Origin of the sequence: Neisseria chenwenguii (assembly GCF_002216145.1) — a bacterium.
Lineage (GTDB): Bacteria > Pseudomonadota > Gammaproteobacteria > Burkholderiales > Neisseriaceae > Neisseria > Neisseria chenwenguii.
The window spans coordinates 901,879-1,012,201 of the sequence record NZ_CP022278.1 but is presented as its reverse complement, the minus strand read 5'-3'; the positions used below and the strand labels follow the sequence as shown (position 1 = coordinate 1,012,201).

At 49.6% G+C, this 110,323-nt stretch carries 130 protein-coding genes, 1 tRNA gene and 3 pseudogenes (2 of these 134 running past the window's edge); 93 read left to right on the top strand and 41 right to left on the bottom strand.

From position 1 onward, the window contains the following. Window positions 1–86, bottom strand: the 5' portion of a protein-coding gene (pyrE, locus tag BG910_RS05010; protein ID WP_089035898.1) for an orotate phosphoribosyltransferase. Its footprint begins 556 nt before the window's first position; 86 of the gene's 642 nt are visible here — the first part of the coding sequence; its start codon is at window positions 84–86; its stop codon lies beyond the left edge, outside the window. A gap of 120 nt (window positions 87–206) precedes the next feature. Between pyrE and BG910_RS12190 the strand changes: the two genes are divergently transcribed. From BG910_RS12190 to BG910_RS04990, 3 genes are all read left to right on the top strand, one after another. Continuing rightward, a complete protein-coding gene (locus BG910_RS12190; RefSeq protein ID WP_123806072.1) occupies window positions 207–557 on the top strand; it encodes a hypothetical protein in 351 nt (116 codons plus the stop codon). A 738-nt stretch (window positions 558–1,295) separates the two neighbouring features. After that, window positions 1,296–2,075, top strand: a complete 780-nt coding sequence (locus BG910_RS04995; protein ID WP_089035895.1) for an exodeoxyribonuclease III — start codon at window positions 1,296–1,298, stop codon at window positions 2,073–2,075. Further along, window positions 2,062–2,412, top strand: a complete 351-nt coding sequence (locus tag BG910_RS04990; RefSeq protein WP_089035894.1) for a hypothetical protein — start codon at window positions 2,062–2,064, stop codon at window positions 2,410–2,412. Before BG910_RS04995 ends, BG910_RS04990 begins: the two co-directional genes overlap by 14 nt. Window positions 2,413–2,551: 139 nt before the next feature. Here BG910_RS04990 and BG910_RS04985 read toward each other — a convergent pair whose 3' ends face one another. Continuing rightward, window positions 2,552–3,004, bottom strand: coding sequence for an META domain-containing protein (locus tag BG910_RS04985; protein WP_157694031.1), 453 nt, complete (start codon window positions 3,002–3,004; stop codon window positions 2,552–2,554). Between the two features lie 165 nt (window positions 3,005–3,169). Beyond that, window positions 3,170–3,307 (bottom strand): hypothetical protein, encoded by a 138-nt coding sequence (locus BG910_RS12185; RefSeq protein ID WP_157694030.1) that lies wholly within the window; start codon window positions 3,305–3,307, stop codon window positions 3,170–3,172. Window positions 3,308–3,602: 295 nt separating this feature from the next. Here BG910_RS12185 and BG910_RS04980 point away from each other — a divergent pair, with 295 nt between their 5' ends. Together BG910_RS04980 and BG910_RS04975 are read left to right on the top strand one after the other, a co-directional pair. Continuing rightward, window positions 3,603–4,139: an alpha/beta hydrolase gene (locus tag BG910_RS04980; RefSeq protein WP_089035892.1), complete on the top strand. Its 537-nt coding sequence runs from the start codon at window positions 3,603–3,605 to the stop codon at window positions 4,137–4,139. Between the two features lie 93 nt (window positions 4,140–4,232). After that, complete coding sequence (locus tag BG910_RS04975; protein ID WP_089035891.1) at window positions 4,233–4,505, top strand: oxidative damage protection protein; 273 nt, start codon at window positions 4,233–4,235, stop codon at window positions 4,503–4,505. 68 nt (window positions 4,506–4,573) lie between these two features. Here the strand turns inward: BG910_RS04975 and BG910_RS04970 are convergent, their stop codons facing one another. Further along, complete coding sequence (locus BG910_RS04970) at window positions 4,574–6,157, bottom strand: L-lactate permease (protein WP_089035890.1); 1,584 nt, start codon at window positions 6,155–6,157, stop codon at window positions 4,574–4,576. 701 nt (window positions 6,158–6,858) lie between these two features. Between BG910_RS04970 and BG910_RS04965 the strand changes: the two genes are divergently transcribed. The 26 genes from BG910_RS04965 to BG910_RS04840 all read left to right on the top strand — a co-directional run bounded on the left by BG910_RS04965 (window position 6,859) and on the right by BG910_RS04840 (window position 32,466). Then, entirely contained in the window at window positions 6,859–7,494 is a 636-nt protein-coding gene (locus BG910_RS04965) for a lytic transglycosylase domain-containing protein (RefSeq protein ID WP_089035889.1), read from the top strand. 69 nt (window positions 7,495–7,563) lie between these two features. Then, window positions 7,564–7,878, top strand: coding sequence for a TrbC/VirB2 family protein (locus BG910_RS04960; RefSeq protein WP_123805455.1), 315 nt, complete (start codon window positions 7,564–7,566; stop codon window positions 7,876–7,878). Window positions 7,879–7,895: 17 nt separating this feature from the next. Beyond that, complete coding sequence (locus BG910_RS12760) at window positions 7,896–8,330, top strand: VirB3 family type IV secretion system protein (protein ID WP_089035887.1); 435 nt, start codon at window positions 7,896–7,898, stop codon at window positions 8,328–8,330. Continuing rightward, a complete protein-coding gene (locus BG910_RS04950) occupies window positions 8,230–10,644 on the top strand; it encodes a VirB4 family type IV secretion/conjugal transfer ATPase (RefSeq protein ID WP_089035886.1) in 2,415 nt (804 codons plus the stop codon). Before BG910_RS12760 ends, BG910_RS04950 begins: the two co-directional genes overlap by 101 nt. Window positions 10,645–10,730: 86 nt before the next feature. After that, a complete protein-coding gene (locus tag BG910_RS04945; protein ID WP_089035885.1) occupies window positions 10,731–11,396 on the top strand; it encodes a type IV secretion system protein in 666 nt (221 codons plus the stop codon). Between the two features lie 59 nt (window positions 11,397–11,455). Next, window positions 11,456–12,373 carry a type IV secretion system protein gene (locus BG910_RS04940; protein WP_089035884.1) on the top strand — a complete coding sequence of 306 codons (918 nt, stop codon included), beginning with the start codon at window positions 11,456–11,458 and terminating at the stop codon, window positions 12,371–12,373. 22 nt (window positions 12,374–12,395) lie between these two features. Then, a complete protein-coding gene (locus tag BG910_RS04935; protein WP_089035883.1) occupies window positions 12,396–12,590 on the top strand; it encodes a hypothetical protein in 195 nt (64 codons plus the stop codon). A gap of 18 nt (window positions 12,591–12,608) precedes the next feature. After that, window positions 12,609–13,082: a hypothetical protein gene (locus BG910_RS12180; protein ID WP_123805464.1), complete on the top strand. Its 474-nt coding sequence runs from the start codon at window positions 12,609–12,611 to the stop codon at window positions 13,080–13,082. 65 nt (window positions 13,083–13,147) lie between these two features. Further along, entirely contained in the window at window positions 13,148–13,270 is a 123-nt protein-coding gene (locus BG910_RS12970) for a hypothetical protein (RefSeq protein WP_269766461.1), read from the top strand. Next, the gene (locus BG910_RS04925) at window positions 13,270–13,986 is read left to right on the top strand and encodes a virB8 family protein (RefSeq protein ID WP_089035881.1); all 717 of its coding nucleotides are present in this window, start codon (window positions 13,270–13,272) and stop codon (window positions 13,984–13,986) included. Before BG910_RS12970 ends, BG910_RS04925 begins: the two co-directional genes overlap by 1 nt. 19 nt (window positions 13,987–14,005) lie before the next feature. Continuing rightward, window positions 14,006–14,851 (top strand): P-type conjugative transfer protein VirB9, encoded by an 846-nt coding sequence (virB9, locus tag BG910_RS04920; RefSeq protein ID WP_089035880.1) that lies wholly within the window; start codon window positions 14,006–14,008, stop codon window positions 14,849–14,851. Then, complete coding sequence (gene virB10 / locus BG910_RS04915) at window positions 14,848–16,167, top strand: type IV secretion system protein VirB10 (RefSeq protein WP_089035879.1); 1,320 nt, start codon at window positions 14,848–14,850, stop codon at window positions 16,165–16,167. The genes virB9 and virB10 overlap by 4 nt, the downstream gene beginning before the upstream one ends. A gap of 52 nt (window positions 16,168–16,219) precedes the next feature. Then, window positions 16,220–17,314: an ATPase, T2SS/T4P/T4SS family gene (locus BG910_RS04910; protein ID WP_089035878.1), complete on the top strand. Its 1,095-nt coding sequence runs from the start codon at window positions 16,220–16,222 to the stop codon at window positions 17,312–17,314. 38 nt (window positions 17,315–17,352) lie between these two features. Beyond that, on the top strand, window positions 17,353–17,664 hold the full coding sequence (locus BG910_RS04905) for a hypothetical protein (RefSeq protein ID WP_089035877.1): 312 nt from the start codon (window positions 17,353–17,355) through the stop codon (window positions 17,662–17,664). A gap of 396 nt (window positions 17,665–18,060) precedes the next feature. After that, window positions 18,061–18,429, top strand: a complete 369-nt coding sequence (locus BG910_RS04900) for a single-stranded DNA-binding protein (RefSeq protein WP_089035876.1) — start codon at window positions 18,061–18,063, stop codon at window positions 18,427–18,429. Window positions 18,430–18,494: 65 nt separating this feature from the next. After that, entirely contained in the window at window positions 18,495–20,513 is a 2,019-nt protein-coding gene (locus BG910_RS04895; RefSeq protein ID WP_089035875.1) for a type IV secretory system conjugative DNA transfer family protein, read from the top strand. A gap of 60 nt (window positions 20,514–20,573) precedes the next feature. Beyond that, entirely contained in the window at window positions 20,574–20,843 is a 270-nt protein-coding gene (gene relB / locus BG910_RS04890; RefSeq protein WP_157694029.1) for a type II toxin-antitoxin system RelB family antitoxin, read from the top strand. Next, window positions 20,840–21,037 carry a hypothetical protein gene (locus BG910_RS04885; RefSeq protein ID WP_089035873.1) on the top strand — a complete coding sequence of 66 codons (198 nt, stop codon included), beginning with the start codon at window positions 20,840–20,842 and terminating at the stop codon, window positions 21,035–21,037. Before relB ends, BG910_RS04885 begins: the two co-directional genes overlap by 4 nt. Next, the gene (locus BG910_RS04880) at window positions 21,021–21,302 is read left to right on the top strand and encodes a type II toxin-antitoxin system RelE/ParE family toxin (protein ID WP_089035872.1); all 282 of its coding nucleotides are present in this window, start codon (window positions 21,021–21,023) and stop codon (window positions 21,300–21,302) included. Before BG910_RS04885 ends, BG910_RS04880 begins: the two co-directional genes overlap by 17 nt. Window positions 21,303–21,421: 119 nt before the next feature. Then, entirely contained in the window at window positions 21,422–23,692 is a 2,271-nt protein-coding gene (locus BG910_RS04875; RefSeq protein ID WP_089037144.1) for an LPD7 domain-containing protein, read from the top strand. A 375-nt stretch (window positions 23,693–24,067) separates the two neighbouring features. After that, window positions 24,068–25,777: a hypothetical protein gene (locus BG910_RS04865; RefSeq protein ID WP_089035870.1), complete on the top strand. Its 1,710-nt coding sequence runs from the start codon at window positions 24,068–24,070 to the stop codon at window positions 25,775–25,777. Window positions 25,778–25,850: 73 nt separating this feature from the next. Beyond that, on the top strand, window positions 25,851–26,372 hold the full coding sequence (locus tag BG910_RS04860; RefSeq protein WP_089035869.1) for a plasmid mobilization relaxosome protein MobC: 522 nt from the start codon (window positions 25,851–25,853) through the stop codon (window positions 26,370–26,372). Between the two features lie 63 nt (window positions 26,373–26,435). After that, window positions 26,436–27,581: a relaxase/mobilization nuclease domain-containing protein gene (locus BG910_RS04855; protein ID WP_232462239.1), complete on the top strand. Its 1,146-nt coding sequence runs from the start codon at window positions 26,436–26,438 to the stop codon at window positions 27,579–27,581. A 376-nt stretch (window positions 27,582–27,957) separates the two neighbouring features. Further along, window positions 27,958–29,220: a DNA cytosine methyltransferase gene (locus BG910_RS04850; protein WP_089035868.1), complete on the top strand. Its 1,263-nt coding sequence runs from the start codon at window positions 27,958–27,960 to the stop codon at window positions 29,218–29,220. Beyond that, window positions 29,217–31,385, top strand: coding sequence for a sensor histidine kinase (locus tag BG910_RS04845; RefSeq protein ID WP_089037143.1), 2,169 nt, complete (start codon window positions 29,217–29,219; stop codon window positions 31,383–31,385). The genes BG910_RS04850 and BG910_RS04845 overlap by 4 nt, the downstream gene beginning before the upstream one ends. Next, a complete protein-coding gene (locus tag BG910_RS04840; protein WP_198344827.1) occupies window positions 31,378–32,466 on the top strand; it encodes a response regulator in 1,089 nt (362 codons plus the stop codon). The genes BG910_RS04845 and BG910_RS04840 overlap by 8 nt, the downstream gene beginning before the upstream one ends. A 1,741-nt stretch (window positions 32,467–34,207) precedes the next feature. On the opposite strand, the gene BG910_RS04825 is transcribed toward BG910_RS04840, so the two are convergent. The 10 genes and pseudogenes from BG910_RS04825 to BG910_RS04775 form a co-directional block, all read right to left on the bottom strand. After that, window positions 34,208–35,143, bottom strand: a complete 936-nt coding sequence (locus tag BG910_RS04825; protein ID WP_089035864.1) for an immunity 49 family protein — start codon at window positions 35,141–35,143, stop codon at window positions 34,208–34,210. A gap of 2 nt (window positions 35,144–35,145) precedes the next feature. After that, window positions 35,146–35,576: pseudogene (locus tag BG910_RS13065) on the bottom strand (hypothetical protein); the annotation flags it as partial. A 119-nt stretch (window positions 35,577–35,695) separates the two neighbouring features. Next, on the bottom strand, window positions 35,696–35,854 hold the full coding sequence (locus BG910_RS04815; protein ID WP_157694028.1) for a DUF637 domain-containing protein: 159 nt from the start codon (window positions 35,852–35,854) through the stop codon (window positions 35,696–35,698). A gap of 114 nt (window positions 35,855–35,968) precedes the next feature. Further along, window positions 35,969–36,241: a hypothetical protein gene (locus BG910_RS04810; RefSeq protein ID WP_089035862.1), complete on the bottom strand. Its 273-nt coding sequence runs from the start codon at window positions 36,239–36,241 to the stop codon at window positions 35,969–35,971. A 9-nt stretch (window positions 36,242–36,250) separates the two neighbouring features. Further along, window positions 36,251–41,845 carry a two-partner secretion domain-containing protein gene (locus BG910_RS04805; protein WP_089035861.1) on the bottom strand — a complete coding sequence of 1,865 codons (5,595 nt, stop codon included), beginning with the start codon at window positions 41,843–41,845 and terminating at the stop codon, window positions 36,251–36,253. Between the two features lie 151 nt (window positions 41,846–41,996). Next, window positions 41,997–43,757, bottom strand: a complete 1,761-nt coding sequence (locus BG910_RS04800) for a ShlB/FhaC/HecB family hemolysin secretion/activation protein (RefSeq protein ID WP_089035860.1) — start codon at window positions 43,755–43,757, stop codon at window positions 41,997–41,999. Between the two features lie 396 nt (window positions 43,758–44,153). Further along, window positions 44,154–44,714, bottom strand: coding sequence for a hypothetical protein (locus tag BG910_RS04790; RefSeq protein ID WP_089035858.1), 561 nt, complete (start codon window positions 44,712–44,714; stop codon window positions 44,154–44,156). Continuing rightward, window positions 44,689–45,150 (bottom strand): hypothetical protein, encoded by a 462-nt coding sequence (locus BG910_RS04785; RefSeq protein WP_089035857.1) that lies wholly within the window; start codon window positions 45,148–45,150, stop codon window positions 44,689–44,691. Before BG910_RS04785 ends, BG910_RS04790 begins: the two co-directional genes overlap by 26 nt. A gap of 49 nt (window positions 45,151–45,199) precedes the next feature. Further along, window positions 45,200–45,985, bottom strand: a complete 786-nt coding sequence (locus BG910_RS04780) for an N-6 DNA methylase (protein WP_232462166.1) — start codon at window positions 45,983–45,985, stop codon at window positions 45,200–45,202. 59 nt (window positions 45,986–46,044) lie between these two features. Further along, window positions 46,045–46,443, bottom strand: a complete 399-nt coding sequence (locus tag BG910_RS04775; protein WP_198344763.1) for a phosphoglycerate kinase — start codon at window positions 46,441–46,443, stop codon at window positions 46,045–46,047. Window positions 46,444–47,094: 651 nt separating this feature from the next. Between BG910_RS04775 and BG910_RS04770 the strand changes: the two genes are divergently transcribed. Continuing rightward, window positions 47,095–47,475: a hypothetical protein gene (locus tag BG910_RS04770; RefSeq protein ID WP_089035855.1), complete on the top strand. Its 381-nt coding sequence runs from the start codon at window positions 47,095–47,097 to the stop codon at window positions 47,473–47,475. A 41-nt stretch (window positions 47,476–47,516) separates the two neighbouring features. On the opposite strand, the gene BG910_RS04765 is transcribed toward BG910_RS04770, so the two are convergent. The 4 genes from BG910_RS04765 to BG910_RS04750 form a co-directional block, all read right to left on the bottom strand. Next, window positions 47,517–47,780 (bottom strand): Txe/YoeB family addiction module toxin, encoded by a 264-nt coding sequence (locus BG910_RS04765; RefSeq protein ID WP_089035854.1) that lies wholly within the window; start codon window positions 47,778–47,780, stop codon window positions 47,517–47,519. Then, entirely contained in the window at window positions 47,777–48,025 is a 249-nt protein-coding gene (locus tag BG910_RS04760) for a type II toxin-antitoxin system Phd/YefM family antitoxin (protein ID WP_089035853.1), read from the bottom strand. The genes BG910_RS04765 and BG910_RS04760 overlap by 4 nt, the downstream gene beginning before the upstream one ends. Window positions 48,026–48,548: 523 nt before the next feature. Further along, window positions 48,549–49,334: a hypothetical protein gene (locus tag BG910_RS04755; protein WP_089035852.1), complete on the bottom strand. Its 786-nt coding sequence runs from the start codon at window positions 49,332–49,334 to the stop codon at window positions 48,549–48,551. A 9-nt stretch (window positions 49,335–49,343) separates the two neighbouring features. Further along, complete coding sequence (locus BG910_RS04750) at window positions 49,344–49,556, bottom strand: helix-turn-helix domain-containing protein (protein ID WP_089035851.1); 213 nt, start codon at window positions 49,554–49,556, stop codon at window positions 49,344–49,346. Between the two features lie 74 nt (window positions 49,557–49,630). On the opposite strand from BG910_RS04750, the gene BG910_RS04745 reads away from it, so the two are divergent. From BG910_RS04745 to BG910_RS04735, 3 genes are all read left to right on the top strand, one after another. Next, entirely contained in the window at window positions 49,631–50,359 is a 729-nt protein-coding gene (locus BG910_RS04745; protein ID WP_089035850.1) for a S24 family peptidase, read from the top strand. Between the two features lie 985 nt (window positions 50,360–51,344). After that, complete coding sequence (locus tag BG910_RS04740; protein WP_157694026.1) at window positions 51,345–51,698, top strand: hypothetical protein; 354 nt, start codon at window positions 51,345–51,347, stop codon at window positions 51,696–51,698. Next, window positions 51,676–52,071: a hypothetical protein gene (locus BG910_RS04735; protein ID WP_157694025.1), complete on the top strand. Its 396-nt coding sequence runs from the start codon at window positions 51,676–51,678 to the stop codon at window positions 52,069–52,071. The genes BG910_RS04740 and BG910_RS04735 overlap by 23 nt, the downstream gene beginning before the upstream one ends. On the opposite strand, the gene BG910_RS12170 is transcribed toward BG910_RS04735, so the two are convergent. After that, window positions 52,019–52,588 carry a plasmid fertility inhibition factor family protein gene (locus BG910_RS12170; protein ID WP_157694024.1) on the bottom strand — a complete coding sequence of 190 codons (570 nt, stop codon included), beginning with the start codon at window positions 52,586–52,588 and terminating at the stop codon, window positions 52,019–52,021. The two genes, BG910_RS04735 and BG910_RS12170, sit on opposite strands and share 53 nt — an antisense overlap. 503 nt (window positions 52,589–53,091) lie before the next feature. On the opposite strand from BG910_RS12170, the gene BG910_RS04730 reads away from it, so the two are divergent. From BG910_RS04730 to BG910_RS04715, 5 genes are all read left to right on the top strand, one after another. Beyond that, window positions 53,092–53,871, top strand: coding sequence for a hypothetical protein (locus BG910_RS04730; protein ID WP_232462164.1), 780 nt, complete (start codon window positions 53,092–53,094; stop codon window positions 53,869–53,871). A 5-nt stretch (window positions 53,872–53,876) separates the two neighbouring features. Next, window positions 53,877–54,245, top strand: a complete 369-nt coding sequence (locus BG910_RS04725) for a hypothetical protein (protein ID WP_089037141.1) — start codon at window positions 53,877–53,879, stop codon at window positions 54,243–54,245. An 83-nt stretch (window positions 54,246–54,328) separates the two neighbouring features. After that, window positions 54,329–54,466 (top strand): hypothetical protein, encoded by a 138-nt coding sequence (locus tag BG910_RS12165; RefSeq protein WP_157694023.1) that lies wholly within the window; start codon window positions 54,329–54,331, stop codon window positions 54,464–54,466. Window positions 54,467–54,484: 18 nt separating this feature from the next. Continuing rightward, window positions 54,485–54,661, top strand: a complete 177-nt coding sequence (locus tag BG910_RS12545) for a hypothetical protein (protein WP_198344762.1) — start codon at window positions 54,485–54,487, stop codon at window positions 54,659–54,661. 128 nt (window positions 54,662–54,789) lie between these two features. Continuing rightward, on the top strand, window positions 54,790–55,323 hold the full coding sequence (locus BG910_RS04715) for a TrbM/KikA/MpfK family conjugal transfer protein (RefSeq protein WP_089037140.1): 534 nt from the start codon (window positions 54,790–54,792) through the stop codon (window positions 55,321–55,323). Window positions 55,324–55,336: 13 nt separating this feature from the next. Here BG910_RS04715 and BG910_RS04710 read toward each other — a convergent pair whose 3' ends face one another. Beyond that, window positions 55,337–55,549 carry a hypothetical protein gene (locus BG910_RS04710; protein ID WP_089035845.1) on the bottom strand — a complete coding sequence of 71 codons (213 nt, stop codon included), beginning with the start codon at window positions 55,547–55,549 and terminating at the stop codon, window positions 55,337–55,339. Window positions 55,550–55,967: 418 nt separating this feature from the next. On the opposite strand from BG910_RS04710, the gene BG910_RS04705 reads away from it, so the two are divergent. The 6 genes and pseudogenes from BG910_RS04705 to BG910_RS12965 form a co-directional block, all read left to right on the top strand. Further along, window positions 55,968–56,840, top strand: a complete 873-nt coding sequence (locus tag BG910_RS04705; RefSeq protein ID WP_089035844.1) for an antA/AntB antirepressor family protein — start codon at window positions 55,968–55,970, stop codon at window positions 56,838–56,840. Window positions 56,841–56,952: 112 nt separating this feature from the next. Next, complete coding sequence (locus tag BG910_RS04700; protein ID WP_089035843.1) at window positions 56,953–57,729, top strand: P-loop NTPase family protein; 777 nt, start codon at window positions 56,953–56,955, stop codon at window positions 57,727–57,729. A gap of 1 nt (window position 57,730) precedes the next feature. Continuing rightward, window positions 57,731–58,171: a hypothetical protein gene (locus BG910_RS04695; protein WP_089035842.1), complete on the top strand. Its 441-nt coding sequence runs from the start codon at window positions 57,731–57,733 to the stop codon at window positions 58,169–58,171. A 7-nt stretch (window positions 58,172–58,178) separates the two neighbouring features. Further along, entirely contained in the window at window positions 58,179–58,433 is a 255-nt protein-coding gene (locus BG910_RS04690; protein WP_089035841.1) for a lipopolysaccharide heptosyltransferase, read from the top strand. A gap of 2 nt (window positions 58,434–58,435) precedes the next feature. Further along, window positions 58,436–58,768, top strand: a complete 333-nt coding sequence (locus BG910_RS04685; protein WP_332457769.1) for a helix-turn-helix domain-containing protein — start codon at window positions 58,436–58,438, stop codon at window positions 58,766–58,768. Continuing rightward, window positions 58,669–59,676: pseudogene (locus BG910_RS12965) on the top strand (tyrosine-type recombinase/integrase); the annotation flags it as partial. The gene BG910_RS04685 and the pseudogene BG910_RS12965, both read left to right, overlap by 100 nt. Before the next feature lie 34 nt (window positions 59,677–59,710). Here the strand turns inward: BG910_RS12965 and BG910_RS04675 are convergent. Further along, window positions 59,711–59,786: transfer RNA gene (locus BG910_RS04675), tRNA-Lys, on the bottom strand. Between the two features lie 138 nt (window positions 59,787–59,924). Between BG910_RS04675 and BG910_RS04670 the strand changes: the two genes are divergently transcribed. Beyond that, the gene (locus BG910_RS04670) at window positions 59,925–60,227 is read left to right on the top strand and encodes a hypothetical protein (RefSeq protein WP_089035840.1); all 303 of its coding nucleotides are present in this window, start codon (window positions 59,925–59,927) and stop codon (window positions 60,225–60,227) included. Window positions 60,228–60,306: 79 nt separating this feature from the next. On the opposite strand, the gene BG910_RS04665 is transcribed toward BG910_RS04670, so the two are convergent. Together BG910_RS04665 and BG910_RS04660 are read right to left on the bottom strand one after the other, a co-directional pair. After that, a complete protein-coding gene (locus tag BG910_RS04665; RefSeq protein WP_089035839.1) occupies window positions 60,307–61,296 on the bottom strand; it encodes a TerC family protein in 990 nt (329 codons plus the stop codon). A 100-nt stretch (window positions 61,297–61,396) separates the two neighbouring features. Continuing rightward, window positions 61,397–61,843, bottom strand: coding sequence for a CopD family copper resistance protein (locus BG910_RS04660; RefSeq protein ID WP_089035838.1), 447 nt, complete (start codon window positions 61,841–61,843; stop codon window positions 61,397–61,399). 180 nt (window positions 61,844–62,023) lie between these two features. On the opposite strand from BG910_RS04660, the gene BG910_RS04655 reads away from it, so the two are divergent. Next, the gene (locus BG910_RS04655) at window positions 62,024–62,239 is read left to right on the top strand and encodes a glycine zipper 2TM domain-containing protein (protein WP_089035837.1); all 216 of its coding nucleotides are present in this window, start codon (window positions 62,024–62,026) and stop codon (window positions 62,237–62,239) included. Window positions 62,240–62,479: 240 nt separating this feature from the next. On the opposite strand, the pseudogene BG910_RS04650 reads toward BG910_RS04655, so the two are convergent. Further along, a pseudogene (locus BG910_RS04650) lies at window positions 62,480–63,462 on the bottom strand (cupin domain-containing protein). Window positions 63,463–63,570: 108 nt separating this feature from the next. Between BG910_RS04650 and BG910_RS04645 the strand changes: the two are divergent. Together BG910_RS04645 and BG910_RS04640 are read left to right on the top strand one after the other, a co-directional pair. Then, window positions 63,571–63,906, top strand: a complete 336-nt coding sequence (locus BG910_RS04645; protein ID WP_089035836.1) for a carboxymuconolactone decarboxylase family protein — start codon at window positions 63,571–63,573, stop codon at window positions 63,904–63,906. A 93-nt stretch (window positions 63,907–63,999) separates the two neighbouring features. Then, entirely contained in the window at window positions 64,000–64,368 is a 369-nt protein-coding gene (locus BG910_RS04640; RefSeq protein WP_089035835.1) for a rhodanese-like domain-containing protein, read from the top strand. 193 nt (window positions 64,369–64,561) lie between these two features. On the opposite strand, the gene waaA is transcribed toward BG910_RS04640, so the two are convergent. After that, entirely contained in the window at window positions 64,562–65,860 is a 1,299-nt protein-coding gene (gene waaA, locus BG910_RS04635; protein ID WP_089035834.1) for a lipid IV(A) 3-deoxy-D-manno-octulosonic acid transferase, read from the bottom strand. Between the two features lie 248 nt (window positions 65,861–66,108). Between waaA and BG910_RS04630 the strand changes: the two genes are divergently transcribed. Beyond that, window positions 66,109–67,530, top strand: a complete 1,422-nt coding sequence (locus BG910_RS04630; protein WP_089035833.1) for an OmpP1/FadL family transporter — start codon at window positions 66,109–66,111, stop codon at window positions 67,528–67,530. A 330-nt stretch (window positions 67,531–67,860) separates the two neighbouring features. On the opposite strand, the gene BG910_RS12960 is transcribed toward BG910_RS04630, so the two are convergent. Then, the gene (locus BG910_RS12960) at window positions 67,861–67,995 is read right to left on the bottom strand and encodes a hypothetical protein (RefSeq protein WP_267897811.1); all 135 of its coding nucleotides are present in this window, start codon (window positions 67,993–67,995) and stop codon (window positions 67,861–67,863) included. A gap of 225 nt (window positions 67,996–68,220) precedes the next feature. Further along, window positions 68,221–69,030 carry a GNAT family N-acetyltransferase gene (locus BG910_RS04625; protein ID WP_089035832.1) on the bottom strand — a complete coding sequence of 270 codons (810 nt, stop codon included), beginning with the start codon at window positions 69,028–69,030 and terminating at the stop codon, window positions 68,221–68,223. Window positions 69,031–69,421: 391 nt separating this feature from the next. Between BG910_RS04625 and pyrB the strand changes: the two genes are divergently transcribed. Both pyrB and pyrI read left to right on the top strand, forming a co-directional pair. Beyond that, window positions 69,422–70,342, top strand: coding sequence for an aspartate carbamoyltransferase (gene pyrB / locus BG910_RS04620; protein ID WP_089035831.1), 921 nt, complete (start codon window positions 69,422–69,424; stop codon window positions 70,340–70,342). A gap of 8 nt (window positions 70,343–70,350) precedes the next feature. After that, the gene (gene pyrI, locus BG910_RS04615; protein ID WP_089035830.1) at window positions 70,351–70,809 is read left to right on the top strand and encodes an aspartate carbamoyltransferase regulatory subunit; all 459 of its coding nucleotides are present in this window, start codon (window positions 70,351–70,353) and stop codon (window positions 70,807–70,809) included. A 244-nt stretch (window positions 70,810–71,053) separates the two neighbouring features. On the opposite strand, the gene BG910_RS04610 is transcribed toward pyrI, so the two are convergent. After that, the gene (locus BG910_RS04610) at window positions 71,054–71,806 is read right to left on the bottom strand and encodes a HesA/MoeB/ThiF family protein (protein ID WP_089035829.1); all 753 of its coding nucleotides are present in this window, start codon (window positions 71,804–71,806) and stop codon (window positions 71,054–71,056) included. Here BG910_RS04610 and BG910_RS04605 point away from each other — a divergent pair. Next, complete coding sequence (locus tag BG910_RS04605; protein ID WP_089035828.1) at window positions 71,805–72,002, top strand: hypothetical protein; 198 nt, start codon at window positions 71,805–71,807, stop codon at window positions 72,000–72,002. The genes BG910_RS04610 and BG910_RS04605 overlap by 2 nt on opposite strands. A 228-nt stretch (window positions 72,003–72,230) precedes the next feature. Here the strand turns inward: BG910_RS04605 and moaC are convergent, their stop codons facing one another. Further along, entirely contained in the window at window positions 72,231–72,731 is a 501-nt protein-coding gene (gene moaC / locus BG910_RS04600) for a cyclic pyranopterin monophosphate synthase MoaC (RefSeq protein WP_089035827.1), read from the bottom strand. Between the two features lie 271 nt (window positions 72,732–73,002). On the opposite strand from moaC, the gene ppc reads away from it, so the two are divergent. From ppc to ubiT, 5 genes are all read left to right on the top strand, one after another. Then, complete coding sequence (gene ppc, locus BG910_RS04595) at window positions 73,003–75,705, top strand: phosphoenolpyruvate carboxylase (protein WP_089035826.1); 2,703 nt, start codon at window positions 73,003–73,005, stop codon at window positions 75,703–75,705. A 626-nt stretch (window positions 75,706–76,331) separates the two neighbouring features. Next, on the top strand, window positions 76,332–76,598 hold the full coding sequence (locus BG910_RS04590; protein WP_123806067.1) for a hypothetical protein: 267 nt from the start codon (window positions 76,332–76,334) through the stop codon (window positions 76,596–76,598). 425 nt (window positions 76,599–77,023) lie between these two features. Next, window positions 77,024–78,028, top strand: coding sequence for a ubiquinone anaerobic biosynthesis protein UbiU (gene ubiU / locus BG910_RS04580; RefSeq protein WP_089035823.1), 1,005 nt, complete (start codon window positions 77,024–77,026; stop codon window positions 78,026–78,028). Window positions 78,029–78,139: 111 nt separating this feature from the next. Further along, window positions 78,140–79,048 (top strand): U32 family peptidase, encoded by a 909-nt coding sequence (locus tag BG910_RS04575; protein ID WP_089035822.1) that lies wholly within the window; start codon window positions 78,140–78,142, stop codon window positions 79,046–79,048. Further along, window positions 79,035–79,466 carry a ubiquinone anaerobic biosynthesis accessory factor UbiT gene (ubiT, locus tag BG910_RS04570; RefSeq protein WP_089035821.1) on the top strand — a complete coding sequence of 144 codons (432 nt, stop codon included), beginning with the start codon at window positions 79,035–79,037 and terminating at the stop codon, window positions 79,464–79,466. The genes BG910_RS04575 and ubiT overlap by 14 nt, the downstream gene beginning before the upstream one ends. A gap of 169 nt (window positions 79,467–79,635) precedes the next feature. On the opposite strand, the gene BG910_RS04565 is transcribed toward ubiT, so the two are convergent. The 4 genes from BG910_RS04565 to obgE form a co-directional block, all read right to left on the bottom strand. Then, window positions 79,636–80,676, bottom strand: a complete 1,041-nt coding sequence (locus BG910_RS04565) for an LLM class flavin-dependent oxidoreductase (protein ID WP_089035820.1) — start codon at window positions 80,674–80,676, stop codon at window positions 79,636–79,638. A gap of 146 nt (window positions 80,677–80,822) precedes the next feature. Then, window positions 80,823–82,229 (bottom strand): cysteine--tRNA ligase, encoded by a 1,407-nt coding sequence (cysS, locus tag BG910_RS04560; RefSeq protein WP_089035819.1) that lies wholly within the window; start codon window positions 82,227–82,229, stop codon window positions 80,823–80,825. Window positions 82,230–82,317: 88 nt separating this feature from the next. Next, on the bottom strand, window positions 82,318–82,443 hold the full coding sequence (locus BG910_RS12955) for a hypothetical protein (RefSeq protein WP_267897810.1): 126 nt from the start codon (window positions 82,441–82,443) through the stop codon (window positions 82,318–82,320). Window positions 82,444–82,523: 80 nt separating this feature from the next. Continuing rightward, window positions 82,524–83,672 (bottom strand): GTPase ObgE, encoded by a 1,149-nt coding sequence (gene obgE / locus BG910_RS04555; RefSeq protein ID WP_089035818.1) that lies wholly within the window; start codon window positions 83,670–83,672, stop codon window positions 82,524–82,526. 268 nt (window positions 83,673–83,940) lie between these two features. Between obgE and rpsL the strand changes: the two genes are divergently transcribed. The 33 genes from rpsL to rplQ all read left to right on the top strand — a co-directional run bounded on the left by rpsL (window position 83,941) and on the right by rplQ (window position 102,301). After that, complete coding sequence (rpsL, locus tag BG910_RS04550) at window positions 83,941–84,312, top strand: 30S ribosomal protein S12 (protein WP_002218431.1); 372 nt, start codon at window positions 83,941–83,943, stop codon at window positions 84,310–84,312. A gap of 119 nt (window positions 84,313–84,431) precedes the next feature. Then, on the top strand, window positions 84,432–84,902 hold the full coding sequence (gene rpsG / locus BG910_RS04545; protein WP_089035817.1) for a 30S ribosomal protein S7: 471 nt from the start codon (window positions 84,432–84,434) through the stop codon (window positions 84,900–84,902). Between the two features lie 18 nt (window positions 84,903–84,920). Continuing rightward, window positions 84,921–87,026, top strand: coding sequence for an elongation factor G (gene fusA, locus BG910_RS04540; protein WP_089035816.1), 2,106 nt, complete (start codon window positions 84,921–84,923; stop codon window positions 87,024–87,026). 91 nt (window positions 87,027–87,117) lie between these two features. Further along, window positions 87,118–88,302 (top strand): elongation factor Tu, encoded by a 1,185-nt coding sequence (gene tuf / locus BG910_RS04535; RefSeq protein ID WP_089035815.1) that lies wholly within the window; start codon window positions 87,118–87,120, stop codon window positions 88,300–88,302. A 15-nt stretch (window positions 88,303–88,317) separates the two neighbouring features. After that, entirely contained in the window at window positions 88,318–88,629 is a 312-nt protein-coding gene (gene rpsJ, locus BG910_RS04530) for a 30S ribosomal protein S10 (protein ID WP_002642322.1), read from the top strand. Between the two features lie 236 nt (window positions 88,630–88,865). Further along, a complete protein-coding gene (rplC, locus tag BG910_RS04525) occupies window positions 88,866–89,510 on the top strand; it encodes a 50S ribosomal protein L3 (RefSeq protein ID WP_089037138.1) in 645 nt (214 codons plus the stop codon). Next, window positions 89,510–90,130 carry a 50S ribosomal protein L4 gene (rplD, locus tag BG910_RS04520; RefSeq protein ID WP_089037137.1) on the top strand — a complete coding sequence of 207 codons (621 nt, stop codon included), beginning with the start codon at window positions 89,510–89,512 and terminating at the stop codon, window positions 90,128–90,130. Before rplC ends, rplD begins: the two co-directional genes overlap by 1 nt. Next, the gene (gene rplW / locus BG910_RS04515; RefSeq protein WP_198344826.1) at window positions 90,127–90,435 is read left to right on the top strand and encodes a 50S ribosomal protein L23; all 309 of its coding nucleotides are present in this window, start codon (window positions 90,127–90,129) and stop codon (window positions 90,433–90,435) included. Before rplD ends, rplW begins: the two co-directional genes overlap by 4 nt. 12 nt (window positions 90,436–90,447) lie before the next feature. After that, a complete protein-coding gene (gene rplB, locus BG910_RS04510) occupies window positions 90,448–91,281 on the top strand; it encodes a 50S ribosomal protein L2 (RefSeq protein WP_089035813.1) in 834 nt (277 codons plus the stop codon). Between the two features lie 5 nt (window positions 91,282–91,286). Beyond that, complete coding sequence (gene rpsS, locus BG910_RS04505) at window positions 91,287–91,565, top strand: 30S ribosomal protein S19 (protein ID WP_002215422.1); 279 nt, start codon at window positions 91,287–91,289, stop codon at window positions 91,563–91,565. Window positions 91,566–91,573: 8 nt separating this feature from the next. Continuing rightward, window positions 91,574–91,903 (top strand): 50S ribosomal protein L22, encoded by a 330-nt coding sequence (gene rplV / locus BG910_RS04500; RefSeq protein ID WP_089035812.1) that lies wholly within the window; start codon window positions 91,574–91,576, stop codon window positions 91,901–91,903. 9 nt (window positions 91,904–91,912) lie between these two features. Then, window positions 91,913–92,605 (top strand): 30S ribosomal protein S3, encoded by a 693-nt coding sequence (gene rpsC / locus BG910_RS04495; protein WP_089035811.1) that lies wholly within the window; start codon window positions 91,913–91,915, stop codon window positions 92,603–92,605. Beyond that, window positions 92,589–93,005, top strand: a complete 417-nt coding sequence (rplP, locus tag BG910_RS04490) for a 50S ribosomal protein L16 (RefSeq protein ID WP_089035810.1) — start codon at window positions 92,589–92,591, stop codon at window positions 93,003–93,005. The genes rpsC and rplP overlap by 17 nt, the downstream gene beginning before the upstream one ends. Continuing rightward, a complete protein-coding gene (gene rpmC, locus BG910_RS04485) occupies window positions 93,005–93,196 on the top strand; it encodes a 50S ribosomal protein L29 (protein ID WP_089035809.1) in 192 nt (63 codons plus the stop codon). Before rplP ends, rpmC begins: the two co-directional genes overlap by 1 nt. Further along, window positions 93,196–93,459 (top strand): 30S ribosomal protein S17, encoded by a 264-nt coding sequence (gene rpsQ / locus BG910_RS04480; protein WP_089035808.1) that lies wholly within the window; start codon window positions 93,196–93,198, stop codon window positions 93,457–93,459. Before rpmC ends, rpsQ begins: the two co-directional genes overlap by 1 nt. 224 nt (window positions 93,460–93,683) lie before the next feature. Beyond that, entirely contained in the window at window positions 93,684–94,052 is a 369-nt protein-coding gene (rplN, locus tag BG910_RS04475; protein ID WP_089035807.1) for a 50S ribosomal protein L14, read from the top strand. A gap of 11 nt (window positions 94,053–94,063) precedes the next feature. After that, a complete protein-coding gene (rplX, locus tag BG910_RS04470) occupies window positions 94,064–94,387 on the top strand; it encodes a 50S ribosomal protein L24 (RefSeq protein WP_089035806.1) in 324 nt (107 codons plus the stop codon). Window positions 94,388–94,396: 9 nt separating this feature from the next. After that, window positions 94,397–94,936 carry a 50S ribosomal protein L5 gene (gene rplE / locus BG910_RS04465; RefSeq protein WP_089035805.1) on the top strand — a complete coding sequence of 180 codons (540 nt, stop codon included), beginning with the start codon at window positions 94,397–94,399 and terminating at the stop codon, window positions 94,934–94,936. Window positions 94,937–94,939: 3 nt separating this feature from the next. Next, window positions 94,940–95,245: a 30S ribosomal protein S14 gene (rpsN, locus tag BG910_RS04460; protein ID WP_089035804.1), complete on the top strand. Its 306-nt coding sequence runs from the start codon at window positions 94,940–94,942 to the stop codon at window positions 95,243–95,245. Window positions 95,246–95,259: 14 nt separating this feature from the next. After that, window positions 95,260–95,652, top strand: coding sequence for a 30S ribosomal protein S8 (gene rpsH / locus BG910_RS04455; RefSeq protein WP_089035803.1), 393 nt, complete (start codon window positions 95,260–95,262; stop codon window positions 95,650–95,652). Window positions 95,653–95,666: 14 nt separating this feature from the next. Next, the gene (rplF, locus tag BG910_RS04450; protein ID WP_089035802.1) at window positions 95,667–96,203 is read left to right on the top strand and encodes a 50S ribosomal protein L6; all 537 of its coding nucleotides are present in this window, start codon (window positions 95,667–95,669) and stop codon (window positions 96,201–96,203) included. Window positions 96,204–96,216: 13 nt separating this feature from the next. Beyond that, on the top strand, window positions 96,217–96,570 hold the full coding sequence (gene rplR / locus BG910_RS04445) for a 50S ribosomal protein L18 (protein WP_089035801.1): 354 nt from the start codon (window positions 96,217–96,219) through the stop codon (window positions 96,568–96,570). A 17-nt stretch (window positions 96,571–96,587) separates the two neighbouring features. After that, window positions 96,588–97,106, top strand: a complete 519-nt coding sequence (gene rpsE, locus BG910_RS04440) for a 30S ribosomal protein S5 (RefSeq protein WP_089035800.1) — start codon at window positions 96,588–96,590, stop codon at window positions 97,104–97,106. Next, window positions 97,099–97,284: a 50S ribosomal protein L30 gene (gene rpmD, locus BG910_RS04435; RefSeq protein WP_089035799.1), complete on the top strand. Its 186-nt coding sequence runs from the start codon at window positions 97,099–97,101 to the stop codon at window positions 97,282–97,284. Before rpsE ends, rpmD begins: the two co-directional genes overlap by 8 nt. Before the next feature lies 1 nt (window position 97,285). Beyond that, complete coding sequence (gene rplO / locus BG910_RS04430; protein ID WP_089035798.1) at window positions 97,286–97,720, top strand: 50S ribosomal protein L15; 435 nt, start codon at window positions 97,286–97,288, stop codon at window positions 97,718–97,720. Window positions 97,721–97,733: 13 nt separating this feature from the next. Next, a complete protein-coding gene (gene secY / locus BG910_RS04425) occupies window positions 97,734–99,047 on the top strand; it encodes a preprotein translocase subunit SecY (RefSeq protein ID WP_089035797.1) in 1,314 nt (437 codons plus the stop codon). 5 nt (window positions 99,048–99,052) lie between these two features. Further along, window positions 99,053–99,271 (top strand): translation initiation factor IF-1, encoded by a 219-nt coding sequence (gene infA / locus BG910_RS04420; protein ID WP_003684714.1) that lies wholly within the window; start codon window positions 99,053–99,055, stop codon window positions 99,269–99,271. Window positions 99,272–99,290: 19 nt separating this feature from the next. After that, on the top strand, window positions 99,291–99,404 hold the full coding sequence (gene rpmJ / locus BG910_RS04415; RefSeq protein ID WP_003697674.1) for a 50S ribosomal protein L36: 114 nt from the start codon (window positions 99,291–99,293) through the stop codon (window positions 99,402–99,404). Between the two features lie 75 nt (window positions 99,405–99,479). Further along, complete coding sequence (rpsM, locus tag BG910_RS04410) at window positions 99,480–99,842, top strand: 30S ribosomal protein S13 (RefSeq protein ID WP_089035796.1); 363 nt, start codon at window positions 99,480–99,482, stop codon at window positions 99,840–99,842. 19 nt (window positions 99,843–99,861) lie between these two features. Continuing rightward, the gene (gene rpsK / locus BG910_RS04405) at window positions 99,862–100,257 is read left to right on the top strand and encodes a 30S ribosomal protein S11 (protein ID WP_089035795.1); all 396 of its coding nucleotides are present in this window, start codon (window positions 99,862–99,864) and stop codon (window positions 100,255–100,257) included. 18 nt (window positions 100,258–100,275) lie between these two features. After that, complete coding sequence (rpsD, locus tag BG910_RS04400) at window positions 100,276–100,896, top strand: 30S ribosomal protein S4 (protein WP_089035794.1); 621 nt, start codon at window positions 100,276–100,278, stop codon at window positions 100,894–100,896. A 25-nt stretch (window positions 100,897–100,921) separates the two neighbouring features. Further along, entirely contained in the window at window positions 100,922–101,908 is a 987-nt protein-coding gene (locus BG910_RS04395) for a DNA-directed RNA polymerase subunit alpha (protein WP_089035793.1), read from the top strand. A 24-nt stretch (window positions 101,909–101,932) separates the two neighbouring features. Continuing rightward, complete coding sequence (rplQ, locus tag BG910_RS04390) at window positions 101,933–102,301, top strand: 50S ribosomal protein L17 (protein ID WP_089035792.1); 369 nt, start codon at window positions 101,933–101,935, stop codon at window positions 102,299–102,301. Between the two features lie 284 nt (window positions 102,302–102,585). Here rplQ and BG910_RS04385 read toward each other — a convergent pair whose 3' ends face one another. The 8 genes from BG910_RS04385 to BG910_RS04350 all read right to left on the bottom strand — a co-directional run bounded on the left by BG910_RS04385 (window position 102,586) and on the right by BG910_RS04350 (window position 108,379). Next, the gene (locus BG910_RS04385) at window positions 102,586–103,563 is read right to left on the bottom strand and encodes a hypothetical protein (RefSeq protein ID WP_232462237.1); all 978 of its coding nucleotides are present in this window, start codon (window positions 103,561–103,563) and stop codon (window positions 102,586–102,588) included. A 261-nt stretch (window positions 103,564–103,824) separates the two neighbouring features. Beyond that, window positions 103,825–104,607, bottom strand: a complete 783-nt coding sequence (gene trpC, locus BG910_RS04380; protein ID WP_089037136.1) for an indole-3-glycerol phosphate synthase TrpC — start codon at window positions 104,605–104,607, stop codon at window positions 103,825–103,827. Between the two features lie 171 nt (window positions 104,608–104,778). After that, complete coding sequence (locus BG910_RS04375) at window positions 104,779–105,384, bottom strand: trimeric intracellular cation channel family protein (protein WP_089035791.1); 606 nt, start codon at window positions 105,382–105,384, stop codon at window positions 104,779–104,781. Between the two features lie 73 nt (window positions 105,385–105,457). Continuing rightward, complete coding sequence (locus BG910_RS04370) at window positions 105,458–106,420, bottom strand: YheT family hydrolase (protein ID WP_089035790.1); 963 nt, start codon at window positions 106,418–106,420, stop codon at window positions 105,458–105,460. Beyond that, the gene (locus BG910_RS04365; RefSeq protein WP_089035789.1) at window positions 106,417–107,049 is read right to left on the bottom strand and encodes a phosphatase PAP2 family protein; all 633 of its coding nucleotides are present in this window, start codon (window positions 107,047–107,049) and stop codon (window positions 106,417–106,419) included. Before BG910_RS04365 ends, BG910_RS04370 begins: the two co-directional genes overlap by 4 nt. A 64-nt stretch (window positions 107,050–107,113) precedes the next feature. Beyond that, on the bottom strand, window positions 107,114–107,950 hold the full coding sequence (locus BG910_RS04360; protein ID WP_089035788.1) for a PHP domain-containing protein: 837 nt from the start codon (window positions 107,948–107,950) through the stop codon (window positions 107,114–107,116). Between the two features lie 38 nt (window positions 107,951–107,988). Then, window positions 107,989–108,168, bottom strand: coding sequence for a hypothetical protein (locus tag BG910_RS04355; RefSeq protein ID WP_089035787.1), 180 nt, complete (start codon window positions 108,166–108,168; stop codon window positions 107,989–107,991). Further along, entirely contained in the window at window positions 108,146–108,379 is a 234-nt protein-coding gene (locus BG910_RS04350; RefSeq protein ID WP_089037135.1) for an RNA-binding S4 domain-containing protein, read from the bottom strand. The genes BG910_RS04355 and BG910_RS04350 overlap by 23 nt, the downstream gene beginning before the upstream one ends. A 163-nt stretch (window positions 108,380–108,542) precedes the next feature. Between BG910_RS04350 and dnaE the strand changes: the two genes are divergently transcribed. Next, a protein-coding gene (dnaE, locus tag BG910_RS04345; RefSeq protein WP_089035786.1) for a DNA polymerase III subunit alpha crosses the window boundary here: on the top strand, window positions 108,543–110,323 show its 5' portion. It continues 1,651 nt past the right edge of the window; 1,781 of the gene's 3,432 nt are visible here — the first part of the coding sequence; it begins with the start codon at window positions 108,543–108,545; its stop codon lies off the right edge, out of view.

The window sequence follows — 110,323 nt, the reverse complement described above, 5'->3', positions numbered from 1 at the left end:
CGCCCCGCTTTGGTGGTGAATTCGCCAAACTTCAACACATTCTGTGCGAGGGCGAACTTCAGAAAATCCTGACGGAAATCAGACATGGCTTTTCTCCCTAAAGGCCTTTGATTTGAGGCGCTTATTATAATGGATTGCGGACAGAACGGCGAAAAAAGGCCGTCTGAAAACAGTTTTTTCAGACGGCTTGTTGTAAGAAGGGTCAGTTGGGCGGAGAAATATGTATTTGTGTTTGCGTATCAGGCAAAAGCGTGTTGACGGCGGGGTTTTCAGACGGCCTTGTCATTCTTCCGAAATTCCCATGCCGTCTGAAATTCGCAAACGCCGGTTACAACCGGTGGCTGATCTTAACCGAAATCCGTTCAAACATTTCCCCAATTCAAGCAGGCTTCGACCTCGCCCAGCCACCGGCAGGGTTTTGCTGTGCAGAAAAAGGCCGTCTGAAAAATATTTTTCAGACGGTATTATCTTTACCAGGCCCTGTTTCCCGCTTATCCGCATCCAAAATAAAATCATTGCAAATTATGCCTTTTCTTTACGAAAGGCAAAATATTTAAAAAAATATCCAGTTTCGGTGTGCATGGCCCTGTATTGCTTGACAGTTCTAGTATAATTAATAATAAATATTATTTGCTGTTTAGTGCCATATACGTTCTGCATTCGCACGGCTATCCTGCTCAGCACCGCAGCCTTGACAATTACCAGAAAATCATAATAAGTTGGAATCTCCATCCTGTTTTCACAATTTCAAAACAAGGATTTATTGATTATGAGAGAACTTTTGCCAGACGAAATCAGATTTGTTTCAGATGCTGATGCGCTTGCTGATGTCGCATCTATTTTTTAGGCTTACGCTTCGGCGTTCCCGGTGTACCAATCAGTTATGCGCTGGCAAGACATATTGAAAACGTCAGCAACATTTCCGAGCAAGATGCTAGGCTGATGGCAATTGATATTGAAATGCGCATCAGAAATGGTGGATATGTTGCCGATTAATCTTTAGGTGCACTATGAAACACACAATAAAATCAAGGGGCTGGGATTCGGTTTTTATCTATGCAGCCGTAATCCTGCCTTTATCGTTTCTCGGCAGGCATTATCAAATCGGCGAGCCCTATCTGACCATCGTAATGGTAGCCGGGATTTTATCCGCTGAAGCGGTTTACCGCCTGTACCGTAAAAACCGTTCGGATTGACTTTTCCGATATTTCTAAACATGCCGTCTGAAAACCGATTTTCAGACGGCATTTCTGTTAAAATTTAAATACACCTTTATTTTCCCCACATAATTCATCATGCTCAAAATTATTTCGGCCAACGTTAACGGCATCCGTTCCGCCTACAAAAAAGGTTTTCACGAATACATCGCCGCTTCGGGCGCGGATATTGTCTGCGTGCAGGAGTTGAAGGCGCAGGAGGCGGACTTGTCGGACGACATGAAAAATCCGCACGGTATGCACGGCGCGTGGCATTGTGCGGAAAAGCGCGGTTACAGCGGCGTGGCGGTGTACAGCAAACGGGCGCCGGATAATGTGCGGGTCGGCATGGGCATCGAGGAATTCGACCGCGAGGGGAGGTTTGTGCGCTGCGATTTCGGCAAACTTTCCGTGATTTCGCTCTACTTGCCCAGCGGCACCAGCGCGCCCGAGCGGCAGGAATTGAAATACCGTTTTCTCGATGCGTTTTACCCGATGCTGGCCGAAATGCAGGCCGAAGGGCGCGATATTGTGGTGTGCGGCGACTGGAACATCGCGCACCAAAACATTGATTTGAAAAACTGGAAAGGCAACCAGAAAAACTCAGGTTTTCTGCCCGAAGAGCGCGAATGGATCGGCAAAGTCATCGCCGATTTGGGCTGGGTGGATATGTGGCGCACGCTCTATCCCGAAGTTCCCGGCTACACTTGGTGGAGCAACCGCGGGCAGGCATATGCGAAAGACGTGGGTTGGCGCATCGACTACCAAATGGTAACGCCCGGGCTGGCGGACAAAGCGCAGTCGGCACACGTTTATAAAGACGAAAAATTTTCCGACCACGCGCCTTTGGTGGTGGAGTATGACTATGCTGCCGAATAAAGTTTTGGGCAAATACGATTTGAAATTCAGCGGTCGCGACGGCTTGGGCGCGGCTTGGGTAATGGCGGCGGTATTGCTGCCGGTTTTGGTGTGGACGGTTTTTATACTGGCCCGAATGCTCGGCTGGCTGCCGGCGACCAAAGCCAACCCGGCATGGGCGCTGGCCTGGCTCGGCCTCTGTTTGCCGTGCCTGCTGATTGCGGCGAAATGTTTCGGTTGGAAGGGTTGGGGCGCGGTTGGCAATATTCTGTTTTTTATGGTGATTTGCGCGGTGATTCATGTGCCCGCCGGTTTGCTGGTGGCGTTTACGCTGGCGGATTGGTTGAAGGCCGTCTGAAAATTTTCAGACGGCATGATGTGAAAACAGACCGTTTGGGCGGGCATATTTCTTGTTTGAATGAAAACAAACGTTCGTCCGTCATCCCTGTTTGCACAGGAATGGCGGATGAACGTTTCTGTTTTTTTTTTCGACGGCACTAAAACCGTTCAAACGTCCAAACCGAGCCATTCGGCGCGTTGAGTATCAGCGTTTTGCTTTGCTGCTGCAAACGGTAGGGTACTTTTTGCTCTTGTACGGCTTGGGCAAACGCGCTTTCCAGTTGGTTGGATAGTTTGTCGGTGCAGGCCATCAGCGTGGAAGTCATGGTGCCGATGTTGAGGGTATTGCGGGCAATACGGGCGTTGAAATATGTGTTGTTGCAGCCGATTTTTGCGCGGGCGCGCGGCAGTTCGCTTAAGTCTAAATAATAGCGGGCGGCGGCGGGCAGGGGCTTACCGTCGATTGCCGTCAGCCGCCATTGGGCTTTTACGGCGGCATGGGCAGGCTCGGCGCCGTTGGCAATGGGATCGGGCGGTGTGGACGGCTGTTTGGCAGGTGCGGTGCAGGCTGCCAGTGTGAATACGATGAGAAGAGGAGATAGAGTGCGCATGAGTTTTCCTTTCACATAGAACATTTTTGAATTCTAACTCAAATATTTGGCTGGTGGAAAGGCAGACATCTGCACGGTATTTTTCAGATTTCAGGCCGTCTGAACAACAAAAGAAAACGGCTGTTTGAACATCGCGGTTCAAACAGCCATCGGCATTTTGAATGCTTAGATACCTGAAGCAGGTTGCTGTACGGCAGGTGCGCTGCTTTGAGTTTCCGGCATAGAAGTGTCGGCGGTTTTAGAACAAGCAGTCATTGCGAACAGAGCAGCCAGAGCGGCAGCGGCCATAGCGGTTTTTTTCATGAAAATTCTCCTGATTTGGAAGTTACGGAAAAGCGCTGCAAGTCAAATACGGCGCAGGGCTATGGTATCGGGGCGGGGCGTTGCAGTGTGTCCCGTTTTTGTAAAACTTGTTTTATACTTTTGCGGCGGCCGGCGCCGGGTTAAAGAGTTCGGCGCATCAGATTAAAGTTTTGTCTGATTTTTGAAAAAGTTTAATCATGCCATTTGAAAGTTTAATAAAACGCAATCCGCACACTTTTTCAGACGGCCGCTTTGTTATACTTACTTCAGGCCGTCTGAAAAACAGGAATCCACCATGCTTACCACTCGCGACCTTGAAGATTTGACCCTGCTGCTCGTGCGCGATGCCGCCGAACCCGAAATGTGGATCGACCGCTGGGCGCTCAGCTATCCCGTCATTGAAACCGCCGAAGTTTCGCGCGGGCAGCGTTTGGAACAATGGCAGACCGAAATTCAGACGGCCTTCAGCCGCGCAGGCTCGGGGCGCGTGGCAGCAGTAGCGCACGGCGTAGGCGTTTTTGCCTTGCTGGCCTGGCTTTACCGCGCCGATATCCAAGCGCGCGCCCGTTTGTGCAACGTGATTTTGGTTTCTCCAAACCCCGACGCGCTGCCCGACGATGCGGAACATACATTCCAAAAAGTGCGCATTCCCTGCCGTGCCGCGCTGGTCGTCGGTGAGAGCGGCGGCTGTCCGCACGACTGGGCAGCGGAGAAAGCAGCGCTTTGGAACGCACGCCTCTTGGTGTCGCCGCATTCAGGCCGTCTGAACGGCGCGCTCGGCGGTTGGCAGTGGGGCATGAAACTGATGCAGGAAATGCTGTTGAGCCGTTAGTTTTCAGACGGCATTGTCTCGCGCCGCATTGGTTTTTCAGCCGTTTCGCTATAAAATAAGGCCGTCTGAAACCCGCACACAAAGGAACAAACCATGACCCGCATGGTGAACTGCGTCAAACTCGGCAAAGAAGCCGAAGGCATGAAATTCCCGCCGCTGCCCAACGAATTGGGCAAACGCATTTTTGAAAACGTTTCCCAAGAAGCATGGAACGCGTGGACGCGCCACCAGACCATGCTGATCAACGAAAACCGCCTCAGCCTCGCCGACCCGCGCGCGCGCGAATATCTGGCGCAGCAGATGGAACAGTATTTCTTCGGCGACGGCGCGGATAAAGTGCAGGGCTATGTGCCGCCCGAAGCGTAAGGTTTTGGGTCGAAAATAAAGGCCGTCTGAAAACTTTGGTTTTCAGACGGCCTTTTTGCTTTATCCGTTTACATAAAGAAAATCATCGCAACTACTACCGCAATCACGCCGTAAATCGCCATCGGAATCACGGTTTTCTTGATAATCGCGCCTTCGGAATTGTGTACGTTCACCACGGTACACACGGCGATGATGTTGTTCAGACAAACCATGTTGCCCATTGCGCCGCCGACCGACTGGAGGGCGAGAATCAGGGTTACGGAGAGGCCGGTATCGACGGCGATTTGCTGCTGAATCGGGCCGAAGGTCAGGTTGGATACGGTGTTCGAGCCGGAGAAGAATGCGCCGATTGCGCCCAGATACGGCGAGAAGTAAATCCAGTTGTCGCCGGCCATGGCGGCAAATTCTTTACCGATGATTTTTACCATTGAGCCGTCACCGCCGACCATCATCAGTTTGACCATAATCAGCGCGCCCATCAACGCCAGCAGCGGTTTTTTGGTTTGATGGAAGGTCGCGGCATAGAAAGACCAGGCGTCTTTAAACTTGGTTTTGTAAAGCGCGATGCAGATCCATACGGTAAACACAAACGGAATCCACGCGGGAACGTACAGGGTTTGATATTTTTCGGCCACACCGGTACCGAAAATATCGGCGAAGATAATGGTCAGCGACTGGGTAACGGTAATGTCGCTCAAACCCGGCAATGAGAAGCTGAACCAGGGTTCGCTGCTGGTCAGAAGACCTTTGATGCCGAGCTGTTTGATGCGGGTCACGACCAGCATGCCGATCAGCATCCCCAGAGGCGCCAGCGCTTTGGCAACTTGGACAAACGGCACTTTTTCGACGCCGGCGTCTTTTTGGTAGTCTTTGCTCAAACCCCAGCCTTTGTTGGCGGCAAATACGGAAACCATCAGGCCGATGGCGCCGGCCACCAATGACGGGAATTCGTCGTTGACCAAGGCGAGCAAAACATACGGAATGGTGCAGGAAAACACGCTGATGCCGATGAAACCGAGATTTTTGCGGATTTCCTCCCGGGGCACGATAAAGCCCAGGCCGATGACGGGAATGATAAAGCCCGCAAAGAAATGCATGATGCCGGTTTGTTTACCGATTTCCAGAACGGTTTCGGGGCTGAGGTTGAGCGGGGCGAAACCGAACCAAGTCGGCGTACCTACCGCGCCGAACGACACGGGAACAGAGTTCATCACCAGCGTGAAAACCGCGACTTTCAGCGGATTGAAGCCCAGGCTCATCAGAATCGGCGCGGCAATCGCAGCCGGCGTACCGAAACCCGACGCGCCTTCAATCATAAAGGCAAACGCCCAGCCGATAATCATCAGCTGTGCCACGGGATTGGGGCTGATGGTGGCCAGCCATTTGCGGATCACGTCGATACAGCCGGTGGTTTCCATCATGCGGTTGAACATAATCGCGCCGAAAATCACGGTAATCGGGGTCAGCGTCGAAACCAGACCGGATGCGGCGGTGGCGTTGAGCAGCATAAAATCGTCGCCGAAGTAGGCGATTTTGATGCCGTAAATCAGCGCAGCCACCAGCGGCAGCGCGATGTAGGAAGGCATGCTGTTTTTCTTGACCATCAGCCAGATCAGCAGCACGATGGGAGCAATACTGAGGAAAAGTTCCATAAATTATCCTTTTTGACGCAGCGGATTTCAACCGCCGAAAGGCCGTCTGAAAACGGCTTGGATTTCGGAATAAATTGGTTGTACCAATTTACCTTTAACGGCAGTTACTTTAAGTAATTTAATGTAATCGGTCAAGCGGTTTGTTAACCGCCATATCGAAAACCCAATACAGGTAAGCCTTCGGCTCGGCGTGAAGCGTCAGGATGTTCATAATGATACGGGTTATGGCTTGATACTATTTTTCATAGCAGCCAACCGTGCCGTCTGAAAAATGCAATAAGGCCGTCTGAAAACTGCTGCGGCAGTAATTTTCAGACGGCCTGACATCTTGGGGATGTAAGATTGGTTGGGTCTGACGCTGTAACCGGGCGTCGGTATGCCGGATGTTGTGTTTCAAATGCCGGCCGGCAATAAAAATGAGCCTGGACGTTTGTTCAGGCTCATTTTTTTATCTGGTGGGTCGTGAGCGATTCGAACGCTCGACCAACGGATTAAAAGTCCATAATATAAAATATAACTGATTGTTTTTAAAAAAGAGTGAAGCCTGCAACTTCAATATAAAACAGTACAATTCAGGTACTTTCAGTCACAAATTTGGCACACAGTTTTAGTACATAGAAATAATGCAGAAGCAATATTTAAGCCCTTTGTTTGGAGGGCTTTAAATATTGCTTTTTTATTTTTTTCCAACAGGAGGTTGAATGAAGTATGTTTTGATGGCGATGATTTTTACCGCATCAGCGGCTCAGGCGGAAAGGCTTACCTTTCCGCAATATGCCGCTTTAGTCGAGAAATACGCAGCAGCCCAGCGTCTTGACCCGAACATGATTTGGGCGGTGATGGGACGGGAAAGCTCGGGAAACCCGAATGCCTTATCACATAAAAACGCACGCGGCCTGATGCAGATTATTCCACCCACGGCAGCGCGTATGGGGGTCAATCCCAAGTATCTCTACCATCCTGAGCCAAACCTGATTGCAGGCACGCGCTATCTGCGTTTTTTGTGCAACCGTTACCCTGACCGTAACCACCCGACGGGCTGCAACATGGATTTGGTCTTAGCCGGATACAACGCCGGTGAAGGTGCAGTCGACAAATACCGGGGCATTCCGCCTTATGCTGAAACGCGAGCGTATGTGAAAAATGTCAAATACCGCTATGCACGGTTGAGTAAGAATTCTGTGCTGATGGCTGCTGCTTATGTTCAGCCTTCGCCTGCCAAATCTGCTGTCAAATTGAAGACGGAGAATGTTGCGGTTGCGGCGGAAACGGCAAAGGCTGTTCCGGTAGCCATGAAACGCCGGCATGAAGCGTGGGACGTGTTTCAAGAATTTTAAGTGTGGCCTTCGGGCTTTTTTTGTTGCCGCTTTATGCGGCTTTTTTTGTTTTTTTAAAGGAAAAAAATTATGATGAATCTCATCAAAAAGGCAGCAAATAACCATAAAGCTATTGCGGTAACTTTGTTGATTTCAGTCGCTCAGATTGCAATGGCAGATGGTTTTAGTGACGCAAATGGGGCGGCAACAAAATTTCGTACTGGGCTTTATACATTTGTCGGTATCTTGTTCAGTATTACTCTGTTATGGGCATTTTTTCAGGCGCGTGGCGGTCGTAAATCATGGCAAGATATTTTAGAAGAATGCTTATACATTGTTGGTGCGGGTGCTTCTATTGCGCTTGTAGCTTGGTTATTTGCAACAGGCGGTAAAATGAGCTTCTAACTCAAAAGGTTTCTCACATGCAAAGAGAAGATATTCATACCGAACATCATACATTTAATGCCTTGAGCCGTCAGGCAATGGTTTTGGGAATTCCGCTTCCTGCGGTGGCAGCTTGTGGATTTGCAGGTATGATGGCAGCTTTGGTGCTTATGCCCTTCCTTCAAGGAAGGGCTTTGTTTTTCCTGCTGCTGCCGCTGCCGTTTTTGGCATTCCTGCATACCATATGTGCCAACGATGACCAAGCTCTGCGGATTTACTTTTATGAAGTGAAGTATTTCCTACGCCGCCGCAATGCCAAAATGTTCAATGGCACCAATACCATTCTCGCCACGAAATTCGGGAGACAACACAGTGATTATCAGCGATTTTTTGAGCAACGCGCTAAAGGCGCAGCCCGCGCAGTCGGATTTTCTACCGAAAGTCTGCCAACACGTTACAAACAACATCGTTAACTACAAAACCGGCCATTTGGCTTTTGTTATCCGTATGGAAGGCTTGCCTTTCGACGGAGTGGACGACAAACATTTGTTCGCGTCATTTGTCGGTTTGCGTAACCTGCTGGCCGGCATGGGCAAAACATTGGGCAACCGTTTGGCAGTATGGGGGACGCTGCAACGTCAAAAAATCGTATTCGACCGCGAATACGGTTTTCAGACGGCCTTCACGCGCCAGTTTACCGACAAATACCTGAAGCGTTTCCAGGAAGCGGATTATTACGAAAACGTCTATCACCTGACGGTTTTGATTAAAACCGACTACTTGGATTCGGGTATCAAAGAAGCAGAAGAGCAGATTCAGATTCTGATGCGCTCGCTTGAGCCATACGATCCGTATCTGCTGACGGCCTATCAAAACGAAAACGGCGTGCCTTTTTCTGAAGTGTACAGTTTCTTCGGTAGCCTGATTAACGGCACATATGAAGAAATTCCGCTGTCTGCGGTGGATGCGTATCAGACCATTGCCGGTAGTAATCTGCATTTCGGTTCGGATTTGTGCGAAATCCGAACCCAAAGCGGTATGCGTAAATTTGCGCAGATGTTCGACTTGAAAGACTTTGGTATCAGCAAGCCGAAAATCCTCACGTCCATTCTGCGCTTGCCGTGTGAATTTACTTTTACACAAAGCCTTGTGTTCATCAATCCGTATGAAATGCAGGGTGAAATCCGTAAACAGTTGAACAATCTGAATTCGGTAAATGATAAAGCTACCGGGCAGATTAAAGAGCTGGAACATGGCCAAGGTCTGCTGACTTCAGGTGAGCTGATGTTTGGTGATTATCATGCGGCTTTGGTAGTTTACGGTAAAACTGCGGAAGAAGCGGCAGCCAACGGTGCGCGTGCCTACTCCACATTTTTGAACTCGGGCGGCTACCGTTTTACTAAAGCCGGTTTGTCCGCTCCTGCGACGTTTTTTAGTCAAGTGCCGGGAAGTCGTGAAAAACCGCGCTCTTTTCCTAAAACGACCACCAACTTTGCAAGTACCTTCGGTATCCACAACTACTCGCACGGTAAGAAATTGGGTAATCCGATTGGAGACGGTACGGCGATTATGCCGCTGCAAACCACGTCTAAGACGATTTACGATTTTAACTTCCATTTTTCCAATCCGAAAGAAGACAACGTTGGCGAAAAAATCGCCGGCCATACACTGATATTGGGGGCAACCGGTACGGGCAAGACCACGCTGCAAACCTCAATGATGGCGTTTACCGAACGTTTCAGGCCGCATATGTTTGTGATGGACTTAGACAGAGGCATGGAAATCTTTATCCGAGCTATTGGTGGCTCATACTTCGCACTTGAAGCAGGCAAGCCAACCGGCCTGAACCCGTTCCAACTGCCTGACACGCCGGTTAACCGTGAGTTTTTATATAACTTGGTGGGTATGTGCGGCGCAGACGAGAACGGAAAACTCACGGCTACGGAAGAGAAAGAAATCCAGTTTGCTGTGGATACCGTGTTCAGCCTGGACTTTGAAAACCGTCATTTCAGCCATTTGCTGCAATCCATTCCTATCAGCCCCGACCCGAATTCATTACGCGTCCGTTTATCGAAATGGTGTCGCAGCGAAGACGGCCGTTTTGCATGGTGCTTGGACAACCCGACCAATCTGTTTGACCCAGAGCAGTTTTACCGTGTCGGATTCGATCTGACAGATATTCTGAAAGATAACTACCCTCCCACCGGGCCGGTATTGGCGTATATGTTCCACCTGCGCAATATCATGCTGGACAAAGTCGCTAAGGAAAACGGCCTCTTGGCAACGATTGTGGAAGAGTTCTGGTGGCCGGCACGTTTCCCTGTTTTGCAGGACGTTTTGTTGAAAGGCTTAAAAACCGACCGGAAACGTGATGGTTGGCTGATTTTGGTTTCACAATCACCGGAAGACGCGATTAACTGTCCGATTTTTGCGGCGATTGTGCAGCAGACACCGACCAAAATCTTCCTGCCCAACCCCGACGCGGAATATGAAAACAGCTATCAACGCTGCGGTCTGACTGAAAAAGAGTTTGACGAACTGGTCAAGCTCTCACTGGAAAGCCGCACGTTCTTGGTGAAACAGTCGAAGCAGTCGGCATTTGCTATGCTGGATTTATACGGTTTTCAAGATGAAATGGCTTTCCTTTCCGGCTCGTCCGACAATGTAGAGCTTTTGCATCGCGTAATGGAAGACGCAGGCAGCGAAAATCCCGAAGTCTGGTATCGCCCGTTTGTGGAGGCATTACAGGAACGCCGTGCTGCGAAGAGAAATGCGCGTGCGGCTTAATCGTGCTTCCAATCCAACCAAGGCCGTCTGAGTTTCAGACGGCCTTTTCTTTCACCGCTTGAAGCGGTTTTTTTAGTAAGGAGCTTATGATGCAAATCAAATTAAAGAAGACGGTGGCAATGATTCTGCTTTCCGCTGGTATGGCAGTTGTGCCGCTGACGGTTTCGGCAGGTATCCCTGTCACTAACCCACTGCAACTTGCACAAGATGCGGCTAATTTTGTAAAAGAAATGGACGAATACGCCAAGCAACTTACCCAAATGAAAAAACAATACGAACAGCAGGTCAAACAGTTCAAATCCATGACCGGTTCGCGTAATTTGGGCAACATTCTGAAAGATGCGGTGAAAGACCAAGTACCGTCTGAATGGAGTGTGATTTATCAGGGAGCGAAAGACATTGACTATAAGTCGGTGATTAACAGTAAGGGTTATGATTCAAAGGCGGCTGACCGTATGGCTGTAAAAAACTTGCAGGATATGGAAGAAGTTTTCAAATCGACAAAAACTCAATTGGACAGTCTGACCGTCATGATGAATCAGATTAACCAAACCCAAGATATGAAGGCTGCGGCCGATTTGCAAAACCGTATTGCGGTGGAACAGGCGAAGATTGCCAATAATCAGACCAAGCTGGATATGTTAGACCGCCTGTATGCAAGGCAGAAAGAAGTGGAACAACGCCGTTATGCTTCTCGTGAAGCGTGTATGGCACGACATATCCGTGACGGTAACTATTCTGCCTGCAATTAATCACTGCTTGGTTAACCTGCACCCGCCAGCTTCGGGTGCAGTCTGATAAAGGTTAAATTATGGCTCATACAACATCTGCATTTTCTGATATTGCCAACAGCCTTTTAAACGGTATGGGCAGCGATTTGTTTTCCAAGTCAGGTGATCTGATTAGCGGTATTGCACCGTTTTTTCAGACATGCTTTGGCATCTATATGCTTTTGGTAATATTTGATTACTACAATCGTGGTCTTGATGAGAAAGTGATAGATTTAGGCAAACGCATGGCAGGTTGGCTGGTTATTATTGCTTTTGCATTTAATGCCAGCCAATACCTGAAACTGGCCAAGATGCTATGGATGCTGCCTGAAAACCTGAGCGGTTTATTGGGTACGCAAGAATATACTGCCAGCGCATTAGATACGCAGAGCAATAATATTTTGCTCATGATGGAGAATATTTTTGCCTATGCGGCTGAACTTGATATGCTTCAAGCATCAGATAAACTGATGCTCTATGCTGGTGGTTCAGTTGCTGTCGTATTGGCCTATTTGTTCTTTCTCATCACCTTTGCTTATTACCTGATTGCCAAATTGTCGTTGGCTATGGTAATTGTTATCGGGCCGTTATTTATTGGAGCCATGCTGTTTCCCGCAACGCGGCAATGGGGGATGAACTGGATAGGACAAGTTCTGAATTACTCAATTACGGTGGTATTTTTTGTTATTTTGGGTGCTTTACAGAATGATTTCTTCAAGAACCATTTGGAAAATGCAGTTGTCGGAGATATTACTTCTCTTGCACAGGTAATGGGATTGATACCACTCTTTCTCCTATCTACAGCGATTTTTATTTTGGTTGCTTGGAGCATTCCTTCAATTGCATCGGCTTTGACAGGGGGAGCTTCGGTTAACGGATTCAGCAGAACCATTTCTTCTGTGGCGCGATGGGCAAAAGGTGTGAAACTATCGAGCCGAAACAGTGTCAAATCTGAGTAGTGTTGTTTTAAAGGAAATTATCATGACTTTTGTAACAAAACTTCTTTTATGGATGTTGCTGCTCAGTATGGCAACCCTTGTATTGACCGGAATTTTTGGCAATGCGCAGGAAAGTAGCTTGGCACCTATTGCGGGATTATGCGCAGGGTTATCATTTTGGGCCTTAATCATAAAGCTGCTTATTGATCGCCCTTCGTCTGTTCGTATTGAGAAATAAATCAAATAAGGACTGTATATGCGTTATGAAAAAGTAAGTAGGATTTCTTCCGTTGCTTTATTGTGTTTGGGTTTATCTGCCTGCGCCCAACTTTCAGACGGCCTTCAGGCTGTGAATGATACTTTGGCCAAAGCCAATTCGGGTTTGGGCGCATTATCCGGCAGTTCCTCGGATAAATTTTCTTTACCGGATAAAATTACTGCACAATATGAAGTACGGAATCTGACGGTTTCGTTGGTAACGGTTGGTAGGGATACCTCCGCCATGTTTACCGGGCAGGCTTATAACAAAACGAAAAAGCGTATCCGTATTATGGTTTCTATTCCTGTTTACGACCCTCAAGGTTATCATTCCCGTAATATCCAAACAGAATTTACCATTCCGGCTAACGAAAAAATCAGAATCGACACAACGGATAACTATGCGCTTGATCCTTCCAAAGGAGAAAAGCCAAATACGGCCAAAGCGACTTATCGTGTTGATGTATTCTAAAACCTTCAGTAAGAAACACCTCCCTGTGAGGTGTTTTTTTACGTCTTCAGCAAAGGAAAATCCCCATGAAAACATTTCTCCTTATTACCCTTACTGCAGCCGTGCTGTGTGGCTGCTCGAGCAAAAAACCGCCGAAGCCCCGTGGTTCGGCGTTTCCGATTAACGTCACGGTTCAAGGAGTTAAATAATGGCTCAAGCAGGCAACAATAAAGCGGCAGGCCAAGCCGTGAACAATAAAATGGCCACGGAATTCATCAATGCGGCCAAGGCATTTGAAAGTGCGGAAATCGTGCGTGTTCACAAGTCAGCCAAGATTGCATGGCGTATCTGCGGTGCATGTCTGTTGATTACCGGTTTGTCCGTGGGCGCGGTAGCCGGACTGACACCGCTGAAGGAAACACGGCCGTATGTGGTCAAGGTGGATAACAATACCGGTTTGACTGAAATTGTGACTGTCATGAAAACACAAGAACAGAGCTACGGTGAAGTCATCGACAAGCATTTCCTGAACAAATATATCCAATACCGTGAAAGCTATGATTGGGTAACGATTCAGGACAGTTACGATGCAACCATGTTGATGAGTTCGCCTGAAGTTCAGGCGGCTTACGCTCAAATCTACAACGACAATCCGCAGGCTCCGCACAAAATCCTGAAAAATCAATACAAGGTTGTAGCAAAAGTGAAGGCCATCACCTTTATCGGCAAAACTGCGCAAATCCGCTTTGAAAAACGCATGATTCCGGTAACGGGTGATTTGAACCAAGAGATTCCGGTACAGAACATGATTGCCACTGTCGGCTACGAGTATGTCAGCCAGCCGATGAGTGAAGAAGCGCGCCGTATCAATCCACTGGGCTTCCAAGTGAAGAGCTACCGCGTCGATCCGGAAACCGCGCCTTAAACAAGAGAAAGGGTAATCGATGAAATTCAACAGCAAATCAGCAGCATGGGTATTGGCGGCGGTGCTGTCGGCAGGTGCGTCGGCGGCAGTCGTGCCGACCGGCTCGGCGAAAGACGGCCGCATTCAGACGGTAATGTACAGTCCTAACGATGTCGTGCATATCCGTGCGCGTGTGGGCAATGCGGTTTTGGTGCAGCTTGAAGAAGGTGAACGCCTGAGCGGTGATGATACAACCGCCTTGGGCATGGGGGATGCGGATGCTTGGAAGCTGTCGGTGAAGGGCAACAACATCATCTTCAAACCAGCTGCTGCTTCGCCCGATACCAATATGATTATTACTACTAACAAAAAGCGGACTTATGTGTTCGATTTGTCCACTTCAGCACCGAAAGGTAAAAAAGCGCAGGCAACGACTTATGTTTTACGTTTCGTCTATCCGGATACAGCGGCCTACAAAGCCCGTGCCGAAGCGCAGAAACACGCACGCGCTTTGGAGCGTTTGAAACAGGCCGGGCAGCGGCCGAACGCCAAGCACAATTATGATTATTGGGGTAAAGGCGACAAAGCCCTCGCACCGACAGCGGCCTACGACAACGGCCGCTTTACTTATTTCAGCTTTGATAACGGCCGCGAGCTGCCGCTGATTTACAAAGTGATGGAAGACGGTACGGAAGCCCTGCTGAATAGCCATGTCGACGGTGATACGGTGGTGGTTCACGAAACGGCTAAGCAATATATGCTGCGTTTGGGCAAATTGGTGCTGGGTTTGGAAAACCGGGGCTATAACGAAAAAGGTTCGTTTAATCGCACCGGCGCGGGCAAGCGTGATTTTGTGCGTCTCACGAAACAGAAGGAAAGCAAATGAAACTGAACATTTTCAACAAATTCAAACGCAAAAAAACAGACCCGGTTGATGACAGCAATACGGTTTCAGATGGCAATTTTACCGAGCCGGAGACGCTGGCTGAAACGGTCAAAAACGAGAAAGTAGAGCCGGGTATGCCGCTCAACTTCGATACGTCTTCACCCAACAGCAATATGCGTAAAGTGGCATTAGCCGGTGTTGGACTGATTGCCGTCGGGGTAGTGGTGTCGGGCTTAATCGGTATGACCGGCGGAGAAGACGAAGCACAGACTGCTGAAACACAGGCAGCCTCCGAACCTAAGGTCACGCAGAGTAAAGATTTTAACCGGGATAAAGAAGAAATGGCCATGATGGACGCGCAGGCAGCTTCCGAAGTACCACCGGAAGTAGTAGCTTCTGCACCGGTTGCAGCAGCTTCGCAACCGGTTGTCAGCCAGCAGCCGGTTGAACAACAGCCTGTTGTGCAGGCCGATTACGATAATACCCAACCTGCCGAAACCGTTTCACCCGAAAAAACTGCCCGGGATCGTAAATTGGGCGGTGATGTGTTGGTGAATGCCGATTCGGGTTTGGCTACGGCTTCGTCCGGCGGAAGTTCTTCAGACGGCCAAGTTATGTCGATGAGCGGTTCAAGCTCTTCAGACGACAGCGAAGGTGGTTCTTCAGGCAGTGGTTTTGCTTCACGCCTGAATCCGACCGTAACGGATTCCGTTCAGGCACAACAGCGCGGCGATAGCAGCTATCTGCTTTCGAAGGGCACCAATATCCGCTGCGGTTTAGATACCAAAATCGTCACCACTCAACCGGGCTTTACCCGCTGTATCGTGTCGAAAGACGTGTATTCCGCCAACGGTCAAACGCTGCTGATTGAACGCGGCAGCAAGGTTATCGGCGAACAGACTTCCGCTTTGCTGCAAGGTCAGGCGCGTGTGTTTGTGTTGTGGAACGAAGTCGAAACACCTTCAGGAGTGAAAGTGTCTTTACGCAGTCCGGGCGCAGGTTCGTTGGGTGAAGGCGGCCACGGTGCGTATGTGAATTATCATTTTTGGCGGCGTTTCGGCGGTGCGATGATGATCAGTCTGATTGGCGATGCCACAGACAGTCTCAACAATCGCACAACTTCCGGCAACAATAACAATGTTACTTACGAAAATTCGGTGGATTCGGCGCAGCAGATGGCAACCGAAGTCCTGAAAAACAGCATCAACATTCCGCCGACCGGCACGATTAATCAGGGTTCGCTGATTAACATCATGGTGGCGCGCGATGTCGATTTCAGTAATGTTTACGAATTGGTCAATCCCTACGGATACTGATTCAGATGGCCTGCCTGAAAGGGCAGGCCGTTTCTTTTTTGCAGGAAAAAACATGAGTTATATCCAATCGGACGCAACCGTCCGCAACCTGTTGCATAAAACCGGTTTAGACGTTTATCTGAATACCGAAGGCGTAACCGAAGTCATCATCAACCGCGCAAACGAAGTATTTTTGGAAACATCGGCCGGTTTTCAGCGGATTGAAGACGAACGCCTCAGCCTGCCGGTACTGCAACAGTTATCCGTTGCGCTGTGTACCTACAACAGTAAACACATCAATATGGAAAATCCGATTCATTCGGTAACGCTGCCCGACGGTGAGCGCGGCCACATTATGATTCCACCGTCGTGTGAAGACAAAACCATCGTGTATGCCTTCCGTAAACCCTCCAAAACACGCTTTTCTTTAGATGACTATATCGACAGCGGCCGTATTGCTGGATTTAAGGATGTAGCAACATATGCTAGTTTTTCAGACGGCCTGAATAGAACCGAAATTGACGGCAGCCGCTTCCGCGACACAGCCGATAAGATGAAGTTACCGCACGACGTACCGCTGGCCGATTGGCAATATGAAATGCTCCATCACAAAGCCAACCGCGACATGAATGCGTTTTTTGAGCTGGCCGTGAAGCACAAGCTGAACATCTGCATGGTGGGCGGAACAGGTTCGGGCAAAACGACATTCACGAAAGCGATTGCCGATATGGTGCCGTCTGAAACGCGGATTATCACACTCGAAGACACACACGAACTGGACTTGCCCAATCATTCGAACCATGCCCACTTGTTCTACAAAGGCCACATCACCGCCAAAACACTGATTGCCGCCTGTATGCGTCTGAAACCTGACCGTGTGTTTCTGACGGAGCTGCGCGGTGATGAGGCGTGGGATTACCTCTCATTGCTCAACACCGGACATCCGGGCGGTTTGACTTCGGTACATGCCAACGACGCACGCAGCGTGCATTACCGCATTGCACAGTTGGCCAAAGAATCAGCTACCGGCCAGACAATGGATTACGACTACATTCTCAATTCGGTGAAGTCCACCATCGACATTGTGGCCTTTTTCGATAAAACCTACATGACTGAGCTGTATTACGACCCCGTTGAAAAATTCTATGCCATGCGCGGCCGTCTGTAACGGCCGCTTTTTTACGAACTTTAAAAAGGAGTGGTGCAATGAACCATGCTGAAGGAAAAGCGGCAGTTTCTTCTGTTGCCGGTAAAACAGAGAGCTTGATGGAATATCTGAATCATTTGGGTGTTTTGGAAAACCGGCAGTACAACGCGACAGAGAAGCAACTGATGGCATCTGCTGCCGAAGCGTATTTCCAGACGTTCCGGCGCAGCAAAACCTTTTTGGAAGTGGCCAGAAAGCACAGGAAAGATGCCAAGCAGCCACATCCGGGCAGCAGCCCGGAATATATTTCGGGTATGAAATCTGCGTTAGAAAAAGCTTTGGCTCAAAATTCTGAATCGGACGGTTGGTAATCTTGGAAATAAGGATCATCAGGAAAAACCGTTGCTGCTTCATTTGCCAGCATTATCCAAAAGTCCATACCTTGACTGTCGGGAAATTTACAGCGTTCCTCCGGCGACGGCATATATGACTTCAATGTCCAAATAATCTTTTCGATGTCATCACTGTTGCCTTGAATACATTTGATGGTTTGCAACATTAAAGAAGTAGAAAGCTCTATCTGCATGGCTGCACATAGGCTGTTTCCCTCCAACTCATCAACTTTTTTTCTCTAACTCGGCTAATTTCCGGTGCATTAACCTGTTTTCAGTCAGAAGTGCCTGTAAAAAAGCAGCCGCAGAAACATTCAATTTGTCGTCATTCTTTGCCATTTCACAGTTTCCAAATCAAAAAGAAAGGATTTTATTATGCCATACCTGAACCGTATCGAAGTGATGGGCAATTTGGGCAAAGACCCGGAATTGCGCTATTTGGCCAATCAAACACCGGTAACCACCATATCCCTAGCCTACACCGAAAAATGGCGCGACAAGGCCACCAACGAGCCGCGCGAGCGTATCGAATGGTTTACCGTCGTGCTGTACGGCAAACAGGCGGAAACGGTCTGCCGCTATATGAAAAAAGGTGACTGTCTGTGGGTGGCCGGTAAGATGCAGTCGCGCCGCTACGACCATCAAGGTGTTGAGAAAACGGTGTATGAAATCATCGCCGGGGAAATGCAGATTATCCATACCAAGCAGCAGGGAGAAACGGCAGCCGGTTTGGATTATCTGTAAGGCCGTCTGAAAAAAACCTGTAACCGTATGCCCGCCCCGTGCGGGCTTTTTTAATGGGGTAAAAGATGAAAAACAAGTTTTTCGGTCTGCTGGCCGCACTGGGTATCTTCGTGCCGTTCGGCTTGGCCGGTGGTCTGTATTTGGGCAGTACCGTCATGACAACATGGCTGAGCCTGAAAGCGGAGCCGTCCGTCGGTATGCTGTACCGCTACTGGCACTATTACGACCGTTTGAAGCCGGGTGCTCAGACGGCCTTTGAGGTATCGGCCTTTATTGCGCTGCTGATTCCGGCTGTGACGGCAGTCATCATTTGTGCGGCGGTGCTGATGAAGCCCAAGCGCGAACTGCACGGCTCTGCGCGGTTTGCCAAACGTTCGGAAATCGCCAAACACGGCCTTTTGAAAAAGAAGTTTCAGGGCGATGAAGAACCGGATTTACTGATCGGTAAATACGGTAATGATTATCTGCGCTGGGTAGGAAACGAGTTTCTGTATCTGGCTGCACCGACCCGTTCGGGCAAAGGTGTGGGCATTGTGATTCCCAACTGCCTGCACTACCGCGACAGCATGGTCGTTTTCGACCCGAAACTGGAAAATTTCCTCATTAGCGGCGGCTACCGTGCAGAACACGGTCAAGAAGTGTTTCTGTTCAATCCGGCCGGCCGTATGCCTGAGCATGAGCGTAATCCCAATGCGCCTTTGGTGTCGCACCGCTGGAATCCCTGCACCTATATCCGCCGCAATCCGGTTTACACCTACAAAGACGTGAAAGACATTGCCGCCATCATGTATCCGAAACCGGTCAAAGACAGCGGCAGCGCGACTTTCTTTCAGGAATCGGCGCAAAACCTGTTTGCCGGTTTGCTGCTTTACATGATTGAAACCGAAAACGAGCGCGATCTTTCTCTTCAGGAAAACAAAACCACGTTGGCCAATCTGTTCCGCCTCACCACACCTTCAGACGGCCACACGTTGGCCGAATGGATTAAAGACGAGGTCATGCTGCGTGACCAACAACCGCAGACACGCTTGAGCCAAAACTGCCGCACCCTGCTGATGGGCTTTGCCAACGGCAACGCCAAGACCGGTGCCGATATTTTGGCCACGCTGACCGCCCCTTTGGGTATCTTCATCGACCCCGTGGTAGAAGCGGCCACCAGCGGCGACGATTTCTATCTCGATGAAGTACGCAAAAAGCGGATGACGGTTTATATCGGAATCGTACCAACGGAAACGGCGGTTTTTTCACGGCTGACCAACCTGTTTTTCAGCCAATTGGTTTCGGTAAACGTGCAGCAGGGTTTGCCGTCCAACAATCCCGACAGTCTGAAATACCAATGCTGCCTGCTGATGGATGAATTTACCGCTTTGGGCGTAATACCGGCGATTCAGCACGGCGTGTCCTACATCGCCGGTTACGGCTTGCGGCTGCTGCTGATTATCCAAACGCCGTCCCAAGTTACCGATTTGTACGGGCGTGACGCGACGCGCACCTTCTTCACCAATTTCGCTTGCCAAATCGTTTATCCGCCGCGCGAACAGACCGACGCGGAGGAGTACAGCAAGCTGATAGGCTACGAGACCTACAAAGCCAAATCGGTTTCACGTTCGGCGGGCAAACTCGGCAGCCGCAGCACCAGTACCAGCGACCAGCGCAGGGCGGTGATGAATCCGGACGAACTCAAGATGATGCCCAAAAGCGACTGCATCATCAGTTTGGGCAACAGCCGGCCGGTTTACGCGCAAAAAATCGTGTATTACCAAGACCCGGTTTTCAGCAAACGCGCCAACCGGCCGCTGCCGGTGATTCCGCCTTTGGATGTTCGTACAGTGAATAAGGTAAGTGCAGCGATACCGAAAGCTGAATTTGTACCACCGGAAGCGTTAGACAGCTTCCATTGGGCAGATGCGTCCAATGCGGAAGACATCGCCCGTTCGCTGCTGAGTGTCCTCATCCCGCCGGGCAGCCCGCCGGATTACGTCGCCCAACTGGTGCCGGTAATCGCGCAAAACTGGGGCAGCGGCAGTCTGGACTTTATCGCCAAGATACTGAAAGACACATCAGATACCGTGGCGGCCGCCTAGGTTTAAGGGGCTGATTGTTTTTCAGACGCCTGACGGTTTGATTGCCTGACAAGCAGAAACTTGTTACCATCAGTTGAAAATCAGCCACCGCAGGCGGTGGGAAACAGCAATAATTTAATAATTTGGAGAATGATTATGAGCAATGTTGTACTGGATTATCGGGTTTCCGAATTCGACACTCAGCAACAGGCCGATGATTATGATGTTTGGTTTCGCCAAAAGGTTGAAGAAGGTTTGAAATGCAAAACCTTTCATACCCATGACGAGGTGATGGAACGCCTACGTCAGCGACGTGAGAATACATATACCCAAATTGAGAGATTATTATGAATACTGCAACATTGGATAACCGGATTTCCGAATTCGACACTCAACAGCAGGCTGACGACTATGAAGCATGGCTGAAGAAAAAGATAGAAGAGGCTCGAGTTTCACCGACAGTCAGTCATGAAGAGGCAAGGGTGCATTTTGCAGCTAAGCGTACTGAGCGCATAGTGAAGTTGAAAAATGCCGCTGCTTCTTGATTGGACAAAATCCGCCTTGACAGATGTGGATGAAATCGTTGATTTCATCTTTTCTGAAAATCCGGCAGCGGCATTTGAGTTTGAACAACTTGTTCAGGAAAGTGCCAATAACCTTGTACATATGCCCTATATAGGCAGGAGCGGTCGGATTGAATATACCCGCGAGCTGATTTTTCATCCCAACTATTTTATTGCCTATGAGATGGAGGGAGGAAAAATTAAAATTCTCCGTGTCCTGCATACAAGAAGAAAATATCCTGAATAATTCTGAAGCCTGCAAAACAGTTTGCAGGTTTTTTATCGACCGAATTATCGGGGTTCAGCCTATCGACAGGCCGTCTGAAAATGATTTTTTCAGACGGCCTTTTTCTTTTGGAGGAAAACATGAGCGACATCGACAACATCCGCAGTGCCTTGAGCTACATCGACCCGCACGACCGCGACGACTGGTGGCACGTCGGAGCGGCGGTCAAAGACGAATTGGGCGAAAACGGTTTCGACCTGTGGGACGAGTGGTCACAACGCGGCGACAGCTATTCCGCCCGAGATGCGAAAACGACATGGAAAAGCCTGAAGCCGGGTATGTGGCACATTGAAACCGTTTGGAAAATGGCCCGGCAAAACGGCTGGAAGCCCGATAAACCATACACGCCGCCGAGTGCCGAAGAAGTGGCGCAGCGCAAAGCGGAATCGGAAGCAAGGCGGCAGGCGGCAGAGGCCGAACGGCAGCGCACGTGGCAGAAAGTGAAAGGTACGGCGCAGACGGTTTGGAAAAACAGCCGTCCGGCCGATTTAACTCATCCGTATTTGTTGGCCAAAGGCATTACCGACGCGGCCACTGTTGCCGGTCTGCGTTTAAACGAATACCAAGGCGACATTAATTTGGTGATTCCGGTGCTGTACGGGCGCGAAATCGTCAACCTGCAATCCATCAACCAAGACGGCGGCAAACGCTTTTTGTCAGGCGGCCAGGTAGAAGGCGGCTATGCCTTTATCGGCAAATCGGAGGACGTGGACAACGGCGTGGTATTGGCCGAAGGTTATGCGACTGCCGCCAGCATTCATCAGGCAACAGGCAGACCGGTCATCATCGCCTTTAACGCCGGTAACATGGTGACGGTAGCCGAGCGGCTTTCCCAAACGCTGCCCGAACAGGTGCCGGTGGTGATTGCGGTGGATAACGACGCGTCGCAGACCGGTATCAAAAAGGCACGGCAGGCCGCAGAATTCTTCAACGGCCGCGCGGTGGCGGTACAGCCCGAATTTACCATGACGCAGATTCAGCAGTTCCAAAAAGGCAAAGGCGTGGACGAAAAAGGCCGTCCGCCGCTGCCGAGCGATTTTAACGATTTGCACAATCTGGCCGGAATCGAAGCCGTGCGTGCGGCATTTGAAAACCGTTTCAGACGGCCTGAGCCGAGTCCCGAGCCTTCCCAAACAGCAGGCAACACCGAATCCGATATTCCTTCACAACAGGAGCAGCAAATGAAAACCGAAACCCGAGCCGCAACAGCGGCAGAGACCAACAGCATCGAATTTGACGGCCGCACACAGGAAACCGAACGTTCAGGCCGTCCTGAAGAGCATGAGCAAAACCAACCGCAGCAAAAAGCGGCCGGCGAAACCGCCAAAACAACAAACACCCCAAAGCCCGATGTTCAAACCGCACCCATGCCGTCTGAACAGGCCAAAAAAGCGGTTTTGGATTTGGAATACCGTATCCCCGACACCCTTAAAACGCGTTATCACGCGATTGGCGGCAAGTTTTATTCCGCCGCCGACGGCAAAACCGTACTGTTTGAAGACAAAGGCCGACAACTTAAAACTTCGCTGCAAGATCCGCAAACCGTGAAAGATATGCTGGAAGTGGTCAAGGCCAAAGGTTGGGACAACATCAAGATTTCGGGCAGCAAGGCATTCAGGCAGATGATGTTTATCGAAGCGGCCGCACAGGGCATTAAAACCAGTGGTTACACGCCGACACAGGCCGATTTGCAGCAGGTGGAAGCCTTGCGCGAACGTTATGCCAAAAACGGCATCGAGCCGGTACTGACGCGCGAGCAGGAGCGGCAGGCAGAGACCGCCAAGCCTGAGCAGGAAAAGACGCAGGCAAAACCTGAACAGGAGCAGGGAGAACGCGTCCATACCGAACCCGACCGCGAAATGCTGGCCGCCGCCGAGCGTTTGAAGGCGCAAAGCACCATGCCGTCTGAAAGCCAAGTCAACTCATCGCCGCGGGCCGATACCGACAACGATGTGCCGATTCACAGCCTCGGACAGGAAGAAGTGCCTGCCGAAGTCGTGCATCAAACCGACAACATGAAGGCTGCTGCTATGGATACACGTTTTGTATCGGCCAAAACCGTCTATACCGAAAAGGCCCAGAAACTCAGTAAAAACGAACAGAAGAAACTGGCGTTTTACGAACGCGGCGTGACGGACACGCTGCGCGGTTTGGAAGGCGATACCCGCACCGACGCGCTGCGTAACTACTACGAGCATACGGCCAAGATGATGAAGGGCGGCAAACTGGATTTGCCGCATCCGATTCAGATTCCTTCACACACACAGACACCGGCAGGACAGAAACCGGCGCTCGAGCAGCAGCCCCGCCACGAACGCAGTCAAGAGCAGGAACCGGAAATTTCACGATAAAAGGAGAAGATTAATGGGTATCAGCAGAAGACTGCATCCGAACCGGCCTGAACACTGGGCAGGCATTCATGTGTTGAAGTGTACGCATTCGTTGAACAGCCGGTCCAAAATCGACTATCTGATGTATTGCGGCGTTTTGAAAAAAATGACGGAAGGCCGTCTGAAAATCCGTGTGTACGGAAGCCGTTACGTATTGACGGAAGGAAGCCGGATCCGATATGCCGGCAGGGACGCGGCGGATAAGGCCGGAGACCGGAATATCGGGAAAGAAACATCATGACTCCGGAAAGTTCCACCGAAATTTGAACGGTTGCGACAATCCGCCCATGCCCGAAGCCGCCGTGCTTCGGGCTGTTTTTTATCCGGGAGTAAGCAATGGAAAAAGAACACGACAAAGACAAACCCGCAGGCAGCCGCCGCATGGAAATTTTACAGCGGTCGTTGGCCAACAAGCAGGCTGCATTCGACGAACGCCTGCAAGCGCATTTCGATGATGTGAAATCCGCCAACGGCCAGCCGCTCAACGACAAACGCAACGGGCAGGCAACCATGAACCGTTGGGAGCGGCAGAACGACGGCCTGCGGTCTATGCAGGAAAGCATAGAAAAAACGCAACGTGCTATTGAGCGAGAACAGCACAAAATCGACAAGGTGGCCGGCACCAAGATTCCCGAATACCTGAAGCCCCTGCTGGAATCGGGCGAAATCAGCCAATGGCGCAAGTATCCGAACCGCTTTTTTGTGAAGGGCGTGGAGAAGGCACGCATCATTTGGTTTGAAGACAAACAGGAATTCGGTTACAGCCATATACAGGGTATCCCACCCGAACAGCGGCTTCTGTTCAAGGAAACCTACGGCAAAATCCGCGCGCTGCACCGACAGGAAAACAGCCTTGAGCCTGTCAAACCCGCAGGCAGCCGTATGGAAATTTTACAGCAGTCGCCGGCCGACAAGCAGGCTGCCAATACGGACAGCCCGTCTGAAAACCTCAAAGCAAACGGATACGGCAGTTTTCTGCCTTTGCCCGACTTTGGTTTGCAGGGGCAAGACCTCAAGGCATTCAAAGCATCTTGGCTCAGGGCGGTGGAAAGCCTGCCGGCGGCCATCGAAAAACAGCGGGAGCGGTTGGCCGCCGCCGGCATTGACGATACCGGTTTGACAGAATACGGCCGGGAAACAGACAGCGGCAGACGCAGCGGCATTACCACAGAGATGACGCAGCAGCGGTTGGCAGACATTACCCGCCATATCGAAAGATTGCGTGACGGGCAAATCAAACCTTCAGACTACATCGGCAGCGGTTACAAAAATCCGCGCCAAACCGCATTTGAAGCAATGGCACGAGATCTGGCTGAGGCTCAGGCGGTGCTGTCGCCGCATATTCCGTATTGCGACGACATCAATGTAAACAACTACCTGCGCCGACAGCTTGAAGCAGAACGGCAAGAACCGCAAAGGCCGTCTGAAAAGCATTATTCGGAAAAAATCATCGACTCGGCGCAACGTTCGCCAGAGGCTGCGGCCGTAGCCTTGGAAGTGCTGCCCGCGCCGCACCTGTGTACGTCGGAGCGGTTTGCCGAATACGCCCGGGTTGTGCCGTCCGATACCGCCCGGCGTTGGGAAGTGCGCCGGCCGGAAGCGGCGGAATACGGCATGAACCGTGCTTTTTCCGACGCGGCCACACCGGAAGGAGCCGTGAAAGACGTACACCACAGAACGGTAAACAACCGTCTGTATCTGGCCGCCGGTAACGGGGCGGAAGAGCCGGACAAAAGCCGATTGCCCCCGGAAAACGTATTGGCCGAATATCCCGAACTGTCAACCCTGTATATGCCGAAGAGCCTGTCCGAACGCTTGCAAACGGCCAAGCAGGAATATGAACGGTTGTTGGCCGGAGGAAACGATACCGACCGCAAACTCGGCCGGTTTATGGAAAGCGGCATGGAAGCGTTGGCCAAGGGGCTGCCTGAACAGACGCAGTTGCAGGTACGCGTCAATTTTTACGAAAACCTAATCAGCCGTATCAATGGAAAGGGCGAACCGGAAAGAACACCTGAGCAGCAGGAACTGTTTGCCGAACGCTGAACAATAGGCCGTCTGAAACCATACCGACCAACCCCGGCAAGATGTTGCCGGGTTTTATTTTGGAACAAACAGCATGACAAAATCTTTGAAAGTATATGGCCTGCCCAAAAACGCAATGGAAAACCTGCGCACCCTGTCCGAAAAGAAATACGGCAGCGCAAATGTTTCCAATTTCGCCAGAGATTTGCTGCTGAAGGCGGCGGAAGACAAGGTAGGCGATACGGACATACCCAAGTATTCGTCCAAACAGGCCAAAACGCGTATGGAACTCAAACTGCCGCCCAAGGTTGCCGCTTGGTTGAACCAAACCGCTGAAGCCCAGCATATGACACCGAATGCAGTTGCCTTGTCCATACTGCTTGAATACATAGATAAAACCCCGGTACTGCTGGGACAGGAAGCAGAAGAACTGCATTCGTCGAATTACCAGCTTCTGCGTATCGGCCGCAACCTGAACCAAATGGTCAAGAAGATGAATTTCGGCGAACCGGCATCGTTAACCTCACAGCACATCGTCGAATTGAAAAACCTGATTGATACACATACCGAAAAAGTCGGCCGCGTATTGCGGGCCAACCGCAAACGGGGGCGTTAACCCGACAGGCCGTCTGAAAATATTTCAGACGGCCTGTTTGTTTGAATGCAGGAGCAAACCGCCATGAGCAGAAAAACCGACGACTGGTTTTTGGGTTACAAAACCCGTGCCGTCAAAGCCAAAAACCAAGGAGCCGTCTATTTCGGCAAAGGCAGACCGTCCAAACCGTTAAAACCCGGCAGCGGTGTCACTAATCTGACCGCTGCCGCCAAGAAACATCCCGAAGTGATGGTCAAAATCCCGAAACGCGTCAGCGGCGGCTCGAAGGGAATGCGCGGGGTACGCAACCACCTCGACTACATTTCCCGCAACGGCAAAATCCAAATCGAGACGCAGGACGGCGAAAAGCTGAACGGTAAAAAAGCCGTGCACCAAATGGTCAACGACTGGAAGAAACTGGGCATTACCGAAGAATCCAAACACAAAGAAGCCCTAAACGTGGTGCTGTCGATGCCCGCAGGCACGCCGCCGCAGGCCGTCCTCAACGCCGCCCGCAAATTTGCCGAAGAACAGTTTGAAGGCCACCAATACGTTTTTGCGCTACATCATGAATCGGAAAAACCGGGCGAACCCGAACACCCCCACGTCCACCTGTGCGTGCTGATGCGGGACGAAACGGGACAGCGGCTCAACCCGCGCAAAAACGACCTGTTCGAGTGGCGGGTTCGCTTTGCCGAAAAGCTGCGCGAAGAAGGCGTGGAGTGCGCCGCCACCAAGCGCGTACACAGGGGCATCGTGCAGAAACCCGAAAAAAGCACCGTGAAAGCGATATGCGAACGCGGCAAATGGAGCAACACCGCCCTGAAGCACGCGCAGGAACTGGTTGCCGCCGTCGGACAGGGAGAGCGGCCGACACACCCTTATCTGCAAAAAGTCCTGCACTCGCGCGGCGCGGTCTTGGAAGAATACGGACAAATCGCCAAAGAACTCTACAAAATGGGGCATAAAACGGAAGCCCGTCTGGTAAGCAAACTGGCGAAAGAAACCGCATCGCAACCGTTCGAGACCAAGGCGCAACAGGCTTACGACTACTACGCCGCCCATCCGTCCGAATTTGAGCGGTACGGAAAAGCGGTGGAAGCCGCCGCCCGCGATCCGCAAAACACGAAACCGGTACAGCCGCCCGTTATGACGGCGGCGGTATCGAAACCGCAACCGGCACCCGAAACGGTTTACCGTCCGCAGCGGGACGACGGCATCGACCGCTGACAGGCCGTCTGAACAAACAGTACGGGTATTGTTTCGGCAATCTGGTGGCTGTATTCCGTTTGGCATTATAGGCCGACGGCTAGTATCTATACCAAGAATCATCTTATACAAAACCAAACCCGATCCCCGAATACGCTACTGCCCGTAGATTAGTTTAACTTTTTCGAGAATTTATTAATTTGCTATAATCTTCTAACTCAATAATCGGATCAAAATGTGGCCAATAAAGTAGGTCAATATACAAATACATTTTAGATTGCTTACTCTAATATTAGGCTGCCTATCTAATTTTGTGTTTCGAAATGGTTATTACCTATTCAAAGCTGAAGACAAAACGGATTTATGTTATGCAAGAAATGATAGATAAGGTGGTTTTATGTTAAAAAAACGATATTTTCTTGATTTGTTTTCGGGAGCCGGAGGTTTGTCAGAAGGCTTTATTCAAGCTGGATTTGAGCCTATTGCTCATATAGAATCTGATAAAGCAGCTTGTTTTACTCTTCGCACTCGTTCAGCATATCACTGGCTAAAATCCAATCAACAGGAAAGTATCTATGAAGATTATCTGACAGGAAAAATAAATAGGAATAACTTTTATGCTTCTGTTCCTAATGAAATTATGAGATCGGTAATCAATAGGGAAATATCTGAGGAATCTTTAGAGGATATTTTTCTTACCATTGATGGTTTACTAAAAAATAAGACTCTTGATTTGATTGTTGGAGGGCCACCATGCCAAGCTTACTCCTTAGTTGGTAGAGCGTGTGATGCTAATAAAATGATTGGAGATAAACGAAACTATCTTTACATCTTCTATGTTGAATTTTTGAGGCGTTATAAACCCAAATTCTTTATCTTTGAAAATGTAACGGGTTTGCTGTCTGCAAAAGACCAAAGCGGTCGGTTGTATTTTGATGAAATGCGTAGGCTATTTAAAGAAGCAGGATATGCAACTGAGCATCGCATACTTGATGCAAGTAATTATGGGGTGTTGCAGGCCAGAAAACGCATTATTCTAGTTGGCTGCAGAACTGCAAAGTCAGATTTTTATCCTGAACCAGATATCTGGAATCCGAAAGTGACTGTCAGTGAGATATTTGATGATCTTCCCCCTTTGCAAGCCGGTGAAGGAAACATTCGGGCGTGTAATATAAAAAATTACAAAGGGAAATGGCTTTATGATTCAGGCATTAAAAATAACCGTTTTCCTGTAACGTGGCATACTGCCCGCTTTAACAATAAGCGAGATCTGGAAATATACAGAAAAGCTGTTGAACTTTGGATAACAGAGAAAAAACGACTAGAATATGATGAGCTTCCCGAATACTTAAAAACCCATACTAACAGGACTGCATTTGTTGATAGGTTTAAAGTTGTTGCTGCAGATTTACCGGCTGCACATACTGTACTGGCTCATTTATCAAAGGATGGTCATTATTATATTCATCCCGACATAAAACAAAACCGATCAATTACCCCAAGAGAAGCAGCCAGACTACAAACTTTTCCGGATGATTATTTTTTTGAAGGAGCCACCGAAAAGCCAAGCCGTGCTGCAGCTTTTCGGCAGATAGGTAATGCGGTTCCTGTGCTATTGGCCAGAAAAATTGCCGAGAAGCTTAAGGAGAAATGGATATGAGTAGTAATGGAGTATACAAAATAAGACCAGCTGGACGACATTTATTGACAATCGGTCGAGATCTTATACAGGATAATTATGCTGCAGTTGTGGAGTTGGTAAAAAATGCGTATGACGCTGATTCTCCTTGTGTAGTAATAAAGTTCACTGCAGAAGATGACCTTAAGCAATATGAGATCACTATTGAAGATCAGGGTCACGGTATGTCTCGGGAGACGGTAATCAATAAGTGGATGGTTCCGTCCACTAAGGATAAGCTTGAGCGTAAAATCAGTCCGGCTGGACGAATTATGCAGGGAAGAAAAGGGATAGGACGTTATGCAGCTTCCGTTCTCGGAGAAAATCTTTTACTAGAAACAGTAGACAAGACTGGTGAAAAAACAATTGTTTTTGTTGAATGGAGTAGTTTTGAGCATTCAGAATATCTAGATGATGTTGAAATTCTGGTAGAGAATCAGCATTCTGAAGAACACTCAGGGACAACATTAACAATAAAGGGAAATTCGTCAAATTATGAAGAATGGAATAAGAAGCAATTTGACAAACTTAGGTTTGAATTAAAAAAATTAATTTCCCCAACTCCTGCAGAAAGTATTATTAATGAAGAATATAAAAACTTTGAAATCCGATTGATTATATCTGGTTTCTCCGATATTCCTGACGTTAACGAACTAATTGAATCTTATCCTATTTTTGAACTGTTTGATTATAAAATTACAGGAAAAATTACATCTGACGGAAAGGGGAAATTCATTTACTCTCTCCAAAAGGCAAAAAATACTATTGACGAGGAAATAACCATAGACCTTGGACGTGATACCGTTTGTGGTGACTTGATTTTTGATATACGGGTTTATGACCGAGATTCTGAATCAATAGAAAGGCTAATTCAACGAGGTTTAAGAGATGAAGCAGGTAATTATGTAGGTAAACGACAGGCTGCTCATTTGCTCAATGTATCCAACGGCATAGGTGTTTATCGTAATGGATTCAGGATTCGTCCTCTGGGCGATGCAGAGTTTGACTGGCTTAAGTTAAATGAACAGCGTATTCAAAACCCTTCTATGCGGATTGGTAGTAACCAAGTTATCGGCTATGTACTTATTCAATCTGAAGAACAATCTAACCTGATTGAAAAAAGTGCCCGAGATGGCTTACAGGAAAATTTGTCTTATGAACGGCTAAAAGAAATTACAAAAGAAGTGATTGGTAAGCTTGAAGAGCGCAGGTTCAGTTACAGAAGAAAGGTTGGTCTGAGTAAATCCTCGCTTAAAGTGGAAAAAGAACTGGAGAAGCTTTTTTCCTTGGATGGGCTGAAAAAACAAATACGAAAAAAGCTAATTAGTCAGGGCATGAAAGAGCAGGCGGCGGATGAAGTCATTACATTAATTACTAATGAGGAAACGAGTAAGGAAAAAAGTGCTGAAGAAATTAGTCGTGCAGTAGCCACTTATCAGGGGCAGGCTACATTGGGGAAAATCATTACAGTTGTCATGCATGAAGGCCGAAGACCACTAAACTACTTCCGTAATGAGGTACCACGTATCAGCAGATTTCAGAAAAAATTGTTGGAAACTGGGGATAAAAAGAATATCGATGAAATAGCTGCTATTGCCAAAGGTGTTGAATCAAATGCTGCAGCATTTTCTGAACTGTTTAAACGATTGGATCCTTTAGCATCAGGTAGAAGCACCTCTCCTAAAGAATTAAGAATCAAACAGGAAATTCAGGGATGTTTTGATGTATTCCGCCAAGATATGGAGGATAACAAAATTCAGGTTGAGATAAATGGTAATGATGATTTGACTTTTTTAACCTGGCAGCAGGATATCCAGGCTATTTTTGCTAATCTGATTGACAACAGTATATTCTGGCTGAAAGAAAGATCCTCAATAGAGGATAGAAGAATCCTAGTGAATATAGAATCAGAAAATAACAATCTGATCTACGTTGATTTTCGTGATACCGGTCCTGGAATTGACTCAGTTCTGATTGAAGATGGTGTAATTTTTGAACCGCAATTCAGTACAAAACCATCAGGAACTGGTATTGGATTAGCTATTGCTGGGGAGGCTGCAGAGCGAAACGGTCTGAAACTTGCTGCATTGCAGTCTAGTACAGGAGCTTATTTCAGATTACAGATGAAGGATATAACTAATGAATAATATGAAATTGCTTTTAGTTGAAGATAATGAGGCGGATCAACAACTCTGCCAAAGTGCGGTAGCCGATTTTAATGAAGATAATTCCACATTTAGAGTTGACCTAGAAGTTTGTGGAAATGTTACCGAAGCTGAGAAAAGATTGAATGAATCAGACTTTGATGGTGTGATTATTGATATGAAACTTACCAGTTCAGAACCAGATGAAGGAAATCAGGTTATACAACAAATTAAGGAAAGTCTTAATCGTATCCCTGTTGTGATTATGACAGGAACCCCAGATGTTGCCGAACAAAATGAATTTCCATTGATTGATATATGTAAAAAAGGGGATATCCAATATCGTGAGATAATAGATCAATTCCAGAGTATTTATCGTACTGGACTGACTAGAATCCTTGGAGGAAAAGGCTTAATTGAGCAGAAGCTTACAACCATATTCATAAAAAATCTCCTGCCGGCTCTGACGAATAGTCCTTCTGGTAAGAGAAGTTGGATTAAATATGCAGAATCTGATGATACTAGGACAGAAAAAGCCTTGCTAAGATATACCTTGAATCATCTACTTCAACATTTAGATAATGATATTAATCTTTGCTATCCTGAAGAAATGTACATATCCCCTCCGATAAATAACCGAATTAATACAGGCAGTATTCTTAAACAAAAGAGCCATGAAAGATATTTCATTGTAATGAATCCAGCTTGTGATTTGGCAGAACGAGATACTGGTCGTTGTAATACTGATCGTGCGCTTTTAGTTGAGATACAATCTTTAAAAGAGATTTATCCAGATTTTACTTGGGACACTCTTTCTAACAAGAATAAAAAAGAACTGGAAAAAACTTATAAAAATAATAAGTCACTTTATTACCATTGGTTACCGAAAACTGAATTTTACTCTGGCGGAGTAATTAATTTTCGGAGAGTTTCTACGCATACTGAAGAAGAAATTAACACTTCATTTGATACCCCAGCAATACAAATTTCAGCTCCTTTTTTAAAGGATATAATTTCAAGATTTTCATCCTACTATGCCAGACAGGGGCAGCCCGATATCGATATAGAAACTATAGGAATCTGAACATGGGTGTTCATTCTCAAAAATAATGTTCTTTCAATATGCCCAGAATTAAAAGTAAGGAACTGACAGTGCTCTAGTGGCTATAAGAATGAATGCTAATTGTATATAAAGATTTTCTAAGAAAGCTAGATATTTATTACCCCAAAAGCCTTGCAGTGGAACTAATTCATGTGCTGTGAGATTTTTTGTTTGTGGTTCCTTGAAATTTTCAGACAGTCGGTTTTGCTTTTATTTTAAAACTGGCAGCATTACACAACAGACACCGAAAAAGGAGTATCCTATGCCATCTATTACTTAAAAAAACTGTCGGGTGAAACTCTTTACTCCATCAAAACACAAGATGCAGTTGTAGTACCGAAACGGAAAATCAGCTGATTTTGGGCTAGGCAGTACAACCGCTGTGCCGCGTCTATTGCGGTTCTTTCCTGTTTAATATAAATTGTGAAATCGGCGGAATTCACTTCGATGTTAAAAGAAAAATAGAGCAGAAGGTTTAGCTTTGATGTTTCTACTTGATACCAATGTGATTTCCAAACCGCTGCACCCACTGCCACAGAATCTCGTAACAGTATGGTTGGACGGAAATCCTTTGAAACGCTGTATCTATCGGCAGTAACTGTAGCAGAACTGCGCATCGGTATTATTATCCTACTCGACATCCGGAAAAATAACTGCTGTTTGAATTATTAGAGCAGTTGGCTCTATCTTTATTTGTAGGGCGTATTTTGGATTTCGGCGTATGCCGAAGTCTGTGTAAAAGTACGGGTAGATAGTTGCTGTTAATGGCTGCATCGCAGTATTACCCATCTACATGATTTCTCTATTGTCATACACGATATCTCCCTATTTTCCAATGCTGGACTTTTAATCATCAATTCCTTTCAAGAACAGACACTGTAGCATCTGAAAATTAGGGTTGTTCAGATGGCATTTACATTTGATAAATATAGAAAGTCATAGTAAATTGCGGGGCAGCAAGTGCCCATCCTACTCTTACTGAGTGACCAAAGAGTGTCTTTCCGAGGCTTGTTTTGTATCAGACATTTGGCATAAATTGAATTTCTGCCATTTCGTGAGATAGACAAAAGGGAGTAGCATAAAAGGCTATCTGTTTTATGCAGATAGCCTTCCTTAATAAAATGTAATGAATACATTGCTAGTTATATAATAAAAGAATCAGTCAAATCTGATAATTTTGCGTAAGCACTAAAGAGAGATGATTAAATCATGACAGGACTTCAAGATTTATCAAAACCTAGGTAGATTTAAAATTTATTACATTGCATTAAAATAGAACGCTCGGCAGCCATAAGTGTGTTCTAGGCTTTGGCATACCGATTTTAATGTGGAATGTAATGAGCCTTTTAAAAGTAAGGCCAGATTAAAAAAAGCCATATCTTGCGTTTTGGGCATAGATTGCATTATGGTTAACGGCAGAATGCAATTGTTTGAGTAAATATAAAAATAAAAGTTCCATGTCAAGATGAGAAATATCCATTGATAACTTTCCCGTCAGAAATACTAGATATATTTGGGTAAATTTTAGAGCCGAAAAAATGGCATAACTGCATTTTTTGTTGTACTTGTCTTGCTTTATGTTTGCTCGTCCCAAAAAGGCCGTCTGAAGGATTTCGATTTTCAGACGGCCTTATGATTTCAATTCAGATTTTTAAGTAGAAATTACGGGTAACGATTGCTTCCCCCCTGCGTACCTGTCTGAAATTTTCTAGACAAGCATACTTTATCCGCGCGCTGCTTTACCGAATACCAGCTCATCGGTTTTGAACGTATAGTAATCCACCCAGTCCTGAAGATATTCATACGGGTAAGACAAGACATACTGTTTCATAAAGTCGAAGATGTCTTGGTATTCATCAGCCGGCAGCGGATCGTAAATGATCAGTTCCCTAGGCGCGATTTCGTGGTCTATGCCCAAATCAAAACCGTGCATGGAGGCGATTTTGGCATAGGTAACGATTTGTGGCTGGAGGTAGAAATCAAAATAGCTCAATGTTTCTTTGGCGGCCATACGCGCCGTTTTCTTATCAAACAGCGGATTCAAAGCAGCTTTCATCGCTTCCGGATCCTGCTCTGCAAAAGCCAGAAAGAAACGGTAGTCATACAGCCGCTTTTGCAGCCACTTGTTCGGCGCGGGATATTCGAGCACCTTTAAGCTGCGTTGCTTAAGCCGCTCGAGCTGCGTACCTTCCACCATCAGCAGCGTGTTGTAAATCATATGACGGTTAAGGTCGTAGCGGTCAACAAAATCCTCGGTGTCGTTGGCAATATGGTCGATATTACGTATCAAAAATTCGCGAATCTGCGGACTATCGCTCATCAGCATCAGGAACATTGGATTCTGTATATTGAGCATATCGCATGGAAAGAAGAAGGGTTCAGGGTATTTAGAATCTACACTCCGCAAAATACCCAGCTTCCCTGAAACATAAGCATATTGTTTGAATTTCTTAAGATCATGCTCAAATAGATAGGAATGAGATGCTGCAGCATCAGTGTACATTAAAATATATTTCATCGCGGCAAACGGAATGCCTTTTTTTTCATCTATATAATCTATAGAATCGGGGCAACCGTTATTAAAATTAGTAGTGTTACCTATGATTACATTAGTAATATGCTCATACCATTTTTTTGTAGCCATCATATTGAATCCCATTGTTATCTCCTTATATTAGTTTTAGAAGGAACTTCAACAGGAAGAATAACTGCTTTACCTGTTTGACGATCAACGCCTGCTATTGCGGTTTTTAATTTGCCATTCTGATCTGCTCTTAAGATAGCAGCTTTAGCAGGACTACCATCAGGTAAGCTATTTACAACTTGTTGAATCCACTCTCTACTCATCTGCGTATATCCGCCCGCACCGTTCGGATTCAGCTGAACCGTACTGCTCCTAATCTGCTTACTTTTCACATCAAAACAACACTGCCGTCGGCAGCCTGCCATACATGGTCAAAACCGTTATTGCTGCCGTAGCGGCCACCCGATAATACCTTAAAGCCTTTCTGCTGAGCCAATGAATTAAACAATACTTCGGTAGCTTTGCCGGTGGTGTCCTTGCCTTGTCGGATAGTTTCTAAAAGCTGTTTGCTGGCCGTTTTAGCAAGAGTAGGGTGTACATTTATGCACACGCGTAAAGAATTTAATCATGCCGTCTGAAAATCAGGATTGTTCAGACGGCATATTTTTAATACAGCATTAGATTGCGTCACCCTACGCTTGCTAAGGTCGCGCTGTCCAAGTTGTTTTTCAGGCTGCCGCCGTTAATGGCGGTGTTGACCCCTGCCGCGGCTGCGGTGTTAATCAGCATCGTAGGTTGGGTTGAAAACCCAACAAAACCTTGTACTTCTAGGTAATGTTGGGTCATGACCCAACCTACGCTCGCTAATATCTGGATTAGTACCAACCTTTTTTGTATATTCATTCTTATCGGCGAGTTTTAAAATCGCTGGTTTTATTACCCTATGGAATCTTTCCTGATTTACACTCTAACATTTGAATTTTCATCCTCATAATACGGGCAATCAAATAGGTCTCCTTCCCAAATACTCTCGCCTGTTACACCTTGAGATTCCATAAAAGAGACATATGTATAGAAGTCTTTATCGTATTCACCATAAAATATTGGCATTTTCTTAAGCCAAACTGCATCACATTCATCACAAAGTATAATTTCTTCAGAAAAATATTTAGGCTTAGCCAAGAATAAATAACCTTGTTCACATCTTGGACAAATTTTAATTTTTTCTTTCATGTTATTTCCTTATTTTTGAGGATATGCAGAAGCAATTCTATTGCTTCCTTTCGCTTCGATAGCAATACGTATTTTAGTTTCCCCATTTGTACCAATTACTCTTCCCATATCTACCACGTATGCAGCTGGATCATTAGGCAAAGGAGCACCTTTCTTTTTCCATGCTTCATCAATCAATGGAAGTACTTCTTTTTTTGATACGTTAAAAACCGTATGTAAACGTTTATTTGGATTAGGCACGGTATGCTTCAAAACATGTTTGATTCGGTTTCCATCTTTCCGATGAAGACCATAATCCAACCCTGCTGGCGTCGTCCAAACCTTATTTACCTTATCATAGGTCAGCTTGATTCCGGTCTGCTTCTGAATCTCCTGTACGGCTTTTGCAGAATCTACGACTTCATCGCCGGTCTTTAAAACATAAGCCCCACCTCTCCCGATCTTTGTCATTCCTGCAGGGGCAAACGGAACAACTGCCGTTGCCGCATCCACACCAAAATCAATAGCGGCTTCCTGTGCCATTTGTTCATTACCGATAGATTTGGCGTAAATCCATTTTCCTCCATCCCATATCAGATTACCAATATCCCAAATAATATCCAAAGCATTATTTTTAACGGAAGTTTCGGCAGCATTCGCCGCAACATCAACATTCCCTCCGGTAATACCCACTGTTGTTCCTGCGACCAGCTTCGCATAGGCTGTAATTTGCGCTTTGGTTTTTTCAATTTCAGAAGCTGTCATCCCACTAAAATCGGTATTCTTAACCAAAGCCTCCCCGACAATCTCCCCCACGGCCGCACCGATCGCACCGTCCTGACACTTACCCTTATTGGCCGCCGCTGCCGCACAACCCGCTACGGCATGGGCAATCTTATGCGCGACATAGTGCTGATCCAGCCCTTTGATCTTACTGGCCGCCTCTCCATGCGCGGTATTGACCAATGCCGCAAGGATGTTCGCTTCCAGATTGTCTTTCAGGCTGCCGCCGTTAACGGCGGTGTTAATCAGCGCGGCACTGCCTGCGTCGGCCAGGTTGACGGTCATGTTGTTGACCCACTGCTTGTCGCTGACATTGGCTAAAGCAGACGTGCCGATTTTGTTGGATACGCCTGCGGTGGCAGCAGCCACGACCAGATTTTTCACCGTACGGCTTCTGCCCAGTTCTTTCAGGGTTTTGCCGACGTTGCCTTTGTTATTAACCAGCGAAATGGAAGCTTGGGTAGCCAGCGAGGTAAATGCTGCATTGGCTATGGCGGCAGATGTGGTTCCCTGTGCTACACCGATCAAACCGGCACCGACGCCTCCGGTTGCTGCCGCTACTGCCAGGGCGATAATGGCGGCTCCGGCTCCGGTCAGGCCTTCGGCTTTATAGTCCCACTTGTCGTAGACAAGCTGCACCTGTTTCCAATCGACGTTCTTGGCCGTCTGAAGCTGTTTCAGGTAGGCGTATTCGGGCTGTTTGGCCAGCTTTTCGATTTCGGTTTTCAGATTGCCTTTGGGAATGTCTACAATGTAGCCGCCGGGGGCGGTCAGTTTGGGCGGAGTAGGGCTTTCGAAGCTGGGCAGTTTCAGCGTTTCGATAGTGCTGCCGCGTCCGGCCTGTTTCTGCCATACGGTTGAGTTGGTTTCTAATTTTTCTTCCGACTGGATACGGTTCACAATGCCTTTAAGAATGATTTTGGCATCGGCACGGGCTTTTTCGCCTACACCTGCCTGAATGTCCGCACCGGCCAGCGTGGTTTTGAATTCGGTACCTTCGAGCACGGTATCCCAGCCTGAACGGGTGGCTGCAGTTTGGGCGACGACGCGGACAGGCAATTTGGTTTCGTTCAGTTCGTTTTTACTGTAATTGCTCTTGCCTACCTTGATGCCGATAAAGCGGCGGCTTTTTTGGACATCCAACTCATGCTTGTGGATGCCTTCTTCTGCCAGCAGTTGCAGCTCTTCACCTGCAACCAGGGTAACTTTACCTGCAGGGGCGTTGAAGCGGGTGGTGTTGGCTTCGATGTTGCCGCCTGCCTGAAGCGTGATACCGTTGGCGGTCAGCTCGACGGGGGCGGGCATAATCAGGTGGTCGCGGGTACTGGTAAACTTGGTTTTTCTGATGATTTTGCCGCTTTTACCTTTGGTTTTTAAGAAGGTATAGGCATCGTTTTGTCCTGCCTCCAGTACAATATCACTATGGGCTTTGAGGTCTATGCTGCCTGAGGGAGCTTTGATTTCGGATGCACCGATAATAATACGCGCATCATCGAGTGCCGCAGCTGCATGGATACTTACCCCCGTACGTCCGGTCAAACGTGAAGGCTTGTTCAGAGCAGCTTTGTCGTAGTGGCTCTTGTAGGTGGGCTTGCCAATTTCATATTGGTCGGTCATGCCGTCAATCAGAATAGCAGCCGCCTCTGAATCTGCTGCCTTTGGCAATACGCCTGCGGCGTGAAGGTTCAGTTTTTTGGAAGCGGTAATATCGGAACCGCTGATTTCGATGCCTTGTGCGGAAATCAAGTCAATATTTTGTGCAGAAAGCTTGGCTTGCAGGTATTCTTTGCCTTTGGGTTTTTTACCTTTAACTTCCTTGTTGATGGCTTGAATATAGAAAGCGAGACGGTCGCGTTCTTCTTGCAGGGTTGGAATCAGCTTGCTTTTAGGCGAGCTTTTTTTCAACTGCGCAATCTGCTGTTCCAATTCTTTGGATTTTTGGTTGAGTTCGGCTGCCTTTTGGGTTGGAAAATAATTGCTGAATGAGTTGTTTACGGCTTCGATATTCAACTTGCCTTTGGTGGTGGCGACAACCAAGTTTTTACCTGCTGTGATTTTAGAACCTCTTAAATCTGTTTCTCCTGTAACCAGACGGATATTGCCTTTTGCTTCCAATGAGGAAACTTGAGCACTAGGCGCACCTGCATTTCCTCCTTTTGCAGACAACAGCAATTTTCCGCCTGTTTTGATGCTCAGGTCGGTATGCGCACTGATGCGGTTGGCAGGTTCGATGGTTAATGTGCCGCTACCTGCTTCAATATTCAGCCGTCCGGCCAATGGTTTTAATTCGGCATTATCTTCCAAAGTTTTGGTCGAAACGGTACTCCAATTGATGTTGCCGCGCTTGACTAAGGCGGTACCGGCAGTAAGGTTGATTGCACCCGCTCTCAGCGTGGTGTTGTCGGCAATTTGGGAATAGCGCGCATTGAGTGCCAATACACCGTTAGCCACCAGCTTGTTGGCAGAAGGCAGTTTGTCGTTTTGCCAAATCTGGCTGCCGGTAATGCTTAGATGACGGTGTGCGTAGGCATCTACTTGGTTGAGCGTTACCCGCTCGTGTTGTGCATTAAGATGCGTATTATGGGTAGACTCCAGCTTGGTATTTTCTATGCTCAATGCCCGGTCGGAATGAATGTTCAATGCCCCGCTTTTGGCATGGACGTTAAGGTTTTTTAAGTCGGCATTACCACCGTTGTTTTTGATGCTGATGTGTTTTCCGTTGATTGAATTGCGTTGTTTTCCGTCACCAAGCTGAATACCGTTGCCGGCAACCAACGTAATATCTCCTGAAGATGAAGTGATATTGGTATTGTCTGCTTTCAGACGGCCTTTACCAACCGATCCTGCATTGACATCGGCCTTGGCTGTCAGGGTATTGTGACCGGTAAAGTCGGCATTACCGTTGGCCAATAAGGATACATGACCGTCTGCAGAAACAGCATGAAGGCCGTCTGAAACGATATTGCCCTGCAATGCGGCCGCATCAAGATTTTGACCTGCATCCAGCTTGGTATTGCGCAGTTGAATATTGCCTTTGGCAGCTTGAATGTGCAGATTGCCTGAGTTGGTACGCAGATTGGTATTGCTGACATTCAGCGAGCCTGCCTGCACGCCAATGTCTTTTGAGACAGTCAGGGTTTTACCGGAACCGGTAATATTGGCAGCATTATCCGATTTCAAATGGATGCTGGCGGCAGACAAATCTTTATCAACATTCAAATTCAGATCTTTACCTGTATGAACATACAGATTGCCGGGAGTATTCAGATTGGTAGTTTTGGCAGTAATGTTATCGTCTGCCAGTAAAGCAAGCTGCTTGCCGCCCTTGATACTGCCTCCGTTTAAGCGGATATCGGAGGTAACTGTTGAAGCTTCCAAAGAAAGCGGTTTGCCTGCTTCGATGTGTGTGGTGTCTTTGGCATCTATTACGGCGGAACTGCTGATGGTGCCGTTGGACAATACGGTAACATCTGCCCCAGTAATGCGTGTGTTATTGCCTAATTCGGCGTTGCCTTTGCTGGAACTGTATATGGTAGTGCCAGTCTGAATACCGGCATCCTTGATGACGGTACGGCCGCCGGCCGACAGATTGGTCGAACCTTTGGCATTGTTCACATTTGCTTTGCTTTCGATAACCAAATTACGGCCGGCATTTAATACCGTAGCAGCAGGGCGGCTGCCATTGTTTTGGACGACGGCACCGTTACGCAAGCCAATGTCTTCGCCCGTCTCAATAACGAGCAAACCTTTACTTTCAACCTTGCCGCCGTCGGAAATAAACGCATTGCCGGAGCCTTTTTCGGTGGTTTCGATGCTCAGATAAGTCGGCGACGCCTCGGTACTGTCGGCAGTAGTGGCAATTCGGCCAGTATTTTCAATCCGCCCTGATGAAGTGACAATCAACTGTTTGGCCGCTTCCAACGTGCCGGCATTTTTTACACCCACGCCTTTTTCATTGGCAATCAGGGTAATGCTGTCGGCGTACATACCGCCCAGCGCAGCGGTATCGAGGGCGACGGCAGGTTTCGTACCCGCTGCCGTACCTGCACTGATTTCGCCGCTGGCATAATCCACTTTCTGCGCACCGGTGGAAACCGCCAGGTTTTTACCCTGTAATTTGCCCTGCAAGGCGACCGCGCGGGCGAGCACTTCGGTGTAGTCGGCTCCGCCTTTATCGTTCCAGCCTGCCTGACCGACCGTTACTACGCCTTGGCGCACATCAAATCCTGTCAAAGCCCCGTCTTTGCCGATTTGGGGTGTGCCGGTAGTTAAAATACCGCGGCCGACGTTTTTAAAGCCGCCGCCGTTGACGGTAATGCCGTTGGGGTTGGCGATAATCACGTCGGCTTTCTGTCCGCCTACGGTAAGGATGCCGTTGAGCTTACTGGCGACCCCGCGTACCTCATTCAAAATCAATTGTGCGCTTCCTTTGGCAAGGAACGGGTTGTTGTTCCGGTCGTTGTTCAGTACAGCGCCTTTAGCGTCGACATCGAACTGTGTATAGCGGTTGTGGCTCAGCCCTTTGGCATTGGGCGTTTGGATATTGACCAACGGCGCACCGGTATTGGTTTTGAGAATAACGGCCTGCTGGTTTTTGGGCGCGGTTTTATCGGTAATGATTTGTGCGTGGGCAGGCAATACTATACTGACGGAAACCAATGAGCAGACCAAGGTTTTAAGCGTGGTTTTGAGTTTGCCGTAAAGGCCGTCTGAAATTTGTGGCGAAGCCGGAGCGGAAGTTCCTGCCTGTTTGCCTTTACCCTGGCTGTTGGTAGTTTCGGCAACGGCGACCATAGTGCCGTGCTTTTTACTGAAAACGGTACGGTATAAACCCTTGTTCATTTGAATAGTCCCTTTAAATTGATTGGTGTTCGCTTGAATAATGTGTTTTCAGACGGCATAAAAGGCCGTCTGAAAGTCTGCTTGTGTTAAATATCTTTTTGCCGGTTTTAGTCTTCGCCTCACGGTAAAAACGCAATCGTGTCATCCCGCATTAAAAACTGTAATTGAGTCCGAAGCCGTAAACAGTATTAGCCGTCTGAAAGCCTTCGGGTTTCTGCAGCGGTTTGCCGGCAAACAGATCATAAGAAAACATGCCGCCTACTTTATGACTTCCTCTAAAGCCTGCTACTGCCCCCGTCAGCCGGTTGCCCGAAGCATATTTGGCACTTTCGCCCGAGATGCGGCCATAGTCCAAACCGAGATAAAACTGATGGCGCGGATGGAAATGCCAGCCCAAAGTGTTCTGCCAGTAGAAACCGCGCTCTCCGGAAAGGCTCTGTTCACCGTCAAATCCGCGAACGGTATAGTGGCTGCCGATAGAAAGTTTGTCCTGTGCGACCAAGGGGGTTTTGTTCCATTGGGAATGGATTGAGGTTTCGTATGAAAACTGCTGTTTACCCAAAATAAACGGGGCGGCTGCGTCCAGGCCGGCTATAATGACCTTCATGCGGGAAGTGCCTGCAATGGTATCGATACCGCCGTCTTCTTCCGGTGCGGGCATACTTTGCCGCATACCGGTGCCGCGTTTGTAGGATAATCTGCCGTCCAGTTGCCAACGGCCTAAAAACGCTTTGTGACGCAGTTCGGCTTCCCAGCCTGCGGTACGGCGGCGTTGTACTTCGATTTCCGTGTCATCGATGTATTTATAAGTCTGCCGCGTCCATAATTTGACGGCGGCAGTGGTTTTATGGCTGCCGTTGCGCCAAACCAAGCGTTCAGCAGCAAGATTGCTGTGGTATTGCTTGCCGTTGTAGTCGTAATTGACGGTATAGCCTTCGGTCGCCTCGTGATAGCGGTAGCCGCTGTGGTTGAAGGAGAGCAGCCACTTTTTAAACGGCACCGAATAATGCACGCTGTAACTTCTGGAGCCGCTTTCGGTTTCCGTACCGGCTTCGTCGGTCAAGTCGGTTTTGTGTGCCAAACCGCGCCCGTAGGAAACATAAAACAAGTCGCTTAAGCCCAAAGGATTGTCGAACGACACGGCCGCATTTCCCTGATATTTGCCGGTAGATTTGCTGCCTGAATCATCGATGCCGATGCTGAACCGTACGGGCTTATCCTGCTGCCAGCTGACCAGCAGATCGCTTTTCCCTTCTTCTTCAGACGGCACAATCTGAATATCCGCCTCAACGCTCGGCAAACGGCGCAGGTTTTCCAGACCCTGTTCAATATCACGCAGATTCAGAACTTTGTTTTCATGCAGGGGGAATTTATTTGCAAATGCACCGACGCTTCCTTCTGCCGGTTGTTCTCCCCGTTTTTCCTGATAACGGATCATGCCTGTTCTGCCTGCCGCCACGTCTAATTTCAATATCCCGTCAGCCATATCCTGAGGCCAGATAACTGCCTGAGAAGTGATGTACCCCTGAGCCAGCAATACATGTTGTGCAGCTTTCTGAAGCCTCTGAAGGTTGTTTCCGCCTAAGCATATTCCCGGTTTGAAAGCTGTTTGGCGTATGACGGCAGCCGGCAAAAAAGAGAATTGACGGTCGGAATTTTCATCTAACCCAATTCCCGTCACTTTGGTACAAGGTGTTTCATCTTCAGAAAGAGTGTAAGAAACCTGTTCAGACGGCATATCTAAACGGACATCGGTTTCGGACTGTAATTGGTTTTGCAGATTCTGTTGGCGTTGCTCTGCACGGATCAGTTCGTTTTCATGAGTGTCTGAGGCGGCAGCATATACGGGAAACAAAGGAAGCGAAGCAGTCAGTACGATGACTTTAAGTAGAAGTGGCGGGAAAGATTTCATATTTCACATCAAAAAAGGCGGAAGGTGCTGCGGTGGCGGATAAGTATGCTGTTTTGCGAACGGCATAATATATCTTTACAAATGACAAATGGCAACTATTTTCAAAAAAGCAAAATCTGTTTTATCAGAAAGAATTTGCTCATAAAAATCCCGCCGTAGGGGGCAAGAAAAAACAGGCGTGGCGGTTTTGCAGGCTGTCGAAGATGCCGGAAAAGCCGCCTGAGTCTGTTTTTTTCTTGGGGGTGTGGGGCCGTTTCTGCCGAACCTTGAGAGGCGGTAACGGGGCTGCGGCGGGATTTTTTCGGCGGCTGCCGCTGGCTTTGGCCACCGTATCCTTTCTTCAAAAAGGCCGTCTGAAAGATAAACCTGTTCTTCAGACGGCCTCTTTTCATCCGCTTAGTGGTGAACGATTATGTCGATTGTCCACCAAGTCCCAGCATAAGCAGTCTTAAAATCTTCTACTTTCCATTGAATTTCTTCATCATCAATACCTGAATCATAAATAAATTTCATGTCCGAACCCATAAAATGTGTAGCATTGATACAACCTTTTCGGATACTGGCTTCAACATTGGCTACGTTTTCAAGCATCAAAAGGTTAATGAGTGCTTGAGTATCCAGCCGAACACCTTCAGGAATTTCACCTTTTAAGCAGTCTGAAAACAATTTGTCATACTCCCTGCGCGGCAGCAAAGCGAATGTTTCCGTCATCGTACCGACACCGTAGTCATCACAGGTCTGCTTCAGCAAATCGTAGGTAAAATCCGAACTGCCTTTTAACGCACCCGCGAAAATCTCAATGCAGTCATCTGCCGTCAAACCTTCATTCAAGTCTTCAACATCGCGCCACATCGTGATGAATACGTCGCGTATCTGTCTCGGCTCGAGTGCTTCAATCAGGGACACGATATGTCCCACCCTGTTTTTTTCTTCACTCATCATCCCATCCTCTTTCATGGTTTTTAATGCCCTTCGCTTTGGTTTCCCGTTCAAACCAAGCGGCAGGGTCGGCGTAAAATTCGGGCGGAAATACCAATGCCACAATAAAATCAATGTTCGTGTTCTGCCAAAACCAATGCGCCTCCACGTCAAAACTGCCGTAAAAACAGATTTCCAGACAACAGCCCATCAGCGCATATTCAAACGAGCCGCTGACACTCCGTATCGTCGCATCCATATAAACCTTGACCCGCTTACGGTCATCGCCCGCCGCCATCAGCATTTGATACAGGCGGCAGTAAAGGTCTATGTCGAAAATGACGGTCATGTCTCGGTAGTATCCGCCCAAACAGTCAAGGTCTTCATCGGTGCAGTTGATACAGTCAAGTTCATCATCCAGTTCCGCCACCATCAGGCGGCAACCGTATTTATCGTATTCAAATCGGTATTTCATTTCGTTTTCCTTTCTTGGGTTCAGACGGCCTTCAGGCCGTCTGAACGCGTCAGAACAAGACAAGCTGTTCTTCAAGTGCCAGTGATGCAGGGGAAGCAGGCGTTGAAGGCGGTTCTGCGCCATCGGCAGCCTTTTCTTGAGCCACCTTCTCCGCCATCGCTTGTGCAAAACCGCCATATACCCAGTCGGAAGTACACCAAGCAGACCAAAATTCACAGGTCAGGCTGTCGCCATGCACGATTTTTGCGGGAATGCGGTAAAGCTGGCATTGGATGTAGCACATCCATACACACAGCACATCAATATCTACGCCCATCGCTGCCACTCGTTGTGCAGGGATATGACCCAATTCCTGAACCTGCTCGGCAAAAGCAATCAGGTTCGCCCCGCTGCCGCAGGCAGGTTCCAAAACGCTGACGAACTTTTGAGTATCCAGCTTTTCGGGCAGGTCTTGGGCAACAAGACCCGACATCAGTTTGCTGATGCTGTACGGCGTGAAATACTGGCCGCTGTCGGGATTGCCCAAATTCAAATTCATATACAGACGGCCTAAAACATCATCAAAAGTACCCTGTCGTTTCGATTCCGAAACGGCCGCTATCAACGCCGCCAATATTTTGGGAAAACGCCTGAAATCATCTTCGGCATATTTCTGACGGATTTCGTGATAACGGTTTTCCCGTTCGTTCCATTGTTCGTCAAACGCGTATTGGTTTATCAGCGTGATGGCCGTCAACTCGATAAAGTCCCTGAATACGTCGGTAGTCCGAAATGCTGAACCAAACGCCCTGAAATGTTTGGCTAATTCTTGATAGTTATTTTCCATAGTATTCATTCTCCAAAGCCTGTTTCAGACGGCCTGAAGGCCGTCTGAAAAACAGAGTTTCAAACGCCTTACCACCAACTGTCATAGAACACAGCCAGCCCTGCGGCAATGGCGGCACGCGCGTTTTCAATAAAGACTTTGGTGTCGGCGATGTCTTCAGGGTAGATTTCTTCGCCGCCGAAAAGAAAGCCGGGCGTATGCTCCAGTTTCCCGCCGTCTAAATCCGCTTCCAACCGTACCAAGTCTTCCAGTTCCAGCCGAACGGTGCAGCAGTTGAACGATTCTTTGCTGCCGCCTTTCTCCCGATACAGCTTTTCCATCCAGCCATGCAGATGATTGAATTTGCGCCAGTAGGCAAAATGGGTAAGCCCTGCCTGTTCCTGTTCTTCTTCACGCACATTAACATCGGTCTGACGGTCGCCGACAAATTCGGCACGCATGGTATAGCCGTACATATCCAGTCCCATCGATACTCCTTTCACAAAGGTTCGTTCATAAATAAACAACCATCGGGGGCAGTTGCCGCCGTGTTGTGATGTCGTAAAAAATTTCAAAGCGCAAAAAGTCCAGACTGGCTTTGTGCGGCTTTCATCTTTGTCCGGTACGCCCTCTGTGGCGTGGTGGAAAAGGTGGAAGACGCGCAAAGACACTCGTCTTGGTCTGGACTTTTTGCGCTTTGAAATTTAGACATCAACCAACAACACGGCGGCGACTGCCCCCGATGGTTGTTCAAACCTTCAGCCGCTCTGCGGCGTTTCCGCCCTTTGGGGCGGAATTTCGGCGGGGTCGCTTTGTCGGCAGCGGCCTATCCTGCGTTCTAGCAGAAATACACTTCTTTCTTAGGAAATATCCGTTTTTGAAGGAGGAAGTACGCGCGGAGGGGAGTATTTGTTGTTTTTTGTTTGTACTGATGTTGTATAGATATTGTATTGGTTTTTTATAGTTGTATTTATGTTGTATAAAAGTTGTATTTGTTGTTTTATAGTTGTAATTTATGTTGTAAAACTTGTTGTAAATAATTTATTTTAGTTGTTTTTTGTTGTTTTAATTTGTATAATGGTTGTTTTAATATTGTTTGAGTTGTAAAACAAGTTGTATTAATGTTGTAGGAGGCTTGTATGAGTGATTTGGACGATTTCATCAAAACGCACGGGGATAAATTGAGCTCAGGGAAGCGTTCCGTGTTGGAACCATACAAAGGTGAAATTTTAAAAATGAAGCAATTGGGATTTGCCGAAAAACTGATATTGCAGTTTTTGCTTGAAAAGAAAAATGTAACAGTAAGCCAACAGGCTTTAAACCGATTTATCAGAACCCGGCTGAAAAAACCGGATTCGGAAACTGAAAAATTGGCGGGCACATCCAACAATGTTAATCAATTAACAAAAAAACAGATGGCCTTTTCTGAAACCGAAAAGCCAGCCATTATTCCTGAACAACCCTTGAATTCCCAAAAATTTGACTGGCAAAAACCAATTAACCCTGAAGAAATGTTTTAAATAAAAAAGCCGGCTGAAACTCCAGACGGCTTTAAAACGCTTCAACGTTCATAATGATAACGGCAGGCATAAACGGTAACAGTGTCTTCTTCAACGGAATAAACCAACCTGTGTTCACGGTCTATCCGTCGCGACCATAAGCCCGATTTTTGATGGCGCAGCGGTTCCGGTTTGCCGATTCCCCTCGGGTGGTTGGCCTTAATATCGTCCAGCAGGGCTTTGATGCGACCGACTTTCTTCAAATCGTGTTTTTTCCAATACGCCAAGTCTTCTGCCGCACTTTGTGTGAAACGGTGTGCCTTCACAGCTCTACCTCTGCAAATTGACCTTGTTCGGCTTCGCCGATGGATTGTTCCAAACGGGCCGCATTGACCGGATTTCCAAACAGATAAAGCGTCTCCATAATCGAGTTGTATTCTTCTTCCGACATCAAAATGCAGTTGCCGCCGTTTCTGCGGGTAATGTGGGTTACCACATGGTCTTCGCAAACTCTGGTCATGATATTGGCCAAGTCTTCGCGGGCGGCGGTGTAGCTGACTACGGTATCCATTTTTCGTCTCCAATTTAATTAAGATTTAATTGTACAGGTTTTATGTACACATACCAAGCAAACCGACTTATCCACAAAACCCGTGTATATCTCCCCCTCAAAAGCCCCTAAACGGCTATCTCCACAATAAAAAACAAACCGATTAAAAAATCATCAGGCCGCATGGCCTTTATCTATCTGAAGGTGGTCTCTGAACGTGTTTTCTGTATAGGGATTGCCCCCTGCGTACAAAGACCTTTGCCCCATTTGTACGAAGTACTTTGCTCAAAATGTACAAAGACATGATTTTAAAATACTTTTCAAGGTTATCAAAACGGCGGTCGGAATGCCCGAAAACAGGTTTCCAGAAAGCTAAAAAGGCTTTTCAGACGGCTTGAAGTCTTAAAATCATCGAAACAGCATAAAAAAACGGCCGATGCAGCGCATCAGCCGTAAAAAACTGCCCGAGGTAAGCCCGAAAGCAGGGTGAAGACGGATTTTGAGCGGGCTTGGCCGGCACCAAAGCGCAATAAGGCTTCAGACCTTATTGCGCTGATTTCAAACCTTTCTTTTTAAGAAATTTCTGTATGCCCCGATAGCCGGCGTTATGTTCCACGGCAGACTTATCCGGCGGCGGTGTCGGCGGTTTTCGGGCGGCAGCCTGTTCGGCCAGTTCACGCTCCACCTGTGCAGCCTGTTCCCGTGCGGATTTTTCAGACGGCCCGGAAGTTTGGCCGTCGTTGGAGAAGAAACCTTCCCAGCCTTTCAAGATCGATTTTTCCATCACCGGCTTCAGATCCAGCTTTTTATGGTGCAGTGCCGCCAATTGTTTGACGGCGGTTTTTTTCATACTGTTGCCGGTCTTCTTGCCTTTTTCCGCCACCATGTCCAGCCAGTCGTGCCACAGTTTGAGCGGGATGAATTTCGGCAGACGGAAATTGTCTCGGTCGAAGTGGTGCTTGCCCGCCACTTCCGGCACTGGAACGCCGCGCAGTTCGCAGATTTTGGCTAGCAGCACCTCGCGGTTGAGCTGCCAGTGCATCTTGCCGTGTATGCCGCCGCGCCGGTACTGCACCAAACCCGATTCCAGCAGGATGCGGCGCGCCTTTTCGTAGGCGCGGCGGGTCATGCCCAGCTCTGCTTTCAGGTCTGATGCGGTCTTATAAAGCCAGCCCTGCCGGTGCGGTTCTTTGTCGGCTACATCGCTCCACCAAAACAGGTTTGAGAGGAACGAGGCCGTCTGAAAATCGTGCGCGCACAGGGGCATAAATTCATTGAAGACTTGGATGAATTTGTTTTCGAGGTAGGGGCGCAGGTCGGCGATGAGCATTAATTTCTCCTACTTTTTAGGCTTATAGGCGGCGGCTATCGCTTCTACAGTTACCTCATTTTGTGTGTATGCAGAAATTTTGATTGCGGTCTCAAGAGGGGCTTTTTTCCGCCCACTAGCAATTTGAGAAATCCATGTGTAATTAATGTTCAGATCCTTAGCCATTTCGGTAACTCGACCACGGCGTTGCTTCAGCCATTCTTGTAATGTGTATTTGCTCATTGAGGAAACTCCCGAAATTTGGAAATTTTAACTGTATGTTACCTATGGCTAATAAATAAATCAATAATTGAGTGATGATGGTTTCCCAAAGGAAAACTCCAGACGGCGATAATCAAAAAATGAATACACTTGCTGATAGAATCAAAAATCGTTTGGCTGATTTGGGAAAAACCCAAGCTGATTTAGCCAAGTATTGCAAAATCAAGCCGCCATCAGTGTCTAAATGGTTGAATGGAGGCACTAAGACACTTCAAGGGCAGAATTTGCTTCGTGCATCTGAATTTTTGGAATGCGATCCCGACTGGTTGGCCAGCGGTAAAGGATTTTGGGCAGATACAAACGGAGATATGAAGCCTCATGAAGTAGCTACTTCACCATATACAGTTAAAATGTTGGCTGATGATATTCTTGGGCAATATCTGATTAATACCTCAGATATTGCGGCCAATATTTCGTATATTGAATACACTGAAGATCAATATAGAAGAATATTTGCAGCAAGAAACCCAAGCAGCCTGAGATTGACTAATATTAAAGTAGATAACATGTCTGGTACTTTAGAACCGGGCGACTTGGTATTTGTGGATATTTCAATCAATCGTTATGATGGTGATGGCATTTATCTTTTTATGGTAAAAAACCATCTGCATTTAAAAAGATTGCAAATGGCCGGTAGTAATTTACTGGTTATTTCTGATAATCGTCAGTATCGGAGCTGGGAAATTGCCCCGAAAGATAAGTCCAATATGGTAGTAGTTGGAAAGGTTCTTCTTGGGCAGTCTCAGATATTTCAGAGATTTTAATAATTTGAAACACATTATTATGAAATCAGAAACTGTTTTTGAAGATAGATTTTTCGAGCTTCTCTGTTACTCAGGTACTGTAACATTCGACTTTCTCTTCCATTAAGAAAGCCTTATTAGCTGAAGTTGTAAGAAAGTGATGAATTTTTTTGGATAAAAGCCCCGATGTTTCGGGGCTTTTATTTTTTGGATAAAAAAAATTTTGATAAAATTCAAACAGATAAGCTAATTGAAATGTAAAATATTAGCCTAGGCTAATATTTTTCTTGCAAAATTTGTTACCTATGGCTAATATATCAGCAACAAAGATCTTTAACAACCAGCCTCCAATCGCCCGTGCCGCTGCGCCGTCGGTGCCGCAGTCGTTCAGGGTGCCGTTTACCCCCATTCCCTGACGCAGTCTGTGTGCAAAGGGTATGGCGCGGCCGTTTGGGGCTGAATTTAACGTAGTACCGGCCTTCGGAGCCTCTAGATGCAGACAGACGGCGGCAGGCGTAGAAAAGGCGTGGGAGCCTTTGGGTAAATCGGACAAACGGTACGGGGCATCGTCAACATGCCTGAAAGAAAAAAGGCCGACTAACCGGGTAGCGCGTGTGCGTCCGGGTCAAGCGGCCGGTTGAACGGAAATAATCGGGACGTAATCCCGATGCGGAGCGGTATCTACGGACAAGCTCCAAACGACATTTTGACTTTTTGAGACTGCCCCTTGCGGGCAGATGTAGGGCTTTGCGCCCTTGGGTGTGCCGGTTACGCACACCTTATTATATAAGACGGCCTCGCACGCCGTCTTAACTGTATCCAAATCCAAGCCCGTTTTTCAAGCGGGTTTCAGTTTGGATGCCGTTATTGTACACCGATTCTTATGAAAAAATAACTTTCGTTATATTTTGAGGAGGCTTTGCCGGGTCGGGTGTGGCAATTCCGAGTATGCGGCCGTCTGAAAAACGTTACGCAGTCGGCTTTATTGACGATAAAGGAGGATGGAATGAGTGAAACCCAATATTTTGTTTCCCACGATGGAAACCGCCATGACCTGTTCGACACGCTCGAACAGGCCGAACACTATATCTTGAAGAAGAACGGCTGGACGGACGGCGAGATTGCCGAAAAATGGGCTTTTGTTAAAAAAGAAGCCCGAAAATACGGTGGAGACCCGTTTTCTTCTAATGGCCGTCATTCGTTGTGGTTCATTACCGAATTGAAACTTTCAGACGGCGTAATTATGGAAGTAGATGGGCAGTTGTTTGACGATTATGTCGAAAGTATTAGTGCCGAGCGCGGGACGGAAGAGTTTGCGGAAACGAAACGGCGGCTGGTTGGGTATTATTTGGGATGGTGAGATGGAAAATAACCGTGAGCAAAAGATACTGGTTCTGTCCGTATTACTTGCCCGGGAAGCATTTACCGTTATCAGAAATCTCGGCGTCGGGCGTGGCGGTTTGTACGATTCGGAAAACCGCTCTTTCAAGAATTTGGATATTTGCGATTTGCGGCAACGGCTGAATCCGGCAGGGCAATTGGCCGAAGCATTGCACAACCTGCCTACGGGCCGAAGTATGGACGATGTTGCCTTTACGGTACGGTGTATGGAGCGTTTCTTGCTGCTGAATCCGCAATATGCGGATGGGCGTTACTATTTCAGGGCGTATTTGGACGAAATCAGGGCATTAGTTCCCGATATTGATGATTTAGTGTTTGGAAATGATGAGTGAGAAAGTCATGGCAGGCATAAATACTGCATCCGGTTTTGCCTGCAGCTTGCTGTAAGAGCATGGCATTCTGACGGGTTTTACTGAACACCGGTAAATATTCCGCTCCGTTGGCAAGTAGCCAAACGGTTCTTGTCAGGCTATCGGAGAAAACAATGCCTTTATCTTTATCAAAAGTTAACTCACTGATGACTGGAACGGGAGATTTTCTGCCTTGATTGAACAGAAATTCCGTATTTTGAAATTTTCTGTCTTTACGCCACAATATTTCATTTCCTAAATGATAGTTTGGGTAGTCCTCATCATTTTTCGACATACGCCACACATTGAGGAATAATGTGGTGTCAAGCAGCAGGATATATCCGTTGTGGTAAGGGTAATCATGAAATGGCAGGAACATATATACTGTTCTGCTTTTAACCGGGATTTCAAAAATCAAAATGGGTTCGACTGGAGAACTGTTATTGAGTGTAAATTCGTATTTAATATCCCAATCAAGTTTTAATGGTTTAAGTTCCATGGGCATTTCCTGTTTCGTGAAAAGAGAAGATGTGGTAATCCAATCTTAACACGGGCAGCGGAATACCCGCCTATGCGAAGGCCGTCTGAAAGTGTGTGTTTCAGACGGCCTTTTGTTCCTACCGTCGTTTAAGACGGCCGGCAACCCAGCGGCCGGGTAACAAAAGACTGAGCGGTTACGATACCGTAGCGTGTGTGATGTCCTGTACAAGCACTTTGGCCGTGAACCAATTATCAGCAGCGGCAGCCTTTGAACAATCGCGGTTTCGGGTCTTATCAGCCCGTTGCTGTTATATCCGTGTGCGCTGATAACGCTGGCTACCGGCGACAGGTCGGGGAGCAGGTGCAAGCCCTGCTTTTTTAAACCGACTTACTCGGTTTTACATTTCAACTGTAACGGGCACTGTCCAACAAATGGAAAAATTCTATATCATCGGCTATGTGGAATTTTGTTTGTCCGCAGAAAATCTTATACAATTACCGGAAATTTAAGAAAGGTTTAAAATGGCTGTTGCAGCTACTCTCGCACCAAGTGCTCTCCAACGGCTTTACCGCGCATTGGAAAAGCCGGAACCCTCTTATTTATTGGTTTCGGGTTTGGAACGTGATGCCAAGTCTTTATTGGCAACGCCGCACGGTAGTGTAGGTTACATGATTTTAGGTATGCTTGATGCCATCAGTAACCGGAAAACGGAATTTGATGAACATTTTGATTTGATTTCTGTAGCGGGAAGACCGGTAATGGAAAATTTTTTCCGGTTGAACGGATTGAATCGAATGGGTTTTTTCAATGAAGCTACGGAATATCTCAGGCAGATGTTGAATTCTGTGCAAAGTACGGACAATCCTGCTTACCTCAAACCTTTGGCACACATGGGAATGCTGTACGGATTTGTTGATGATGCCGGCTTGATTATCGGTCGCCTGAAACGAATGGAGTTGCTGGAGCCTGACCAGCAAGACGAATTGGAAAGAATTTATCTGCTGTTGAAACAAACCGGGGTTTCTCAGGCCGTCATGGCCGATACGGTTTTGGCCGCCAAAAAACTGCTTGCAGGAGAAGGTTTGCAGATTCCTACCTATTCTTTCGGTTATTCGGTCGAGCACGATATTTTTATTGAGTTGAAAATGGTTTGTTTTGAAAATAATACGGAACGGCTTGCCGAAGCAGATGAATCCCTGTCCCGTATGTTGGTCGATATGGAGGAATCTGTTGATGAAAATCTGATTAATTTCAGTATTTCTTGCCGTCCTTACAATCCCGGTTATGGAATAGGGAGCTGATGATTATGATTCATCCCCAAGATTTTGCAGACAGTGCGCAAGCCATGCTTGGTGAAAGCGAAGTATGTAACCGTAATGCGGTCAGCTGTATATATTACAGTGTTTATCACACGGGATTGAAGTTTGCTTTTAATGATTTGGGCTTTGCATATAAAACGGGTATGTCTCTCCATAAGCAGCTTATTGATTTTTTCAAATGCCAAGATCGGAAAGATTTGAAGGTTATAGGCCGTCAGATGGAAAAGCTCAGAAATGCTAGAAATGAAGCGGATTATGCGCTTGACAGCTATGTTTCGCCTGAGGATGCCAAACTTGATGTAAGACTGGCATTGCAAACTATTTCTCAAATCGAACAGATACAAAAGCATCTCTAGAATTTTTAATGTGCTTGCAAAAGCCGTCTGAATATGTGTTTCAGACGGCTTTTTCTTTACTCTTAAAACCGAAAGGAACCTTTATGCTGGAGAACTTTGAAAAACGCCTGTTGGCCGATTTTCTCGGTGAACATTGGCAGATGTTTGTGGATTTTTGTGAAATGAACGGTAATGCCGGATACGCGGATGCCATTGCCGACAAGTTGGAAAACCAATCCTGAATGTGAAAGGAGATTGAAATGTTTGCGAAAAAAAGCCGTCTGAAAAAATGTCGTGAACGTCTGCTCGGACGTTACGGTTCGATGAAGGATGCGGCCAAACAGGTGGATTTGCTGATGCGCGGCAATATGGATTTGTGTGTGAACATCGTGCAGGTCGGCCGTCAATTTGAAGTCCGCGCAATCGCGTGGCAATGAAAAAACCGCTTTGTTTCCAAAGCGGCTTTTTCTTGGGAGAAATGGATAATCTCTCGTAGGGGTACGGTGATTATCCTTTTTTTCGTCTATCAATGCAATATCTGCCGTTGTGCAGATGGGGAGTGAATATGAAGAAGTGTTTACCTGCGGCGGCTGTGGCCGTCGCGCTCATGGCGGTGTTGCCGGCTCAGGCAGACGATCTGCTGACCGGTGATGTCCGTTTGGCTTGCGAGGCGACTTTGTGCCTGTCGTCGGGGGAGCGTCCCAGCGAGTGTGCGCCTTCGCTGAAGCGTTATTTTTCCATCAAACACCGCAAGCTGTCGGACACCATCAAAGGCCGTCTGAATTTCCTGAAGCTGTGTCCGGCCAGCAATGAAGAGAACATGCCGCAGTTGGTTAATGCGATTGCTCATGGTGCAGGCCGTTGTGATGCTAAGGAACTAAACCGCGTCATGCGTTACACGGTACAGGTCCGGCAATGTCCGCGTTATCACTATTCCCGTGACCGGGACAGTTGCCCGATTGTCAGCAAAACCTATATCCGTCCGTCTAAGCCGTCGTATTGCAAAGCCTATTTTGAGCATGGTTGGACGACGGCCGGTGATGCCGTCCGCTATGTCGGTGAAGAGAAAAATGGCGGTAAATGGGTGGATGTGCGTTAAGTTCGCTCCTGCTTCAACATTCGGCATAAAGTGTTAAAGCAGTTTTGGCAGCCTCAATCGGGGCTGCTTTTTTTACAAACGAAAGCGGCTTTTTCAGAAGCGGGTTATTGCCTGACAGAAAGAAACTTGTTACCATGAATGAGCTGTTCAATAGCAGCGCAGGCTTGGCGGCCTGTTTCTCTCGTATCAGGCACACAATGCCGCTTTTGCGGTTTTTTGTTTGCATAACGCGCCCCTATGGGCAGGCGCGTGTAGGAAGCCGCAAGGCTTGCCGTGTCTGATACCACGGTCCGCCAACCCGCACGTTTCTTGCCCACCTCAGGCCGTCTGAAACTGTTTCAAAACCAAACCCGCTTTAATCAAGGCGGGTTTGGTTTTGGTAACACGGAAAAACCATTGACAAACCGCCGCAAAACAGGCACGATAGCCGCACTACTAAAACGTTAGCGGTTCATTCGCACCCGTCAGTTGCGGCTTTTTTATGCCTGAAATTTCCGTTTCAGGCCGCCATCTTGCAATGGCGGGTTGAGAGAGCCTAATACAATACCCGCAAGGGGAATAAGTTCCGCCGTCTAACGTCGGTAGTTGAAGCCCGCCCACCCACTAAGTGGGCAATTTGAAACTAAAACGTTAGGAGTTCAGCAATGAACAATCAAAACCTCATTCCCGTATTCAGCGGCAAACTTTCCGATTCCGAAACCTTGCTTTGCGATGCGCGCAAACTGCACGGATTTTTGCAGGTATCCAGTCGTTTTAACGACTGGATTAAAAACCGTATTAACGAGTACGGATTTCAGGAAAATCAAGACTTTTTGAGTTTTACTAAAAATTCAGTAAAACCCAAAGGAGGCAGAGCGGCAACCGAATACCACATCACGCTGGACATGGCCAAAGAACTGGCGATGGTCGAGCGCAACGAACAAGGCCGCGCCGCACGCCGCTATTTCATCGAGTGCGAGAAAAAGCTGCATCAAGCGCAAAGGCCGTCTGAAAAGAAACGGCTCCCCGCCACAGTCAAACGCCGAATCCGCAACCGTGAAGACCTGTCGTTTACCCGACGGGACAGACAGGGACGGCTGATCAACTGGGTTCCGCCTGTCGATGAAAGGGGGCTGTACGATTGGGGCGAAGCCTACGCCGTCGGCGAAGCATGGTTTGACGAAGTTATCGAACTGGCCGGCAACAATCCCGAATCCGCTTATCACGCGCTGTCGTTTTCGCCACGCTATATGTCGGAATATGCGCGTAATGTGGCCAGACAGGGTTTGGGCTTTATCGAAGGCTTCTTCGATAAAATGGCACGCTATACGCTGGCCGGTATTTTGGAACACCGCAACGGTGTGTCGTTTCCGTTTCAACGTACGATGAACCGCGCGGTAGATTTGGAGGTTTATTTGAAACAGGCTGCGCCGTTATCTGATGACGAATTGCGCTGGAGAGCATGGACGGAAAGTGAACATTGCCGATACAGATGTTATGAAAACAAATTGACCGAATTGTCGGAATTGGTCCGATAAGTACAGGCCGTCTGAAATTTTCAGACGGCTTTTTTTACAAACGAAAGCCTGTTCGGACGAGCAGGTTTCTTTTTGTGAAAAACATACTCAAACAAAACGAAAGGTTTATGCCATGAAGGAAGTACACTTTATCGCGCAAGGTAAAGGCGGTGTCGGGAAATCGACGATTGCGGGTTTTTTGGGTGATTATCTGAAAGCCAAAAGCGATGAGGAGCTGCATTGCTATGATACCGACCCGGTTAACCAGACATTCAGCCGTTATGCTGCATTAGAGCCGGAAGTTGTCAAAATTTTGACCGATGCAAACAACATTGATGCCCGTTTCTTTGATGGTTTAATTGAAAAACTGGTAAATGATGAAGGTATTGCAGTAATTGATAACGGTGCGGCTACCTTCGTCCCCTTGATGTCGTATATGGCAGAGAACGAAGTACCGGCTTTTTTGGCTGAAAACGGTATCCGAATGATTATCCATGTACCTTTGGCCGGTGGACAATCATTGCAAGACTGTATGACCGGTTTGAGTCAAACGTTAAACAGCAATAGTGCGGAAATTGTGGTGTGGCTGAATGATTTTCATGGCGTGATTGAGAAAGACGGCAAAGGCTTTACTGATTTTAAAGTCTATCAGGCAAACCGAGAACGTATTATCGGTATTGTGCATATTCCAAATCGCAACCCTGATACCTTCGGTGCGGATATTAAGGAAATGACCACCAAAAACCTGACTTTGACCGAAGCACAAAATTCAGGGGTTTTCGGCTTAATGCCGCGCCAACGCCTGCGCACGGTACAGCGCGATTTGTACGGACAATTGGACAAAATCCCGTTCTTGGCCACTCAGGCGGAACATGTAAAAAACGTGAAGCAGAGCGGACAAGGGGCGTGATATGGGAAGCCAAGCCGAAGTAGAGGCACTGATCGCCGAAGTGTTCCGCACATCGGGCATCAAACTGACCGCCGATGATCCGGTGATTGCTATTTTACTGATGCAGGAAGCCCGTCTGAACGCCTTGTTTGAAGAGCAGCGTATCAGCATTCAGCAAGGTTTGGCAGGGTATGCGGCGGATATGGACGATTCTCTGAAAGCTACTGTAAAGGCGGCGGAAGAGCTGAAAACCTACCGCGAACAGATTCTGGCCGAACTGCTGGCCAAAAGCGACGAGCGGCTGACCGAAAGCGAAGGACGGATTTATGCAGCCATGCAGCCAAAGATTGCGGCTCAGAACAAGGCATTGGTAGACGAAATTGCCGCCAAGATGAACCGGTCTTGGTTAGTGGCTGCACTCATTAGTTTGGGTGTTTTCTTTGCACTTCTGAAATTTATTTAGGAACGCTATGCTGACAGAGGAAAAGAAGGTAGTTGCCACGGTGAAAGTGGCCGCATCGTTCACACCGGCTGAAGAACAGTTTCCGCACTATCGTCTGGTTCCACTGGATGCAGACAGGCAGGGTTATCTCTGCCTGCTTTTCTATATTAAGCCGGGCAGCTTCCTGATGCTGGAACCACGCATCAAAAGGTATGCGGCCGTCAGGAAGCTGGCTTTGCTGCTGGAAAACGCGGCCTATCCCGTTTATGAAGTGGGGAGATAATCATGCAAATGACGTTTAATGTGGCGGAGGCTGCGGAGTACTGCAAATGCCATCCCGAGACGATTCGGGAACATATACGGGCAGGCCGTCTGAAAGCGTCCAAACCCGGCCGATCCTACTGTATCACCAAGTCTGCACTTGACGCATTTCTCACTGATTTGGAAAATGCACGGTTGCAGGCTTCACTCGAAAGCAGGAGTGAAGAAAAATGCCGATTTACAAACGAAACAATGGCATATGGTATGTTGACATCACAACGCAAAGCGGCCGCAGAATTCGACAGTCTGCTGGCACTAAAAACCGTGAAGAAGCCCAAAGGCTGCATGACAAACTAGCCTATGAGCTGTGGCAGCAGCATTATTTGGGGCAGAAGCCCGAACGGCTGTGGGAAGAAGCAGCCGTCCGATGGATTAAGGAACAGGGAGGCAAAAAGAAAAGCATCAAAGACGACATCAGCCGGTTACGCGGCCTGTCCCAGTTCCGAGGGATTTTGCTGCATGATATGAGCCGTGATTTCATTATGCAGGCCGTCGGCAGTATGACCTGTTCCGACAGTACTAAAAATCGTTATCTCGCGCTTATCCGTGCCATTTTGAACAAAGCCGCGCATGAGTGGCAATGGTTGGACGATGTACCGAAAATCACGTTATACCGCGAAGCCAAACGGCGTATCCGCTGGCTGACGCAGAACGAAGCGCAGAATCTCATTGCCGCCTTGCCCGAGCACCTAGCCGATATGGCGGTTTTCAGTTTGGCTACGGGTTTGAGGCAACGGAACGTTTTGGAGTTGAAGTGGGCGCAAATAAACCTGAGCCGGAAAACGGCTTGGATTGATGCCGACGAAGCCAAAGCCGGACGTGCAATCGGTATTGCACTCAACCGGACGGCACTTGGCGTATTGGAAAAACAGATGGGGAAACACCCGTCTTTTGTTTTTACCTATCCGAACGGCCGTCCGGTGAAAAGTATCAGTTCGCGCATTTGGAAAAATGCTTTGGAAAAAGCCGGCATATCCGATTTCCGCTGGCATGACTTGCGCCATACTTGGGCAAGTTGGCTGGTTCAGGCAGGTGTACCGTTGGCTGCGTTGCAGGAGATGGGCGGATGGGAGAGCATCAGTATGGTGCAGCGGTATGCCCATCTTGCACCGGAACATCTGCACGAACATGCTGCATTATTGGACGGTGCCGGTCTTGGTTTCGGCACAAATCAGGCACACCCCAAAATAGGAGGTGGCAAAGAAAAAAGCCTAAACGCTTGTTTAGGCTTGGAAAAACTGGTGGGTCGTGAAGGATTCGAACCTTCGACCAACGGATTAAAAGTCCGCTGCTCTACCGGCTGAGCTAACGACCCGATAAGCTGCGCATTCTAGAGAAGAAAAATTGGGATGTCAACGGTTTTCTGAAAAATTTTACTGCACCTGCGGCTGTGATATGATTTTATTACGGTTGCAAACCGTCATTTACCATCAAACAAGGAAAGGTATAAATCATGAAAAAACTGTTAACGGCTGCTTTGTTTGCCGCTGCGCTGGCGGCCTGTTCGCAAGAAACGAAGCAGGAAGTTAAAGGTGCGGCCGATGCGGTGGCGTCTGATGTGAAAGGCAACGTCGATAAGGCGAAAGAAGCGGCGGTTTCTGCGGCGGATAAGGCGGTTGAGGCTACCGATAAAGCGGCGGCTGATGCGAAAGCGGCGGCGGGCAAAGCGGCTACGGAGGCCAAAGGTGCGGCAGACGATGCCGTAGCGGCGGCGCGCGAAGCGGCGCAAAAAACGAAAGATGCAGCAGGCAAGTAAACTGCCGGGTCGATAGAAAGGCCGTCTGTACTTCGACTACGCTCAGTAACCGAATTCAGACGGCCTTTTTGCCTGCCCGTTATTTCCTCTGACGTTTTTCCAGCTTTTTGCTGTAAATCAGCGAAGTCAGGATGGAAGCACCCAACGCGCCGAATACGACGGAGAGGGAAATGGCAATCGGGATGTGTACATCCCAGTACATAATCAGCATTTTCACGCCGATAAAGCTCAAAACGAAGGCGAGGCCGTATTTTAGGAAAACAAAACGGTCGGCGACGTCGGCGAGTAAAAAGTACATGGCACGCAAGCCCAAAATGGCAAAGATGTTGGAGGTAAGCACGATAAACGGGTCGGTGGTAACGGCAAAGATGGCAGGAATGCTGTCCACAGCGAAAATCACGTCGCTCAACTCAATCATGATCAACACTAAAAACAGCGGTGTGGCGATACGTTTGCCGTTTTCGACGGTGAAGAATTTTTCGCCGTCGAGACTTTTGCTGACGGGAACGTGTTTTTGCAGCCAGGTCAGCAGTTTGTTTTGCGACAAATCTTCGTCTCCGTCGTCTGCACCCGATTTCACCATGTGGAAGCCCGTGTAGAGCAGGAATATGCCGAAGAGGTACAGAATCCATTCAAACTGCTGCACCAAAACTGCGCCGACAAAAATCATTACCGCACGTAGCACAATCGCGCCGAATACGCCGTAAAGCAGTACGCGGTGCTGATATTGCGGCGGCACTTTGAAATAGCCGAAAATCATCAGAAATACGAAAATATTGTCCACCGCCAATGATTTTTCCAACACATAACCGGTAAAAAATTCCAACACCTTGGTTTGGGCGACCGCATGGCTGTAAGCCGGATTCCCTGCAAGTTCGAAATACAGCCAGCCGGCAAAACCGCAGGATACGGCAACCCAGACGCAACTCCATGCCAGCGCCTCTTTAATACTGACTTTGTGCGCTCCCGTTTTTTTCAACGACAGCATATCGACGGCAATCATGGCTAATACAGCAATAAAAAACACGCCGTAAAACAGCGGCGTGCTGACCGACGGATGTTCGACCATATTTTGTTCCTTTTATTTGGTTGGCTGAAATTTTTCCAGACGGCATTGTAACTTAGGCCGTCTGAAAATTCATTTTGTTTTTTCAATCACATAATAACGGTTACGACCAGTAAAACATCGCTTTGGCCAAAAACACAATCAGCAGCATATGGGTAAACACCACCGCGTGAATGTATTTCGACCAGCCCACCGTCAGCGTATGGCGCGCCATTTTCGTGACTGCGATGGCGAAATGTACCAATACGCCCAAAGCCAGTAATATTTTAATAAACAAAAGCGTGCCAAACGTCGAAGCCAGCGGATCGCGCAACAACGGCACATAGCGTTCGAACGCCATCACCAGTCCCGACGCAAACAGTGTCAGCACCACAACCGGCATCACCCGCACCGCGCGATGTGACATCGCCTTTTCCACCTCGCGCCGCGCTTCGCGCGACACCCGCTTGGTGTGCAGCACCGACAACACCAACACCTCGAAAAACACCCCACCCACAAACGCAACCGCACAAAACAGATGCACGATGTGGGCTGTTGCATAAATGCTCATACACGGCTTTCTTTTAACGAAACGGCGTTAATTTTACCATTCCCCGCAGCAGGCGCGATTGCGGCAGCGATTTTTTCTTAAGTTTAAACTCTCTTTACTTATGGCATATATTACTGAACCGACTTTGTGCGATACTTGCCACCGCTTATACAGCGTATTAACTTCTATGGAGATAAAGCCATGAAATCAATGATCACTAAAACCGTTGCCCTGATTGCCGTTGCCGCTTCCCTGAGCGCCTGCGCGGGCATGACGACTTCCCAACGCAACACCGCTACCGGCGCAGTATTGGGCGGCGTTGCCGGTAACCTGATCGGCGGCGACACCGGCTCAACCTTGGGCGGCGCAGCACTCGGCGGCGTGATCGGCAGCCAGGTTCACCGTCGCCACCGCTAACCGCGGATTTTGGTTTTAACGAAGGCCGTCTGAAAATATTTTCAGACGGCCTTTCGATATGGTGGAAGAATGAGAAATCGGTACGCCGCATTTTGCAAAAACCAACCTGGTCCGCAAATGTCAATCCGTCATTTCCGCGCAGACGGAAATCCGAAAGTTTGGGTTGGGTAACATTTCTAAAACAGTCAGTTGCGCGTGTTCAACCTACCGGATTCCCGTCTGCGCGGGAATGACGGATTTTCAAACCAATCTATGTATGATGTATGGCGCAATCCCGCCGCTACACGGAAAATCCTGCTGCGCTTCGTTCCATTCCCCTCCCGTACCGCCTTTGCGGTACTGTCCCGGCGTGATGCCGTATTGCTTTTTAAATGCCTTGCCGAAATGCGTTTCCGACTGAAAGCCGCAGGACAGGGCGACGGACAGTACGGAATCCGCGCTGCTTTTGAGTTTCAACGCCGCCTGCTGCAACCGGATTCGGTTTAAAAACGCATGGGGGCTGCTGCCCGTCTGCTGTCTGAAGAGCCGCATCAGGTGGGCGCGGGACAGATTGGCGGTTTGCGCCATGCCGTCGATGTCCCAGTCTTTTTCGGGCGCGTCCAGCAGCGTCTGAATCAGGTGGTTCAAACGGCGGTCGCGCCAGCCGCCGAATACGCCTGGCGGCAGCTCTGCGTTTTGGCCGCCCAAATAATGGCGGACAATCAACACCAGCAGTACCGTCGAAAGCGCATTGACCGCCGCCGTCGAGCCGTGCATCGCGTTTTCCGCTTCGCCTTGAAGCAGCGAAACCAAATGGCTTAAAGACGGGGCGGCGATGTTCAGATACAGCGTTTCGGGCAGTCCCGCCACCAGTTCTGCCTGCGCGTCGTATTCGAAGCGGGCGCAAAACAGATTCATTCCGCCGTCGCCCGCCGCGCCGCTTTCCTTAACCGTAAACGCCCCTTCGCGGAACACCTGCGGCGTGTCCGCTTCGTTGGCGCAGGCGATGTCGCTGCTCAAAACGTGTTCTGCCGTGCGCGGGAAAAACACCACGTCGCCTGCTTGCAGATGCCGCGTGCCGTGCCGGGTTTTCAGATAGCCCGAACCCGAAACCACAATATGCGCCAAGCCCTGCGCGCGCCGCGCTTCGTGGCGCGGACATACCAGCTCCCGTGAAAACGGCACTGCACGTCCACGTTGCCCGTGATCTGCGCCAAAGTAATCAGTTTGTCCAAAATGTCCATGATGTTTTTACAGGATAAAATGAGACTATTTGAAGATTTTATTCGTTGTTTTATTGCAATAATAATGCTTCTAAACCCGCAAACACAACAATAGGAGGGCTGACAGCCATGTTTAAAGACTGGAACGCGCACACCGCGCACGTTAAAAAATCATTCGGCGAACTGGGTAAAAAACATCCCAAAATGCTGCAAGCCTACATGAGCCTGGATCAGGCTGCTGCCGCCGAAGCCTTGGATGAGAAAACGCGCGAGCTGATTGCAATTGCCGTTGCCATCACCACCCGTTGCGAAAGCTGCATCAGCGTCCACGCCGAAAAAGCCGCCAAACTGGGGGCGACCGAGGGCGAAATCGCCGGCGCGTTGGCCACCGCCATTTCGCTGAACGCGGGTGCGGCCTATACTTATGCCCTGCGCGCGCTCGAAGCGGTGGACGCGCAACGCTAGACGTGCAAACATACAGGCCGTCTGAAAAGGAAAAATCCGTTTTCAGACGGCCTGTATGATTCCAATTTATCCCAATCAAGGAGGGATTGTAAGATGAAAAAACTGCTGACCGCCATCGTTCTCGCCGCCGTTGCCGCCACGCCCGCCGTGGGTCTGGCGAAGAAGCCCGCTGCCGAAAAAGCCGCCGCCGCACAGCCCGTGCGCGCCAAAGGCGTTTGGATTGATGTGCGCACGCCCGAAGAATTTGCCGAAGGCCATTTAAGCGGCGCAATTAATGTACCGGCGGATCAAATTGCCGCTCAAATTGCGAAAATCAGCCCCGATAAAAACGCCCCTGTCAATCTCTACTGCCGCAGCGGACGACGCGCGGAAGCCGCGTTGCAGCAGCTCAAAGCAATGGGTTACACCAATCTGACCAACCACGGCGGTTATCAGGATTTGCTGAAAAAAGGCATCAAATAAACCGCAGGCGCATCAGGCTTGACAGGCCGTCTGAATACGGACAACCGTTTCAGACGGCCTTTGTGGTTTTGGAGGCTTATTTTTCTCAACCTGTTGTGTAAACAAAGCGATGATTTTCTACATCAGGCCCTGATAAATCCATTTTCCCTGTTGCGGTTTACTGTGCTGTCTGCTCCTGCCGACAGTATCTTTATTATTTCGTTTCACCATATCCGTGTATTTCTTCCGGAGCGCCCAACGCTTTTCCGATCTGTTCCGCCATTTTCCGGCTTGCGCCTTTGTGGGCGGCAACGAAGGCTTCGGCTTGATGGGCAAAATCCGTGCGCAGGGTTTCGTCGTTTAAATAATGTTCCACCGCCTGCCGCCATTCTTCCGCGCTGCCGACCTGCCGCGCGGCGCCGGATTGCAGGGCGGCGGCGCAGGCGGCGGCGAAGTTGTAGGTGGATGTGCCGAACAGGGTCGGAACGCCGCAGGCGATGGGTTCGATGATGTTTTGGCCGCCGGCATCAACGAGGCTGCCGCCGACGAAGGCGATGTCGGCGGCGAGGTAGTAGGCGGCCAGCTCGCCCATGCTATCGCCGATCCAAACCTGCGTTTGCGGCGAAACGGGGGCGTTGTCGCTGCGTTTCTGTACGCTGAAACCGAGTTCGGCGGCGGTGTTGAAGGCCGTCTGAAAACGCTCGGGGTGGCGGGGAACGACAATCAGCAGCGCATCGCCGCGATAATTCCGCCATGCCCGCATCAGCATTTGCGCTTCGTCGGCGCCTTTGTAAAAACGGGTGCTGGCGCAAACGGCGACGGGGCGGTTGCCGATGCGCTGCTTGAATTCGGCGGCAAGGCGGTGCATGGAATCAGGCGGGGCGATGTCGTATTTGGTGTTGCCGCAGACGTGGACATTGGACGCACCGATGAGGTGCAGCCGCTCGGCATCGGCGGCGGTTTGGGCGAAACAGCCGCTCAGGGTCTGCATCACGGGCTCGACGAGACGGCGGATTTTGAGGTAGCCGTGCTGGGATTTTTCGGAAAGCCGCGCGTTGGCGAGAAACAGCGGCACGCCCGCTTCGGCGCAGCCGGCCATCAGGTTCGGCCAGATTTCGGTTTCCATCAGAACGCCGAAACGCGGGCGGTGGTCGCGCAGAAACTGCGCCACCCATTCGGGGCGGTCGTAGGGCAGGTAGCGGCATTGCGCGTCGGGAAACAGCTTCTGCGCCGTTTCGCGCCCCGTCGGCGTCATCTGCGTGAGCAGCAGCGGCGCATCGGGAAAACGCCGGCGCAACTCGGCCGCCAGCGGCACGGCGGCGCGGGTTTCGCCGACGGAAACGGCGTGCACCCAAATCGGATTTTGAACGGGATTGGGATAAGGCTCGCCGAAGCGTTCGTTCCAGTTTTCAAGATAGGCGGGCGATTTTTTGGCGCGCTTTTTCAGATAGCGGCGGATCAGCGGCGGCGCGATGTGCCAAAGAAGGGTGTACAGCCGGCGGGAGCGGTTCATAGGGTCGGGAAATTGTGATTGATGGGGCATTCTAGCCGATTTGAAGCGGCGGGGGCAAAGGCCGTCTGAAAAACGTTCGGACGGCCTTCTGCATTTTTGGAAAACGGCGGCGGAAAACCGATAAAAAATCTATGCGGATGACAGGCTTTATTATAGAATCGAGCACCTAATCTAAATATCGGATTGTCCGTAGCGGGGCGTTTTCAGACGGCCTCGCTCTTTCATTGTCATCACCTTAAAAAAACATCATGAAACACACCTTAAACAAACTCGCCCTCATTATCAGCGGTGTCCTCGTTTCCTTTGCCGCCCAAGCCTCCGGCTACCACTTCGGTACGCAGTCCGTCACCGCGCAGGGCACGGCCAATTCTGCTGCCGCCGATGCCGCCGATGCCACCACCATTTTCTCCAACCCCGCCGGTTTGGCCAAACTCGAGCGCAGCGAAATTACCGGCGCCGTCAACCTTGTCGCGCCCAATATTAAATACCGCGACGCCCAAGCCACCTACCGCCGCGGCGGCAGCGTCGGCGGCGAAACGGGCGGCAAAATTACCAAAGACGTGACCGTCGCCCCCCACGTTTACGGCGCGTATAAAGCCAACGGCAAAGTCACGCTCGGCCTCGGCCTGTATGTACCGTTCGGTTCCGAAACCGAATACAGCGAAAAATCCGTTTTGCGCCATCATCTTAACGAGCTCGGCCTGACCACCGTCGCCGTCGAACCCGTCGTCGCCTATAAAGTCAACGAAAAACATTCCGTCGGCGTCGGCGCGATTGCCCAATATTCCAGCGCCAAACTGCGCAAATATGCCGACTGGGACGCCTCGGGCGCCGTCAGCGCCATGGCCGGCCGCAACATGAGCGGCCTTTCGGACGGCCATGCCGAAGTCAAAGGCCACGACTGGGGCTTCGGCTACCAGCTCGGCTGGCTGTGGGATGTCAACGACCGCACCCGCGTCGGCGTCAACTACCGTTCCAAAGTGTCGCACAATCTGAAAGGCAGCGCCGAATGGCAGGCCGACGGTCCCGCCGTGACCTCGCCCAACCCGCGCTTAGGCGGCCAATCCGCCTACGACGCGCTGATCGGCACCCCCGCCTACGGCTACGTTCCCCATGAAAAAGCCGGCGTCAAAATCGTGACCCCCGAATCCTTGTCCGTTCACGGCATGTACAAAGCCACCGACAAACTGAAGCTGTTCGGCGACGTCACTTGGACGCGCCACAGCCGTTTCAACCGCGCCGAACTGGTGTTTGAAAACAGCAAAACCATCGGCCGCAACGCCGACGGCAGTCCCCGCCGCTCCGACCGCACCATCATCACGCCCGACTGGCGCAATACCTACAAAGTCGCCGTCGGCGGTTCCTACCAAATCAGCGAACCGCTGCAACTGCGCGCCGGCATCGCCTTCGACCAAAGCCCCGTGCGCGGCGCCTCCAGCCGTCTGAACACGCTTCCCGACGGCAACCGCATCTGGTATTCGGTCGGCGCGAAATACAAATTCCGCAAAAACCACGAATTCGACGTCGCCTACAGCCATATCCACATCAACGACACCAGCTTCAGCGCCGCCGCCTCAACCGGCGACAACGTGGACAGCAAAGGCACTGCCACCGCGAAGTTCAATAACTACGCCAACATCCTCGGTTTGCAATACAGCTATAAATTCTGATTGCGGTTTGGATGCAGAAAGGCCGTCTGAAAATCCTGTGGGAGTTTTCAGACGGCCTTTCGGTTTCGCAGGCCGATGTAGGTACGGTTAGCCACCTGAAGGTGGCGTAACCGTACGCTGTGCCGTGCGAATATCCCCATCTTGGTGCCGCCTGAAAAATGGAATGGTACGGTTTGTGCGGATTTGTACGGTTACGCCGCTTCGGGCGGCTAACCGTACCTACTGCAGCTGCAGCTATAAATTCTGATTGCAGTTTGGATACGAAAGGCCGTCTGAAAATCTTGCGAGGGTTTTCAGACGGCCTTTCGGTTTGGCAGCAAAACAGCCGCTTCAGTTGCCGGTTTTGGTGTGTACGGTTTCGACGCCGGTTTTGACTTCGCCGTAAATTTCGCTGCTGCCGTTGCCGGAAGTGGCGGAACAGGCGGCGAGCAGGAGGGCGAGGGCGGCGGTGTAGAGGGCTTTCATGGGGGGGCCTTTCGGGTTGCGGGGCGGTGTTTCAGACGGCCTATGCCTATGTAGGTACGGTTAGCTACCTGAAGGTGGCGTAACCGTGCGCCGCGCCGTTTGTGAATATCTCCATCCGATGCCGTCTGAAAAATCGGGTGCTGCGGCTTGCGCGGGTTTGTACGGTTATGCCGCTTTGAGGCAGCTAACCGCACCTGCGGCGGTTTTCAGACGGCCTTCAAAACCTTATTCGCTTTTGCAGCGGAAGTGGTAAGACATGATTTCAAAGTTGTTTTTGAAATACAGACGGTGGGCGTCGGCGCGGTCGCCGCTGACATAGACGTCGAGGTGGATTTGTTCAATACCGGCGTCGGCGCCGATGCGTTTGACCGCTTCCAGAAGCTGCGAGGCGTAGCCTTTGCCGCGGCTTTGCGGCATGGTGACGATGTCGTCGATGTGGATGTGGCGGCCGCTGGCGAGGTTGCAGGCTTCGTGGAAGCCGCAGACGGCGACGGCGTTGTGTTTGCCTTCTTCAAAGATGCCGAGCAGGCGGTAGCCGGCGGGGCGTTGTTGGGTGTCGATTTGCTCGACGAAGCGGTTGATGTCGGTTTGGCTGGAACGCAAAACGCTAAGGGCGGCGAAGGCGGTGGCGGTTTCGCCGGCGGGGATTTCGCGCAGTCGGCTGGTGGCGGGCGCAGCTTCGGCGACGGACGGCTGGGTTTCGGCCGGGGCAGTTTCGGGCACGGTTTCGGCGGTTACGCCTTCTTCCATCAGGGTTTTGCAGTCGATGACGCGCAGGTCGTTGTCGGCGGCGAAGTCCATCAGGAAGCGGAACATGGCGGGGTTGGCTTCTTCGAGTTTGCGGTCGACGGCGACGCTGCGGATTTTATTGACCAGAATGGGGTGTGCCCATTCGGAGTAGGCCAGCCGGTTGTCTTTGTCAAACGACGAAAGGATGCCGCAAAGACGTTCTGCCCAGTCGCTCGGGCGGAAGGTTTTGCCCTTGCTGGTGGTGCCGTGGATGATGACTTCGTTGGGATTGCAGACTGGCGGCATGGCTGTTTTCCTGAGAGAAAATGTAGGCGGATTATACCTGAGTCGTTTTGTCGGATTAAGAGTTGCTGTAAAAAAGTTTCGTAAACAGAATGCTTTTGTTGTAATTATTCTAAGAATTCGGAATTTGGCTTATCTGTCGGAGCAGTCTTGATACAGATGCGGCGGAGTCGTGTAAAAAGGCCGTCTGAAAACCATCAAAGCGATTTTCAGACGGCCTCTCGATATGCGATAATTGCATCCGTAAGATTTCCATCGAAAAAGGCAGAATCATGAACCGCGCCGCGCGAAACGCCTGTGTTGCCGCCGCTGCAAGCCGCAGCGGTTCTGCTGTTTTCAAATGTTTTGACCCGCCCGCTTGAGAGCGGGTTTTTTATTGGAGAAAGGAAACGTGATGCCCAATCCGCTTTACCAGCAAGATGTGGTTTCCATCTCGGATTTGACCACCGGACAGCTCGAGCTGCTGCTTCAGACGGCTTTGAAGCTCAAGGCCGGGCCGCGTGACGATTTGCTCAAGGGCAAACTCATCGGCTCGTGTTTTTACGAACCCTCTACGCGCACGCGGCTGTCGTTTGAAACCGCCGTGCAGCGTTTGGGCGGCAAGGTGATCGGTTTTTCAGACGGCGCGAACACCAGCGCGAAAAAAGGCGAAACGCTGGCCGACGCCGCGCGCATCATTTCGGGCTACACCGACGCGATTATCCAGCGCCACCCCAAAGACGGCGCGGCACGCGTGGCGGCGGAGTTCTCTTCTGTACCCGTGTTGAACGCGGGCGACGGCACCAACCAGCATCCTTCGCAAACCCTGCTCGATTTGGTCACGATTTATGAAACGCAGGGCACGTTGAAAAACCTCAAAATCGCCATGTGCGGCGATTTGAAATACGGGCGCACCGTCCACTCGCTCGCCCAAGCGCTCAAACGCTGGGGTTGCGAATTTGCCTTCATTTCCCCGCTCAGCCTCGCTATGCCCGACTACATCACCGAAGAATTGGACGAGGCCGGTTGTGCTTACCAAATCCTGCCCGACTTGGCAAGCGCCGCCGAATGGGCAGACATCCTCTACATGACCCGCGTGCAGCGCGAGCGTTTCGACGAACAGGAATTCGCCAAAATCCAGGGCAAGTTCAACCTCGAAGCCGCCATGCTCGCGCATGCCAAACCCAACCTGCGCGTCCTCCACCCGCTGCCGCGCGTGGACGAAATTCATCCCGACGTCGACGCCACGCCCTACGCCTACTATTTCGAACAGGCCACCAACGGTGTGTACGCCCGCATGGCAATGCTCTCGCTGGTGTTGAACGAAGAAGTGTGAGGAACAATATGGAAAAGAAACAATACAGCGTCGAAGCCATCCAAAACGGCACCGTCATCGACCACATCCCCGCCGGCGCCGGGCTGGCCATTTTGCGTCAATTCAAGCTGCTGCATTACGGCACCGCCGTGACCGTCGGTTTCAACCTGCCGAGCAAAACGCAGGGAAGCAAAGACATCGTGAAAATCTCGGGTGTGACCCTCGACGAAAAAGCCGCCAACCGCCTCGCCCTGTTTGCGCCGGAAGCCACGGTCAACGTGATTGAAAACTTCCAAATCGTCGCCAAACACCAACTGACGCTGCCCGAGGAAATCAGCGAAGTGTTCCGCTGCCCCAACAGCAACTGCGCCAGCCACGGCGAGCCGGTGAAAAGCCGCTTTTATGTGAAAAGCCAAAACGGCCAGACGCGGCTGAAGTGCCATTACTGCGAAAAAACCTTTACGCGCGATTCGGTGGCCGAAGCGTAGGTTTGCGAACGGCAAAAGGCCGTCTGAAAAACCCCAATCGGGTTTTCAGACGGCCTTGTTTCTATATTAAATCAACGCGGTGCGGATGCTTTATTTTCAGAGAATGTTCGGTGCTCCCACCACACATCCCCTTTCCCGGAATAGATTGGCAGAGGGGGCTTGGGCGCGTGTCAATCTGTTCTCTTTGAGTGAGGAGAGAGGGGGAATATTTGGATTGGGAAAACTGTTCGATAAAACAAGCGTTTCAGACGGCCTGATGCGCGCAAACGCGGCAGGCGGGATTTTTTTTGAATTCAAAACGCTGCCAATCGCCCGATAATGCGTTGTAAACACGCAGGATTCCGTGCGCCGCGCCGCCGATGCCGAGCAAAACTTTCAGCGCTTCGGCGGCTTGGGCAGTGCCGATGATGCCGACCAACGGCGAGAATACGCCGAAGAGCGCGCAGGCGCCGTCGCCGGCGGATCCGCCGTCAAACAGGCAGGCGTAGCAGGGCGCGTCAGGCAGGTCGGGGCGGTACACGGCGAGTTGGCCTTCAAAGCGCACGGCGGCGCCCGAAACCAGCGGGGTGCGGGTGGCGACGGCGGCGCGGTTGACGGCTTGGCGGGTGGCGAAGTTGTCGCAGCAGTCCAAAACGATGTCGGCGTGTTCCATCAATCCGGTCAGACGCGCTTCGTCGAGGCGTTCGGCAACGGTTTGGATGTCGACCGCGCCGTTGAGTGTTTTCAGACGGCCTGCCATCGCCTCGGCTTTGTTGCGGCCGAGATCGGCTTCGGCAAACATAATCTGCCGTTGCAGGTTGCTGTCGTCGATGGTGTCGTCGTCGGCGATGATGAGGCTGCCCACGCCTGCTGCGGCGAGATAGGGCAGGGCGGCGTTGCCCAGCCCGCCGCAGCCGACAACGAGCGCGCGGGCGGCGAGGAGTTTCTGCTGGCCTTCGATGCCGATTTCGTCGAGCAGGATGTGGCGGCTGTAACGGAGGAGTTCGTGGTCGTTCATGAGTTTGGTTTTTTCGGGGCCGTCTGAAAAGTTTGCGGACGGCTTGGTGTGGGTGTTTTTTCAGACGGCATGGCCTGCAGGCGCTTCCAAACGGCGTGGCGTACGGTTACGCCGCTTTTTGGCGGCTAACCGTACCTACCGCTTCTTGGAAAAAGTTTTGGGTTTGAGTGGCGTTTGGGCTTCACAAACGCCGTAGGGTGGGTGTGAGCCCACCGTTTGACCGCAGGTCAAATCCCAATGTTGGAAATTCTTCAAACAGCTTTCTTGCCGGTAAGGCAAGCGGTGGGTTGACACCCACCCTACGGCGGGCTGCCGCTTCTGTTCAAATTTTTCAGACGGCCTTCGCGCCCCAACCCAAGCCTAAAAAACAAAAAAGCCTGCGCGATTATAAACCGCGCAGGCTTTGGTGTGTCTGTCGTAGTGCTTAAAAATCAATGTTTTCAAAATCGTCGCTAAACATAAACGTGCCGCTTTTGCCGCCGGTTTTTTCTTCCAGGTGCACTTGGCTGATGACCATGGTTTTGTCCACGGCTTTCATCATGTCGTAAATGGTCAGCAGCGCGATGTTGACGCCTGTGAGCGCTTCCATTTCGACGCCGGTTTGGCCTTCGGTGGTGCAGGTGACGGTGGCTTTGACGCGGGCGAGGTCGGTATCGACGTCGAAATCGACGCGGACGTGGGTGAGCGAAATCGGGTGGCAGAGCGGAATCAGAAAACCAGTCTGCTTTGTGGCCTGAATCGCGGCAACTCGGGCAACGCCCAAGACGTCGCCTTTTTCTGCGGCGTTTGCGGCGAGGATTCTGATAGCTTCCAAACCCATGTTGATGACGCCGCTGGCGCGGGCGATGCGGGTGGTGATGTTTTTACCCGAAATATCGACCATATGGGCTTCGTTGTTTTCGTTTAAGTGGGTTAAGTCAAGCATTTTCGGTTTCCTGAAATGTGCCGTCCGTCGAGGTGCCGTCCGTTGGTTATCAAATTAATACCGTTTATTTTAAGATATTTTAACGGGCAATACTATTACCCGTCGTGTAAACGGAATAAATTGTGTTGCAATTGTAGCGTTTGCGCTGCATTCTAGGCTGTCTGAAAATTGTTTTGCGTGAAATAACATTTGATTACATTGTTTGCAATCGTGGCGGTTTCGGCGGTGCTGCTATACAATGGATTTCGTCTGACTTTGAGAGAGAAAACCCATGGATCTGCATATTCTGAATAATCCGAAAGACGCGGCTCTGGCGGCGGATGCGGAATTTTTGAAACAGTCGCTGTTTAATCTTTTGCATGAGGAAGCCTCGCCTTTGGTGGTGGAGACGGTCAAGCAGTTGTCTTTGGCGGAAGACAGCGGGGCGTTGATCGAGAAGGTTCTGCCGCAGCTCGACGAGCAGCAGACGCATGATCTGACGCTGGCCTGCGGCCTGTTTGCGCAGATTTTGAACATCGCGGAAGACGTCCACCACGAACGCCGCCGCTTGGTGCACGAAGACGCTGGGCACAGCGGTGCGGAGGGCAGTTTGGAAGAAACCGTGCGCAAACTGCGTGCGGGCAAGGTGGATGGGAAAACGCTGCAAAAACAATTAAACGAAACCGGTGTAACCGCCGTTTTGACCGCGCATCCGACCGAAGTGCAGCGGCAGTCGGTGTTGGGTTTCAACCGCCGTATCCGCGCGCTTTTACCGCAGCGCGAACGCTGTACTAACGCCGACGCGCTGGCGGATCTGCGCCGCGAAATCGACACGATTCTTTTGGCGCTTTGGCAGACCAGCGAAACGCGCCATTATAAATTGAGCGTCAACGATGAAATCAACAACGGCGTTTCGATTTTTCCGATGAGTTTTTTCGAGGCGCTGCCCAAACTCTACCGCGGTATGGAACGCGATTTTCAGACGGCCTATCCTGATGTGGAAGTGCCGAATATCCTGAAAATCGGCGGCTGGATCGGCGGCGACCGCGACGGCAATCCGTTTGTTACCGCCGAAACGCTGCGCCATGCGTTTACCCGCCATGCGGATGCGGTGTTCCGCCTGTATCGCGGCGAACTCGACAAGCTCTACCGCGAGCTGCCGCTTTCGACCCGCCGCGTGAAGGTCAACGACGATGTGATGGCGCTTTCGGACGAATCGCCCGACGACGAAATCGCCCGCTTGGAAGAGCCCTACCGTCGCGCGATTGCCTACATTATGGCGCGCGTGATGGGCAAGGCGCGCTCTATCGGCTTGGGTTTGGGCTGCAAATTCGGCTTTTCGATGCCGTATGAAAATGCGCAGGAATTTATCGGCGATTTGAAAAAACTGCAACGCTCGCTGCGCGACAACGGCAGTGTGCTGATGGCGGAAGGCCGTTTGGCCGACATTATCCGCACGGCGTCGGTATGCGGTTTCCACATGATGCCGCTGGATTTGCGCCAACATGCGGAAAAACACGCCGATGTGGTGGCGGAACTCTTTGCCAGCGCGGGTTTGGAAGATTACGCGAAGTTAAACGAAAAAGAAAAACAGGCCGTTTTATTGCGCGAGCTGCAACATTCGCGCCCGCTGTACAGCCCGTTTGTCAAATACAGCGAACACGCCTGCCGCGAGCTGGATATTTTTGCCGAAGCGCGCAAAATCAAAGACGAATTCGGCGAAGATGCCGTTACCCAAAGCATTATTTCCAACTGCGAACAGCCCAGCGACCTGCTCGCGCTGGCACTGCTTTTGAAAGAATGCGGCCTCTTGACGGTGGAAAACGGCAAACCGCAAAGCCGCATCAATATTGTGCCGCTGTTTGAAACCATCGAAGCGCTCGACAACGCCGCGCCCGTGATGGAAACCATGTTCAGTATGGAATGGTACCGCGCGCTTCTGGCCAGCCGAGGCAACATTCAGGAAATCATGCTCGGCTATTCCGATTCCAATAAAGACGGCGGCTACGTCGCCAGCTCGTGGTGTCTCTACCGCGCCGAATTGGGCTTGGTGGCGCTGTTTGAAAAATTCGGCGTCAAAATGCGCCTGTTTCACGGCCGCGGCGGCAGCGTCGGCCGCGGAGGCGGCCCGTCGTACCAAGCCATCCTCGCCCAGCCCGCAGGCAGCGTGGCCGGCCAAATCCGCATTACCGAGCAGGGCGAAGTCATCACCGCCAAATACGCCGACCCGAGCAACGCGCGGCGCAATCTGGAAACCCTCGTCGCCGCCACACTCGAAGCCAGCCTGCTGCCCGAGCGCAAAGATCCCGATGAAAAACTGATGCAGGCGCTGTCCGACGTTTCCTTCAAATACTACCGCGCCCTGATTACCCACGAAGACTTCATCGACTACTTCCTGCAAACCAGTCCGATCCAGGAAATCGCCACGCTCAACCTCGGCAGCCGGCCCGCCAGCCGCAAAACGCTGGCGCGGATTCAGGATTTGCGCGCTATTCCGTGGGTGTTTTCATGGATGCAGAACCGCCTGATGTTGCCTGCTTGGTACGGCTTCGGCAGCGCCGTCGTCGAACTTTGCGCGAAAAAAACCGCCACCATGCAGGCTTTTCAGCAGCACGCCAAAGAAAACCCCTTCTTCCAAACCATGCTTTCCAACATGGAACAAGTGATGGCCAAAACCGACATCATCCTGGCCGAAGACTACGCCGGCTTGAGCGAATCGCCCGAAAAAGCCGCCGCCATCTTCGCCATGATTAAGGAAGAATACCTGAAAAGCCGCAAAGCCCTGCTCGAAATCCTGCAAACCACCGAGCTTCTGAGCGACAACCGCAGCCTCGCCCGTTCGCTCGCCCTGCGGATTCCCTACCTCAACGCGCTCAACGGCCTGCAAGTCGCCATGCTCAAACGCCTGCGCAAAGAGCCGCACAACCCGCACGCGCTTCTGATGGTTCACCTGACCATCAACGGTGTGGCGCAAGGGTTGCGCAATACGGGTTGATAGGTGTTGGATAGGGGCAGAGGCCGTCTGAAAAATATTTTCAGACGGCCTTTTTTATTTTTACAAAGGTATCGGCCTGAATCTCAACAGCATCTAATTGAATCCCAAAATAGCTAAATTGCTAAAGACAGAATTAGGGATTCCTGCTAATGGTATTATTATAAAATCCTCTGCTTAATGCATTTCAAAAAAATTAAAATATATACACTGGAATTTAACTCGAAAGTAGTATAGATTTCTAATCCAATGATTAATTCATATAGCTATTTTTTAGTTTTCATGCTAAAAAACGGTAGTGTCCTGAAAAGTATGCTGGGGAAAATCGTCAAGTGGATAACGCAATCTATGGTACAAATTCAGGCTTGAAAATTAACGGGAAACCTGTACTAAATCATTAATTTTTTACTTATAAATTAAGCAGCATGCTTTTCAGGATGCTACCAAAAAACTAATGTGGCATGGATATTTAGAAAAGCATATACCGATACTGTTATCCAAAGTTTATATTTCTTAACGAAAAACACTTATACAAAAAGCTCTTTCAATTTAAAGGTGTCCAAGGAATAAGAATTTCACACAAGTAGTGAGATTCTTATTTTATGATTATTAACAGGGAGGTTTATATTATGAAAACGTTAAGATTAGATGATTTGGAAAAAGTATCCGGTGGATGGGTAGCCAACGCTGCAGGGGCTATCTTGGGTGGCTATGCCGGTGGATACGGTTATTTGGCCGGCGGAGGCAGAAATCCGGACGACTTTCTTTATTCTGTGGCAGGCGGTGCTGCTGGAAGAGCACTTAGCACTGTAAGAGGCATTGCATCTGGGGCATCTGCAATTGCCAGCGGCGTAGTTGCGGGGGGTGTTAATACTTATCTTTTAAATAGAAATTAACGGATGATGGAAATGTTCAACGCCGTATTGGAAGTTCGGTTGAGTGTGTTGCAGATTATGCTGATTTCGTCAGTATTGCTGGCGACTTATGTTTTTTACCGATTGGTTATGTGCCGTATTGCTAAAAAACCCGTATGGTCGTTTATCGCCCAACTGGGAGCAACAGTAGTCATCAGCTTTTTGTTATTTCAAATTAGGAACATACACAAGTAGTTCCATTAGGCGATAAAAATATCAGGCCGTCTGAAAATTTTCAGACGGCCTTTTTTCGCGGGTTCGGAATCTGTTTTTAAAAGGCTATTGTGTTAATAAAAATTTTCAATATTTTAGGTCAGATTTTGATATGGGTCAGAATATTTTGTGGTTTCGGGGCATAGAATCGCCAAACTTCTACCAAATATTGATTTTTATAACAAGGAACACCAATGGCCATTCCCGAGCTGGTGTGTCCGGCCGGTAACCTCGCTATGCTGAAAACGGCGGTGGATAACGGTGCGGACACGGTTTATATGGGGCTGAAAGATGCGACCAATGCGCGCAATTTCCCCGGGTTGAATTTCGATTTGAAAACGGCTGCCGAGGGCGTGGCTTATGCCCATGCGCGCGGGCGGCAGGTGTTGATGGCGATTAATACGTTTGCGCAGGCCGGTCAGGTAGCGCAGTGGCGCAAAGCCGTCGATACGGCGGCGGATTTGGGGGCGGATGCAGTGATTTTGGCCGATCCCGCGCTGATGGCGTATGCCTGCGAAAAGCATCCGAAACTGCGGCTGCATATGTCGGTACAGGGTTCGGCGACCAATTACGAGGCGATTAACCTGATGAAAGAGCTGTTCGGCGTGCGCCGCGCCGTGCTGCCGCGCGTGCTGACCATCGATCAGGTAAAACACGTTGCGGACAATACCGATGTGGAAATCGAGGTGTTCGGTTTCGGCAGCTTGTGCGTGATGGTGGAGGGGCGCTGCATTCTGTCGAGTTATGCGACGGGCGAATCGCCGAACATGCAAGGTGTGTGTTCACCGGCGAAAGCGGTGCGCTGGGAGCAGCTGCCCGACCGTATGAACGTGCGTCTGAACAATATCCTCATCGACCACTTCAATCCTGACGAGCCGGCGGGCTATCCGACTTTGTGCAAAGGCCGTTTCGAAGTCGAAGACGAAACCTACTACGCGTTGGAAGAGCCGACCAGTCTGAACGTATTGGAAGTGCTGCCCGAACTGCTGAAAATCAGCGTGTCCGCGATTAAGGTGGAGGGACGCCAGCGCAGCCAGATGTACACCGCGCAGGTAACCCGCGCATTGCGGCAGGCGCTGGATGCGGCGGCGGCCGATCCGCAGCATTACCGGGTCAGCCCTGCGTGGAGCGGGGCGTTGGGCAAGGTGTCGGAAGGACACCAATCGACGTTGGGCGCATACAGCCGTCCGTGGAAATAACACCAGGCCGTCTGAAAATGCCGCATTATTTTTCAGAAATGCGTAGGGTGGGTGGTAAACCCGCCGTGTTTCTGCCAAAAGGTTTTTCAGACGGCATCAGGAGATAATCCGATGAAACTGACTTTGGGGCCGGTATTGTTTTTCTGGCAGAAAGAAATGCTGCTGGAGTTTTACGTTCAGATGCTCGATACGCCGCTGGACGTGATTTATTTGGGCGAAACGGTTTGTTCGCGCCGCCAGAAAATGCGCTTTGCCGACTGGTTCGGACTGGCGGAAGATTTGGCGGACAGCGGCAAAGAGATTGTTTTGTCGTCGCAGGTGTTGCTGGAGAGTGAATCTGATCTGAAACGTCTGCGCAAAACCGCCGAACAGGGCAAATTCAGAATCGAGGCCAACGACATGGGCGCAGTCAAACTCGCGCGCCAACACGGCATTCCGTTTGTCGCCGGTGCCACGCTCAATATCTACAACGAAGATACGCTGGCGCTGTTTAAAGATTTGGGCGCATACCGCTGGGTCGTTCCCGCCGAACTGGGGCACGATAAAACCGCCGTCATCTCCGCCCGTTCAGACAGCCTCGAAACCGAAGTGTTCGCTTGGGGCAAAATCCCGCTGGCCTACTCGTCGCGCTGCTTTACCGCCCGCCACTACAATCTGAACAAAGACAGCTGCGAGTTCCGCTGCCTCGACCACGAACACGGTATGGCCATGAATACCCGCGAAGGCCGGCCGTTTCTGACCATTAACGGCATTCAGACCATGTCTTACGACAGCCAGTGTCTGCTGCCGCACCATGCCGAAATGCAGCAGAGCGGTATTGACCTGATGCGCCTGTCGCCGCAGCTGACCGATATGCCGCGCATCATCGGGCTGCACCGCCAAGTGCTGGACGGACAAACCGCCGCCGAAGATGCGTTGGCCGAACTCGAAACCCTTGCCACCGGCACACTTGTGGACGGCTACTGGTACGGCCGCGCCGGCATCGAATCCGTAAAGGAGCACCGTCATGACGCTGCCTGAAATCATCCTGCCCGACTGGTTGGGCAAAATCATCGGCCACCTGCCCGCCTCGCCCCCGCGCCTCGTCTTGGTGACGGCCTTGAACACCATGCTCAGACGCGGCCTGCTGCCTGCCGAAATGGATTATTTCAACGGTAGGAAGTTTGAAATCGACGTATTGGATGCCGGCCTGAAAATCCGTTTCAGCGCCGACACCGAAAAATTCCTCAATCAGGATTTCAGCGGCCAACCCGACCTGCGCCTCGCCGCCAACGGCATTGATTTCATGCGCATGATTGCCCGCGAAGAAGATCCGGACACCCTGTTTTTCAACCGCAAACTGCAAATCGAAGGCGACACCGAACTCGGGCTGGTTACCAAAAACCTGCTCGACGGCGTGGATTGGGCAGCGTTGAAACCGTTTGCGCGCGGCGGGTAAGGCGGTTGGTTTTTTGTTTGTCAGGCCGTCTGAAAATTTTCAGACGGCCTTTTCCCGCGCATAGCCAAATCCTGCTTGGTGTTGCAGGAATGTTTGAACGGGTTTCGACTACGCTCAGCCACCGGTTGTAGTAAAACATGGAAAAACAGTTTTCAGGCGGCCTCATGTCCTACCCCTCAGCCAAAATCCCCGCCAGCAATTCATAAGAACGGTGCTGTTTTTCCTCATCATAGATATAGCTGACCGCCATGATTTCATCAAACTCAAGATGCTGTTGCAGCTGCCCGAGCCGGTGTCGTACGGAAACGGGGCTGCCGATGAAAGACATGGCGGTCATGTCGTCCACCACGGCTTTTTCCTGCTGATACAGCGGGATACCTTTGAAATCCACCGGCCCGAAATGCGGGGCGGTCCGGGCGGTTTGGTGTTGCTGCCAGAGCGTGTTTTCGTCGGGCAGCGGCGGTTGCAGGTCTTGTTGGGCGTTGGTGACGACGTTGAGGAAAAACTGCGTCTGCGTGGTCGCGAGGCGGCGGGCTTCTTCGTCGCTGTCGGCCAAAATCACGTTGGCGCCGACAATCAGATAGGGTTCGGCCAAACTTGCGGATGGCTTGAACAGGCGGCGGTAGATGTCGGCGGCTTCGTGCAGCATACGCGGGGCGAAGTGGGATGCGAAGGCGTAGGGCAGGCCGAGTTCGGCGGCGAGATAGGCGCTTTCGGTGCTGGAACCGAGGATATAGACGGGTACGTCCAAGCCGGCGGCGGGATAGGCGTGTACCAATGCGGTGTCGGCGAAATAGCTGCGCATCTCGGCGATGTCGGCGGGGAAGTCGTGATGAAGGTTGTGGCGGCGCAGGGCGCGGGCGGTGCGCTGGTCGGTGCCGGGCGCGCGGCCGAGGCCGAGTTCGACACGGTTTGGATAGAGCGTGGCGAGCGTGCCGTATTGTTCAGCGACGATGTAGGGGCTGTGGTTGGGCAGCATCACGCCGCCCGAGCCGACTTTGAGCGTGGCGGTGTTGGCCAGCGTGTGCTGGATCAGCAGTTGGGTCGCGGAACTGGCGAGGTTTTTCATGTTGTGGTGTTCGGCAATCCAATAGCGCGCGGCGCCGAGCCGTTCGGCGGTCTGGGCCAGCCGCACCATCGCCGCCATTGCATCGGCGTAACTGCCGCCCGCGCGGCGGGGAACCAGGTTGAGGACGGAAAAACGGGGCATATCGGGACTCCTTTCTGTAACGCTGGTAGAGATGCGTGCTTTGTCGGGAAAATCAAATTTTTGGGGTGGGGAAAATGGCAGAGGCCGTCTGAAAATTTTCAGACGGCCTTCCGTTGGCTTTGAACCGCAAATATTTTTCAGACGGCCTAACCGCGCCGCCAGGTTGTTCCGCCTGCGCCGTCTTCCAGAATGATGTTGGCGGCGGTTAAAACATCGCGGATGCGGTCGGATTCGGCCCAGTTTTTATCGGCACGCGCCTGTTTGCGCGCTTCAATCAGGGCTTCGATTTCTTCGTTGGAGAGGCCGTCTGAAACATTGCCGCCTTGCAGAAATTCTTGCGGCTCGCGTTGCAGCAGGCCGATGATACCGCCCAAGTGTTTCAGGCAGGCGGCCAAATCTGCGTTTCGGGTTTTGTTGACTTCGTTCGCCAGCTCGAACAGCACGGCCACGGCCTGAACGGTGTCGAAATCGTCGTCCATCGCGGCGTTGAAGCGGGCGACGTAATCGTTGTCCAAATCCGCGTTTTCAGACGGCATGGTGTTTTTCAGCGCGGTGTACAGGCGTGTGAGTGCGCCTTTGGCATCGTCGAGGTGCGCGTCGGAATAGTTCAACGGGCTGCGGTAGTGGGCGCGCAGGATGAAGAAGCGCACGATTTCGGCGTCGTACTGTTTCAAAACGTCGCGGATGGTAAAGAAGTTGCCCAGCGATTTGGACATTTTTTCGCCGTCCACGCGGATGAAACCGTTGTGCAGCCAGTATTTCACATGGCTGGCAACGGGTTTGCCCGCATGGTCGTGGCCGCACACGCCGCCGTGCGCGCCGACGCTTTGCGCGATTTCGTTTTCATGATGCGGAAACTGCAAATCCGCACCGCCGCCGTGGATGTCGAACACGTCGCCGAACAGCTCTTCGCCCATCGCCGAACATTCGATGTGCCAACCCGGACGGCCTTTGCCCCACGGGCTTTCCCAAAAATCGGCTTCGTTGGGCTTGGCCGCTTTCCACAGCACAAAATCCAGCGGGTCGCGCTTGAAACCGTCCACTTCCACCCGCTCGCCCGCGCGCAGATCGTCGAGCGACTTGCCGGAAAGCTGGCCGTATTCGGGAAACTCGCGCACGGCGTAGTAAACGTCGCCGTTGTCCGCCGTATACGCCTTGCCGTTGGCAATCAGCCGCTCAATCATGGCGATCATCTGGCCGACGTGTTCGGTGGCCTTCGGTTCGGCATCGGGACGCAGCACGCCCAACGCCGCCGCATCCTCGTGCATGGCCTGAATGAAACGCGCGGTCAGCGCGCCGATGGTCTCGCCGTTTTCAGCGGCACGCGCGATGATTTTGTCGTCGATGTCGGTAATGTTACGCACGTAAGTGAGCGGATAACCGCGCGCGCGCAGCCAGCGGGCAATCATGTCGAATACCACCATCACGCGCGCATGGCCGAGATGGCAGTAGTCGTAAACCGTCATGCCGCAAACGTACATGCGCACGTTTTCGGGATTGATGGGGGAGAAGGGTTCTTTTTGGCGGGTGAGGGTGTTGTAGAGGTTTAGCATGGGTTTTGGTTGTAGATAGGTTTTAAAACTGGATTTGTTTGGCAAAAGGCCGTCTGAAAAAGTTTTGGCTTCGTTTGGAAAACGGTTTTTAGACGGCCTGAGTCAGCCGTGTTACGATAGAATCATGACCCTGTTTCACGGCGTTTTCATGCGTTAAGATGTGGCCTTGTCTGACTGCGGCTTGCAGCGTTTCGCATTCGGTTTTTTCCAACATGGTCTGATTCCTTTTTTAATGCTGTCTGAAAAATTCATGCACAGCGGTGCGTCGTATTTTTCAGACGGCATTTTCGGTTTCTATTCCGCCTGCAATACCGAAGTATCGGTTTTCGGCTGTTCCGCCGCGATTTCCAAAGCGGCTTTTTCGGCGGTGGCTTTTTCAGCTTCGAGGCGTTTTTTCTCGCTCAGGTATTGGTTGATCTGGCGAACCAGATCCTGCGTGCCCTGATGCGCCAGCGCGCTGATTTTAAACAGGCGCGGGGTGGTCATGTCGAATTCGAAACGGTCGTCGGGGACGGGGTGATTCCAGCCGACGGCTTCGAGGAAGGCGGCGGCGCGCACTTCGGCTTCTTCTTCGTCGAGCATATCGAGTTTGTTGAGCACGAGCCAGCGCGGTTTTTCGTAGAGTTCAGGGTCAAATTTGCGCAGTTCTTCAACGATGGCGAGTGCTTCGGCGGCGGGGTCGGTGTTTTCGTCAAACGGGGCTAAATCGACGACGTGCAGCAAGAGGCCGGTGCGCTGTAAATGTTTGAGGAAGCGGTGTCCCAAGCCGGCGCCTTCGGCTGCGCCTTCGATCAGGCCGGGGATGTCGGCCATGACGAAGCTGTGGTTTTCGTCGAGGCGCACCACGCCCAAATTCGGATGCATGGTGGTAAACGGGTAGTCGGCGATTTTCGGACGGGCGGCGGATACGGCGGTAATCAGTGTGGATTTTCCGGCGTTGGGCATGCCCAAAAGGCCGACGTCGGCCAAGACTTTGAGTTCCAATTGCAGGGAACGCGCTTCACCTTCTTCGCCGGGAGTGGACTGCTTGGGCGCGCGGTTGACCGAGGATTTGAAATGGATGTTGCCCAAACCTCCTTTGCCGCCTTTGGCAAGGCAGACGCGCTGGCCGTGGTAGGTGAGGTCGGCGACGATTTCGTCGGTGGCGGTGTCGCGGATGAGGGTGCCTACGGGCATGTGCAGGGTGATGTCGTCCGCGCCTGCGCCGTAGCGGTCGGAGCCATGGCCTTTTTCGCCGTTTTTGGCCTGATAGCGTTTGACGAAACGGTATTCGACCAGGGTATTTAAGTTTTCGTCGGCTACCGCCCAAACGCTGCCGCCTTTGCCGCCGTCACCACCGTCAGGACCGCCGCGAGGCACGAATTTTTCACGGTGGAAACTGGCTGCGCCGTTGCCGCCTTTGCCGGCTACGACTTCGATTTTTGCTTCGTCAATAAATTTCATGGTGTTCTCAATAGTGTTTCAGACGGCCTCGGACTGTTGTGAGGCCGTCTGAAAAATGATCGGTACGGGCGTGCCATTATAAAGGATAAGCGGCTGTTTGTCGGTAATATTCTGTTATGCAACGGGTTTGCCGGACGGTTTCGGACGGCCTTGGAAATCTTTGCGGAACAGATGTTTCCGCGCTTGACTAAGCCCTTGCTGTAAAACTATAATTCCGCTCTTGTCGGCATGGTGTCGGCAAGTATTTAACTCAACAGGACGAGAAAATATGCCAACTATTAACCAATTGGTACGCAAAGGCCGTCAAAAGCCCGTGTACGTCAACAAAGTGCCTGCACTGGAAGCCTGCCCGCAAAAACGCGGCGTGTGCACCCGTGTATATACGACTACCCCTAAAAAACCGAACTCTGCATTGCGTAAAGTATGTAAAGTCCGTCTGACCAACGGTTTTGAAGTGATTTCATACATCGGTGGTGAAGGCCACAACCTGCAAGAGCACAGCGTCGTACTGATTCGCGGCGGTCGTGTAAAAGACTTGCCGGGTGTGCGTTACCACACTGTCCGCGGTTCTTTGGATACTGCCGGTGTCAAAGACCGTAAGCAAGCCCGTTCCAAATACGGTGCAAAACGTCCTAAATAATATTGGGGCTTTGAAAAGGCACGTCGGCCGCCTGATTTGAAACGGCCGAGTAAGTGAATGTTTTTAAAATGGACATTCATGGGAATTGTCCCGACTGAATAGATTTAAGGAATTTTAAAATGCCAAGACGTAGAGAAGTCCCCAAGCGCGATGTGTTGCCTGATCCGAAATTCGGCAGCGTCGAGCTGACTAAATTCATGAACGTATTGATGATTGACGGTAAAAAATCGGTTGCCGAGCGTATCGTTTACGGCGCACTGGCCCAAATCGAGAAAAAAACCGGCAAAGCTGCAATCGAAGTGTTTAATGAAGCCATTGCTAATGCCAAGCCTGTCGTGGAAGTGAAAAGCCGCCGCGTAGGTGGTGCAAACTACCAAGTTCCTGTTGAAGTTCGTCCTTCACGCCGCTTGGCTTTGGCAATGCGCTGGGTGCGCGATGCTGCCCGCAAACGTGGTGAGAAATCCATGGATCTACGTTTGGCTGGCGAATTGATTGATGCTTCCGAAGGCCGCGGCGGTGCGTTGAAAAAACGTGAGGAAGTACACCGCATGGCTGAAGCCAACAAAGCATTCTCACACTTCCGTTTCTAATTTTGAAAGGCTAATAAAATGGCTCGTAAGACCCCAATCAGCCTGTACCGCAATATCGGTATTTCTGCCCACATCGACGCGGGTAAGACTACAACTACCGAGCGTATTCTGTTCTATACCGGCCTGACCCACAAACTGGGCGAGGTGCATGATGGCGCGGCGACTACCGACTACATGGAACAAGAGCAAGAGCGCGGTATTACCATTACTTCTGCTGCCGTTACTTCCTACTGGAAGGGTATGGCAAACCAGTTCCCCGAGCACCGTTTCAACATCATCGACACCCCGGGACACGTTGACTTTACCGTTGAGGTGGAGCGTTCTATGCGTGTATTGGATGGTGCGGTAATGGTTTACTGTGCGGTGGGCGGTGTTCAGCCTCAGTCTGAAACCGTATGGCGCCAGGCGAACAAATACAAAGTGCCGCGTTTGGCATTTGTAAATAAAATGGACCGTCAGGGTGCAAACTTCTTCCGCGTGGTTGAGCAGATGAAAACCCGTCTGCGTGCCAATCCGGTTCCTATCGTGATTCCGGTGGGTGCTGAAGATGCGTTTGAAGGTGTTGTTGACTTGCTGAAAATGAAAGCCATCATTTGGAATGAAGCCGATAAAGGTACAACCTTTACTTATGGCGATATTCCTGCCGATTTGGTGGAAACTGCGGAAGAGTGGCGTCAATACATGATTGAAGCTGCTGCAGAAGCCAGCGAAGAGCTGATGGATAAATACTTAGGCGGTGAAGACCTGACTGAGGAAGAAATCGTTGGGGCTCTGCGTCAACGCACGCTGTCCGGTGAAATCCAGCCGATGTTGTGCGGCTCTGCATTTAAAAACAAAGGTGTTCAGCGTATGCTTGACGCCGTTGTTGAGCTGCTGCCTGCGCCGACCGATATTCCGCCTGTTCAAGGTGTGAAACCTGATTCTGAAGAAGCAGACAGCCGCCAAGCCAGCGACGAAGCTCCGTTCTCTGCTTTGGCATTCAAAATGTTGAACGACAAATACGTCGGCCAATTGACCTTTATCCGAGTTTACTCCGGTGTGGTTAAATCCGGCGATACCGTTCTGAACTCTGTCAAAGGTACTCGCGAACGTATCGGCCGTTTGGTGCAGATGACTGCTGCCGACCGTACTGAAATCGAAGAAGTTCGTGCGGGCGATATCGCTGCTGCCATCGGTTTGAAAGATGTAACGACCGGTGAAACCCTGTGTGCTGAAAATGCACCGATTATCTTGGAACGCATGGAATTCCCTGAGCCGGTAATTCACGTTGCGGTTGAGCCGAAAACCAAAGCCGACCAAGAGAAAATGGGTATCGCGCTGAACCGTTTGGCGAAAGAAGACCCGTCTTTCCGCGTTCGTACTGATGAAGAATCAGGTCAAACCATTATTTCCGGCATGGGTGAACTGCACTTGGAAATTATTGTTGACCGTATGAAACGTGAATTTGGCGTGGAAGCCAACGTGGGAGCGCCTCAAGTGGCTTACCGCGAAACCATTCGTAAAGAAGTTGAATCTGAAGCGAAACACGTTAAACAATCCGGTGGTAAAGGTCAGTATGGTCACGTTGTGATCAAAATGGAACCGATGGAGCCGGGTGGTGCAGGTTACGAGTTTATCGATGAGATTAAAGGTGGTGTGATTCCGCGCGAATTCATCCCGTCTTGCGACAAAGGTATCCGTGACACACTGCCGAACGGTATCGTTGCTGGTTATCCGGTTGTGGATGTCCGTATCCGCCTGATTTTCGGTTCGTACCACGATGTGGACTCTTCTCAAATTGCATTTGAGTTGGCCGCTTCTATGGCCTTTAAAGAGGGTATGAAAAAAGCCAACCCTGTTCTGCTTGAGCCGATGATGGCTGTTGAAGTAGAAACGCCTGAAGAGTATATGGGTGATGTGATGGGTGATTTGAACCGTCGCCGTGGTATCGTTTTGGGTATGGACGATGACGGTATCGGTGGTAAGAAAGTTCGCGCCGAAGTGCCGTTGGCAGAGATGTTTGGTTACTCAACCGACCTGCGTTCTGCAACCCAAGGCCGTGCGACTTACTCTATGGAGTTCAAGAAATACGCCGAGGCCCCGGCCCATATCGCCGCACAAGTTACTGAAAGCCGTAAAGGCTAAGGTAGTAAAGGCCGTCTGAAATCTGAAATAGTAAAACTTTCAGACGGCCATTGTTCTTTAATCGATCTTTATTTAGCAAAGGAATTAGCTCATGGCTAAGGAAAAATTCGAACGTAGCAAACCGCACGTAAACGTTGGCACCATCGGTCACGTTGACCATGGTAAAACCACGCTGACTGCTGCATTGACTACTATTCTGTCAAAAAAATTCGGTGGTGCGGCTAAAGCCTACGACCAAATTGACAATGCGCCGGAAGAAAAAGCCCGCGGTATTACCATTAATACCTCTCACGTAGAATACGAAACCGAAACCCGCCACTATGCCCACGTGGACTGCCCGGGTCACGCCGACTACGTTAAAAACATGATTACCGGGGCCGCACAAATGGACGGCGCAATTTTGGTTGTGTCTGCTGCCGACGGTCCTATGCCGCAAACCCGTGAACACATCCTGCTGGCCCGCCAAGTAGGTGTTCCTTACATCCTCGTGTTTATGAACAAATGCGACATGGTTGATGATGAAGAGCTGCTGGAGCTGGTTGAGATGGAAATCCGCGACCTGCTGTCAAGCTACGACTTCCCGGGTGATGACTGCCCGATCGTTCAAGGTTCCGCATTGAAAGCTTTGGAAGGTGATGCTGCTTACGAAGAAAAAATCTTCGAACTGGCTGCTGCATTGGACAGCTACATCCCGACTCCGGAGCGCGCTGTTGACAAACCGTTCCTGTTGCCGATTGAAGACGTGTTCTCTATTTCAGGCCGCGGTACTGTAGTAACCGGTCGTGTAGAGCGCGGTATCATTCACGTTGGCGATGAAATCGAAATCGTTGGTCTGAAAGACACTCAAAAAACAACTTGTACCGGTGTGGAGATGTTCCGCAAACTGCTGGACGAAGGTCAGGCAGGTGATAACGTGGGCGTATTGCTGCGCGGTACCAAACGTGAAGAAGTTGAGCGTGGTCAGGTATTGGCTAAACCCGGTACCATCACTCCGCACACTAAATTCAAAGCAGAAGTGTACGTATTGAGCAAAGAAGAGGGTGGTCGTCATACTCCGTTCTTCGCCAACTACCGTCCGCAATTCTACTTCCGTACTACCGACGTTACCGGTGCGGTAACTTTGGAAGAGGGTGTTGAAATGGTAATGCCGGGTGAAAACGTAGCCATTACTGTTGAACTGATTGCCCCGATTGCAATGGAAGAAGGCCTGCGCTTTGCGATTCGCGAAGGTGGCCGTACAGTAGGTGCCGGTGTTGTATCTTCTGTTATCGCTTAAAAAGGATATAGATAAATGGCAAACCAAAAAATCCGTATCCGCTTGAAAGCGTATGATTACAGCTTGATTGACCGTTCTGCACAGGAAATTGTTGAAACTGCGAAACGTACCGGCGCTGTAGTAAAAGGCCCGATTCCATTGCCGACCAAAATCGAGCGTTTCAATATCCTGCGTTCTCCGCACGTGAACAAAACCTCGCGTGAACAGTTGGAAATCCGTACCCACTTGCGCCTGATGGATATCGTGGATTGGACCGACAAGACAACGGATGCGCTAATGAAGCTCGACCTGCCGGCAGGTGTAGATGTAGAAATTAAAGTGCAGTAATTGATATTGAAAAACCGAGTGCATAGCACTCGGTTTTTCAATATTGAATTCGAACGTGGAATATTTTTCAGGCGGCCTCTGTGGCGGAGTTGTTATTATGATGGAAATAAAGGTTTTTATTGAATTCTTTCTGAGAGTTGGATTATAATAGCAAACTCAACTTTTTGGTTGGGGTTCGTTTTGTCCAAAATAAGCAAGCCAATCGCAGCTTGCCCTTTTTTAAAAGGAAAATAATCATGACGTTAGGTCTGGTTGGGCGTAAAGTAGGCATGACTCGCGTGTTCGACGAACAGGGTGTATCTGTTCCGGTAACCGTGTTGGATATGTCGGCTAACCGCGTCACACAAGTAAAATCCAAAGATGCTGACGGCTATGCGGCCGTTCAAGTTACCTTTGGTCAGAAGAAGGCAAATAAGGTTAATAAGTCAGCGGCAGGGCATTTTGCTAAGGCAGGTGTTGAGGCTGGTCGTGGCTTGATTGAGTTTGCTGTAACTGAAGAGAAGCTGGCTGATTTGAAGGCCGGAGATGAAATTGCTGTTGCTATGTTCGAAGTAGGACAGTTGGTTGATGTAACTGGTACCTCTAAAGGTAAAGGTTTCTCAGGTACCATTAAACGTCATAATTTTGATTCTCAGCGTACGTCTCATGGTAACTCCCGTTCGCACCGCGTTCCGGGTTCTATCGGTATGGCACAAGATCCTGGTCGTGTATTCCGTGGTCAGCGTATGGCTGGTCAATATGGTAATACAAAATCAACAGTGCAGAATTTGACTGTGGTTCGGGTTGATGTTGACCGCCAGTTGTTGTTGGTTAAGGGTGCAGTGCCTGGTGCAATTAACAGCGATGTTGTGGTTCGTCCCGGTGTGAAAGTAGGTGCATGATGGAATTGAAATTAATTGATGCTAAGGGGCAAATCTCTGGCAGTCTGTCTGTTTCAGATGCTTTGTTTGCCCGTGAATACAATGAAGCATTGGTGCACCAATTGGTAACTGCTTTCTTGGCAAATGCCCGTTCTGGTAACCGTGCGCAAAAGACGCGAGCTGAGGTAAATCACTCAACTAAAAAACCGTGGCGCCAAAAAGGTACGGGTCGTGCACGCTCTGGTATGACTTCTTCACCTTTGTGGCGTAAGGGTGGACGCGCATTTCCTAATAAGCCTGATGAAAACTTCACTCAGAAGGTAAATCGTAAGATGTACCGTGCAGGCATGGCTTCTATTTTGTCTCAGTTAGTGCGTGATGAACGCTTGTTTGCTATTGAGTCACTGGTTGCTAAAACTCCAAAAACTAAGACTTTTGCGGAGCAAGTAAAAAGCTTAGGTCTGGAGCAGGTGCTGTTTGTTACCAAGCAATTGGATGAGAATGTTTATCTGGCTTCGCGCAACTTGCCGAATGTGCTGGTTTTGGAGGCTCAACAAGTTGATCCATATAGCTTGTTGCGTTACAAAAAAGTCATTATTACTAAAGATGCAGTTGCACAATTAGAGGAGCAATGGGTATGAATCAACAACGTTTGACTCAAGTGATTTTGGCACCTATCGTTTCTGAGAAAAGCAACGTATTGGCTGAGCAGCGTAATCAAATGACGTTTAAAGTGTTGGCAAATGCAACTAAGCCTGAAATTAAAGCGGCTGTAGAGCTGCTGTTTGGTGTGAAAGTTACATCTGTGACAACTGTTACTGTTAAAGGTAAAGTTAAGCGTTTTGGTCGCACTCTGGGTCGTCGCAGTGATGTTAAGAAGGCTTATGTAAGCTTGGCTGCGGGTCAGGAGCTGAATTTGGAAGCCGCTGCGGCAGCTGCAGAATAAGGAAGAGTTAAAATGGCAATTGTTAAAATGAAGCCAACCTCTGCAGGTCGTCGCGGCATGGTTCGCGTCGTTGCTGAGAGCTTGCATAAAGGTGCTCCCTACGCGCCTTTGGTTGAGAAGAAAAATTCTACAGCCGGTCGTAATAATAATGGACACATTACCATTCGTCATAAAGGTGGTGGTCATAAGCATCATTACCGTGTAGTGGATTTTAAACGTAATAAAGACGGTATTACTGCAAAAGTTGAGCGTATCGAGTACGATCCTAACCGTACGGCGTTTATTGCGTTGTTGTGTTATGCGGATGGCGAACGCCGTTACATTATTGCCCCTCGCGGTATTCAGGCAGGTGCTATACTTGTTTCTGGTGCGGAGGCTGCAATTAAAGTGGGTAATGCGTTGCCGATTCGCAATATCCCGGTAGGTACAACCATTCATTGTATTGAAATGAAACCTGGTAAAGGTGCTCAAATTGCACGTTCTGCGGGTGCTTCGGCGGTGTTGCTGGCTAAAGAGGGTGTTTATGCTCAATTGCGCCTGCGTTCTGGTGAAGTGCGCAAGATCCATGTGGATTGCCGTGCTACCATCGGTGAAGTTGGCAATGAAGAGCAAAGCCTGAAGAAAATTGGTAAGGCAGGTGCTAATCGTTGGCGTGGTATTCGCCCGACCGTTCGCGGTGTTGTAATGAACCCTGTTGATCATCCGCATGGTGGTGGTGAAGGTCGTACAGGTGAAGCTCGTGAGCCGGTTAGTCCATGGGGTACTCCTGCCAAAGGTTACCGTACTCGTAATAATAAACGCACGGATAATATGATTGTCCGTCGTCGTTACTCAAATAAAGGTTAATTGATATGGCTCGTTCATTGAAAAAAGGCCCATATGTAGACCTGCATTTGCTGAAGAAAGTAGATGCTGCTCGTGCAAGCAACGACAAGCGTCCGATTAAAACTTGGTCGCGTCGTTCAACTATCTTGCCTGATTTTATTGGTTTGACTATTGCTGTTCATAACGGGCGTACTCATGTACCCGTATTTATCAGTGACAATATGGTTGGACATAAGTTGGGTGAGTTCTCATTGACCCGTACTTTTAAAGGCCATTTGGCTGATAAAAAGGCTAAAAAGAAATAAGGTGAATCATGAGAGTAAATGCGCAACATAAAAATGCCCGTATTTCAGCTCAAAAAGTTCGTTTGGTGGCTGACTTGATTCGTGGTAAGAGTATTGATCAGGCTTTAAATATCTTGACATTTAGCCCTAAAAAGGGTGCGGAGCTGATTAAAAAAGTATTGGAGTCCGCCATTGCTAATGCTGAGCACAATAATGGTGCTGATATCGATACTTTGAAAGTGGTAACCGTTTACGTCGATAAAGGCCCAAGTTTGAAACGTTTTCAAGCACGCGCTAAAGGTCGTGGTAACCGCATTGAGAAACAGACTTGTCATATTAACGTGACTGTTGGTAACTAAGGAAAAGCTATGGGACAAAAAATCAACCCTACAGGCTTTCGCCTGGCGGTAACTAAAGATTGGTCTTCGAAATGGTTTGCAAAAAGTGGTGAGTTCTCAACTGTATTAAAGCAGGATATAGATGTGCGTAATTATCTTCGCGCTCGATTGGCAAATGCTTCTGTTGGGCGTGTCGTTATTGAGCGACCTGCAAAATCTGCCCGTATTACTATCCATTCTGCACGTCCTGGCGTTGTGATTGGTAAGAAGGGTGAAGATATTGAGATTCTGAAGCGTGATTTGCAAGCATTGATGGGCGTACCGGTTCATGTCAATATTGAGGAAATCCGTAAGCCTGAATTGAATGCTCAAATTATTGCTGATGGAATCGCTCAGCAATTGGAGAAACGCGTACAGTTCCGTCGAGCAATGAAGCGTTCTATGCAGAATGCAATGCGTGCTGGCGCTAAAGGCATTAAGATTATGACCTCAGGCCGTCTGAATGGTGCAGACATTGCTCGTAGTGAATGGTATCGTGAAGGTCGCGTCCCACTTCATACTTTGCGTGCAAATGTGGATTATGCAACTAGTGAGGCTCATACTACATATGGTGTATTGGGTTTGAAAGTTTGGGTCTATACTGAGGGTGATGTGAAGTCTTCAGCTAAACCTGAAGAGAAGAAACAGAGAAAGGCAGGTGGTCGTCATGCTGCAGCCAACTAGACTGAAATACCGTAAGCAACATAAAGGACGCAATACAGGCATTGCTACGCGCGGTAATAAAGTAAGTTTTGGTGAGTATGGTTTGAAAGCCGTTGGTCGTGGCCGCTTGACGGCGCGCCAAATCGAGGCTGCTCGCCGTACTATGACTCGTCACATCAAACGTGGCGGTCGTATTTGGATTCGTGTGTTTCCGGACAAACCTATTACTGAGAAGCCTATTCAAGTTCGTATGGGTGGCGGTAAAGGTAATGTGGAATATTACGTTGCTGAAATTAAGCCGGGTAAGGTTCTATATGAGATGGATGGTGTGCCTGAGTCATTAGCTCGAGAGGCTTTTGAGTTAGCTGCCGCTAAATTGCCGGTTCCTACAACCTTTGTAGTAAGACAGGTGGGTCAATAATGAAAGTAAATGAACTGAAGGACAAATCTGTTGAGCAATTGAATGGTGACTTACTTGATTTGCTCAAAGCACAATTTGGCTTGCGTATGCAAAATGCAACTGGTCAATTAGGTAAACCAAGTGAGTTAAAGCGTGTACGCCGTGATATTGCTCGTATTAAAACCGTTTTAACTGAAAAAGGTGCCAAGTAATGAGCGAGGTTAAGAACGTTCGTACTTTGCAAGGCAAAGTAGTAAGTGACAAAATGGACAAGACTGTAACTGTATTGGTCGAGCGTAAAGTAAAGCATCCCCTTTACGGTAAAATTATCCGTTTATCTACCAAGATTCATGCTCATGATGAAGGTAATGAATATGGTGTTGGTGACGTAGTGGTGATTGCAGAATCTCGTCCGTTGTCAAAAACCAAATCTTGGGTTGTCAAAGAACTGGTTGAAAAGGCACGTACTGTTTAATTTTTTTGAGTGGTAGTGCTTTTTATAAGAAGCGAAGTCTTGCAGCAAATTATATTTGCGTGTAAACTTCGTTTCTTATCTTTCAGTGTCTTGCTGAGAGTTTCTTCCCTTCGGGATCCAAGACTGGTTTACTAGAACCGTGATGGTTTCATTTGGTAAGTAGCAATCGAGTTATGAGCTAAGTGAAAAGGGTAAATTAAGTTGGTTAATTTAAAGGTAATAACATGATTCAAATGCAGACCATCTTAGATGTGGCTGATAACTCTGGTGCGCGTCGTGTGATGTGTATTAAAGTATTAGGTGGATCTAAGCGTCGCTATGCTTCGGTTGGCGATATTATTAAAGTTGCAGTTAAAGATGCTGCCCCACGTGGTCGCGTCAAAAAAGGTGATGTATACAACGCTGTTGTTGTTCGTACTGCAAAAGGTGTTCGTCGTTCTGATGGTGCCTTGATTAAGTTTGACAATAACGCTGCTGTATTGTTGAACAATAAGCTTGAACCTATGGGTACGCGTATTTTTGGTCCAGTAACTCGTGAATTGCGTACTGAGCGATTTATGAAAATTGTTTCATTGGCACCTGAAGTACTGTGAGGAAAATAGCGATGAACAAAATTATTAAAGGCGATCAAGTCGTTATCATTTCTGGTAAAGATAAGGGCAAGCAGGGTCGAGTGGTTCGCGTATTGGGTGGTAAAGTGGTTGTTGAGGGTGTTAACATTGTTAAGCGACACCAAAAGCCGAATCCGATGCGAGGTGTTGAAGGGGGTGTTATTGTTAAGGAAATGCCTTTGGCTATTTCTAATGTTGCAATTTTCAATCCTGAGACCAATAAGGCGGATCGTGTTGGTGTTAAATTGATTGAGGGCGAAAGTAAAATCAAACGTGTTCGCTTCTTTAAATCTAACGGTTCTATCATTGGGGCGTAAGGAGATAACATGGCTCGGTTGAGAGAGTTTTATAAAGATGCAGTGATTCCTGAGTTGGTAAAACAATTTGGGTATAAGTCAGTAATGGAAGTGCCTCGCATTGAAAAAATCACTTTAAATATGGGTGTTGGTGAGGCAGTCGCTGATAAAAAAGTGATGGAGCACGCTGTTGCAGATTTGGAGAAAATTGCTGGTCAAAAACCGGTTGTAACCGTTGCTCGTAAATCTATTGCGGGCTTTAAAATCCGTGATAACTATCCAGTAGGTTGTAAAGTGACGCTGCGTCGCGATCAAATGTTCGAGTTCTTGGATCGCTTGATTACTATTGCGTTGCCACGTGTGCGCGACTTTCGTGGTGTGAATGGTAAGTCGTTCGATGGCCGTGGTAACTACAATATGGGTGTTCGCGAACAAATCATTTTTCCAGAAATCGAATACGATAAAATTGATGCGTTACGTGGTTTGAATATTACCATTACCACTACTGCAAAAACTGACGAAGAAGCTAAAGCTTTGCTGTCTCTGTTCAAGTTTCCGTTCAAAGGATAATCAATGGCTAAGAAAGCACTTATTAATCGCGAGCTGAAACGTCAAGCTCTGGCGAAAAAATATGCCGCTAAGCGCGAGGCAATTTTTGCAGTGATTAACGATGCAAATGCTACTGAAGAAGAGCGTTTTGAAGCACGCTTGAAATTCCAAGCAATTCCTCGCAATGCTGCGCCTGTACGTCAACGTCACCGTTGTGCTTTGACAGGTCGTCCTCGTGGTACATTCCGTAAATTTGGCTTGGGCCGTATTAAAATCCGTGAAATCGCAATGCGTGGCGAGATTCCGGGTGTTGTTAAAGCTAGTTGGTAATAGGAGTATTAATAATGAGTATGCATGATCCTATTTCCGATATGTTGACTCGTATCCGTAATGCGCAGCGTGCTAATAAGGTAACAGTTGCTATGCCTTCTTCAAAACTGAAATGCGCTATTGCTAAAGTTTTGAAAGAGGAGGGGTACGTCGAGGATTTTGCAGTTTCTGCTGATGCAAAACCAGTATTGGAAATTCAATTGAAATACTACGCGGGTCGTCCTGTAATTGAACAAATCAAACGTGTATCGCGTCCTGGCCTACGTATTTATAAAGCCTCTAACGAGATTCCAAGTGTGATGAACGGTTTGGGTGTTGCTATTGTTAGTACTTCTAAAGGTGTAATGACTGATCGTAAAGCCCGTTCTGAGGGTGTTGGTGGTGAGTTGTTGTGCATTGTGGCCTAGTGGAGAGAAAATAAATGTCACGCGTAGCTAAAAACCCAGTGACTGTTCCTGCTGGGGTTGAAGTAAAATTTGGAAATAATGAAGTATTGGTTGTAAAAGGTAAAAATGGCGAACTGTCTTTTCCTTTGCCTGCCAAGGTGGTCATTGAATTGAATAATGGTCAATTGACTTTTGCTGCAAAAGATGCGTCTAAACAAGCAAATGCTATGTCTGGTACCGCTCGTGCATTAGTTAACAATATGGTTAAAGGTGTTTCTGAGGGCTTTGAGAAAAAACTTCAGTTGATTGGTGTAGGTTATCGTGCCCAAGCCCAAGGTAAAGTATTGAATTTATCTTTGGGTTTCTCTCATCCGATCATTTATGAAATGCCAGAAGGTGTTACTGTTCAAACGCCCAGCCAAACGGAAATTATTTTGACTGGTGCAAATAAACAAGTGGTTGGTCAGGTTGCCGCTGAAATTCGTGCATTCCGTTCTCCTGAGCCCTATAAAGGTAAAGGTGTACGCTATGTGGGCGAAGTGGTGATGATGAAAGAAGCCAAGAAAAAATGATTGAGGTTCACTAATGAATAAACATGCAACCCGACTCCGTCGTGCACGCAAAACCCGTGCGCGTATTGCGGACTTAAAAATGGTAAGATTATGCGTGTTCCGCACAAATAATCACATTTATGCTCAAGTAATTAGTGCTGAGGGTGATAAAGTATTGGCACAAGCCTCTACCTTGGAAGCTGAAGTGCGCAATAGCCTAAAATCTGGTAGCAATGTTGAAGCGGCTACTGTTGTAGGCAAGCGTATTGCTGAAAAAGCAAAAGCAGTAGGCGTTGATAAAGTTGCTTTTGATCGCTCAGGTTTTCAGTATCACGGTCGTGTGAAAGCTTTGGCTGAAGCTGCACGTGAAAATGGTTTAAGCTTCTAATATTCGGAGACTTTCAGATGGCAAAACATGAAATTGAAGAGCGCGGTGACGGCCTGATTGAAAAGATGGTTGCTGTAAACCGTGTAACTAAAGTGGTTAAAGGTGGTCGTATTATGGCTTTCTCTGCGCTGACCGTGGTTGGCGATGGCGATGGTCGTATCGGTATGGGTAAAGGTAAATCTAAAGAAGTGCCTGTTGCTGTGCAAAAAGCTATGGATCAAGCTCGTCGGTCAATGATTAAAGTACCTTTGAAAAACGGTACTATCTATCACGAAGTAATAGGTCGTCATGGTGCAACTCGCGTATTTATGCAGCCTGCTAAAGAGGGGAGCGGTGTGAAAGCTGGTGGCCCAATGCGTTTAGTATTCGATGCAATGGGTGTTCATAACATTTCAGCCAAGGTGCATGGTTCTACCAATCCCTACAATATCGTACGCGCTACTTTAGACGGCTTGTCAAAATTGTATACTCCTGCTGATATCGCTGCTAAACGCGGCCTGACAGTGGAAGATATTTTAGGAGCTAGCCATGACTGAGCAAAAGAAACTCAAAGTAACTTTGGTTAAAAGTCTGATTGGTACTATCGAATCTCACCGTGCTTGCGCGCGCGGTTTAGGCTTGCGTCGTCGCGGGCACACTGTTGAGGTTTTAGATACCAAAGAAAATCGAGGGATAATTAACAAAATCAGCTACCTGTTGGAAGTGGAGTCGTAATATGTTTTTGAATACTATTCAGTCTGCTGAAGGTGCTACTCATTCAAGCCGTCGTGTAGGTCGTGGTATTGGTAGTGGCTTAGGTAAAACCGGTGGTCGTGGCCATAAAGGTCAGAAGAGTCGTTCTGGTGGTTTCCACAAAGTAGGCTTTGAAGGTGGTCAAATGCCTTTGCAGCGCCGATTGCCGAAACGTGGTTTCAAATCTTTGACTTATGCATTGAATGCGGAAGTTTGTTTGAGCGAATTGGCTTTGGTTGCGGTTGATGAGATCGATGTATTGGCTCTGAAGCAAGCTGGTCTGATTGCAGCAAATGCGCAAAATGTTAAAGTTATTGCTTCTGGCAAAATCAGCAAAGCCGTAACCTTGAAAGGCATTAAAGTTACCAAAGGTGCTAAAGTTGCAATTGAAGCAGCTGGTGGTAAAGTTGAAGAGTAAGGCTTGAATTATAGTGGCTAATCAACAATCTTCATCAGGTTTATCCAAGTTTGGGGACTTGAAAAAGCGTTTATTGTTTCTGCTGGGTGCTCTGGTTGTTTTTCGAATCGGTGCACATATTCCAGTGCCAGGCGTGGATGCAGTTGCATTAGCTAAAGTATACGAAAGCGCTGGGAATGGCATCTTGGGCATGTTGAACATGTTTTCGGGAGGCTCTTTAGAGCGCTTTAGTATATTTGCTATCGGCATCATGCCCTATATTTCGGCATCAATTATTGTTCAGCTGGCTTCAGAGATTTTGCCCTCTTTAAAAGCTTTAAAAAAGGAAGGTGAGGCAGGGCGGAAGATAATTACAAAATATACTCGGTATGGCACGGTATTGCTTGCTATTTTACAGAGTATGGGTGTTGCAACTTTTGTTTTTCAGCAGGGTGTAGTTGTTGCGAGTCAGGTCGAGTTTTATATTTCGACAATTGCATGTTTGGTCACTGGGACCATGTTCTTAATGTGGCTGGGCGAACAGATTACCGAGCGAGGTATTGGTAATGGTATTTCATTGATTATAACAGCCGGTATTGTTTCAGGTATTCCGGCGGGTATTGCTCAGCTTGTAGCTTTGACTACTCAGGGCGCTATGAGTATTTTGATGGCAGTTTCAATTGTAACGGGTGCATTTCTATTAATTTATATAGTGGTCTATTTTGAAAGTGCACAACGCAAAATTCCAGTTCATTATGCTAAACGCCAATTTGGAAATGGTGCAATGCAGGGACATAATACCCATATGCCGTTCAAGCTTAACATGGCTGGAGTGATTCCCCCGATTTTTGCATCAAGTATTATCCTGTTTCCTTCTACCTTGCTGGGATGGTTTGGAAATGCCAATGTCAATGGCTGGTTACAAAAAGTTTCAGGTTGGTTGCAACATGGGCAACCTGCTTATATCTTGTTATTTGCTGCAACTATAGTATTTTTTTGTTATTTTTATACAGCATTGGTTTTTAGTCCTAAGGAAATGGCTGATAATCTTAAAAAAAGCGGGGCGTTTGTTCCTGGGATTCGTCCAGGCGAGCAAACTTCTAAATATTTGGAAAAAGTGGTATTACGATTGACCTTGTTTGGTGCGTTGTATATTACGATTATTTGTTTGATTCCTGAGTTCTTAACGACGGCTTTGAATGTTCCGTTCTATTTGGGAGGGACTTCTTTGTTGATTCTTGTTGTGGTTACGATGGATTTTCATACTCAGATTAACTCATATCGAATGACTCGACAATATGAGGATTTGCTAAAAGGTCCAGATATGAAATCATTATCACGTAAATGAAACTTATGGCTAAAGAAGATACTATACAAATGCAGGGCGAAATTCTTGAAACTTTGCCAAATGCAACATTTAAAGTAAAGCTCGAAAATGACCATGTAGTTTTAGGTCATATTTCTGGGAAGATGCGGATGCACTACATTCGTATTTCTCCAGGTGATAAAGTAACAGTCGAGTTAACCCCTTATGATTTAACCCGGGCTCGTATCGTATTCCGAGCAAGATAGACTGTAAAAAGGAAAGAAAATGCGTGTACAACCTTCTGTAAAGAAAATTTGCCGAAACTGCAAAATTATTCGCCGTAATCGTGTAGTTCGTGTTATTTGTACTGATCCTCGTCATAAGCAGCGTCAAGGCTAAGAAGCTTTGCTTCTTTAGTGTTCGATGTTCGATTTTGTGATATAGTGACACACTTTGCCCTAAAAAGGAAAAAATATGGCTCGTATTGCAGGGGTAAATATCCCTAACAATGCCCACATAGTAATTGGCTTGCAGGCTATTTATGGTGTCGGCGCTACTCGTGCTAAATTGATTTGTGAAGCAGCAGGTGTTACTCCTTCTGTTAAAGCAAAAGATTTAGATGAGGCACAGTTGGATGCTTTGCGTGAACAGGTTGCCAAATATGAGGTTGAAGGCGACTTGCGTCGTGAGGTGACGATGAGCATTAAGCGGTTGATGGATATGGGCTGCTACCGCGGCTTTCGCCATCGTCGTGGATTGCCTTGTCGTGGTCAGCGCACTCGTACTAATGCTCGGACAAGAAAAGGTCCGCGTAAGGCGATTGCGGGTAAGAAATAATTTTTGAGGAATTTTGTTAATGGCTAAAGCAAACACAGCTTCGCGTGTACGTAAAAAAGTGCGTAAAACCGTAAGCGAGGGTATTGTTCACGTTCATGCTTCTTTCAACAATACCATCATTACAATCACCGACCGCCAAGGCAATGCATTGTCTTGGGCTACCTCTGGCGGCGCTGGTTTTAAAGGTTCTCGTAAAAGTACACCATTTGCTGCACAAGTTGCAGCAGAGTCAGCTGGTAAAGTTGCCCAAGAGTATGGCGTTAAAAATTTGGAAGTTCGTATTAAGGGTCCTGGCCCGGGCCGTGAATCTTCTGTGCGTGCGCTAAATGCTCTGGGTCTCAAAATTACCAGTATTACAGACGTAACTCCGTTACCGCATAACGGTTGCCGTCCGCCTAAAAAACGTCGTATTTAATTTTGGAGTATTTGAGACATGGCACGTTATATTGGCCCTAAATGTAAGTTAGCACGTCGCGAAGGAACTGATTTATTTTTGAAGAGTGCGCGTCGCTCTTTAGATTCTAAGTGCAAGTTGGATACTGCTCCTGGTCAGCACGGCGCAAAAAAAAACCGTTTGTCTGACTATGGCTTGCAATTGCGTGAGAAGCAAAAAATTCGTCGAATTTATGGTGTTTTGGAGCGTCAGTTCCGTCGTTATTTCGCAGAAGCTGCACGGCGCAAAGGTTCGACAGGTGAGTTGCTGCTCCAGCTTTTGGAATCTCGTTTAGATAATGTTGTATATCGGATGGGTTTTGGTTCTACAAGGGCAGAGGCTCGACAATTGGTTTCCCATAAGGCAATTACAGTTAACGGACAGGTTGTTAATATCCCTTCTTTCCAAGTTAAAGCTGGCGATGTTGTTGCTGTTCGTGAGAAGGCTAAAAAGCAGGTTCGTATTCAAGAGGCCCTGAGTTTGGCTACGCAAATTGGTATGCCGAGCTGGGTTTCTGTTGATGCAGCTAAATTAGAAGGCATATTTAAAAATATGCCGGATCGTTCAGAATTGACTGGCGATATTAATGAACAGCTGGTGGTGGAGTTTTACTCTAAATAATGCTTGCTCTGTGAGGGACAGTTAAATGCAAAATAGCACAACCGAATTTTTGAAGCCGCGTCAAATTGATGTGGATACTTTGTCTGCTACTCGTGCCAAAGTTTCTATGCAGCCATTTGAGCGTGGTTTTGGTCATACTTTGGGTAATGCTTTGCGTCGTATCTTACTGTCATCAATGAACGGCTTTGCTCCTACTGAGGTAGCTATTTCTGGTGTCTTGCATGAATACTCTACAGTAGATGGTGTTCAAGAGGATGTTGTTGATATTCTTTTGAATATTAAGGGTATTGTATTTAAATTGCACGGTCGTAGTCAGGTTCAATTGACCCTGAAAAAATCTGGCAAGACGGTTGTTGTCGCTGGGGATATTGATTTGCCTCATGATGTAGAAATTTTAAACCCTGAGCATGTCATTTGTCATTTGGCAAGTAATGGTCAGATTGATATGGAAATCAAAGTGGAGCAGGGTCGTGGCTACCAGTCTGTATCCGGACGTCGCGTTTTACGTGATGAAGGAAAGCAGATTGGTGCTATTCAGTTAGATGCGAGCTTTTCCCCCATTAGCCGTGTCAGCTTTGAAGTCGAGCCGGCTCGTGTGGAACAGCGTACGGATTTGGATAAATTGGTTCTGGATATTGAAACTGATGGTTCTATCGATCCGGAGGAGGCTGTTCGTAGTGCAGCTCGTATTTTAATTGATCAAATGTCTATTTTTGCAGATTTGCAAGGAACGCCGGTGGAAGAGGTGGAAGAGAAAGCTCCTCCAATCGATCCAATTTTGCTGCGTCCGGTAGATGATTTGGAATTAACAGTTCGTTCGGCTAATTGTTTGAAAGCTGAAGATATTTATTATATTGGCGACTTGATTCAGCGTACTGAAACCGAACTGTTGAAAACTCCGAATTTAGGACGTAAATCTCTGAATGAGATTAAAGAGGTATTGGCTTCCAAAGGCTTGACATTGGGTTCTAAATTAGAAGCTTGGCCGCCTATGGGCTTGGAAAAGCCGTAAGTTTCAAAATAAAAGGATAATGACATGCGTCATCGTAATGGTAACCGCAAATTAAACCGTACCAGCAGCCATCGTGCTGCAATGCTGCGCAATATGGCTAATTCTTTGTTGACTCACGAGACAATCGTGACAACATTGCCAAAAGCTAAAGAGTTGCGCCGTGTGGTAGAGCCCCTGATTACTTTGGGTAAAAAACCTTCTTTAGCAAATCGTCGCTTGGCATTTGACCGTACTCGCGATCGCGATGTAGTGGTTAAATTGTTTGATGATTTGGGTTCACGTTTTGCTAACCGCAATGGTGGTTATGTTCGTGTGCTTAAATATGGTTTTAGAAAAGGTGACAATGCACCTTTGGCATTGGTTGAATTGGTTGATAAGGTAGCCGAAAACTAAATGTAAGTGTGTTGTATGTTAAACGCCATCAGCGATTAGCTGGATGGCGTTTTTATTTTATTATCTGGTTAAATACGCAACTTTCTAAAAAGGTTTAATATTCAGGATGTTTTGAACTGCTACAGTAGCATACTGGATAAACAAGGTCGAAATCTTCGAGAAAACGCTGAAACCCTCGAAAATCGCTCATGCAACCGGTTGTTTTAATTTTGTAAAGATTCTAGGCCGTCTGAAATCGTGATGCTTTAAGGAATCATAATACTTCATACGGCCCCTTGACTTGTTTACTTGCAAAATTCTTTCAATGAATGTTTTTGTGCATGCCTCTTTTTATGTTTCGAACAAATTTTATTACTTTGTTCTCTTTTACTTAGTCCTATAACTTTAATGTCCTTGGGATGTGCGGCGATAAAGGCTTTGGTGGCTGCCATCATTTCCTCGGTGCGCGGGTCGCCCCAGCGTACGATTTTGCCGTTTTCATCGCGTTTGTCCGACCAGATAATCACGCCGTCCATGTATTTGTAGCTGATGTCGAGCATCTGCCGCCAGCGTTTGCCGTCGATGAATTTTTTGAAATGCGGGCTGCCGGTGGCTGAATAGTATTGCGGCCAGATGTAGCCGATGATTTTTTTGTTCGGCATCCGCTTTTTAATGTCGTCAACGGTGGTTTTCACGTCTGTTTCCCATTGCGCTATGTCCGGCGAGGTGATGTAGAGCACGGGGTTGGCGTAATCGCTGATGGCGGCGGTCATGTGGCGGCGTTTGTTGACCTGCTGCCATTTGTCGAGGATGGCCTGATTGCTTTCGTTCGGGCGGTAGTGGCGGATGGCGTTGAGGTGTTCACCCGGCAGGCCGTAGTTGCTGATGAATGCGCGCGGATTTTCTTCGCGGAAAATCCGATACATACGCGCGAAGTTGTTTTTCAGCTCCTGCGGGCTGAGAATCTGGCCGCCTTTGTCGGCAAACCAGGTTTCGATGTCGGTCGAAATCGTGCGGTAGCCTGCGCGGTAAGACTGCTTCGCCAGCTCGCGAATGCGTTTTTCGTTCAACACGCCATGTTTGCGCTTGCCGGTCGGGTCGGGCATCACCAGCTCGGATTCGTAAACCAAAAACACTTTCGACAGCCCGTCGGCCGTCAAGTCGGGCTTGCCGACGTAATCCATGCGGTCGTAAACGACAAATTCCTTGCCGTATGAAAACGCGGCAGTCAGAAGCAGCGCGGCGGCTGAGGCGGTGTGAAACAGTTTGTGTGAATTTTTCATAAGACGGCCTGAAAACGGAAAACGCTAGGTTATCGCCGGAATGCCGTTCAGACTACACCGCCAGCGTAAAAGCATGTCAGGCGCGGGAAAAAGGGCGGGGATTTTGCAAACAGCGGCGGTTTCGCATTTACAAAAGCAATCAGGCCGCGACCGTTGTAACAATCAAAAAAGCCGTCTGACACTTCGGCTACGCTCAGTGCAGGTGCTTCGACTGTGCTCGGTAACCGAATTGAATTTCAGACGGACTATTTTCACACGGCATCAAAACAGCTTTTTTACTTCCGCTTCAATATCGTCCGCGCGCATAAACGTCTCGCCGATTAAAAACGCATTCACGCCGTGGCTGCGCATAAAATCGACGTCTTCCTTATTACGGATGCCGCTTTCCGTCACTACCGTTTTGCCCTCCAGAACGGGCAGCAGATCCAGTGTCTGTTGCAGCGAAACGTCGAATGTGCGCAGATCGCGGTTGTTCACCCCCCAGAGTTTGGTGGAAAGTTTGCGGCATTTTTCCAGCTCGCTTTTATCGTGCAGCTCCAGCAAAACCGTCATCTTCAGGCTGTACGCCGCGTTTTCCAAACGCGCCAGCGTATCCGCGTCCAGCGCCGCCGCAATCAGCAAAACCGCGTCCGCGCCCCAAGCGCGCGCCTGATGGATTTGGTACTCGTCAATCATAAAATCCTTGCGCAACACCGGCAGCGAAACCGCCGCGCGCGCCTGTCTCAAATATTCGGGCGAACCCTGAAAATACTGCTCGTCGGTCAACACCGACAAACAGGCCGCACCGGCGCGTTCGTATGCGCGGGCGATTTCGACGGGATTGAAGTCCGCCCGAATCAAACCCTTGCTCGGGCTGGCTTTTTTCACTTCCGCAATCACCGCCGGCAGATTCTGCGCCTGTTTGGCAGTGATCGCGCCGAAAAAATCGCGCGGCGGCGTCGCATCCAGCGCCCGCGCCTTGATTTCGTCAAACGGAACGGCGGCTTTTTGCGCGGCCACTTCTTCGGTTTTGGTGGCCAGAATTTTGTTGAGAATATCGCTCATGTCGTGCTTCCAAGGGTGGGGGAAAGGGGATTTTAGCATTTGCGGCGCAAAGGCCGTCTGAAAAATTAGTTCTTCAAGCGACGTCATTTCCACCTGTGCAGGCATGACGCCGGTAAACATTTCAGACGGCCTTTCCCGATTTCCATCAAAACATTCGGGTTGTCTGAAAACTCAAGGCTTGGGCAGGCGCAGATGGATTTTGTATGCCCACATCCGTAAAACATAGCCGCTGATCAGCAGAACCTGCAATGTAAACGGATGAACCATATTCAGAAAATCCAGCAGGCAGACCGCAATGCCCACAATCACGGCCACGCTTCCGTAAAAGCCCTCGCGCATGATGACCGGAATATCGTTGATCAGCATATCGCGCACAATGCCGCCGCCGACTGCCGTCACAAAACCCGTCATCACCACGCCGAAAATGTTCAGTCCGTAATCCAAACCGATTTGCGCGCCGATGATGGTAAACGCCACCAGCCCGAGCGAATCCGCCCACGCAAAGGCTTCCGCCAACACGCGCCGTTGGCTGTTTTGCAGCTTCAAAAACCACGCCGCCGCCAGCGTCACGGCAATCACCAGCAGCGACGAATATTCCGTAAACACCGCCGGAATGCGCCCCACCAAAACATCGCGCATCATCCCGCCGCCGACAGCGGTCAGCAGCGCACAGATCAAAACACCCAAAATATCGAGCCGTTTGCGGACACCGACCAGATAGCCCGCCAAAGTAAAGGCGGCTGTGCCGATGATGTTGATTAAGTCGGAAGCGGTCATGGCGGAAACGGGAAATCGAAAAACAAATAATCATGAAACAAATATTTAAGGCCGTCTGAAAGCGTATCTTTTTTCAGACGGCCTCAAACTGCTCAAAATACCCCAATACCGCCTGCGGCAGCCAGCCGATATTCAGACGGCCGTTTTCTTTGCCGACAAAGCCGACGTGGCCGCCGTAGGGCGGTTGCAGCAGGGTGACACGGTCGGAAACTTCGCCCGCACCGGGCAGGGCTTCGGGCGGCAGGAAGGGGTCGTTGCGGGCGTTCAGAAGCAGAAGCGGCGTGGCAACGTCGGCAAGAAACGGTTTGCACGAGGCGCGGCGGTAGTAGTCGTGGCGGTCGGCAAAACCGTGCAGCGGTGCGGTAAACAGGTCGTCGAAATCCCCCAGCGTTTTGCAGTTTTCCAGCGGCGAGGCCGTTTGAAAATGCTTGAAGGCCCGGGCTTTGGGAATGAGAGAACTTAAAAAATAGCGCGTATAGAGCAGGCGCGTGAGGCCGCGGTCGAAACGTGTTCCCGCCGCGCTCAGATCGACGGGTGCGGAAACGGCGGCGGCGGCGCGGGGCAGGGCGGTTTGGTTCAGACGGCCTTGTTCGCCCAGATATTTCGCCAGCGCGTTGCCGCCGAGCGAGATGCCGATGGCGTAGATTTTCGGATAACGCGCTGCGAGTGTTTGCAGCATAAACGCGATTTCGCGCGTGTCACCCGAATGGTAGAACACGGGTGCGGTGTTGGGCACGCCGCCGCAGCCGCGAAAATGCGCCACCACGCCGTGCCAGCCGCGCCGCTGCACGGCTTTCATCATTTCCACCGCGTAATGGCTGCGGCTGCTGCCTTCCAAGCCATGGAACATTACCACCAGCGGCGCGTCGGGGTCGGCGGCATCAACAAAATCATAGGCCGCCAAACCCTGCGCCGTGCTGTCGGGCAGCAGCTCGCGGCGGTAGGCAGGCGGCGGGCTTTGCAGCGCTTTGGCAAACAGCGTGTCGGCGTTGCCGTTGCGCAGCCAGACAGGTGTGTTGAGCGAGGGAAAATTCATTTTCTAAACAGTAATTTATAAACCAATAAAGTGGAAAATGCGCCGTTTACCCAGCCTGCGAACACATCGGTCGGGTAGTGCACCCCCAGATAAAGGCGCGAAAAACCCATCGATAGCGCAAACGCCACACAGCCCGCGGCGACGGCGCGGCAGTGTGGCGAACCGCGCCAAAGCAGAAACACAATCATCGCCAAAGCCGCGCCGAATGTGGCATGGCCGCTGGGGAACGAATAATTGGCCTCTTCCACAATCCGTGGCCAAAGCTTGGGGCGCGGGCGGGCGAAAAACGACTTGACCGCAAGCATCACCAGCGTCGGCAGCAGCGTAGAAAACACGATAAACACAGCCGTTTTCAGCCGTTTGCGAAACGCCAGCCACACCGCAACCAGCGCAATCACGGGCACGGCGAGCGCCGTTTTGCCGACATAATGCAGCGCCACCGCCACGGGCGCAAACCAGCCGCCGACGTTGGCATGAATCCACAGCATCAGCGGTGTTTCAAACGCAAAACCCTGTTGCCCCCATAATTGTGATGCAATCATGACAACTGTTACCAAAGGCGCAGTCATGCAGAAAAGCAACATTAAAGTGCGCAGAGAAAAACGGCGGCGGATGTCGGTAAGCGGCATAAAAAGTCTTTTAAAAAAACGGTCGGACGGGGAATAAGCGTTGCTTCAAACATTTCAGACGGTCTCAATGCCGTCTGAAATGTTCCCAAACCGGTTTGCAGTTTGGCGGCAATTCGGGGCACGCGCCCAAGGTGCCGCCTGAAAAATCGTTTAAACGGTGGAAGTCGCTGCCCGCGCCGGCGAGCAGGCCGTAGCGTTCGGCCAGAAGCGCGTAGTTCAGGCGGTCGTTTTTGTCGCAGTTGCCGCTGTGAACCTCAATCCCCGCGCCGCCCAGCGCTTTGAACTCTTCAAACAGGCGTCGTTTGGCGGTGGCGGAGAGATCGTAGCGCATCGGGTGGGCGATGACCGCCAGCCCGTCCGCGCCGTTTACGGCGTTGACGCAGTCGGCGAGTTCCGCCCACTGGTGCGGCACGGCGCAGGATTTTCCGTCGCCCAAATATTTGGCAAACGCCTGCTGTTTGTTGCGTACGTGATTGTTTTGAATCAGAAATTCGGCAAGATGGGTGCGGCCGACCATTTCGGGATTCGCAGCGAGCGCGAGTGCGCCCTCAAACGCGCCGGCAATGCCTTTTTTTTCCAGCTTGGCGGCAATTGCTTCCAGCCTTTTCAGACGGCCTTGCCGCACCTTGGCCAACAGGGTTTGCAGCGTTTCGTTTTCAGGGTCGAAATCGAGGCCGACGACATGGATGGTGCGCCCGTGCCACGTTACCGAAATTTCCACGCCGTTGATAAAACGCAGGCCGATCGTATCGGCTTCTGCTCGCGCCTCGGCCAGCCCGCCGGTGTGGTCGTGGTCAGTCAGCGCAAGCAGGGTGCAACCGTTTTCGTGAGCGAGGCGCACGACTTCGGCGGGGGACAAAGTGCCGTCTGAAACGGTGGAATGGCAGTGAAGGTCTATCATGGGATTCTTTAAGGTTTTCAACGGGTTTTTCAGACGGCCTATCCCGCGCGCTCCGCAGCCTCGCGCAAACGCTTCTGCTGCGCGTCGTAGGCGGTTTTTTCGTTACAATACATCGTCTGCATGCAGGCATCGCCGCATTCGCTGCCGCAACATTCCCAATCTTCGGGGCGGACAGGTTCGGGAAGCAGCGTTTCGTCAGGCTTCAGGGTCGTATCCATCGGCAATCTCCAATCGTGCGCCGTCAAATTCAACCACTTCGCCGCCGCGGATTTTGGCGGTTTTGCGTATTTCTGTTTCGCCGTTTCGCAACACCAGCCCCTCTGCGATAAAGGCTTTCGCCTGCCCGCCGCTTTCGGCCAAACCTGCGAGTTTCAAGAGGTCGCAAAGGGCGATGTATTCGTTGTCTTCGAGATAGACTGTGGCTTCCATGTTTTTCCTTTCGTTTGGCGGATTGTAACGTAATTGGGGCGGGCCGGTCATTGGCAAGCTGTTGTTTGTATAGGCCGTCTGAAAAATCTTTTCGGTTTTCAGACGGCCTGACGGCTTTTCGGCTGCTACAATACGGCCTTTAATGTTTCCGACGAAATCCGCCATGAATCCGACCTACATTCCTCTGCGCCTGCACACCGAGTTCTCGATTACCGACGGCATGGTACGCATCAAAGAAGTGGTGAAAAGAGCCAAAGAATGCGGCCTGCCGGCGCTGGGCATCAGCGATTTGATGAACGAATTCGGTTTGGTGAAATTCTATAAAGCCTGCCGCGGCGCGGGAGTGAAGCCTGTGGGTGGTGCGGATGTTTGGATTGAAAATCCCGCTGCGCCCGACAAGCCCTTCCGCGCGTTGCTGATTATCCGCAACGACAAGGGCTATCTGCGTTTGAGCGAACTGCTTACGGCGGCCTACGTCGGTAAAGACCGCAATGTCCATCATGCCGAGTTGCGCCAAAGCTGGCTGGCGGAGGGCGACAACAGCGGCCTGATCTGCCTGAGCGGCGCGCATTACGGCGAAGTGGGCGCAAACCTGCTCAACGGCAATGAGGCGGCGGCACGTATGGCGGCGGAAAAATACACGGCGTGGTTTCCGAATGCGTTTTATCTGGAACTGCAACGCCTGCCGGAACGCCCCGAGTGGGAAACGTCGGTCTCCGGCAGCGTGAAACTGGCGGAGGATTTGGGTTTGCCCGTGGTGGCGACGCATCCGGTGCAGTTTATGAACCGCGACGATTTTATGGCACACGAAACGCGGGTGTGCATCGCGGGCGGTTGGACGCTGGCGGACAAAAAACGTCCGCACGATTTTGTGGCGGGGCAGTATTTCGCATCGCCGGAAGAAGTGGCGGCGCGGTTTGCCGATTTGCCCGAAGCGCTTGAAAATACGGTAGAAATCGCCAAGCGCTGCAACCTGCACATCACGTTGGGCAAAAACTTCCTGCCGCTGTTTCCCACGCCCGAGGACATGAGTTTGGACGACTACCTGACGCAGCTTTCCAACGAGGGTTTGCAGGAACGCATGGCGCAGCTTTATCCCGACGAGGCCGAGCGTGCGGCGAAAATGCCCGAATATCAGGCGCGTTTGGATTTCGAGCTGAACATCATCATTCAGATGAAGTTTCCCGGTTATTTCCTTATTGTACAAGACTTTATCAACTGGGCGAAACAGAACGGCTGCCCGGTCGGCCCCGGCCGCGGTTCGGGCGCGGGCTCGCTGGTGGCGTATTCGCTGAAAATTACCGACCTCGATCCGCTGAAATATGCGTTGCTGTTCGAGCGTTTTCTCAATCCCGAGCGCGTGTCCATGCCCGACTTCGACGTGGATTTCTGCCAGTCCAACCGCGGGCGCGTGATTGAATATGTGCGCGAAAAATACGGAGCGGAGGCGGTCAGCCAGATTGTGACTTTCGGCACGCTGTCGTCGAAAGCCGTCATCCGTGACGTGGGGCGTGTGTTGGATTTGCCGTTTATGCTGTGCGACCGTTTGTCGAAACTGATTCCGCTTGAGGCCAACAAACCGCTGAGTTTGGAAAAAGCGATGGAGGCCGAACCGCAAATCCGCGAGCTGATTGAGGCGGAAGAGGCGGAAGATTTAATCGATCTGGCGAAAAAACTCGAAGACTTAACGCGCGGCTTGGGGATGCACGCCGGCGGCGTACTCATTGCGCCGGGCAAAATTTCCGATTACAGCCCCGTTTATCAAGCCGACGAATCCGCTTCGCCTGTGTCGATGTACGACAAAGGCGACGTGGAAGACGTGGGTTTGGTGAAGTTTGACTTTTTGGGCCTGCGCAATCTGACCATCATCGAAATGGCGCAGGAAAACATCAAAAAAACCACGGGCGATATTGTCGATGTCGGCAAAATCACCCTCGACGACCA

Coding starts and splice junctions, on each gene's coding strand:
- rplB (WP_089035813.1), top strand. CDS start 90,448: ATGGCAATTGTTAAAATGAAGCCAACCTCTGCAGGTCGTCGCGGCATG.
- BG910_RS04770 (WP_089035855.1), top strand. CDS start 47,095: ATGAGTGATTTGGACGATTTCATCAAAACGCACGGGGATAAATTGAGC.
- BG910_RS12170 (WP_157694024.1), bottom strand. CDS start 52,588: ATGGAACTTAAACCATTAAAACTTGATTGGGATATTAAATACGAATTT.
- rpmJ (WP_003697674.1), top strand. CDS start 99,291: ATGCGTGTACAACCTTCTGTAAAGAAAATTTGCCGAAACTGCAAAATT.
- BG910_RS04645 (WP_089035836.1), top strand. CDS start 63,571: ATGTTTAAAGACTGGAACGCGCACACCGCGCACGTTAAAAAATCATTC.
- BG910_RS04790 (WP_089035858.1), bottom strand. CDS start 44,714: ATGAAAGAGGATGGGATGATGAGTGAAGAAAAAAACAGGGTGGGACAT.
- BG910_RS04355 (WP_089035787.1), bottom strand. CDS start 108,168: ATGGATACGACCCTGAAGCCTGACGAAACGCTGCTTCCCGAACCTGTC.
- BG910_RS04670 (WP_089035840.1), top strand. CDS start 59,925: ATGAAAAAACTGTTAACGGCTGCTTTGTTTGCCGCTGCGCTGGCGGCC.
- BG910_RS04995 (WP_089035895.1), top strand. CDS start 1,296: ATGCTCAAAATTATTTCGGCCAACGTTAACGGCATCCGTTCCGCCTAC.
- rplQ (WP_089035792.1), top strand. CDS start 101,933: ATGCGTCATCGTAATGGTAACCGCAAATTAAACCGTACCAGCAGCCAT.
- BG910_RS04725 (WP_089037141.1), top strand. CDS start 53,877: ATGATTCATCCCCAAGATTTTGCAGACAGTGCGCAAGCCATGCTTGGT.
- BG910_RS04945 (WP_089035885.1), top strand. CDS start 10,731: ATGATGCAAATCAAATTAAAGAAGACGGTGGCAATGATTCTGCTTTCC.
- rplX (WP_089035806.1), top strand. CDS start 94,064: ATGAACAAAATTATTAAAGGCGATCAAGTCGTTATCATTTCTGGTAAA.
- BG910_RS12545 (WP_198344762.1), top strand. CDS start 54,485: ATGTTTGCGAAAAAAAGCCGTCTGAAAAAATGTCGTGAACGTCTGCTC.
- BG910_RS04385 (WP_232462237.1), bottom strand. CDS start 103,563: ATGAAAAATTCACACAAACTGTTTCACACCGCCTCAGCCGCCGCGCTG.
- rplF (WP_089035802.1), top strand. CDS start 95,667: ATGTCACGCGTAGCTAAAAACCCAGTGACTGTTCCTGCTGGGGTTGAA.
- rpsN (WP_089035804.1), top strand. CDS start 94,940: ATGGCTAAGAAAGCACTTATTAATCGCGAGCTGAAACGTCAAGCTCTG.
- BG910_RS04350 (WP_089037135.1), bottom strand. CDS start 108,379: ATGGAAGCCACAGTCTATCTCGAAGACAACGAATACATCGCCCTTTGC.
- BG910_RS12960 (WP_267897811.1), bottom strand. CDS start 67,995: ATGAAAGCCCTCTACACCGCCGCCCTCGCCCTCCTGCTCGCCGCCTGT.
- obgE (WP_089035818.1), bottom strand. CDS start 83,672: ATGAAATTTATTGACGAAGCAAAAATCGAAGTCGTAGCCGGCAAAGGC.
- BG910_RS04985 (WP_157694031.1), bottom strand. CDS start 3,004: ATGCGCACTCTATCTCCTCTTCTCATCGTATTCACACTGGCAGCCTGC.
- rpsL (WP_002218431.1), top strand. CDS start 83,941: ATGCCAACTATTAACCAATTGGTACGCAAAGGCCGTCAAAAGCCCGTG.
- rpsE (WP_089035800.1), top strand. CDS start 96,588: ATGGCAAAACATGAAATTGAAGAGCGCGGTGACGGCCTGATTGAAAAG.
- BG910_RS04935 (WP_089035883.1), top strand. CDS start 12,396: ATGACTTTTGTAACAAAACTTCTTTTATGGATGTTGCTGCTCAGTATG.
- BG910_RS12180 (WP_123805464.1), top strand. CDS start 12,609: ATGCGTTATGAAAAAGTAAGTAGGATTTCTTCCGTTGCTTTATTGTGT.
- infA (WP_003684714.1), top strand. CDS start 99,053: ATGGCTAAAGAAGATACTATACAAATGCAGGGCGAAATTCTTGAAACT.
- BG910_RS04910 (WP_089035878.1), top strand. CDS start 16,220: ATGAGTTATATCCAATCGGACGCAACCGTCCGCAACCTGTTGCATAAA.
- BG910_RS04825 (WP_089035864.1), bottom strand. CDS start 35,143: ATGGGATTCAATATGATGGCTACAAAAAAATGGTATGAGCATATTACT.
- BG910_RS04880 (WP_089035872.1), top strand. CDS start 21,021: ATGCCGCTGCTTCTTGATTGGACAAAATCCGCCTTGACAGATGTGGAT.
- rpmC (WP_089035809.1), top strand. CDS start 93,005: ATGAAAGTAAATGAACTGAAGGACAAATCTGTTGAGCAATTGAATGGT.
- BG910_RS04875 (WP_089037144.1), top strand. CDS start 21,422: ATGAGCGACATCGACAACATCCGCAGTGCCTTGAGCTACATCGACCCG.
- rplO (WP_089035798.1), top strand. CDS start 97,286: ATGTTTTTGAATACTATTCAGTCTGCTGAAGGTGCTACTCATTCAAGC.
- rpsC (WP_089035811.1), top strand. CDS start 91,913: ATGGGACAAAAAATCAACCCTACAGGCTTTCGCCTGGCGGTAACTAAA.
- BG910_RS04845 (WP_089037143.1), top strand. CDS start 29,217: ATGAGTAGTAATGGAGTATACAAAATAAGACCAGCTGGACGACATTTA.
- BG910_RS04360 (WP_089035788.1), bottom strand. CDS start 107,950: ATGATAGACCTTCACTGCCATTCCACCGTTTCAGACGGCACTTTGTCC.
- pyrB (WP_089035831.1), top strand. CDS start 69,422: ATGCCCAATCCGCTTTACCAGCAAGATGTGGTTTCCATCTCGGATTTG.
- rpsQ (WP_089035808.1), top strand. CDS start 93,196: ATGAGCGAGGTTAAGAACGTTCGTACTTTGCAAGGCAAAGTAGTAAGT.
- rpsS (WP_002215422.1), top strand. CDS start 91,287: ATGGCTCGTTCATTGAAAAAAGGCCCATATGTAGACCTGCATTTGCTG.
- BG910_RS04775 (WP_198344763.1), bottom strand. CDS start 46,443: ATGGGACTGGATATGTACGGCTATACCATGCGTGCCGAATTTGTCGGC.
- BG910_RS04575 (WP_089035822.1), top strand. CDS start 78,140: ATGAAACTGACTTTGGGGCCGGTATTGTTTTTCTGGCAGAAAGAAATG.
- rpsK (WP_089035795.1), top strand. CDS start 99,862: ATGGCTAAAGCAAACACAGCTTCGCGTGTACGTAAAAAAGTGCGTAAA.
- BG910_RS04370 (WP_089035790.1), bottom strand. CDS start 106,420: ATGAATTTTCCCTCGCTCAACACACCTGTCTGGCTGCGCAACGGCAAC.
- BG910_RS04810 (WP_089035862.1), bottom strand. CDS start 36,241: ATGAAAGAAAAAATTAAAATTTGTCCAAGATGTGAACAAGGTTATTTA.
- ubiT (WP_089035821.1), top strand. CDS start 79,035: ATGACGCTGCCTGAAATCATCCTGCCCGACTGGTTGGGCAAAATCATC.
- cysS (WP_089035819.1), bottom strand. CDS start 82,229: ATGCTAAACCTCTACAACACCCTCACCCGCCAAAAAGAACCCTTCTCC.
- rplP (WP_089035810.1), top strand. CDS start 92,589: ATGCTGCAGCCAACTAGACTGAAATACCGTAAGCAACATAAAGGACGC.
- rplD (WP_089037137.1), top strand. CDS start 89,510: ATGGAATTGAAATTAATTGATGCTAAGGGGCAAATCTCTGGCAGTCTG.
- BG910_RS04860 (WP_089035869.1), top strand. CDS start 25,851: ATGACAAAATCTTTGAAAGTATATGGCCTGCCCAAAAACGCAATGGAA.
- BG910_RS04960 (WP_123805455.1), top strand. CDS start 7,564: ATGATGAATCTCATCAAAAAGGCAGCAAATAACCATAAAGCTATTGCG.
- fusA (WP_089035816.1), top strand. CDS start 84,921: ATGGCTCGTAAGACCCCAATCAGCCTGTACCGCAATATCGGTATTTCT.
- BG910_RS04745 (WP_089035850.1), top strand. CDS start 49,631: ATGATGGTTTCCCAAAGGAAAACTCCAGACGGCGATAATCAAAAAATG.
- BG910_RS04980 (WP_089035892.1), top strand. CDS start 3,603: ATGCTTACCACTCGCGACCTTGAAGATTTGACCCTGCTGCTCGTGCGC.
- BG910_RS04965 (WP_089035889.1), top strand. CDS start 6,859: ATGAAGTATGTTTTGATGGCGATGATTTTTACCGCATCAGCGGCTCAG.
- BG910_RS04375 (WP_089035791.1), bottom strand. CDS start 105,384: ATGACCGCTTCCGACTTAATCAACATCATCGGCACAGCCGCCTTTACT.
- ppc (WP_089035826.1), top strand. CDS start 73,003: ATGGATCTGCATATTCTGAATAATCCGAAAGACGCGGCTCTGGCGGCG.
- rpmD (WP_089035799.1), top strand. CDS start 97,099: ATGACTGAGCAAAAGAAACTCAAAGTAACTTTGGTTAAAAGTCTGATT.
- BG910_RS04755 (WP_089035852.1), bottom strand. CDS start 49,334: ATGCTCATCGCCGACCTGCGCCCCTACCTCGAAAACAAATTCATCCAA.
- BG910_RS04565 (WP_089035820.1), bottom strand. CDS start 80,676: ATGCCCCGTTTTTCCGTCCTCAACCTGGTTCCCCGCCGCGCGGGCGGC.
- BG910_RS04865 (WP_089035870.1), top strand. CDS start 24,068: ATGGAAAAAGAACACGACAAAGACAAACCCGCAGGCAGCCGCCGCATG.
- BG910_RS04970 (WP_089035890.1), bottom strand. CDS start 6,157: ATGGAACTTTTCCTCAGTATTGCTCCCATCGTGCTGCTGATCTGGCTG.
- BG910_RS04785 (WP_089035857.1), bottom strand. CDS start 45,150: ATGAAATACCGATTTGAATACGATAAATACGGTTGCCGCCTGATGGTG.
- BG910_RS04815 (WP_157694028.1), bottom strand. CDS start 35,854: ATGACCCAACATTACCTAGAAGTACAAGGTTTTGTTGGGTTTTCAACC.
- rplR (WP_089035801.1), top strand. CDS start 96,217: ATGAATAAACATGCAACCCGACTCCGTCGTGCACGCAAAACCCGTGCG.
- BG910_RS04900 (WP_089035876.1), top strand. CDS start 18,061: ATGCCATACCTGAACCGTATCGAAGTGATGGGCAATTTGGGCAAAGAC.
- BG910_RS04610 (WP_089035829.1), bottom strand. CDS start 71,806: ATGAACGACCACGAACTCCTCCGTTACAGCCGCCACATCCTGCTCGAC.
- BG910_RS04660 (WP_089035838.1), bottom strand. CDS start 61,843: ATGAGCATTTATGCAACAGCCCACATCGTGCATCTGTTTTGTGCGGTT.
- BG910_RS04940 (WP_089035884.1), top strand. CDS start 11,456: ATGGCTCATACAACATCTGCATTTTCTGATATTGCCAACAGCCTTTTA.
- BG910_RS04750 (WP_089035851.1), bottom strand. CDS start 49,556: ATGAGCAAATACACATTACAAGAATGGCTGAAGCAACGCCGTGGTCGA.
- tuf (WP_089035815.1), top strand. CDS start 87,118: ATGGCTAAGGAAAAATTCGAACGTAGCAAACCGCACGTAAACGTTGGC.
- BG910_RS04705 (WP_089035844.1), top strand. CDS start 55,968: ATGAACAATCAAAACCTCATTCCCGTATTCAGCGGCAAACTTTCCGAT.
- BG910_RS04885 (WP_089035873.1), top strand. CDS start 20,840: ATGAATACTGCAACATTGGATAACCGGATTTCCGAATTCGACACTCAA.
- rplV (WP_089035812.1), top strand. CDS start 91,574: ATGAGAGTAAATGCGCAACATAAAAATGCCCGTATTTCAGCTCAAAAA.
- waaA (WP_089035834.1), bottom strand. CDS start 65,860: ATGAACCGCTCCCGCCGGCTGTACACCCTTCTTTGGCACATCGCGCCG.
- BG910_RS12165 (WP_157694023.1), top strand. CDS start 54,329: ATGCTGGAGAACTTTGAAAAACGCCTGTTGGCCGATTTTCTCGGTGAA.
- BG910_RS04715 (WP_089037140.1), top strand. CDS start 54,790: ATGAAGAAGTGTTTACCTGCGGCGGCTGTGGCCGTCGCGCTCATGGCG.
- virB9 (WP_089035880.1), top strand. CDS start 14,006: ATGAAATTCAACAGCAAATCAGCAGCATGGGTATTGGCGGCGGTGCTG.
- BG910_RS04850 (WP_089035868.1), top strand. CDS start 27,958: ATGTTAAAAAAACGATATTTTCTTGATTTGTTTTCGGGAGCCGGAGGT.
- BG910_RS04625 (WP_089035832.1), bottom strand. CDS start 69,030: ATGCCGCCAGTCTGCAATCCCAACGAAGTCATCATCCACGGCACCACC.
- rpsD (WP_089035794.1), top strand. CDS start 100,276: ATGGCACGTTATATTGGCCCTAAATGTAAGTTAGCACGTCGCGAAGGA.
- BG910_RS04905 (WP_089035877.1), top strand. CDS start 17,353: ATGAACCATGCTGAAGGAAAAGCGGCAGTTTCTTCTGTTGCCGGTAAA.
- BG910_RS04895 (WP_089035875.1), top strand. CDS start 18,495: ATGAAAAACAAGTTTTTCGGTCTGCTGGCCGCACTGGGTATCTTCGTG.
- BG910_RS04630 (WP_089035833.1), top strand. CDS start 66,109: ATGAAACACACCTTAAACAAACTCGCCCTCATTATCAGCGGTGTCCTC.
- BG910_RS04760 (WP_089035853.1), bottom strand. CDS start 48,025: ATGGATACCGTAGTCAGCTACACCGCCGCCCGCGAAGACTTGGCCAAT.
- rpsJ (WP_002642322.1), top strand. CDS start 88,318: ATGGCAAACCAAAAAATCCGTATCCGCTTGAAAGCGTATGATTACAGC.
- BG910_RS04685 (WP_332457769.1), top strand. CDS start 58,436: ATGCAAATGACGTTTAATGTGGCGGAGGCTGCGGAGTACTGCAAATGC.
- BG910_RS04700 (WP_089035843.1), top strand. CDS start 56,953: ATGAAGGAAGTACACTTTATCGCGCAAGGTAAAGGCGGTGTCGGGAAA.
- BG910_RS04395 (WP_089035793.1), top strand. CDS start 100,922: ATGCAAAATAGCACAACCGAATTTTTGAAGCCGCGTCAAATTGATGTG.
- BG910_RS04925 (WP_089035881.1), top strand. CDS start 13,270: ATGGCTCAAGCAGGCAACAATAAAGCGGCAGGCCAAGCCGTGAACAAT.
- BG910_RS04590 (WP_123806067.1), top strand. CDS start 76,332: ATGAAAACGTTAAGATTAGATGATTTGGAAAAAGTATCCGGTGGATGG.
- BG910_RS04780 (WP_232462166.1), bottom strand. CDS start 45,985: ATGAATACTATGGAAAATAACTATCAAGAATTAGCCAAACATTTCAGG.
- BG910_RS04805 (WP_089035861.1), bottom strand. CDS start 41,845: ATGAACAAGGGTTTATACCGTACCGTTTTCAGTAAAAAGCACGGCACT.
- BG910_RS12185 (WP_157694030.1), bottom strand. CDS start 3,307: ATGAAAAAAACCGCTATGGCCGCTGCCGCTCTGGCTGCTCTGTTCGCA.
- BG910_RS04990 (WP_089035894.1), top strand. CDS start 2,062: ATGCTGCCGAATAAAGTTTTGGGCAAATACGATTTGAAATTCAGCGGT.
- BG910_RS04840 (WP_198344827.1), top strand. CDS start 31,378: ATGAATAATATGAAATTGCTTTTAGTTGAAGATAATGAGGCGGATCAA.
- rplW (WP_198344826.1), top strand. CDS start 90,127: ATGAATCAACAACGTTTGACTCAAGTGATTTTGGCACCTATCGTTTCT.
- BG910_RS04975 (WP_089035891.1), top strand. CDS start 4,233: ATGACCCGCATGGTGAACTGCGTCAAACTCGGCAAAGAAGCCGAAGGC.
- trpC (WP_089037136.1), bottom strand. CDS start 104,607: ATGAGCGATATTCTCAACAAAATTCTGGCCACCAAAACCGAAGAAGTG.
- rpsM (WP_089035796.1), top strand. CDS start 99,480: ATGGCTCGTATTGCAGGGGTAAATATCCCTAACAATGCCCACATAGTA.
- virB10 (WP_089035879.1), top strand. CDS start 14,848: ATGAAACTGAACATTTTCAACAAATTCAAACGCAAAAAAACAGACCCG.
- BG910_RS04800 (WP_089035860.1), bottom strand. CDS start 43,757: ATGAAATCTTTCCCGCCACTTCTACTTAAAGTCATCGTACTGACTGCT.
- pyrI (WP_089035830.1), top strand. CDS start 70,351: ATGGAAAAGAAACAATACAGCGTCGAAGCCATCCAAAACGGCACCGTC.
- ubiU (WP_089035823.1), top strand. CDS start 77,024: ATGGCCATTCCCGAGCTGGTGTGTCCGGCCGGTAACCTCGCTATGCTG.
- rplC (WP_089037138.1), top strand. CDS start 88,866: ATGACGTTAGGTCTGGTTGGGCGTAAAGTAGGCATGACTCGCGTGTTC.
- moaC (WP_089035827.1), bottom strand. CDS start 72,731: ATGCTTGACTTAACCCACTTAAACGAAAACAACGAAGCCCATATGGTC.
- BG910_RS04730 (WP_232462164.1), top strand. CDS start 53,092: ATGGCTGTTGCAGCTACTCTCGCACCAAGTGCTCTCCAACGGCTTTAC.
- BG910_RS12970 (WP_269766461.1), top strand. CDS start 13,148: ATGAAAACATTTCTCCTTATTACCCTTACTGCAGCCGTGCTGTGTGGC.
- BG910_RS04695 (WP_089035842.1), top strand. CDS start 57,731: ATGGGAAGCCAAGCCGAAGTAGAGGCACTGATCGCCGAAGTGTTCCGC.
- BG910_RS04740 (WP_157694026.1), top strand. CDS start 51,345: ATGAGTGAAACCCAATATTTTGTTTCCCACGATGGAAACCGCCATGAC.
- BG910_RS04690 (WP_089035841.1), top strand. CDS start 58,179: ATGCTGACAGAGGAAAAGAAGGTAGTTGCCACGGTGAAAGTGGCCGCA.
- BG910_RS04365 (WP_089035789.1), bottom strand. CDS start 107,049: ATGCCGCTTACCGACATCCGCCGCCGTTTTTCTCTGCGCACTTTAATG.
- BG910_RS04855 (WP_232462239.1), top strand. CDS start 26,436: ATGAGCAGAAAAACCGACGACTGGTTTTTGGGTTACAAAACCCGTGCC.
- BG910_RS04665 (WP_089035839.1), bottom strand. CDS start 61,296: ATGGTCGAACATCCGTCGGTCAGCACGCCGCTGTTTTACGGCGTGTTT.
- rpsG (WP_089035817.1), top strand. CDS start 84,432: ATGCCAAGACGTAGAGAAGTCCCCAAGCGCGATGTGTTGCCTGATCCG.
- rplE (WP_089035805.1), top strand. CDS start 94,397: ATGGCTCGGTTGAGAGAGTTTTATAAAGATGCAGTGATTCCTGAGTTG.
- BG910_RS12955 (WP_267897810.1), bottom strand. CDS start 82,443: ATGTTGGAAAAAACCGAATGCGAAACGCTGCAAGCCGCAGTCAGACAA.
- BG910_RS04655 (WP_089035837.1), top strand. CDS start 62,024: ATGAAATCAATGATCACTAAAACCGTTGCCCTGATTGCCGTTGCCGCT.
- rplN (WP_089035807.1), top strand. CDS start 93,684: ATGATTCAAATGCAGACCATCTTAGATGTGGCTGATAACTCTGGTGCG.
- BG910_RS04640 (WP_089035835.1), top strand. CDS start 64,000: ATGAAAAAACTGCTGACCGCCATCGTTCTCGCCGCCGTTGCCGCCACG.
- BG910_RS12760 (WP_089035887.1), top strand. CDS start 7,896: ATGCAAAGAGAAGATATTCATACCGAACATCATACATTTAATGCCTTG.
- rpsH (WP_089035803.1), top strand. CDS start 95,260: ATGAGTATGCATGATCCTATTTCCGATATGTTGACTCGTATCCGTAAT.
- BG910_RS04605 (WP_089035828.1), top strand. CDS start 71,805: ATGAGTTTGGTTTTTTCGGGGCCGTCTGAAAAGTTTGCGGACGGCTTG.
- BG910_RS04710 (WP_089035845.1), bottom strand. CDS start 55,549: ATGCAAACAAAAAACCGCAAAAGCGGCATTGTGTGCCTGATACGAGAG.